Origin of the sequence: Bacillus cereus group sp. BfR-BA-01380, from assembly GCF_022663535.1 — a bacterium.
GTDB classification, from domain to species: Bacteria; Bacillota; Bacilli; order Bacillales; family Bacillaceae_G; genus Bacillus_A; species Bacillus_A cereus_BB.
Genome location: NZ_JAKUFS010000020.1, coordinates 1 through 99,773, shown reverse-complemented (window position 1 = coordinate 99,773; position 99,773 = coordinate 1). Strand labels below are relative to the sequence as shown.

Below are 99,773 nucleotides of genomic sequence, written 5' to 3'. Positions count from 1 at the left end.
GGTCGATGGTTCGAGTCCATTTAGGCCCACCATATTCCGCAGTAGCTCAGTGGTAGAGCTATCGGCTGTTAACCGATCGGTCGTAGGTTCGAGTCCTACCTGCGGAGCCATGGCCCGTTGGTCAAGTGGTTAAGACACCGCCCTTTCACGGCGGTAACACGGGTTCGAATCCCGTACGGGTCATTATAAAAAGAGTCAGCATAGTGCTGACTCTTTTTATTTGAAGAAAAATAATATCATACATTATATCTTCCTCATATTATATTACTTCATTGATTAATGATCTCCTTATACATACGTTTATTCAGCTACTTTTGGGCAGTAAGAACGAGAATGCTTTAACTAACCAAAAGTAGCTAAATAAAGAAACTCCACCGATGATCGTTTCACGTTATTTTAACAATAAGTATATCTTCATCGTATTATAAAATGTTTTATTTTTTATTATAAATAATGAAGGATTTTGTATGATTTTGTGTAATTAGGAAAGAATATGGTACATTATATTTTTACCAAATGATTATTTTAGCTATACTTAGATTTGAACGATATCAATTCATTTTGATGTCTGTATAACGAAATGTTGCATGAATATTTTACGGTATAAAGTATTTCTTTTACTAACCTCATCTTACTTATTGCTCTGTATCTTTACAAATTTCCTTCTCAAATAAGAACGATAAAATTTATATTTACTCTTCGCAATTCTAATGTTTTTAGAGTTGGTATTTCGTTTATCTTTTAAGGAACTTGCGAATTGAAATGAAGAGGGTTGGAGATGCTAAAGTGTGTAAAGGAGGGTAATATATTTATGACAACTGTTCGAGAATTGATGAGCACGAATATTGTACAATGTACATCACTAGATAACGTATATGAAGCAGCGGTGAAAATGAAAGAAGAAGATATAGGAATGATTCCTGTTGTGGAGAATAATCAAGTTATCGGACTTGTAACAGACCGTGATTTGGTTGTGCGGGGAATTGCAGAAAAGCATCCAGGTTCCAATCAAATTACAAATGTTATGACAACGCAAATTATTTCAGTGTCACCTGATGACGCTATTGAAAAAGCGACAGAGTTAATGGCACGTTACCAAATAAGAAGATTACCAGTAGTTGAACATGGACAACTTGTTGGGATGCTATCACTTGGTGATTTAGCAACAACTAAATATGCAGATGATCAAGCAGGCGTTGCCTTAAGTGAAATATCAGAGCAAATAGACTAAAGAAAGCGATACTTTTATTCTGTTTGCAGGGTAGGAATGTTTCATCTGAAAATTCATTTGAAAGCAAAGATGTAGTGAAGGATAAGCATGTTAACATGCGCTCCATTAGCTTAATGAATAATCTGTGGGGGCTTCCCCGCAGATTAAATCTATATTTTATGTAAATTATTTCTAATTTTTTCGTTAACGACTATTAACATATGAAAAAGATGGTATACTAATAAATATAAGTATTATATGTTATTTTGAATATAGTAATATTTATGATTAGTTTAATAGCATTCAAATATTTTATCATACATATAGAAAATGGAGGGGGGATTATATGGGGATTATGCAAACCGATCCGAATTGGAACTTGGTTACGGATGCGTATGCAGAGCCGGAAAATTTTGCTGATTTACTCTCTTTGCTTATACCAGAGTATCCAAAGGGAGAAGGAAAAGAACGAACTATTCTGGCTTGGAAAGAAAAAGAATTTTATAAGAAAGAAAATTTAATTCCTTTTATTTTATATGGCATGAAAAAATTACATGATCTGCCGAAGTTTCATAAAGATGAAATGCCAACTTTAGTTCGGATTATTCGTTTATGTCAAGAAGTAGGATGGTATCAACAGGCCTATGATTTTATGATTGCTGAGGGATTAGAGGAATTCGTGCAAACATCGCTAGAATACGAATCATGGGATGTATTTACACAAGTAGTTGCTTGGAATTATTTAACTGTAAAGCAAAAAGTTACGGAATTAGAAAGTAATGATGATCTTATTTGGGAAAGAATTAAGTTTAATGTAGAGTGTATTGAAAAGTATAAGACACTCTTGTCTCATAAAGAAGTGATGGAGTTTATGTTTCTGTATCTTTGTAAACAAGCAAAGGGATTATCAAAAGAGAAGTTAGATGAAATTTTAATGGAGTTAGCAATATATTGCAATACATATATATGTGATGTATACACGTTAGATTTATTAAAAAAATATAGAAAATGTACGGATTTTTTAACATATTATGAACCAAGCCGTGCTGTTGTAGCATGTCAGCGCGCAGTGATTGCACAAATATCTGATCGTCTTAATCCGTTGAAGACAACTCATGTTGATGATTATTTGTTTGTTATAAAAGAGATGATGGAACATATATCGTTTGAATTTATAACAAAATATGAGCACTTTATTGGGAAATTACTATCATACATTCCATTTTTTGAAATGATTCAAGTTCCACAACAAATGTATTATTGTGAAGAACTTATGTGTTTATGCAAAGGAATCGATTATAAAGAGGAACTACTACGCAATTATATATTTAAACAATTACCAAATTGTTTTCCTTCCTTTATTAAGCAATTTTTAAAGAATAAGCGCTATGCATCAATACATGATATTTTATTTTATTGGTGCAGCGACGAACAACGTATGGACTTAGAACATAAATATAATTTAAGTTTTATTTATGAGCAGTATGCATGCGGATAAACTAGAAAAGTGGTTTTATCCCGCTATTTGTGGGCAGTAATACTCCCACCTCAAAATTCAGCGAAAGCATTGTCCAGCTCCAGTGGCTAGAATGTTCGGTGGGAGATAAACTGCCCGTAAAAGCCCGATTGGTGAGGGCTGATAATCAGTGGGGGATGAAGAAAACCCCCACTGATTAAAGTTTCACTTTATATAAAAGCATAAACCCCCTTTCTTTTTAGGAGGACGAGAGCATTTGGCCATGCATAGAAACGGTCAGGGCCTTTTTCTACTAAAACAAAAGGACTAAGCAAGTAGCGGTCATGTTACATTCTACATCGCAGCGACTTATATGTCGAAAAATCAAAATAGATGTATAGAACGTAAAAAAGGATTCTACATCATGTGGAATCCTTTTTTAATAGTAAAGAAAAAGAAAATAATGCCAAAGAATTGTGGCGTTATTTTCCTATTTTCCATGTTTCTTCATGTTGTTGTTTACGATGTTTTGGAACATATATATACTGAGATACTATAAGAAGAATAGTCATAAAAAATACTGGAAACATTGCGGAGACATGGAAGTCATTAAAAGTAATGCTTGTTAATAAAGAACCTATAATGAATAGTACGGTATATATGTGTGAAATATGTCGCTTTAGTCGAATCTTGAATGTTTCCATCATCACTTCACAAGCAACAAACGCAATAATAATGCTTAAAAATACAATGTTTGTGTTATAAATTACTAAGCAACAAATTAAACCGAGAAATGCTAAACACTCAATAGTTAACGCAATATTACGTGCCATTATGCGTTACCTAACTAAGAAAGGAAGTGGATTTACAGCATTTGTTTTTTCAAAATTCCATTCCCCGTTATGTAATTCAAAATGTAAGTGTTGTCCAGACGAGTGTCCTGTATTTCCCATATAACCAAGCAATTGGCCTGTTGCCACTGTATCTCCCGCTTTGACAGCTCGACTTTTCATGTGAGCATATACAGTTGTATATAAATTCCCGTTTATATGATGAGCAACAAATACAACGTTTCCATAGCTTGTAGAATAATATGATTTAACAACAGTTCCAGGTGCTGCGGCTTGGATTGGAGCATTTCCTGTTGCTGTAATATCTACGCCATAGTGCATTTTTCCCCAGCGTACAGCAAATTCTGAACTTATTTTTCCTTGAGCGGGATATTTAAATACAGCTGAAATAGACGGTGTAGCTTGCGGTTTTTGTTGCTGTTGTCCTTGTGTTAAATAGTGCTGCGCGACATAACCATATCCTAATCCGTAGCGAATTTTATACCATGTTCCTACATTTTCAACGACTTGTACTTGTGTTCCATTTGTTAAAGACCCGATAATAGCTGTATTTGTTCCTGCTCCGCTACGTACTTTTAATGTCGGAGTGGCAACATAATAAGAATTTATACCTTGTACAGTAATTCCTTTTACTAATGGCTGATCGGCGTTAGATAAAAATTCTTTTCTTACATAGCCGCTTGTTCCATTATGTACAATTTTATACCATCCCTCTTGTTCTTCTTGAACAGTAACAAATTTCCCATTTGGTAATACAGTAATAATTTCAGATTGTGTATTTGGTTCAGAACGAATGTTTAATGCATCTGTATTTACGATATATTGATTCCCACTATTGTGTGGTTTTGTTAAAGAAATTGCTTCTTTTTTTACATAGCCAGTTTTATTGTGAGCGTGAACTTTATACCATTCATTTGTTGTTTCAAGAATTGTAACGGGAGTGTCGCGTGTAATGCTGTCAACAACATAATCTGCCCCATTAGGACTATTGTACATTTGTAATGTTTTCGTTTTTACATAACCAATTTTTGCTTTTGATGTTTGTTCTGCTGCTACGGTATGTACATTAGATTCTGCTATAGAGGGGAGCATAGAGGCAACTGCTACAGTAGTTGCTGTTATTGCAGCGACTTTTAAATTCATATATTCATAGACCTCCTTATGTAATGAGCTATTATAATTAAACTTATAATATAAAGATGCTGAGTCTGTAATATATTTGTTGATTAAAAACAAGCGAATGCTTTTTCACCATATATACAAGTTAAAAAATCGATAAACCCCGTTCTTTTTAAACGGTCAGGACCTTTTCTTACCACATACAAGGTTGAAAACAAAAGGAGAAAACGAGTACATGTTATATTCTACATAGTAGCGGCTTATATGTCGAAAAATTGAATTGGATATATAGCTATATAATAAAAGGATAGCAGATTTATAGCTGTTATGAAAATAGATGGAAAGAATTTGTTTTTTTCTGAACTTACAATATGTTTTTTAATGTTTTATCATATCTGACGAGAAGACCCCTACTTCAAGCGCGCAATGGTAGGGGGAGTTCAATTTGTTTAAACGATTAGTGTTTCACTTTATAACACTACTTTTGGAAGGTAAGGCCCTACCTTAAGATTTAGAAAAAGCGAAGAAGATAGGTGAGGGATAAAGAAACTCCACCGATGGAAGTTTCACTTCATAAATGAAAAGAGTTGCCGATGAGATATGGCGATGGTATACTGACTATGTTAAATGAATATAATGCTAGGGGAGCTAGTGTTGCTAGCTGAGAGTAAGACCTATAGTCTTTGACCCTTTTACCTGATCTAGATGATGCTAGCGTAGGGAAGCAATTTGGACGATATAAATAACGTCCCCGTTTCTTTATGCATAGAAACGGGGATTTTTTATTGACAATTTTATAGAACACCACTAGGGGTGCTTAAAAGCTGAGAGAGGTAAAAACCTTAACCCTTATGACCTGATCTAGGTGATGCTAGCGTAGGGAAGTGGAAACAACAAATGGGATTTTCTTTTGTTTGCTGTGGCCACTTCTTATATAGAAGTGGTTTTTTTATTTGGAACATATATACAGGAAGGGGAAGCTGAGATGACATTTTGTGAAAGACTATTTGAAAAAGTACAACCTGTTTGGGAAAAAAGTCATAATCATCCATTTGTAACAGGTATGGGAGATGGAACGTTAGAGAAAGATAGATTTCAATATTATATTGTTCAAGATTATTTGTATTTGTTAGATTACGCAAAGTTATATGCAATCGGTGTTGTAAAAGCAACAAATCCAAAAGTCATGGCGAGGTTTGCTGAACAAATTGATGGAATTTTAAATGGAGAAATGACGATTCATAAACAATATGCAAAACGTTTAGGAATTTCTGTTGAAGAGATGGAATTCGCAAAACCGTCTGCTATGAATCTAGCATATACAAACTATATGATGTCTGTCTCACAAAACGGTACACTTGCTGAGTTAATTGCGGCGTTGCTTCCATGTATGTGGAGTTATTGGGAGATTGGGAAGCGCTTAAATGCTATTCCAGGAGCACGCGATCATGAATTTTTCAGTGAGTGGATCCAAGGATACAGCTCTGAAGAATATGGGAATCTTTGTGTATGGTTAATTGATTTGTGTAATGAAATTGCAGTTGGGAAAACAGAAGAAGAACTGAATCGTTTAGAAGAAATCTTCTTATATTCCAGCCGGTTTGAATATTTATTTTGGGATATGGCATATCGTAAGGAGATGTGGGGTTTTGAGGAGCAAGAACATACTACAATTTCATAACGTTTCTTTTCATTATGATAAGAAGCCGATTATAGAGAATCTTGATGTTGTAGTACAAGAAGGGGAATTTATTAGTATTATTGGGCCGAGCGGCTGCGGGAAAAGTACATTGTTTCGGCTTATTACGGGACTTGAGAAAGCAAGTGCCGGCACGATTGATGTAATGGGAACAACTCCTGCCGGATATATGCCGCAAAAAGATATGTTACTCCCGTGGCGAACCATTATTGAAAATGCAGCTTTGCCTCTTGAATGTCAAGGAATGAAGAAAAAAGAAGCGCAAATGAAAGCGCAAGAGCTGCTGGAGCAGTTTGGACTGCAAGGATATGAAAAGAAACAGCCAAAAGATTTATCAGGCGGAATGCGGCAACGCGTATCGTTTATTCGGACATTGTTAACGGGTGGCGAACTTTTATTATTAGATGAACCGTTTAGTGCACTTGATGCATTAACGAAGGCATCTTTGCAAGAATGGCTGTTTGAACAATGGAAACATTGGCGAAAAACGATTTTGTTTATTACACATGATGTTGATGAAGCGCTTTTTCTTTCTAATCGTATTTTTGTCGTAACAGAACAGCCCATTACATCATTAACTGAGCGGGTTGTACCGCTTGGGCAAGAGCGCTCTCGAAAGGATTTGCATCGCCCGGAAATGCTGACATTAAAAGATGAACTTATTGGCATGTTGCAAAGACAGGTGCTTGTATGAAGCGAGTTGTAGATTATATTCCAGCTATTATTGTAACGACTATTTTGCTGATTGGTTGGGAAGTAGGAGCACGGATTCTCGATGAAATGTACATTTTACCTTCTCCAAGTGCTATTGTTCAAAAAATATGGGATTTGCGGGATATATTGCTTACGGTACATTTACCGGCAACGCTTTCTGTTACAGTGATTGGTATTGTCATTTCCATTGTATTAGGTGTTGGATTAGCGATGATGATGAGTATCAGTTCATTTGCCCAGAAAGCATTTTATCCGTTATTAGTTGCTTCACAAACAATTCCCATTACAGCTTTAGCACCATTATTTGTTTTATGGTTTGGCTATTCGATTTGGAGTAAGGTTGTTGTCACAGTACTTATTACATTCTTTCCCATTGCAGTGAATACGTATGATGGCCTTCGTAGTACGAAAAAGGAGTGGGAAGAGCTTTTAATTACATATGGTGCAACAAAAAAAGATATATTTTTAAAATTGAAATTACCGTCTGCACTGCCCTATTTTTTCTCAGCTTTAAAGGTGGCTGTGCCGTTTAGCGTGATTGGGGCAGCGATTGGAGAGTGGATCGGGGCACAAGCGGGGCTAGGCTATTTTAGTAAACGAATGATGACACAAATGGATGGTGCGGGTGTGTTTGCACCAATTGTTTTATTGTCATTACTCGCTATTTTCTTTGTATTACTCGTTTCGATATTTGAGAAGAAATTGATTAGTTGGAGGAAGCATTCATGAAATTAGTAAAGCGCATCTTTGTGTTTACGTTGTTAATTGCGATGATTGCTGGGTGTTCTAGCAATTCGGCATCAGAAAAGAAAAAGGGTGAAAAAGAAGTAACTGTCATGCTCGATTGGTATCCAAATGCAGTGCATAGCTTTATTTATGCAGCAATTGAAAAAGGTTATTTTAAAGAAGAAGGTGTGAAGGTAAATATTAAATTTCCTTCCAATCCAACTGATCCATTAACGTTAGCAGCAGCAGGAAAAGTAACCGTTGGATTGTATTATCAGCCTGACGTTGTGATTGCGAGAGCGAATGAACACATTCCAGTGAAATCTATCGGTGCAGTTGTTCGTTCCCCTTTAAACCATGTTGTATCGTTAAAATCAGCAGGCATTTCTTCTCCTAAAGATTTGGAAGGAAAAACAGTTGGATATTCAGGGACACCGTTAAGTGAAGAGTATTTAAAAACGATGATTAAAGAAGACGGGGGAAACCCAAATAACGTAAAAGTAGTTGATGTTGGTTTTGATTTAGTACCGGCTCTTACTACGAAAAAAGTAGATGCTGTTACAGGGGCATACATTAATCATGAAGTTCCAGTCATGCGTCATGAAGGTTACGAGCCAGCATATTTTAACCCAGCGGATTACGGTGTACCGAACTATCATGAACTTGTATTTGTAACAGGCGACAAAACATTGAAACAAGATAAAGAGACATTACAAGCCTTTTTACGCGGGGCGAAAAAAGGGTATGAATTTATGAAGAAAAATCCAGATGAAGCATTAAACATTTTATTAAATCATCAAGAAAAAGAAAATTTCCCGTTGATTCCAGAAGTTGAAAAAGAAAGTATGAAAATTTTATTGGACAAAATGGAAACGAAAGATGAACCATTTTTATCAGATACAGCAAGTTCGTGGGAAAAACAAAACAAGTGGTTAAAAGAAAAAGGAATGACAAAAGAAATGGTTCCGGCAAATGAGTTGTTTGAAAACATTTTAAAGTAGGCGAATGGATATGAAAGCTGAGCTTCACGTTATATCAAATGGTTGTATGTCATTTGAAGAGTTAGCGCATATAGCAACTGATATTGAAAGTGAAATAGATTATTTGCACATTCGTGAGCGAGAGAAAAGTACGAAAGAGTTATATGAAGGTGTGGAAAAGCTCTTATATAAGGGGTTTCCTTCTTCTAAACTTGTCATCAATGGTCGGATTGATATTGCAATTTTATTCAATATTAGACGAGTACAACTTGGATATCACAGCGTGGATGTAAAGTCTGTTAAAGAAAAATTTTCTTATTTACATGTTGGTTACTCCGTTCATTCATTTGAAGAAGCTGTATTTGCTTTTCAAAGTGGTGCAGATTCTCTTCTGTATGGGCATTTGTTTCAAACAAACTCTAAAAAAGGAGTTCCGCCAAGAGGATTAGCTGGAATTACCGAAATAGCAAAACGTTTAACAATCCCAATCACCGCTATTGGAGGGATTACTCCTAATCATACAGCAGAAGTACTCGGCACGGGGGCTACTGGTATTGCAATTATGTCCGGAATTTTAAACGCAGTAAAACCGAATGAGCAGGCAAAATTATATAAGGAAACGATACGAAAGTGGGCGAGAAATCATGAAAAAAATATATGATGTTGCCATCGTTGGCGGCGGTGTAATCGGAAGTTCAGTTGCACATTTCCTTGCTGAAAGAGGTTATAAAGTGGCCATCATTGAAAAACAAAAGATTGCTTCTGAAGCCTCTAAAGCAGCAGCCGGATTATTAGGTGTACAGGCGGAATGGGATGAATACGATCCGCTGTTTGAATTAGGCAGGAAAAGCCGTGCGATGTTTCCAAAACTTGCAAGTCTATTACGTGATAAAACCGGAATTGATATCGGGTATGAAGAAAAAGGGATTTACCGCATTGCTCAAAATGAAGAAGAGAGTGTACGGCTTCTTCATATTATGAAATGGCAACAGCAAACAGGAGAAGAGTCCCATTTTATCTCAGGAGAAGAACTACGGGAAAAAGAGCCCTATTTATCTTCTTCTATTATTGGAGCAGTCTACCATCCAAAAGATGGTCATGTGATTGCCCCGAAGCTGACGAAAGCATTCGCTCACTCTGCTGCAATATCTGGAGCCGATATATATGAAGAAACTGAAGTGTTTGATATTCAAATGAAGGATAATCGCGTAACAGGATTACTTACAACAGAAGGCACGATTTCATGTGAAAACGTAGTAATTGCTGGAGGTTCGTGGAGTACAAAACTATTAAAATATTTTCACCATGAATGGGAGACATATCCTGTTAAAGGTGAAGTCGTTGCAGTGCGCAGTCGTAAGCCGTTATTACAAGCACCTATTTTTCAAGAGCGATTTTATATCGCACCGAAGCGCGGCGGACGTTATGTCATCGGGGCAACAATGAAACCTCATACATATAGCAAAGCGGTACGTCCTGAAAGTATTACTTCTATATTAGAGCGTGCATATCGGATTTTGCCAGCGTTAAAAGAAGCAGAATGGGACGGAGCATGGGCAGGATTACGTCCGCAATCGAATCATAATATGCCGTATATCGGCAGGCATGAAGAGATTACTGGTTTATACGCTTGTACGGGCCATTATCGAAATGGAATTTTATTAAGTCCCGTTTCAGGAGAATATATGGCTGATTTGATAGAAGGAAAGCAAGAGAATCGTTTACTAGATTCGTTGCTTTCACAATCTATATAAATCAATCTAAAATCTCTTTCTTTTTTGAGGGGGGAGAGAGCATTTGACCATGCATAGAAGCGGTTAGGGTCTATTAAAACAAAGGGAGAAAGCAAGCGGCGGTCATGTTTTACTCTGCATAACCGCGATGTATATTTTTCGTAAGGAGATGAAAGCTTGAACTTAAAAATTAACGGAAGACAAGTTGACGTGCCAAGTGAGGTTAAAAGCGTAGCTGATTTGCTTGTTCATTTGGGATTAGAGACGAAAATTGTTGTTGTAGAACGTAATCAAGATATTTTACAAAAAGAGAATCATCAAGATACATCTGTTTTTGAGGGAGATCAAATTGAAATTGTAACATTCGTAGGAGGCGGTTGATTATGTTAAAGATTGGACCATTTGCTTTTCAGTCTAGATTGTTATTAGGAACAGGGAAATTTTCCGATTTTGATGTGCAAAAGAAAGCGATTGAAGTATCAGAAGCAGAAATTTTAACGTTTGCAGTGCGTCGGATGGATATTTTTGATGCAGAGCAGCCAAATTTACTAGAAAAAATTGATGTAACAAAGTATACCCTTCTTCCAAATACAGCAGGAGCAAAAACAGCAGAAGAAGCAGTGCGCATTGCGAAATTAGCGAAAGCATCAGGCTTATGCGACATGATTAAAGTAGAAGTAATCGGTGATGATAAAACGTTATTGCCAGATCCAGTTGAAACGTTAAAAGCGTCAGAAATGCTATTAAAAGAAGGGTTTATCGTTTTGCCGTATACGTCTGATGATGTTGTGTTAGCACGTAAATTACAAGAGTTAGGCGTCCATGCAATTATGCCTGGTGCCTCACCAATCGGCTCTGGTCTTGGGATTGTAAACCCATTGCATTTAAGCTTTATTATCCAGCAAGCGACTGTTCCCGTTATTGTTGATGCGGGCATTGGTAGTCCAGTTGACGCCGCATTTGCGATGGAATTAGGTGCAGATGGCGTGTTATTAAATACAGCTGTTTCGGGAGCAAAAGATCCTGTGAAAATGGCAGAGGCAATGAAGCTTAGTATTCAGGCAGGAAGATTAGGTTTTGAAGCAGGGCGTATTGCACGTAAGCGCTGCGCGACTGCAAGTAGCCCGCTAGAAGGAATGAGTATTCTTGAATAGCCGATATTCCCGTCAAGTGTTGTTCTCTCCAATTGGAGAAGAAGGACAGCACAAAATAAGAGAAAAACATGTCCTGATTATCGGCGTGGGAGCACTTGGTAGTGCAAATGCAGAGATGCTCGTTCGCGCTGGAGTTGGCAAAGTGACGATTGTTGACCGCGATTACATTGATTGGAGTAATTTGCAGCGGCAACAGTTATACTGCGAGAGTGATGTGCAAAATCATTTACCAAAAGTAGTGGCAGCTAAGCGGCGCTTGCAAGCCATTAATGGTGATGTAGTTGTAGAAGCTTACGTACAAGATGTAACAGCAGAAGAGCTAGAAGAACTTGTCACAGGTGTAGATCTCATCATCGATGCAACAGATAACTTTGAGACGCGTTTTATTGTAAATGATATATCGCAAAAGTATTCTGTTCCATGGATTTATGGAGCTTGTGTTGGGAGTTACGGTCTTTCTTATACAATTTTACCAGGAAAGACGCCGTGCCTATCTTGTTTATTGCAATCGATCCCGCTCGGGGGAGCGACATGTGATACGGCAGGAATTATTTCGCCTGCTGTATCCATTGTTGTATCACATCAAGTTGCGGAAGCATTAAAGATTTTAGTAGAAGATTATGAGGCACTTCGTGATGGACTTGTGTCATTTGATGTATGGAAAAATGAATATTCATGCATAAACGTACAAAAAATGCGAAATAAGCACTGCTTATCATGCGGGGAGGAAGCTATTTATCCGTATTTAAGTAAGGAGAATACTTCCAAGACAGCTGTTTTATGCGGAAGAAATACAGTACAAATTCGTCCGCCGCATAAAGAGCAGCTTCATTTGTCTATGTATCAAAATTTGTTGCAAAATCGTGTAACGGATTTAACGGCCAACCCTTATTTACTATCATTTTCTGTTGATAATAAACGGTTAGTGGCATTTCAAGACGGTCGTGTGCTTGTGCATGGGACAAAGGATATAGCGGAAGCAAAAACGATTTATCATCGTTACTTTGGTTAAAAAGGGTGAGGGAAATGAAAGTGAATAAAGCATTAACGATTGCTGGCTCTGATAGTGGCGGTGGTGCGGGGATTCAAGCAGATTTAAAAACGTTTCAAGAGCTCGGTGTGTACGGAATGACAGCCATTACAGCGATTACGGCCCAAAATACGCTTGGCGTACAAGGGGTATATCCTGTTCCTAGAGAAGGAATTGAAGAGCAGTTACATTCTATCGGTACGGATTTAACGCCTGATGCAGTAAAACTTGGAATGTTATTTAGTAGTGAAATTATTAAAGTCGTAGCTGAAAATATTAAATCATTTTCATGGAATAATATTGTGCTAGACCCTGTAATGATTGCCAAAGGCGGCGCATCGTTATTACAACAAGAAGCAGTTGCAGCATTACAAGAACATTTGCTGCCGCTTGCAACGGTAATTACGCCAAACGTTCCTGAAGCAGAAGTATTAACAGGAATGAAGATTCATACAATTGAAGATAGTAAAGAAGCTGCGAAGATGCTGCATGATTTAGGTGCGAAGTTTGTCGTGATGAAAGGCGGACATGCAGCGTATCAAGGGAATGAAGTAATTGACTTATTGTTTGATGGAAATGTATTTATGGAGTATAGAAGTAAACGGATTGCTTCTATCCAAACACACGGAAGTGGTTGTACGTTTGCGGCAGCTGTCACAGCAGGACTCGCGAAAGGTTATAAAATTGCTGACGCAGTTCGTGAAGCGAAGAACTTTATTAGTATAGCAATTGAAGATGAGCTGAACATTGGCAGCGGTCACGGACCAACGAATCATTTTGCGTATGGACATAGAAGTGTACGTGTATAAATATGTATTTTTTTTACGTTTACTTTTTCCAAAATTAGGAGTAATATATCAGCCAGAATCTATTTTTTAGAACGCTGAATCCAGAATTTGGAGCGGAGGAACCAATTTTGTGCATTGTCACTTGGGGTGAATCCTTTTTTGAAGGTAGGGCTACTCTCAAAGTCCGAATCCGACAGCTAACTCCGTAAGCGTGTTGAGAGAGGATGGTGCAAGTGAATACATCAATTCATCGGTCCGACTAGCATAAGAGAATTTTAATCTATACTTAAAAATTCTTTTATGTGGAGGAGGATGTAGTGCATGGATAAGGAAAAAGAGTACACGCTCATTTGTGTAGGAGAAGCTGCGAAAGTAAAGAGTTTGAAAGATTTAGTACCTCTTCAAGGTGAAATGGTCATTTTTACAGCGAGTGAGCATGTGGCAAGTGAAGTGAAAGCATGTGGATTTCAACAAACATATTGCTGTCCGGATGATCCGAGCATGATAGTGAACATATGCAAAGGAATTAAAAAAGCGATTTTATTAGGAGATGAATTATCCACAATTAGTTTCTTCGCCGAACGTATTCGATCTTCTTTTACTGCGCCTATTACAGTTGTCACGCGAAATAAACAATATCCAAAGCATCTCTATGAAACGATTGGAGTTCAATTAGTGGTGTTTACAACTTGTGATAATATTTCGTTTTTGACTTTAGAGTAGGGGCGGAGGAATCGGATATGAAAGAAGCGATGAAAGTATTACTTTGCCGTGATTTAGCAAAACGCTGGGCGTTATCGTTAGAACGGGTACATGAGTTAGCAGAACATGATCCATTCTTTCCAAAACCATATGTGATTCTTCCGCTAGAAGATATCCAGTTATATTTAGAACAAGACATTATCGAATATGAGAAGCAGCATGCAGAATTGGTGCGAGTGTATATTCGAGGTCGTAACTTGCGTTTTTTTTTATAATTTAGATTCATTGTTTTGAAGGTTATCTATCAATATGAATTGAAAAATTAGCATAAAAACATCTTTTTTAGGTGGGCGAGAGCCCCTGGCCGTGCATAGAAGCGGTCAGGGGCTTTTTTTCATAAAACAAAGGGAGGGAAAGCGGGATTGGGCCTATATGCCTGGAAATTAAATTTGATTCATAGAGACAATCTTCTTTTTTTATTTGCAAAATAACGTATACATAATGAAAAAGGAAGAAAATAAAAGAAAATGGATGATAAAGATGTATTTATCCTTGATGTAAGCGTTTAAAAGGGGTTATATTTTCATATTTTCGTTATTTTACCTCTTTACAAGTGAAAATTAGAGGAGTATATTTACATTCATAAATTGTTCATAAAATTTCCAAAAACAACCTGATATCGCTGAGTCCAGAAATGGAGCGGGGGAACCAATTTTGTGCATTGTCACTTGGGGTGAATCTTTCATGATGAAAGTAGGGCTACTCTTTAGGCCCGAATCCGACAGCTAACCTCGTAAGCGTTTGGAGAGGAGGTTTACTTTTGTGTTGTTCATTTTCGAACACTGAGTAGATCCTCAGTGTTCTTTTTTATGCTTTTAATGGTAAAATTTTACGTTTAGTGAGGGATGAAGAATGTTAGATATCGCTATGATCGGAATTTTAATTGTGTTAGTTGTATCAATGATCGGTCTTGCAAGATGGTCGGATAACGTTGTGAAAGAAGGGAAGAAGCAATGAGTATTGCGGTATCCATTATTGTTGGCTTACTTACTGTGTACTTAGTTTATGCGCTATTAAATCCAGAAAAGTTTTAATTAGGGGGAAAGGTTTATTATGATTTGGATTGCAGTTTTGATTACAATGTTATTATTTATTCTTGTTGCAAAGCCAACCGGAATTTATTTAGAGAAGGCGTTTCAAGGGAATAGCAAATTGGATAAAGTATTCGGGCCTTTTGAAAACATTATTTTTAAAATTTCCGGTGTGAAGCCTTATAACCAGAGCTGGAAGCAATATGCATTATCATTAGTTGCACTTAATGGATTTATGATTGTTGTTGTATATTTCATACTTCGCTTGCAAGGCGTATTGCCACTAAATCCGGCTCATGTTCAGGGAATGGAACCCACACTCGCTTTTAATACAGCGATTAGTTTTATGGCAGATACAAATCTACAGCATTACAGCGGTGAAAATGGTGTATCGTACTTATCACAATTAATCGGAATTACGTTTTTAATGTTTACAGCACCAGCGACAACATTAGCGATTGTAATGGCTTTTATAAGAGGTTTGGCAGGGAAAGAACTTGGGAATTTCTTCGTAGATTTTACACGTGCTTTAACAAGGGTTTTTCTTCCAATTGCATTTATAGGAGCGTTGATCTTCGTTGCTCTTGGTGTACCGCAAACGTTAGAAGGTGCAGTTACAGCTCATACAATTGAAGGCGTGAAACAAAGTATATTACGTGGTCCAGTTGCTTCTTTCGTTTCGATTAAGGAATTAGGGAACAACGGCGGAGGATTTTTCGGTGCAAACTCAACGCATCCATTTGAAAACCCAGGTCAAATTAGTAACATTTTACAGATGATGTTAATGATGCTGTTACCAACGGCTTTGCCATTCACGTACGGAAGAATGGTAGGAAATAAAAAACAAGGGCGCGTTCTTTTCGTTTCTTTATTCATCGTATTTTTAATGGGATTTACAACAATCGTGACGTCAGAGTTACATGGAAATCCAGTGTTAAATCAAATGGGGATGCAACATAGTCAAGGTAGTGTAGAAGGAAAAGAAGTTCGCTTTGGAACAGTCTTTTCGTCACTGTACGCAACAGTAACAACGGCAGCGGAAACCGGTGCTGTTGACACAATGCACGATACGTTAACACCAACTGGCGGTTTAGTACCACTTGTCAATATGATGTTAAATACAGTATACGGCGGGGTTGGTGCAGGATTTATCAATATTATTATGTACGCAATTATCGCGGTCTTTATATCGGGGTTAATGGTTGGACGTACACCAGAATTTTTAGGGAAGAAGATTGAAGGAAAGGAAATGAAATTAATTGCGGTAACAATACTATTTCATCCTTTACTTATTTTAGGGTTTTCAGCATTTGCTCTTTCCACTCATCTCGGAACAGATGCTATTTCAAACTCCGGTTTTCACGGTTTGACACAAGTTGTATATGAATATACTTCTTCGGCAGCGAATAATGGTTCCGGTTTTGAAGGTTTAGGAGACAATACAGCGTTTTGGAATATTACAACTGGTATTGTGATGTTTTTGGGACGTTATTTCAGCCTAATTACAATGCTCGCTGTAGCGGCTTCATTAAAAGAGAAAACGGTCGTACCAGAAACAATTGGAACATTCCGAACAGATAATGGTTTATTTGGCGGCATTTTCATTGGAACAATTGTAATTGTTGGGGCATTAACGTTCTTCCCAATGTTAGTGTTAGGACCAATTGCGGAATTTCTTACATTGAAGTAATGGAGGGTACATGATGAAACCTGTAGTGGTAAAAGATAAACAACCAAATCAATCGGTTGTATCACCAAAAACGGCAGTCGAAAATGAAGTGAGACAAACAAAAACAATGGATCGTGACATTATTACACATGCGATAAAAGAAGCTTTTGCAAAATTGAATCCACGAGTGATGGTAAAAAATCCGATCATGTTCGTGGTGGAAATTGGGTTTTTTCTAACATTAATTTTATCATTTTTACCTAATGGATCTAGTAGTATCCCAGGGTGGTTCAATATAACGGTTTCTCTTATTCTCTTATTCACTGTTTTGTTTGCTAATTTTGCAGAAGCATTAGCAGAAGGACGCGGGAAAGCGCAAGCTGATTCTTTAAAACAATCGAAAAAAGATGTATTTGCAAATGTAATAAAAGAAAATGGAAGTGTTGCTAGGGTTTCAGCAACTGAACTGAAAAAAGGTGATGTTGTTCTTGTCAAACAAGGTGAAATGATTCCTAGTGATGGAGAAGTCATCCGAGGTTTAGCGTCTGTTGATGAATCAGCTATTACAGGGGAATCCGCACCAGTTATGAAAGAAGCTGGCGGTGATTTTTGCTCCGTTACAGGCGGAACAATGGTGGTAAGTGATGAAATTACAATTCGAATTACAAGTAATCCTGGTGAATCTTTCTTAGATAAAATGATTTCGTTAGTAGAAGGGGCATCTCGTCAAAAAACACCAAATGAAATTGCTCTTAATACGGTATTGATGAGTTTAACACTTATTTTCTTAATCGTTGTTGTGACATTACCAATCTTTACGAACTATCTTGGTTTTCAAATTGATACATCTATACTCGTTGCACTTCTTGTTTGTTTAATTCCAACAACAATTGGTGGTTTGTTATCCGCAATTGGGATTGCAGGGATGGACCGTGTAACGAAGTTTAACGTGTTAGCAATGAGTGGTAAAGCAGTGGAAGCAGCTGGTGATATTAACACCATTATTTTAGATAAAACGGGTACAATTACATTTGGTAACCGTATGGCACACACGCTTTTACCAGTAGGAAATGAAACAATTGAACAAGTTGCAAAATGGGCAGCGCTTAGCTCTGTGTTAGATGAGACGCCAGAAGGACGTTCGGTTATTGAATACGTAAAATCAAAAGCATTTTCTTATAACAGTACACTTGCTGAGCAAGGTGAGTTTGTTCCATTTAAAGCTGAGACACGTATGAGCGGTGTGGACTTAACAGATGGTGTAAAAGTACGAAAAGGTGCGGTTGGCGCTGTCATTGAATGGGTACAATCGCAAGGCGGCACAGTTCCGAAAGACTTAAATCAAAAAGCGGATTTAATTGCAAAAGAAGGCGGTACACCGCTTGCAGTTGCAGCGAATGATCGTATTTACGGATTAATTTATTTAAAAGATACTGTAAAACCAGGTATGCGCGAACGATTTGAACAGCTTCGTCAAATGGGGATTAAAACAGTAATGTGTACAGGTGATAACCCGCTTACTGCTGCAACCATTGCGAAAGAAGCTGGTGTGGATGAATTTGTTGCAGAATGTAAACCAGAAGATAAAATTGCAGTTATTAAAGCAGAGCAAGACAAAGGAAAGCTTGTTGCGATGACAGGTGATGGTACAAATGATGCGCCAGCTTTAGCGCAAGCGGATGTTGGTCTAGCGATGAATAGTGGTACAGCAGCAGCAAAAGAAGCCGCAAATATGATTGACTTAGATTCAAACCCAACGAAGATTATTGAGGTTGTAGGGATTGGGAAGCAGCTATTAATGACACGCGGTGCGCTAACAACATTTAGTATCGCAAATGATATTGCGAAATACTTTGCAATTATCCCGGCGATGTTTACATTAGCAATTCCGCAAATGGCAGCTCTGAATGTGATGAATTTACATTCGCCGCTATCAGCGATTTTATCAGCGCTTATCTTTAATGCGATTATTATCCCGATGCTTATTCCGCTAGCGATGAGAGGGATTGCTTATAAACCGATGAGCTCTAATGCATTGTTAGGACGTAACCTATTTATTTACGGGCTTGGTGGAGTGATTGTTCCGTTTGTCGGTATTAAGCTGATTGACATGATGGTCGGATTGTTCATTTAAAGAAAAGGGGAAATGAAAATGTTTGAAAAACAAAAGATACTTTCACCTGTCATTCGTGTAACCTTTACATTTCTTGTTATATGCGGGCTCATCTATCCACTGCTAGTTACAGGAGTTGCACAAGCATTTATGAAAGATAATGCAGATGGAAGCCTTATCTATAATGACAAAAATGAAGTTATTGGTTCGAAATTAATTGGTCAAAATTTTACAGATCCACGTTATTTCCATGGACGTGTCTCTAGTATAGAATATAAAGCAGAAGCATCTGGCTCTAACAACTATGCACCGTCTAATCCAGACTTAGTAAAACGTGTAGAAGAGAGTGTGGAAAATTGGAAGAAGGAAAATGGGGCTGTTCCTGTTACAGAAGTTCCGATGGATTTAGTAACGAATTCAGGTTCAGGATTAGATCCAGACATTAGTCCACAAGCGGCTTATGTACAAGTAGATCGCATCTCTAAAATAACGAATATTCCGAAAGAAAAAATTAATAAGCTGATTGAATCACAAACAGAAGGGCAAGCACTTGGGTTATTCGGTGAAGATCGCGTCAACGTGTTGAAGTTAAATATAGAATTACAAAAAATGATGAAATCATAACAATACTACCTCAATCGCTTAGATTGAGGTAGTATTGTTTGGCTAGAAAGGGTGCATTTTGATGTATGCAGATGACTATAAGCCAACGTTTCAAAGGCGAACGCCAGAAGAATATTTAGAATACATTCGTCAACTAAACAGAGGGAAGTTAAAGCTTTATGTCGGAGCAGCTCCTGGAGTCGGAAAAAGTTACAAAATGCTTTTTGATGCAAGAGAGATGCGAAAAGAAGGCATTGATGTTGTAATTGGTCTCATCGAAACGCACGGTCGAACAGAAACAGAAGAAGCGATTGCGGAGTTAGAAGCTGTTCCGTTAAAAAAGGTTCAGTATAAAGGGAAAATATTTTCAGAACTGAATGTCGAAGCAATTATAAAACGGGCACCGCAAGTTGTAATTGTGGATGAGTTAGCCCATACGAATATCCCTGGATCTAAACATAAAAAACGCTATCAGGATGTGGAAGAATTACTGGATGCTGGCATTGATGTTCTGTCTGCATTTAATATTCAACACCTGGAAAGTGTTCACGATATTGTCGAGCAAATTACAGGGGTTAAAGTAAGAGAGCGCGTTCCTGACTTCATTTTACAAAAGGCCAATGAAATTCAACTTGTTGATGTCACGCCAGAAGTACTTCGAAAACGATTGATGGACGGAAAGATATATAGGCAAGAAAAGATTCAACGGAGCTTAAATCATTTTTTTACGCTAAATAATTTAGGAGCGCTCCGTGAATTATCACTTCGAGAAGTTGCGGATGATATGGACGAGAAAATAAGTCAATTTGCTGAGGAACCAATTGGAGTGAAAGAAAAAATTCTTGTTTGCGTACAGTACAGTTCGACGGCAGAAAAGCTCATTCGCCGGGGGTGGCGCATGGCAAACCGTTTAAATGCAGAGTTATATGTATTAAATGTAGAAAGAGAAAATATTGAATCTATGTCAGAAGGAAAAAAACAGGTTATTGAAGAATGGAAAGCTTTAACGCATCAATTTGATGCAACCTTCTTATTAGAAGAAGCGCAAGGTAATAAACCGGCCGATGCCATTATTAAGGTGGCAAAAGAGCGACAAGTCACACAAATTTTGCTTGGACAATCGGCAAGAACAAGATGGGAAGAAATTCGAAAAGGTTCCATTGTAAATGAAATTATGAGACAGACGAAAAACATTGATATTCATATTGTGGCGGATCAAAGAGGGTAGGGAAAGAGAATCTCTAAAAGTGGTTTTTAGAGATTCTTTTTTCATGATTATTATATATACAAGTTAAAAAAACTCTTTTTTAGGGGAGGACGAGAGCATATGGCCGTGCATAGAAGCGGTCAGGGCCTTTTCTGCCACATGCGATGTTTCAAACAAAGCGAGAAAACAAGTCGCGGTCATGTTGTATTCTGTATAGCAGTGACTTATACGTCTGGAGTGATTGAAAATATTATCTTTCTAAATTGCTTCTTTTCTTGTTTGAGAATGAATGAAATTCTTCATTGCATATAAGAGAAACAATAGAAAAACAACGAATCCCGAAAAGAAAATCCAAAAGTAATTTTGATCAAATAGTAGAAAACTGCCAAGGAGTGGACCTACTCCCATTCCGAAGTAGCGAATAAAGTTATAGATACCAATAGCAGTTGCCCGTTCATCCACAAATTCTTCTGTTAATAAAGTTGTATGAGTTGGTATTGATAATCCCGTGCTGAATCCGTATAGAGAAGTCACGATGATAAGGATAGGTATCGTAATATTATAGGTGATAGAAAATAATAAGATACATGCAATATGAAAGAAACTTGTAAAGAGTAAAGCATGTTTTGTCTGGATTTTCTTTTGTAACATTTTATAACAATAACTACCTAACATCATACATAATGACATGGGAACAAAGATGAGTCCAATTGTATCTGCATGCAGATGAAATAAAGCTTTTAACATGGGTGGTAAAAAGACAAGGAAGCAAAAATAAAGATAAAATTGTATAAAACCAATTATGACAATGGTAAAACCAATCTTATTTTGTAAAACCCGAAAGTAGTGTTTCGTTACTTGTTGTTTTATAGAAGAAACTGGTTTTGTTTCTGGAAGTAAAACAACGTTTATGAGTAATAAAATGATGCTAATCGCGGCTAAAAAGAGAAAGATAGAAACGTGACCATTTTTATTTCCTAAATAGCCTCCCATTAAAGGACCAATAGCAGGTGCCAGTGCTAAAAGTGTCTGGTAGATGCTCATTGCTTTGCCGCGCTCATTTCCTTCATATAAATCTCCAATGATGGTAGCTGAAACAACTGGGATGGCCGCTGTTCCAAAAGCTTGAATGGCTCTAAAAATAAGAAATATATAAATGTTTGGTGAAAAAACACAACCTATTGAGCCGATGAAACTCATCAATAGACCTGGGATAAGAATGGATTTTCTTCCTTTTGTATCAATAAGAGGACCGTATACAATTTGCATAATCGCAAGTACAAAAGTAAAAATGGAAACAGTAAGATTGACTACATAAAATGATGTGTGAAATGACCCCTGAATAATTGGCAAGATGGGGGTATACATATTTTGTGCTAGAGAACCTAATAAAGCACTTATACAAATGATATAGAAAATTGGTGTTCGGTTTGTTGTAGTTGTCATAAATATTCCTCCTTTTTGTTTCCTTGGAAACTAAAAATAATTTTAACATGATTTTCTTTTTTGTAAATAGATAATATTAATTTTGTTTTTAATGTGAAATGATATACAATATAATTGTTTCTGAGGAAACGTAAATTGTGTTTGGAGGGAAATAAAGTGAGCCGGACAGCGCAACAAAAACAAATACTAGTCGATATGCAAGCACTTATTCATAAGAAAGAAGAGTACATGAAAGAAGGACATGAACAGTTTTTAAGTGAAATTGGTATAAGTGATATCTCATTATCGGAATTACATGTAATTGCTTGTATAGGACAACAAGGTTTGATGAATGTAACAGCAATTACTGAAAGTATGGGGATGACAAAAGGGGCCATTTCTAAAATTTGTACAAAATTATTTAATAAGAACTTTGTTGAAAAGATGAAAATGTTGAACAACCAAAAAGAAATATTTTTCCGTTTAACAGACAAAGGGAAAGAAATATACAATGCTCATGAAACATTACATCATCAAGCTGAAGAAGAGTGGTTATTGTTTTTAGACAAATATACAAAAGAAGAGTTGGAGGTTATTCAACAATTCATAGCGGATGTAACGATGCATATAGGAGCGGAGGGGAGATAACAGAAAGCTACCGTTAGTAGGGAAGTAATATGGTTAAGAGGGAAGGTGTTTTTTATGTTCACAATGATAAAAAATAACGTATCGTTGATTGCAGGAATTAGCCTATTAATATTGGTTGTGACGAATTCTTTACTAAAAAATGATGTAGCGGTAATTTGTATAGATGTAATTTTAGTTTCAATTAATTTAATTTTGTATCTAGAGGTTTTAAAAAAGTGAATTAGATTTACCACAACATCGCCATCATGGATTAGTAAGAAATATTTCGTTTCAGTTAAGTCGTCTGAATATGGTTTCTCAACAGTTTTATATATAATAGAAAGAGATAGTTAACAACGTGAATCATTACAAAGTATATATAAAACGAGGAGAGAGATCTATGCTTGAAAATACAGGTTTAGTATTAGAAGGCGGCGGTATGCGCGGCGTATATACGGGTGGGATACTGGAGTACTTTATGGAACAAGATTTATATTTTCCATATGTAATTGGTGTTTCAGCCGGTGCTTGTCATGCAGCGTCGTATCTTTCCAGACAAAGAAATAGAAATAAAACAGTAAATATTGATTACGCAAAACATCCAAGATATTTATCTTATAAAAATCTATTGAAAAAGCGTCAACTATTTGATATGGATTTTATTTTCCGTGAAATTCCAGAAAAGCATGTACCGTTTGATTTTGACACATATTTTAATAGTCCAGAGCGCTTCCTTGTAGGGACGACAGATTGCGAAACTGGACAGCCTGTTTATTTTGAAAAAGAAGGAACAAATGAAGATGCGTTGAATGTATTACAAGCTTCTAGTTCCTTACCATTTATCGCACCGATTGTAAACTATCGTGGTAAGCAATTGTTAGATGGGGGAATTTCCGATCCAATTCCAGTTCGTAAAGCGCAGGAGGATGGATATAAGAAATCAGTCGTTATTTTAACGAGAAATCACGGGTACGCTAAGAAAAAATCAAAGTTTGGCTGGATTGCAGCGAAGGCGTATAAAAAATATCCAAACCTCGTGAATACGATGCTTACTCGTTATGAGATATATAATGAGACACTTCACTATATTGAAAAAGAAGAGTTAGCAGGTAATTTATTTGTTATTAGGCCAGAATTACCACTGCAAGTAGATCGTATGGAAAAAGATACAGAAAAACTACAAACCTTATATGAGCAAGGATATAAAGATGCCAAGAGACAATTTGCAGGTTTAAAGGTATTTTTGCAAAGTTAAAAACCTCTGTATAGAGGTCTTTTTATTTATAGTAAATATCAACATGGTATAATATGGATGAAGGTATATGAAGGAATGATACATATGGAAAATGTATATAAAGGACTTCGGCATACTAGGAATTTGGTAATGATCATTTTTGTCTAGGGATATTCATTTCTTCCTTTTTGATTCAAAAGTATAGTAAAGAATTGCGAATGAATGAGAAATATTAGAAAAAGCCTTGGTTCACAAGTTCCGCGAACCAAGGCTTTTTTATTAATGTGGTATGAATACTAACTGATAAGCGAACAAAATAGCAAATACATATATAAGCGGATGAACCGCACGGAATTGTCCTTTTGCCACTTTCATAAGCGGGTATGAAATGAAGCCAAGTGCAATACCTGTTGCAATGCTTGATGTAAGCGGCATGCTTAAAATCACTAAAAACGCTGGGAAAGCTTCATCAAATGCATCCCAATCAATGTGACGAACTGCGCCCATCATTAAGCTACCAACAATAATTAATGACGGCGCTGTAATAGCGGAAACGCCAGATACTGCACCAACAAGTGGTCCGAAGAATGCAGTTGCTGCAAATAATATTGCAACAGTTAATGTTGTTAAGCCTGTACGACCACCAGCCGCAACGCCAGCAGAAGATTCAATATAAGCAGTTGTTGGTGTTGTACCAAACATAGAACCAATCGTTGCTGAAATAGAATCTGAAAGAAGAGCGCGTCCGGCATTTGGAAGTTTTCCATCTTTCATAAGGCCGCCTTGCTGTGAAACGCCAAGAAGTGTACCTGTTGTATCGAATAATGTTACAAGGAAGAGCGAGAAAACAACGCCGTATAATCCGTAGTGAATAACATCAGACACTGCTGTAATTGGATTGGAAACAATTACGCCTTCTGGTAAACCAGGCAGAGAGGTAACTCCGTTTGAAAACGTTAATTGTCCAGTGAAGTAAGCGATAATTCCTGTTAAGAACATACCGATGAATAATGCACCGTTCACGTTTAAAGACATTAGTACTAACGTAATTGCAAGTCCAGCTAATGCAAGTAAAACAGACGGAGAGTGAAGATCTCCAAGTCCAACTAAATTGGAAGGATGTTTTGTTACAATCCCTGTTAAACGCAAGCCGATAAATGCGATAAATAAACCGATACCAGCTGTAATAGCATGTTTTAAGTTTTCAGGAATTGCTTCCATTAATTTTGTACGGAAAGAAGTTAATGATAGCAAAATTAAAATCATGCCTGCTACGAATACAGCAGAGAAAGCAATTGCGAATGTCATGCCTTCATGAGTTTTTACAACTGAGTAAGCAAAGTAAGCATTTAATCCCATACCTGGTGCGATTGCAATTGGTAAATTTGCGAAGAATGCCATGCATAATGTTCCGATAACAGCAGCGATGATTGTCGCTGTAAATGCTTGTTCAAATGGAACGCCTGCATCACCAAGGATGACTGGGTTTACGACAATAATATATGCCATTGTTAAGAAGGTAATAATACCAGCTGAAATTTCAGTTTTAATAGAAGTTTGATGTTTTGAAAGGTTAAACATAAAAACATCCTTTCTTTTTACGAATAATTGTCACAACAGTTATATATAATATTCGTTATTTTGTTTTTTTGCAAGAGATTTATAAAAAGAAATTCATATTTTTCGGTTTTTATGTCGAAAGTTCGAATGTTAAACGCATTTTCTATGTATATATTTCGTTTTTTGTAAGAATTAAGTATATTTTTTGATTTCGTACATCATAAGAAAGATATAGGATAAGGAGGTTTTACAGTATGACAGAGCAAGAACAACCAAGGAAAACACTACCCCCGCAACATCAAGAGAAACAGCCGGGAATTGAGAAAATCATGAATCCACGTCCGAAATGTATAGATGAGAAGTATGTAGGAAGCGGGAAGCTTAAAGGGAAATCTGCACTTATTACGGGAGGAGATAGTGGAATTGGAAGAGCAGTAGCGATTGCTTTTGCAAAAGAGGGTGCCAATATAGCCATTGCGTATTTAAATGAACATGAAGATGCAGAGGAAACGAAGCGCTGGGTTGAGCAGCAAGGTGTTCAATGCTTTTTATTTCCGGGTGATGTAAGTGAAGAGCAGCATTGCCAGCAAGTTGTAACGGAGGCTGCAACGCAATTGGGAGGTTTAAATATTGTTGTGAATAATGTTGCGCAGCAATATCCACAGCAAGGTTTAGAATTGATTACAGCAGAGCAGCTGGAAAAGACGTTTCGGATTAATATTTTCTCGTATTTTTATATCACAAAAGCTGCACTTGCTCATTTAAAACAAGGGGATGTTATTGTGAACACCGCTTCTATTACGGCGTATGAAGGAAATGAGCAGCTCATTGATTATTCAGCAACAAAAGGAGCGATTGTCTCTTTCACACGTTCATTAGCAAAATCTTTAGTTCCAAAAGGCATTCGGGTTAACGGCGTTGCTCCAGGCCCAATTTGGACACCGCTTATCCCGTCAAGTTTCGATAAGAAAAAAGTATCTGAATTTGGCGGCAATGTTCCAATGAAACGGCCGGGACAACCGTATGAATTAGCACCGGCGTATGTATATTTAGCTTCAAATGATTCTACTTATGTTTCTGGACAAATACTTCACGTTAACGGGGGCGTTATTGTTAACGGTTAGGTAGTTTTCATGTCAAGATGTGTCGAGGAATCTTTAAATTGTGTCGAAGCGCCGATATATCACAAAAAGCGCCGATAAATGTATCATTTCCGCCGATATTTTTGAGAGCTGACCTTTAAGGTCAGCTCTCATTCATAAGAATTGGATTTATAGTAAAAACTAAATGAACCATAGTATTTTAATGGTGAGATTTTGAGGGGAATGTGGAGGTGACATTGATGAAAAAGGCATGTTCACTTGCATTAGTATTTCTTTTCTTTTTTTTATGTGTACCAATTGCTTTTGCTGAGAAGGCGGATCATTTATTGCTTATAAATTTAACAACAAATCAATTATCTTTTTTTGAAAATGGAAACTATGTACGAACGTTTCCTATAACAACAGGAAAGAAACACACACCTACACCAGAAGGAACATTTTGCATTATTAATAAATATAAAAATAAAGAATATCATCGAAAAAAAATCCCGGGCGGTGCACCTAATAATCCACTTGGAACTAGGTGGCTGGGCTTAAATAAAAGTGAATATGCAATTCATGGGACAAATCGTGAATGGGCGATTGGCACACGTGAGTCGAACGGATGCATTCGGATGTATGATCGGGATATTCAATGGTTGTATGAGCGAGTTCCATTACAAACGAAGGTAATTATTACTCATTTTCATACATCTCCTGAATATGCGGCGCATCAATTTGGATACCGGGTTGTCAGCTGGAACGGACGTGTGTTAGAGGAAGAACAGATCGGGAAGATTACAATGATAGATCAAACGAAAATATATTGGCAAGAGCCGAACGGACAATTTACAGAAATTCGAACAGTATTACCGAATGAAGTATATCCTGTGTATTCGAAAGGAAAGAATGGATTCTATTATATAGGAAATAATTTATATATTATGGATGAAAAAGAAACGATGGTAAAGTATGAGCAAGTTCCTTACTCTGTATTAAGTAATATATATAAAAGAAAATACGAAGTGAAGTAAAGGATACCGTTTGGGCATGGTATCCTTTTTTCATCCCGCTATTCGTGGGCAATAAGCCCCCCACTGATGGAAGTTTCACTTTATATCGCATCTGAATCCTTCCTTGAATAGAATGTTGTAAAGGCAGGGGGAAGATGCGATGAAAAAAGAAGACAGTAAATTTGCATTTAAAATTTTTTTAATTACATTGTGCTTATTTGTTATATATTTGTTTATTTCATTTATCTTTTCTATGTACATTCCGTATATAGACTTATTGTTATTAGTGGGATTTGTATGGGCATTTGTTGAAGCGAGAGAGTGTGAAGATAGTATATATCGCTGGGTTACATTGGGCGGAACGGTTTTTATTCTTATTGTATATACTGCAATGATGCATGACGTTTGGAAGCAAGGGTTTGTTTGGATATAAGAGCGTACGATGATAAAGTGAAACTTTAATCAGTGGGGGTTTTCTTCATCCCCCACTGATTATCAGCCCTCATCAATCGGGCGCATGCCAGCAGTTTATCTCCCACCTAGCTTCTTAAGAAAAGCGGAAACGGCTCGTTCAGAATCGCAGGCCGCCCCCGCCCCCGCGGCCGAGGCGCTTTTGGCCTCGGCCGTGGGGGCGAAACGGCCGGAGATTCTAGCCGCTAGAGCTGGGAGTATTACTGCCCACGAATAGCGGGATAAAGGCAAAAAAGAAAGCCCATCTCATGTATTATGAGATGGGCAGCGGCTTAGTATTTTGGCTGAAATGTATGGCAACATGTTTCTACGCTTGTTGTTGCCGAATTTTCTATCGTTTGTCCAGAGAAAATTGTATCTGTATATGACTCGTCTTCTGAGTGTGTAGACTCTTGAGAGTCAGGTTGTACGAAGATGGCATTTGCTTGACAAAAGTTACCTTGTCCCCAAAATGAGCAGTTAGAGACAGAGCATCGTACTTCTGGCATAGAATCCCCTCCTTATACAAGTAGTGTGAGGCTTTTGGGCACACTTCATGTATACAGGAAGTTTCCTTTTCTTGTCACTTTTTATTTTCTGTAAACCACTTTTTAAATTTGTCTTTCGGTTGTTCTCCCGTAATACGGCTTACTTCTTTACCTTCTTTAAAGTGAACAATCGTTGGTGTACCTGTAATTTTAAATTCATCCCATACAGCATCTGGTTCATTTTCTAAATCGACGACTTTCATATCAATGTTCATATCTTTTGCCATTGGAACGATAATTGGTGATACTTTGTGGCAGTGTGAACAGCTTGTTTGGTAGAAGTATATCGTTTGATCTTTCTTTTCTTGTATGTTTTTTCGAATATCATCTAGAGAAATTTTATTTGTGTAGTAATCTGTTGTTGTGGTGGTTTCTTCTTTTGGCTCCATGTTTGATACAGCAAAAATAGCGATTAATAAAGCGATGACAATACCGCCAAAAAGAAACATTTTTTTCATTATTTCATCTCCTTATTTGTTTTTAATAAGAGAAAACTACAAAGTGAAATGATGACAAAAGCAATTAGTGCTAAAAATGGAATTGTGACGAAGCCGAACCAATTAATATATTGTCCTGTACAAGGAATTCGCCCGCATATTGTACCAGCTTCTGAGAAAGCAGGAACCTTTTGAATGGCATAATGGTATAGCGATATACAAGCGCCGATGCTTGCGATTGGCAAAGAATATGTAGCAATGCGGTAATCTTTGCGCGCCACTGCAATTCCAAGTAGTAACACAAATGGATACATAAAAATACGTTGGTACCAACACAATGTACAAGGTTCAAATTTCATAATTTCGGAAAAATATAAGCTTCCGAGTGTAGCGACAAATGAAGTTCCCCAAGCGGTAAATAACAGAGCTTCTTGTTTTTTTTCGCGGTCCATTTTTTATACCTCTCTTATAATAGTTACATACAAAATTATAGTATGAGGAGGAGGGGAAAAGAAAGCAAAACATTCAATATAATAAAAGTTTTTTGCGCTGAAAACTCGGAAATAAAAAAACAAGGTGATGTCCACCTTGTTTTTCATTGGATTTTAATGGTTCACAGCTTTCGTTGAATTCATAAAAAAGTCGTGAATTGCTTCTTTATTTGTTTGGGGATGAAGTTCTAATACGGCCCCGGCATGTTCATATGTTTTTGGTTCATATCCATTTGCCACTGGAATTCGCATCGTTTTCACTTTTTCAATAGGGTGAACGAGAACGTTACTGCCAAGTGAGAATAGCATTTGAGTATCCATACTAGTTTGAATATAAGGGAGAAGGTCTTGTACCATCATAGGTAATTGGAAGACTCCGTCTACGGATTGTACTTTTTCGGTAAAGGCTTTTTGCAATGCTTGTAGTACTTCTTGCTGACGCTGTACACGTCCAAAGTCGCTTTCAGCATCATGACGGAAGCGTGCATATTTTAACAATTCTTTTCCGTGTAATTGCTGAGAGCCAGGTTGTACATGTAATCCCATATCATCGATAATTGTCTGCGTTACATTTACAGTAATTCCTTCTGGTGCGATAGTATCTACAATTTTTTCAAATGCAGCAAAATCAACTGTCACGTAATGAGATACATCGATTCCAAAGTTATGTTGGATCGTTTTGCGTAATAATTCAGGACCGCCATAATAGTAGGCGGCATTAATTTTATTATACTTTTTATCGTATGTAGGAATCTCTACGTAGCTATCGCGCATAATAGAAGCAAGTTTGACTGTTTTTTCTTGTTTATTATATTGTGCGATCATAATTGTATCAGCTCTAGCTTGTGCTTCTCCGCGTGAATCACTACCAATTAGGAGTACGTTAAGTAATCCTTGTTCGTTTTTCACTCCTTGAAACTTAGGATTTGTTTGTTTAGGTGATTTTTGACAGCCAATTACCAATAGTACAATAAGTAAAAGTAAGTAAATGTGTTTTTTCATACCATCACGTCCGTCTGATTATTGTTCATAATATGCATTATAAACAATGGTTTGGCAAAATATACAAAAACGCTACCCCGGTGCATAGGGATAGCGTTTTATCGTAGTAGGAGTTGGGTTTGTTACATATGGACTTGCTCTACATATGTCTTCTGCGTAGCATGATCAATATATTGAAACAAAAGTTGAAGTTGTTTGTCAATTTCTGATAAATCTTTGCCGTATTGATATGCGTGTAGGAAGTGTTCAATTCGTTTTGAAAACAACTGATCTTCTGTTTGTACCATAAGTACAAGCAGCTTCTCCCAATTACAACAATATGTGTAATAAAGAGCCTTATCGTAGTCGGTGTATGTGTGCATTGTGTGCCTCCTTTAATGAGGAGTTATATATAGTGTGTGACAGAAAGGGGGAAATACACTTGAAAGAATTTGTTAACAGAGCGAGGGAGTTTGTGGGGCTTTACATGAAAAAACGAGGGAGATAATCCCTCGTTTTTATTTCGATGAAATGGAGAATATGTTAATACATCATGAAAAATTCAGCTTTTTGGCATCGGAGTAGGCGTCGGTTTTGCATAGCCTTCTTTATATTTATTATCAATGTATTTTCGAATTTCAAGCGGTGATTTTCCTTTTTCTTGTAACCTTGCCGATTCTAATGCGATTTCAAGGCAATTTACACAAGTTGTTGCATGGGAATCCCAAACAACTTGGCCATCTTTTTTGATTTCACGAATGAAACAGTTTTTATTGCTTTTATGTCCTACGCTCTCACCGCATCCACAGTAGCATGGAATCCATCGAAGCAATTCGGCGTGTTGTCCTGCCACAGCGTAAATCTTTTTAATTTGCGCATCTTGTTCCGATAAGAAAGAAGGAAGTGTGTCGATTCCTTTTGTTGTTTCGGCAATATCTCTTTGCTCTTCTGTATGATGTTGATGTGATGAGCTCGTTTCTTTTACTGGTTGTTTTTGTTCAGCATTGTTACAGCCGATCATTGTAAATGCAAGAATTCCCGTCATACAACATAATAAAAACGACTTTTTCATTGGGATTCCTCCTTTAGTTTCCTCCAAAAATGGACAGGTATATAAACATATATTAAGCGCAGCTTAATTTTAGAAGTAAAAAAGAAGGAGCGAATATACACTCCTTCCTTATCTTGCTTTTTTCATTTTTAATTCTGCTTTTAATTTCTTCATTTCTGCTTGTATATCCTCTTTTTTCACATTTAATTTTTCAGCAATTTCTTTTACATTCATACCATCTTTCTTCATTTTTAAAACGTCATTTAAAGGTGTGTTACTCTTTTGTGAAATCATGTTGAGCGCTGCAAGTTGGAACAAAGATACTTCATAGTCACGCATCGTTTGTTTCACTTGATCTGGCGTTGATTTTTGCATGTCTGCTACTTTTTGAAACAACTTTGCTTTTGCTTCTTTACTCATATGATGTTTATGCAGTTTCTTCTTATCAACGCCAAAGTGCTTAGCAGTCTCTTTCCAATTCTGGTTTTGCTTATAGTAGTCTAATACAGTGTTAATATCTTTTCCGCTTAACTTAGCAATGCGCACTGCTTTCCTAATTTCACGCTTTTGATATCCTTTTTCTGTTAATGATTTGTATTGTTCTTCAGAAATGAATTTATGGTGCTTTGTTTCTCCTTGTGAGTTATTTGTAGAAGCGTATGCAGTTAGCGATGTTGCTCCGCATAATAATGATACCGCTAACATTCCTGTTACTAGCTTTTTCTTCATGTTTGATCACTCCTATATGTATTTTGTTATAGCTTATCCAAAAAGTATGACAAAACTATGAACAAATTATGTTTTAAATAGGTACAAATTGAAAAAGCGACGTCAAAAATCCTTTCTATCTAGGGAAGACGAGAGCATTAGCGGTCAGGATCCTTTCCTGCCACGTGAAAGGATTAAAACAAAGAGAGAAAGCAAGTAGCGTTCCTGTTTTGTTCGGCATAGCAGGGACTAATATGTTGAAAAATTAAAATGGGTATATATAGAAGTAGAGAGTTGTTTCTATATGATAAGAGTTTTAAAATGAAGAAAAAGATTTCGAGGAATGGAGAAGATGCTGCGATGCATGTATTAATTGTAGAGGATAATGAGAGTGTGTGTTCCATGCTTGAAATGTTTTTTATGAAAGAAAACTTTCAAGCAACATTTGTCGCAGACGGTTTAGAAGCATATGCATTGTTTCAAAAGAAAGAATGGGATTTGCTTATTATAGATTGGATGATTCCAGGGATGGACGGTATAAAGCTATGTCAAAAAATAAGAGAAAGCAGTGACGTTCCGATCATTATGTTAACCGCAAAAGATAGTGAAGCGGATCAAGTGCTAGGATTAGAAATTGGGGCAGATGACTATGTTACGAAGCCATTTAGCCCACTTACATTAATCGCAAGGATGAAGGCAGTTGTCCGCCGTTTAGCAAAAAAACAGGTGAAAAATGAAACGAATCATTTTCGTATTAATGAAGAAACGAGAGAAGTATTTTTAGACGGTGAGAAAGTGAATAATTTAACGCCAAAAGAATTCGAACTACTCGTTTTTTTTACGAAGCACCCGCGCCAAGTATTTCGAAGAGAGCAGCTTTTAGAACGCATTTGGGGCTATCAATTTTACGGAGATGAACGAACGGTGGATGTACATATTAAGCGGCTTCGTAAAAAAATTAGGATTGACTCACATATATGGATTCAAACTGTGTGGGGCGTTGGTTATAAATTTGATGAAGCGGTAACTGGCTGTGAAAAGGATTAAATATTTTTATCAGCTGTTGTTTAGTTACATTTTTGTTTTTCTTATTGCCTTTATTTTATTAAGTGTGATGTTTTTAAGTTTAGCTGAAAATCTTGCTTATGAGACAAAAGTAGAAGAGCTTACTTCTTATGGAAATAAAATTATTGATGAGCTTGAGAAAAAGGAAATGGATGTTCATGTTGTGAAACTAAAACATTTTTCTAGTCTATTACGTGCACGTGACACGAAGTTTTTCATCTTTAATGAAAAGGGAGAAATTACGCAATCACCAGTTCATGTAAAGAAAAATCCATTGTTAAGCGAGGAAGAATGGAAGAAAATTCAACATGGTGAAACATTGAAAATAAAACGAGATGTAAATAGATTTGAACAACCTGTATCCATTGTTGCGCTTCCATATATGAGAAATGGTGAACTGCAAGGCGGTGTGATGTTAACAGCTCCCATCCGCAACACACTTGAAATCATTACGGAATTAAATCGTTATTTATTTATTGCGGCAGGCGTTACATTCCTAATTGTACTTGTGGTTAGTATTTTTTTCTCACGCTCTTTAGTCAAACGGGTGCAGCGTCTTCGCGGGGCAACTGAAATGATCGCAAAAGGCCAGTATGATGTACATATTCCTATTGGACAATATGATGAAATTGGTTTGCTCGGAAACGATTTTAACAATATGGCGCAGCAGCTTTATAAAGCACAGACAGAAATTGAGCGTTTAGAAAAGCGAAAACGTCAATTTATTGCGGATGTTTCCCATGAATTAAAAACACCACTTACGACAATAAATGGTTTAGTAGAAGGGATGAAGAATGACCTCATTCCAGAGGAGAAAAAGCAGCGCTGTTATGAAATGATGGAACAAGAAACGAAGCGATTAATTCGCCTCGTTCATGAAACGTTAGACTATGAAAAAATTCTTTCAAATGAAATTACACTTCAAAAAGAAGAAATTGACGTAAAAGAAGTCTTTGAAGTCATTCGTGAACAGTTAGAACTGCAAGCAAAGGAAAAGAGAAATAAGATTGAAATCGATGTCCCTGATTGTTTACGTATTTACGCTGACTATGACCGATTGCTGCAGGTTTTACTAAACATCACAAAAAATAGTCTGCAATTTACAGAGAACGGAACGATTATGCTTCTTGGAAAAGAAGATGAACAAACGAAAATCATTGAAATTACAGATACGGGTATAGGAATGAAGCAAGAAGAAGTAGCTGCCGTGTGGGCGCGTTTTTATAAAGCGGATGCTTCTAGAACAAATAGCTATGGCGAATTTGGATTAGGATTATCAATTGTAAAGGAACTTGTGAAACTACACGATGGAACAATTGAGGTAACGAGTGAACAAGGTAAAGGAACAACGTTTATCATGCGTTTTCCGAGATCATGAAAATCGTCTTAACATAAAGTAAGACGATTTTTTGTTGTGTTATATAAAAAGAAAATGGTTTTTCTGTATTAAATATTGATTTATATAAGGAAACTAGATTATAATTGAAATTGATAATCTTTATCAATGAAAAACATATACATATAGATAGAAAATGATGAAGGAGAGGAAAATATGACAACTTATACTTCCATTGCAACTGTTGTGAAAGAAAGAAGATCCATTCGTACATTTACAAATCAAGCAGTAGAAAAAGAATTATTGATTGAACTATTAAATGATGCAACGTGGGCACCGAATCATAAGCACCGCGAGCCGTGGCAATGTAAATTATTTATAGGTAACGGCAGAAAAACATTAGTAGACGCTGTTTTAAGGTCGTTTTCAGCGGAGGAGAGAGAAAAACGCGGAAACATGTTAACAGAACGGTTTATGAACACACCAGTTCAAATCGTTGTTTATATGGATGAAGACCCGCGCCAAGCACAGCGTAATGAAGATTATGCTGCTGTATGTGCATTTATGCAAAACTTTCAGCTTCTAGCTTGGGAAAAGCAATTAGGCGTTGTTTGGAAAACAGGCGGACTGATTTACAACCCTGATTTTATGAAAGCAATTGGTTTAACGAAAGGACACCGAATTATTGGTATTTTACATGTCGGATATTTTGATAAAGTACCAGAAGGAAAAGAACGTACGCCGATTACGGAGAAGTTAGAGGTTATTGAAGGATAAAGTGAAACTTCCATCAGTGGGAGGACTTCATCCCTCACTGATGGAAAGCTCGCCTAATCGGGTGTTGGTTTGAAATAAAGTTTGATTAAAAGTGTATTGCAAACGTTGATTTTGTAATAGAAAAAAAACACGCATTTTGAACAAAGATTGATCAAAATACGTGGGCTTTATTTTGGGATAGATTTAGTTTTTATAAAAAAGACTAATCATTTTCTAACAGTGTTATTTCACAGTCATGCCTGATTCTTGAAGAACGGTCCATCATTATTATCAAAAGAAAATGCCAGTAAGGCTCATCTAGTTATTGAATTCATTAACTGGAAGAAGTATTCAGGTTTATGAGTCTTATGTAGGTTATACCATGAATGCAATGTATCTGGTGCAAATACATCTAAGATTTTTAGTACTTCCGTCGCAAATTCCAAAGGAGCTATTCCTGATGCAGTAACCAAATTCTTATCAGATACTGCAGGTCCCATCTCATGAAATTTTTCTCCTTTATAATTAGGACAGACCATTTTAATATACTCTAAGTTATTGCTTGTATGCTTTCTAGAGTTTAGGTATCCAATATTCGCCAGTCCCTCAGTTGCACCACAAATTGCAGCGACAATAGTGCCAAGCTTTAAAGCTTCGCCAATTTTTTTCAAGATAGGTTGATGAATATCTTCTCCCCAAGTATTCCCTCCGGGTAAAACGATAAGATCCTTACTCTCAAGTGTACACTCATCAAGGGAAATATCTGGTTTTATATTCAGTCCTCCCATTGTAGTAATAATTTCTTTAGTAGTTCCTACTGTAACTACTTTTAAAGGTGCTAAATCTTTTTTGAAATATCTTCCTGAGTTTAGTTCAGCAATTAAATATCCATATTCCCAGTCTGACATTGTATGAAATATATAAAGATAAGCTTTTTTTGTTTGCATCCAATCACACTCCAATCACAATTGATATCGCTTATTATAAAATAACTTCCCTGACAGCTAACGTCAGGGAAGTTATCATACTTGATGAAATTGTATTAATTCCGACAGAACTTCAATAAGTCTTTTCTTAAGACTTATTGGCTCAATAATTTGAATAGATTTACCGTACGGTAAAAGTAAATAAGGTACATATGTATGTATTATATCTTTTTCAATAAGGAATACAGCTTGATTTGAAGTTCGTTCATGTAAATAATTTCCCAAAAACCAATGTTGGCAAACATCATTTAGCGTACTTTTATTTCCATTAATAACTAAAGAAATAATCCCTTTCTTATCTTCCATAGTAGGAAGGAGGTTTTTCAAAAAAAAGTCACGTGCCGAAAAATTTTCTGGCGGGTTAAACTTATTTCCAGTTAGCATTAGACTTTCAATTCTCTCTACTCTAAAACTGCGGATATCATTTCTAAGATGACAAAATCCAATCATATACCACTTATTATTCCAATAAATAATTCTGTATGGATCAACCAACCTATACTTTGATCGCTCTTCGCCACTTTTATGGTATCGAATTTTTACAGAGTATCCATCAGCTACGGCCTGCTCCAGCTCCTTCAAGAAAGGTTCCATCGAGAGGGAACTTATTCGACTTATTACTTCAAGACTGGTTAAATGTTGGTTTATCTTTGTTTCCTGCTCTTGGTTTGAATATTTGCTTAGCTTTGAAATAGCCCTATTTAATGCTTCTCCTCCATAATATCCGGCCTCTTCTGCAAAAACAGCAGCGTGAAATAGTGATGTTTGTTCCTCAGAATCAAAAAAAAGAGGAGCTTCAATAAAATTATTCAATAAAGTATATCCACCGTTATGTCCTGTGTCTGAAATTATAGGTACACCACTTGTCGAAAGTGTATCAATATAACGATACACAGTCCGTATATTCACCTCTAACTTTTCTGAAATTTGTTTTGCAGTAATTTTTTCACCTGAGCTAAGCATCCATAGAATTGCTAGTACATTGTCCATTTTAGGCATATAAAGCCACCTCAATATGGAATTTATTATTTATCATATAAGTTTTTCCCCTTAATTCGTGTTAAGTAAATTTTACTGTATTAATCATTTGAATTTAACGTATTTTTTAAATATAACTCTTTACAATATATCCCCAGACTGCGGATTAAGAAAAAAATCCTGCCAATATTTCAACAGGATTTTTGAACAAACTTTATTATAAATGATCAATCTTTTTTATGCGAGTTCTGCTGGAAGGATGAACGTACCATCTTCATGTTGATGTAATGTGTAAACATTTGTAATCGCACTCGTATGAATGACACCGTAAATGTGCGGATATTGTTCACCATTTGCAGCTAATTCGTACTTAATTTCTGCTTGTACACGTTCGGCATCAATTGCTAACAATACAAGAGAAGGTTCTGATGCAAAATGTTTATGAGCAACTCGTAATGATTGGCTAAGGAATGAGCAGTGAATGAAGCCCTCTTCGTGTAAAGAAGGTTCGACAATTACTCCTTTTTCCTTTGCGTTCTCCCATGCTTGTACTGTCATAACTTTCATGATTGTTTTCATATGATTGTCCCCTTTGTAATGACTATTTTCCTAAAGAAAATTTTACATGTTTTTCAAGTGAATCGCATCTACAAAACAAAATAAATGGAGGGAGTTTCTATAATCTTCATGAAAGCTTGCTTCTATTCATACACTTTCATAAGGGAATGTGTAAGGAGGGAAAAGAGATGAGAAGCAGTGAGGATAAAGTATTGCAATATGCAATCGCGGAAATTACGGAAATCGCCACAGGATTTGGATTAGATTTTTATCCGATGCGTTATGAAATTTGTCCAGCAGACATTATTTATACATTCGGTGCCTACGGGATGCCAACGCGTTTTTCACATTGGAGCTTTGGAAAACAATTTTATAAGATGAAACTTCACTATGATTTAGGGCTGAGTAAAATATACGAGCTCGTCATTAACTCGAATCCGTGCTATGCCTTTTTATTAGATACAAACGCACTCATTCAAAATAAACTGATTGTTGCTCACGTATTGGCACATTGTGACTTCTTTAAAAATAATATTCGATTCTCTAACACAAAAAGAGATATGGTCGAAAGTATGTCGGCAACTGCAGAGAGAGTAAAAAATTATGAGCATAAATACGGAAAAGCAGAAGTCGAAACATTTTTAGATGCAGTGTTGGCTATTCAAGAGCATATTGATCCTTCACTTATGAGACCAAAGCTGTCGTGGAGTGCAGATGATCAAGACGAGGAAGAACAAACAAGAAAGGCCCCAACGCCATACGATGATTTATGGAACTTAGAAAATCGAAATAAGAAACGAGAATTACCTAATGCCCGGAAGAAAAGAAAAATTCCGCCGCAACCAGAAAAAGACTTACTTCTCTTTATTGAACAATACAGCCGCGAACTAGAAGAATGGCAGCGCGATATTTTAACGATGATGCGTGAGGAAATGCTGTACTTCTGGCCGCAGCTTGAAACGAAAATCATGAACGAAGGCTGGGCTTCGTATTGGCATCAACGTATCCTCCGCGAAATGGACTTAAGCTCAGATGAAGCAATCGAATTCGCAAAGCTAAACGCAGGAGTCGTGCAACCGTCAAAAACAAGCATTAACCCGTATTACCTCGGTATCAAAATTTTTGAAGACATCGAAGAACGCTACAACAATCCGACAGAAGAAATGCTACGCCGAGGCGTAAAACCAAACTCAGGAAGAGAAAAAATCTTTGAAGTACGCGAAATTGAATGGGATGTATCATTCCTGCGAAATTACTTAAACAAAGAACTTGTCATGCGCGAAGATATGTACTTATTCCAACGCCAAGGAAAAGATTATAAGATCGTTGATAAAGAATGGGAAAATGTTCGCGATCAGCTCGTCAATACGAGAACAAATGGTGGTTTCCCGTATTTAATGGTCGAAGATGGAGATCACTTAAAGAACGGAGAACTGTACATTAAGCATTACTATGAAGGAATTGAACTGGATTTAAAATATTTAGAGAAAGTATTGCCGTACATTTATCAATTATGGGGAAGAACGGTGCATATGGAATCTACCGTAGAAAATAAGAGTGTTGTGTTTTCATATGATGGGAAGATGGTGCATCGGAAGTATGTGTGAAGCTACTGTTAAACAGTAGCTTCCTTTTTATGGATATCATTTATAAATAAAATGAAACAAAAACGTTATTTTCTGTATAGTAAGAATAGATAAATATTAAAGGGTGTGCACAACAAGAATCAACAGCAATTCTAAGGGGAAAGGTGGAACAGGTGAGTTGGTAAAAGTCCAAGTGAGACCTGATACATTAGAAGAAATTGCAAGTTCTTTTGCACGAGCAAAAGAAGATAGTGAAAAAAGGATTCAAGATTTGACATTGACTATTTTTAATTTACAAATGCAGTGGTTCGGAACATCACAGCAACGATTTTATTCAGACTTTTTCGAAGCGAAAAAGCATATGGAATCATACATAAAACACTTGAGTTTTACAGAATTAGAGTTAAGAAGAATTGCGAAAAAGTTTCGGGAAGCGGATGAAAAAGCGTATGGTGAATATAATCCAGTTGATAAAATGTGGGAAGCCTTTCAGCGAGGAGGAGCGAGAGCAGCAGAAGACACTATTTTTGACCCACTTCAAAAAGCGTGGAAACAAACATCCGACTTTTTCGGAAACTTGGTTGATGATCCAAAAGGAACACTCGAAGACGCAAAAGATAGAATCATGGACTCTATTGATGACAAGAAAGAGGAATTTAAAGATAAATACGAATTTAGTAAAGACCTGTTGAATGATCCTATTGGAACATTAAAACATGAGTGGGCCAAGGAAATCCAAAAGATGTATGATATGCGAAACGCTTTGTCGGATTGGTATGTTAGAAATATACAATATGGAGATTTAGAAAGTGGAACCGAATTAGTAGCATACGGAGTGACTTCTTTTGCGTTCCTCGCAGTTGGTACAAAAGGTGCCGGTGCTTTAAGTAATGGCGTAAGATGGGGAAGAGATTTGTCACGGATGTCTTCTTATGAAATGAGAGGTGGATTGAGCACTGTATATGGAGGGAATTCTTACGTTCGTCGCTTTGATACAAATTCACCAGCTAGAGATACTTTTCAATTTTCAATAGGAGAAACAGCTAGAGACTACAGTCATTTAAAGAATCTAGATAACTTTAAAATTGGAACAAAGGAAGACGCTTTAAAACATATTTTTTATGGTGAGGTAACGAAGAAAGGAAAAGCAGTGGGATTTCATTATGAAGGTATGGAAGGTAGTAAAGGGAAAATAGTTGGTGAGATTGAGGGTCCAAACAATTTAGGTGTTTATCGAGCGAATGTGGAAATTGATGGCGAGAAGAAAAATGGTAAATCTACTTTTTTTCCAAAATCCATGACAGAGCAACAAATTATTGATTGTATTAATGAAGCCTATGAAAATAAAGAGTTGGTGCAGGGACGTTTCTATACAGGGACAGCTTCAAATGGGATGACAATTGAAATGCAGATTAATGGTAAGGGACAAATTACATCAGCATATCCTATACTTTAATTGCTTAGAGCGAAAGGGAGATAATTAATGGAGTTAAAATATAAATATGGTTTTAATAGGTCTGAAAGATTTAATGATGTTAGAATTAATTTATATATGAATAATAAATTAAACAACACAGAGTTAATTACTATCTTTTTTGGAAGTGATATACAAAGATCTTTTATATCCGTTAAGAATGACTTAGAAGATTTTGATAGAGTTCTAAGAGGAGAAGAAGAAAAGATTGAATGCAGTTATAATGCGAATTATATTGAGATGGATCAATATAAAACAGTAATAGAGGAGTTGTTCCCTGATGATGAAGATGATCCATTACAGTGTGAAATTGAAACAATAGAATTAAGAAAATTACTTTTAGTCTGGTTTAAGGAACTGACACAGTATAAATATGAGCGAGATAAAATTGAGAAAGAAGAAAAAGAAATAATATTAAATTGGATTGAAGAACAACAAAAAATTGGCTATAAGTTAGAAGAGAATCTGAAAAGATAAATAAAATAAATAGCACCTTAACAATACGAAGGCTGGGCTTCGTATTGGCATCAACGCATCCTCCGCGAAATGGACTTAAGCTCAGATGAAGCAATCGAATTCGCAAAGCTAAACGCAGGAGTCGTGCAACAGTCAAAAACAAGCATCAACCCGTATTACCTCAGTATCAAAATTTTTGAAAACATCGAAGAACGCTACAACAATCCGACAGAAGAAATGATACGCCAAGGTGTAAAACCAAACTCAGGAAGAGAAAAAATCTTTGAAGTGCGCGAAGATATGTACTTATTCCAGCGCCAAAGCAAAGATTATAAAATTATTGATAAAGAATGGGAAAATGTTCGCGATCAGCTCGTCAATACGAGAACAAATGGTGGTTTCCCGTATTTAATGGTCGAAGATGGAGATCACTTAAAGAACGGAGAACTGTACATTAAGCATTACTATGAAGGAATTGAACTGGATTTAAAATATTTAGAGAAAGTATTGCCGTACATTTATCAATTATGGGGAAGAACGGTGCATCGGAAGTATGTGTGATAAGGAAAGCCACTATGTATGTAGTGGCTTTTTCGTTGTTACAAGGTGACGGATTAGTAATGTCTTTATTAGGGACAGAAACATCAATTTCATAATTGAAAGGTTTGTTTAACTGTAGCCTTTTAAAAATATTTATAACACTAAATTTAGTATCTTTTTTGTCCTTTATTTAATTGAATTTTTTAGAAATAAATTCTTTAAATTTCCATTTATAAATTGACTATACATCTTTTTAGAGATAGAATCATTTATGGATAACAGTTATCCATAAATGATTCTAATTTAAGGATGGTTAATTTATGCGCATAAAATCTGGAATGGAACAAGCTGTTTATACTTTACTTTTATTAACAAGGGTGCCTAACCGTAACACTCTAACTTCAGAAGCAATCAGTGAACGTTTAGATGTATCCCCATCTTATTTGAAGAAATTAATGAGATTACTGGTACAGGCCGGGTTAGTAGAATCAATAACAGGAACGAAAGGAGGATTTTCATTAGCAAGATCTCCAAAGGAGATTACTTTGTATGATATTTTCCAAGCAGTCGAAGGAAGAGGCGCCTTTTTTCAGGGAAAAGGCATGGCTCTGTCTGTCTTTGATTCAAAAGAGACTCATCATCAAGAAGACTGTGTTTTAGCAAGGGTTATGAAAAAAGTAGAGGATAAGTGGGCTCAAGCCATGAGTGAGGAAACATTAGCAACATTAATGGAGCAGATCGAAGAGTTTTATGATGTAGAAAAAGTAGACGAGTGGATACGTGAGAAGACTTTGATGAACTAAAGTTTTCATAGCACCGAATTATCTCTTTCCTAATAAATTTATGTTATAAACATTAGAAGTGTTGTATCAAATAAAAATTTATAAATGTATTACTGCTTCATAGTGTAAATACCTAGAATGGATTATGCATATACATGATCCATTCTATTGTTCTTGCACTTTAATTGACCTTGTGTAATAAAGATTTTTATAACAAAAGAATGGAGGGTTTGGTTAGAAATGAAATTACAACGTACTGACGATATAAACATGGAAGTAGCTAAAATTCAAGATCAACCATCCGCTAGCATTTGGAAACTTGTTGTCCTAGCAATGGGATTTGTAATGGCAACCCTAGATACGACGGTAGTAAATGTCGCAATTTCAGATATTCAAAACTCTCTTGAAATTAACCTTACTGGAATTACGTGGGTTGTAGATGGCTATATCTTGACATTTGCTTCTTTTTTACTTGCGGGAGGTTCACTAGCTAATCGTTATGGTGCAAAAAATATTTACATACTTGGTTTAGGTTTCTTTGTATTTGCATCATTATTATGCGCTATAGCACAGACTGCAAATATTCTTATAGCAGCTCGCCTTCTTCAAGGTGCTGGAGCAGCATTATTTATGCCAAGTTCTCTTAGTCTACTTGCACTTTCTTATACAGATGAGAAACAAAGAGCCAAAATGTTTGGTATTTGGGCAGCAATAGTCTCTGCATCGGCAGGTATAGGTCCTTTTGTTGGGGGGGTTTTAGTAAATTTGGCTGGATGGCAGAGTATCTTTATTATTAATCTCCCAATTGGTATTATCGCTCTATTTTTTACTTACCAAATTATTGCTCAGTCACCTCGCGTACAAAGTGAATTAAATCTTATTAGTCATGCTTTAGGTATTATTACATTAGCAGCTCTGTGTTTTACTTTAATTGAAGGTCCTTCAATGGGGTGGTTCTCTCTTCCAATCGTTAGTTCAACCATTATAGCGATTTTGACTGCAATTCTTTTTGTTGTAAGAGAACGCAAGATAGAAAATCAAATGATTCCAAGTCAATTATTTAAGAATCCTCGTTTTTCTGCTGCAAATATGGTAGGGTTTTTGCTTAACTTCTCTCTTTTTGGTGGCATCTTTATGCTAAGTCTATTTTTACAAAAAGCTCGTGGTTCAAATCCTTTTATAGCAGGATTACAGTTATTACCTATGATGGCGGTTTTCGTGGTAGGTAACCTTTTATTTGCTAAAGTAGCTACCCGTTTAGGCTCAAGACTACCTATGCTCGTAGCTTTATTTACAGCAGGAATTGGCTCATTGTTATTGGTAATCTTCATTTCTCCATCTATGCCATATTGGTTATTAGCAATTATTTTTTCAATCATCAATTTAGGGGTAGGGGTAACGGTTCCAGCAATGACTGCAACGGTCATGCAAGCAGCAGGACCATCTCATGCAAATATGGCTGGAGCTACATTGAATGCGAATCGACAAATCGGTGCTTTAGTTGGTGTAGCAGTTATGGGGGTTATCATTCATTTATCAGGAGGCTGGTATAATAGCGCAAGTAATACATTCATAACTATGACTATTGCTTATCTAACAGCAGCATTTTTAGTAGGGCGTTTCATTCGAACAGAAACTAAATCATAATTCAATAAACTAGTTCTGGAGTATATGTGTTAAGTATTACTGAATAAAAATATGGAGCTAGACAAAAAGTATGAAGAATAATCGGAATGTTGGGAAATAAGGAGATTTCTTATATAATCACAGCACAGTGTAGTCGAATGAAATAGCAAATAACATAGATAACTGGAGAGGTTAAAATGAGTAAAGTAGGAATATGTAAGATAGATATTACCCCTCCTTTAGGTATCGAATTTATCGGATACCATAGAGAAACAGGGGTCCGTAATATTGATGAACACCTTTATGCAACAGTACACGTGTTTGAAAGTAATGAAACAAAGACCATATTTATAAGCATTGATAACATAGGGATGTTAATAGAAGATACCGTAATCATTCGGGAACAAATTGCAACTGAATTGAATGTTCCATTAGAAAACATAATGGTTGTGTATACTCATACTCATTCTGGTCCCGAAACAGTCGGTGATGATAAATTAATAAAGTCCTATAAAACGGTTCTAATCAATAATGTAGTAAAAGCTGCTGTTATTGCAAATGACAATATGCAACCATCTGAAGTTGGTTGGAATGTGACAACAGGTGAGATAGGGATAAATCGAAGAGAAAAAACACCTGATGGTAAAGCGAAAATGGGTGTAAATGTAGATGGAGTTGTAGATAAACGAATCGGCGTTTTAGCAATTAGAAATGACCAAACAAAGGATTTAACCGGAATCATTGTGTTTTGTACAGCTCATCCAAATGTATTAAAGGCAGATAGTGATAGATTATCAGCCGATTATCCAGGTTTGACAAGGGAAATTCTCGAAAGAACACTTAACTGTCCGGTAACAATTGTTCAGGGGGCCGCGGGAAATGTAAATGCAAAATATCGTGGTTCAATGGAAGCATTAAAACAAATGGCTTACGTAGTAAGTGGAAATGTCTTAACGATGTTGCCAACAATTACTTACAACTCAATTTTAAAGCTAAAAATTATTTCAAGTACACTGCAAATGAAATTAAAGGATATTCCTGAACCTGAAGGAATAAAGAGGATGGCACGATTAGCTGAAACACATTGGGGCGTAAATACTGACCAATGGCTTACGATCATGTTAGATAAGTACAAACGAAATATAAGACAGTTAACAATAGATTTAGAAATTCAGTTATTTCAAATCAATGAAGGTTCATTTTCTGGAATACCAATGGAACCATTTTCAGAAACAGCTCTAGAGATTAAAGAGAAACTGAATAACGAACTTGCTTTTTTGGTGGCTATACGAACGGTTATGTTGGTTATCTACCTACAAAGAAAGAATATAGACACGGAGGATATGAAGTAGAACTCAATCCTGTGGTGTATGGACCAGTTACAAATTTGTGGATGCCTCCAGAAGAGAATACTGCTGAGCTTGTAGTGGGAAAAGTTATGGAACTGTATAATAGTTAAAATTTTTATGATCAAGTACAATAGCTTTATAGAAAAAGAGCTCGGAAATAATCCAAGCTCTTTTTCTATAGTTTACTTAAAATAAATGACGTCATTCCAATCAATAGTATATTTAATTCTGTGCACCTGAAATTGATTGAATATTCAGCTAAATATTGATAGAATTTATATAGTAATTTTTGGAAAGTTAAGAGATGTATAGGAGGATGGGGGAGTATGAAAACAATCACAATCCAAAAAATCACCACAGCGATTATGCAGCTCATTCTAGCTGTAGCAGGTATTCTTTGCTTAAGTTCACTACCGAGTTTGTTTAAAGGAATGGAAATTGATATAAATAATTATCTTAAAGCTCTTGGTGGCTTATGTAAAAAGCTATTAGATTTTTCTCATTTGACGTATGGGAAAAGTTTACGGCCGATATTTCCGCAAATTTTTGAGTTTTATTGGCAGTCTTTGGGGTTATTTATGCTGGCACTTTTCATTTCGGTTGTATGTGCTTTTTGCTTTACCTATCTGATTATTCGCTTTTTCTATGAGAAATTGAAAAGAATGAAGTTTGTGTTAGTTATATTAGAATCAGTACCTGATTTGTTCATCATTATGTGTTTTCAGATTTTTGTGCTTTGGTTATTTCAAAAAACAAATATTATGGTATTCAATATCGCCAATACATGGCAGGAGAAGTCCATTTTGATGCCTGTTGTTTGTTTAAGTATTCCCCCCACGATTATGTTAACTCGTATTTTCCTGCTGCAAGTAGAAGCAGAGCTGCAAAAAGATTATATTGCTTATGCTCGTGCAAAAGGTTTGAATTTCTATCACATATTTCGTCATCATGTGCTCCGCAATGTGTTGTTTACGATGTTTCATTATTCTAAGACGATTGTATGGTTTATGTTTTCTAATCTGTTGATGGTTGAATATTTGTTTAATATTCCTGGTATTGTGCATTTTGTTTTGAAATATCCATTTCCAGAAGTGTTTGTTGTGACGCTTTTATTGCTTTATATTCCATTTTTTATGATTTACAAAGCGTACGATCTATTTGTACCTGCTGTTATGAGAGGGGAGGGAGTGTAGATGATCAGACATCTTGTACGGGAAAAGCACTTTCTGTTTAGCTTCTTGTTTTTAGTTATACTGATACTTGCTAGTATTGCGAATACGATTTTCAATGATGGTCAAATTAGACAAGTGACAGCCCTTTATGAGAACGGAACGCTGATGGGAGCGCCGCCATTCCCGCCATCTACTCGTTTTTTGTTAGGTACTGATATGCATGGATATGATTTACTTCATGTCATTATACAAGGTGCAAAATTCACCATTGGCTTATCGGCGTGTATTGCCATGCTGCAGGTCGGATTTGCAATTGTGTTTGGCGTCGGAATCGGTACGTTTCTGAAAAGCTGGAGCAGTAAGCTTGAATCGTTTTTTGATAGTTTTACGATTATGCCGCTGACAATCATTGCGTACTTCTTATTAGTAAATGTGATGTCGATGCCGATAGATGGATTTCAGCAGCCGTTTTATCAACGTGCTCTTTTTGAAATGTTTATTCTTACCATTCTTGCGCTTCCTACAACGTCTTTTTATGTAGCGAACGAAGTAAAAAAACTATTCATAACAGAATTTGTGGAAGCTGCCTCTGTATTAGGCGGATCAAAGTTTCACATTTTACGTAAACATATATTCCCGCAGCTTCGTTCTACGTTAGTCATCTTATTAGTGCAGCAATTCAATAAGGTTCTTCTCGTTTTGGCGCATTTAGGAGTATTGAAGATGTTCTTCGGCGGAACAGTTATTGACCACAGTCCTGCAAAAGAACCGCCGCGGACGTTATCATTTGAATGGTCTGGGTTAATTGGGGATAAGTTTCATATGCTTTCTGTTCACCCTTGGATTGCTCTCGTTCCAATTGTCTTTTTCTCTTTAACAGTCGTTGCTGCTAATTTGATGTTAGTCGGATTACAAAATGCGTTTGAAAAATCAAATGCTTCAAAAGTGCAGAAAGTAGCATATGATCTAGTGGAAGAAAAACAGACTTCTAATTTTTGAGATTGATATAAGTCGCTGCTCTTCCTTTGTTTTAAATCTGGCACGTGGCAGAAAAAGGCCCTGACCGCTTCTAGGCACGGCCAGTTGCTCTCGCTCACCCAAAAAAGAAAGGTTTTTAATTATATAAAAAGCCCGATACAATGTCGGGCTTTCGTTGTTTCCTATATGATTAAACACTCTTAGTTGCAAAGTTCATTTCTTTTTGTAACCTCATAAACGAACGGTACATGCCAATTCTCCAAGAGACGATCATCGCAAAGGCAAGTAAGAAGAACATACCGCTTAATTGTCCTAAATCAATTGATTGACTTAAATATTCTTTCATACCGAGTCGGACAACAAGTAAACCGACTAAAATAAAGATAAATGCTTTAGAAGGTATTAAATAGATGTCTTTTCCACGTATTTCAAATTTTGATGTTTTAATAAGAAAAATAGAGAAAAATAAACCAACGATAACAGCTTCGAGAATTTCAGTTGATGTTAAGCGAAATTCTGGTAAGAAGTACATGCATGCTCCCGTACTCATAAAAAATGGCGGGAGTATAATTTTTTTAAGTGTTACAGGTTTCTTTGCTGATTTTAAGCGAAGAAACATCATTCCAACAGCCATACAAAGAGCAATAATACTTGAAAAAACAGCTAAGCTCATGTTTGACCTCCTTTTATCCTTTGAACGATTTTTTTAATAGAATCATAAACCAAACGAGAGCGGCACCCATAATCGTATGAGACATTCCGGCAATGTGACTTAATCCTTTAAAATCAGCCCCATTGAGTTGAAGAAGTCCGCGGGTTGCCATTGAACCAATTGTTAAAACTAATCCTACATTATAGACGATGAACCACATGTTAAAACTTTTTGCCTCATGGAATGCAAATGATTTTGATAGAGCAAAGGCAACTAAGAAGAATATAAATCCAAGAACTAGCACATGTGTGTGCAACTTGTATAGCGATGTAGTACCTTGAATTCCTTGCGCTTTTGAATATTCTCTCGCGAATACACCTGATAATAGACCGATAATTAAATAAGTGAATGCTGCATTATATAACTTTTTCATCATATACCTCCTAGATAGCATTAGCAATGTTTATTTTTGGATAGTAGACTGCGATTATTAGTGGTTTGTCATTCCGTATATAAGGCCAGAAATATATGGGATCAGCCAAATGAACCAGACGATAATACTTAGCTTGTGGAATGTTGTCATCATTTTTGTATCTTTTTTGATTAATACAATTGTTGCCCAAACAGCATGGAATAACATTAGTAAAATGGCTGCTAAGCCTGTGATTCCGTGGAAACTGAATAGGGATCCTGCTTCTGCCATTTTCTCCATTAATGTCGTTCCGAGCGTATCACATACGAGGCCGAGCCAAAAAATGACGACATGCCAAGGTTTTAATGTCTTTTGGAATTTTTCACTCCATACGCCAATTGTATAAAAAATGAGTGCAGCTGTAATGCATGCAATAGCAGATGCCAACACGTTCATCATTCCTTTCTAACAGTCATGTTCCTTATATAAAGAATGTTACATGAGAATTATGAATAGAATATGAACGCAATATTACATATGAAATTGGCGTAATTATTATATTTAAATTGTATTATGTTGTAAACAAAAAATGAAGAGGTACTTGTGAATAAAGAAAAAACTTTCTTATTCCCTATGTAAATAGGGATAAGAAAGTTTTTTTAGACTACTGTTGTTTACACCTCGTTTTCTCGTAATAATTTTCCGTCGCGAAGTGTTAAAATTCGATCGCATACATCAAGCATTTTTTCATCGTGTGTAATCATAATTGCTGCTTTTTTATTTTTCTTTACTTCTTGTTTCATTAACTCAACGACTTCTCTTGCACGTTTTGAATCAAGGCTAGCAGTCGGTTCGTCCGCTAAAATTAAGTCTGGATCATTCATAAACGCACGAGCGATCGCTACACGTTGTTTTTCACCGCCTGAAAGTTGATTTGGATAATGATTCATTCGATGTCCTAATCCAAATGTTTTCAGTAATTGTTCCGCAAACTTACTAGCTTCTTTTTTATCTTCTCCCTTTAACTTAGCGATATACAGAAGTTGTTCTTTCACCGTTAAGAAAGGTACAAGATTTGCGAACTGGAATATAAATCCGATTTTTTTTAAGCGAATATCTGTCATTTCTTTTTCTGATAAACTTGTTACGTTTTGATTAGAAATATAAATGTTTCCTTTTGACGGAGAGAGAAGTGCACCTGCAATGGAAAGCAATGTACTTTTTCCTGAACCAGATGGGCCGACAATACCGATAAATTCGCCCTCTTTTACATCTAATGTAATGGGGTGCAGGGCAGTTACTTCTGTTTCACCTTGGCCGTATGTTTTGCTTACTTGATCAAGCTTTAATAATGACGCGGGGTTATCCCATTTTACTTCCGTTACCATTACATGCCACCTCCGATTGCTTCTAATGCATCTACTTTTAATACTTGATATAGAGAAATTAATGTACCCAGTATACTAATTACGATAAAGGCACCTGTATATTGCAAGATTGTTGTTGCTGTTAATAAGAACGGCATACTAGCTGGTAGAACAGCTTCTACAGCAAAGATTAAGCCAATGCCGATAATAAGAGCAACGCCAGTTAAGACGATAGATTGTACAACTAACGTATTTGCTAAATATGAGTTTTTTGTTCCGATTGCTTTTAATACACCTAATTGATGTGTTTTTTGTAATGTAATGACATAGAAGAATACGCCAATTAACAATGCTGAAATAACAAGTAAGAACGTGATAATCATCGTTAATGTTCCTTGTTCTTCTTTATAACCTGGAATACTTTGTAGTACTTCTTTTTTATCAACAACTTTTGCGTTATCAATTTTTTTACCAGTATTTAGAGCGATTACACTGTAATCTTTTTGATTTGGCAGGGCAATAGTGTCCCATACATTTTCATTCATGTGAACAACAGGTGAATGACTAAACATTTGATTTTGTGTAAATCCGACAACTTTGAAAGCTTTTTTAGAAATAGGATCTACTAGTTGATCTCCAAGTTTGATTCCTTTTTCTTTAATTGATTCATCAGCGACAACTTCATTGTCTGCTAACGTCCCATTTTTTCCTTCAATTACTTTTGGAGCAATGAATGAATCTTGTTTACTTGAGAAAATAGCAACATCAACTTTATTTGAAGTTCCTTCTTTTTCAAATGTTGATACTTTAATGTGCATTGGAACTGCATCTTTTGCATCAACTTGTGCCAATACTTTATCGACATCTTCTTTCTTAATTTGCGAGCGTAACAATTTACCATCTGCATCATCTGATAATATAAATTTGTTTGCTTTCATTTCGATAATAGAAGAGGCATTATCATGAGATAAACCATTTGCTAGACCTGATATGATAAGTACAAGAAATGATAATAACATCATGATTGTACCGATTAATCCGTAACGTAATTTCGATTGTTTTAATTCTTTAAGTGCTAAAAACATAAGGTTCGTTCCTCCTTGTTTCGTTCTATGCTCTTATCATAAAGAAGAAATATGAACGGAATATGAACAGAAAGTTACAAAAGACGAGTTTAAAAAAACAAAAACCCTTTTGTTTTTAGGTGGACAAGAGCGTCTGGCCGTGCTTGGAGCGGTCAGGGCCTTTTTTGGCCACGGGCGATGTTAAAACAAAGGGAGCGAACGAGTAGCACAGCACTTTTTACTCTGCATAGCAATGATTTATCTGTTGGAAAGTTAAGTTGGATATATATAAATGACATACGTTTTGTGGGTAAAAGTGTCCATTATAAAGAGAAAAAGAAGATAGGAGCTGACTCAAAAGAGATGTAGATGTCTTTTGAATCAACTCCTTCTTATATGTTCACTGATATATCGGCGCTTCGACAATGTTCAACATTCTGAGTGCATAAAATAGAGCTGACATTAATCTTTTTTCTAGTCAGCACCAGTATCTTCTTTTTGTTTCAATTTTAATTTATATACAATACAGAATTTTCAAATATACATCTATAAGATATAATGGAAGTATTAACTAAAGGGAGTTGTGAATATGATTGCGAAAATGGCAGTAGATGTTTTGTTTTACCAACAAAAAATCTAAGGGGTTGTACCTCAGGCTGCGCCCCTTAATAAAGGGAGAATAACATGGAAAAGTTTTTGAATCACTTTTTAACAGGTCAAACGGTTATATTAAAACAAATGGAACAAAATCACCTTGAACGCTTTGCTCAATTTGAAAATGAAAAACGTACGCTGTTACTCGCAAATGATGACATTCCGTTTCCAACGACATTGGAAGACAACAAAACGTTTTTCAATGGTATTAGCAGTAAAAAAGAAGAATTTATTTTTGGTATTTTTGATAAGGAATCGAATGAACTAATAGGATCATGTGGTGTCTTTTCCATCAATTGGAAAAATAGTACTTGTTTTGTCGGCATTTCTATCGGCACACAATGGCAAAATAAAGGCTTTGGTACAGACGCTATGAACACTTTACTATCGTTTATTTTCAATTACATTCACATTAATAAAATTAAACTGCAAGTGTTTAGTTTCAATGCGAATGCGATTCGTTCATACGAAAAATGCCACTTTGTAAAAGAAGGTACTTTACGCAATGAAATTTTTAGATTTGGCAAATTCCATGACGTATATATGTTTGGCTTATTAAGAGAAGATTGGAATGACCTACACCTACAAAGCAATTGATATATGAATCCACTTTGATTGTTTAACAAACAAAGTGCCACATGCCATTTGTTGCAAACCTGGCATGTGGCAGGAAAAGGCCCTGACCGCTCCTACGCGCGGCCAGAGGCTCTCGTCCCCCCCCTAAAAAGGGGGTTTTTAGCATTTAAATAGACTTAGTGAGTTAAAAGGGAGAGAAGGCAAACATTGTGTCACTTAAGTTGGTGCAACTGTGTCAATCCACAGCTTATATAAATACAACTTGATTTTTTAACACATAGATTGTTGCTATGTAGAGTACAACATGCCCGCTACTGGCCTGCTCCTTTTGTTTAAAACTCGGCATGTGGCAGGAAAAGGCCCAGACCGCTCTAATGCGCGGCCAGAGGCTCTCGTCCTCCCCTAAAAGAGGAGGTTTTATGTTTTATATATGTCTTTTTACCCATTCATGTGTAAAGTGTTCTTCATCTGGAGTAAAGGCTAGCTCTCCATAGCGGATTTTCTCGTACACTCCTACTATTTCATGTGAACAACCGATACGTGTTAACCATTGTTGGATTGTTTCATAGGGGCGTCTTTGTTTAGATAGTGGTAATTTCTGTTCCCACTTCACTAGTTCAGCACGTATAGGATTATGAGGCAATGCATTTATTTTTTTCTGTTCAATGGGAGATTGATCGATTTGGGAAGGAAGTTTTTTTTCAGCTATCGTATCTTGTAGTAATTGTTGTTTATTTCTTCTGGACTTATAAATACGCCAAACAATAAGTAATATTATAATGATAATACAAGAGTAACTTATTATATTATTCTTATTCTTAGATGTCATTCCTTTCTTTAAGAGGGGGGTGTTTGAACCGTCATCCACTTTTTCTCTAGATTCCATAATCCACGATTTACCACCTGGTCTGTGACCTGACTCATCTATCGGATCACCACCAGATAAGTAGGCTTTATCCTTACTCTTTCCACCGCTCAGCGTTTCTGCAAAACCATCTATAAGATAATATTTTGTGTTACTAATCATCCATTCCTGAAATATTTCGCGTGAATATATGGCTCCTTGGGCTAAAAAAAAGGCAACAATTATCGTACTACAGATTAAAACTAAGCGAAATCTGGCAACTATCCACTTGTCCATACAATCTCCTTTCTATTTTCACCAAATTGGTAATCTTAGTAGATAAAAATAAAAACAAAGAGATGTATTTTAACATCCTTTTTTAAAAAGTACCAAATTTTCTGTATATTTGTAAATGGTTTTTGTGAATATACAGAAAATTACCTCGACTAATCAGTCATACATTTCATTTAGAAGTTTGGTAAGGAGTATGATTCCAGCAAAAATACTCCCCTTATTACCTAATTACAATTGCAAAGAAAACGAAAAGTGTGCTGGAATGCACACTTTTCATTTTTACGGCTATTTTATATCTGCCTTGAGGGAGGAAACATGCTTGGAACGTCTCGATTTGAAAAAAATCAAAATCGAAGGGAGTAGCATACCACGAACAAGGAACGTATCAATTAAAATCCCCATTGTCATTGTCAAGCCGAACAGAAAGAGTTCTTGAAGGGGCTGAGTAATGAGCACAGCGAATGTAGCTGCGAGTATAATACCAGCTGATGAAATGACGCCCCCTGTTAACGCAACTCCGCGTGCCACAGCTTCTTTCCATTCATATTTTTGCGCCTCTTCTTTGATTCGGGATACGAGCATAATATTGTAGTCGACCCCTAATGCAATGAGAAACACAAAGGTGTAGACAGGTAGACGATAGCTAATTGAGTCGTAGCCTAAAATATAATGAAAGATCATCCAACCTAGTCCTAGCGTCGCTGAATACGAAAGTAACATGGTTATTATCATTGTGAACGCGATAATGAGCGATCGTGATTGATATGTCAGCATAATGAGAATGAAAAGGGAAATGAGCGTGAACGTTACAATCGTATCTTTTTCATTTAACGATTGCACATCTAATTGCTGCGGGGTTTGCCCGCTATAATGCAAGGAATATTGCTTGGAATCAAAGCCGCTCTTTGCTAACAAACTGTTGCTATTTTCTCGCAGTGCACTGATTGTATTTAAAGCTGCTTGGTCGTAAGGATTGTCTTGTAAAGTCAATTGCAGTTTGATGGCATGTTTTTCTTCCGATAAGAAATTTTTGGGCAAGTTCGTATTAGGTGCCGCTAATGCGGAAGTGATTTCCGGTGTGACGGTGTTTACCCCATCTAGTTTCTTCAGTGCGTTTGATAATGAAGCTAATTTATCAAGAAAGGATTGGTCTAAGACAATTTCTTTGTCTGATTTTAAAATGACAGTTACAGGTGCTAATTGTCCCGGTGGAAAGTTTTCCTCTAAAGTTTCAAAACCTTGCCGCGAGGAAATGTCATTCGGAAATGACTTCATTAAATTAAATGAATATTTCATAGATCCAACGTTCAGCGAAGCAAGAATGAGCATAAGTAACAGTATACTTGCAGTGATGGAAGGCTTTTTCTTTACAAAAGTGCCTACATTTGTCCAGAAGCCGCCCAGCTTTTCTTCTTTTTCGGCTACTTTTGGAATGAAAGGCCAAAATGCTTTTCGGCCCACGAGTGCAAAGAGGGCTGGGATGAGTGTGATGCCTCCAAGAAGAATGAACACCATGGCAACTGAAAATACTGGGGCAAAGTTATGATATGCATTAAAAACAGCAAAGAACAATGTAAGCATCGCGACCAGCACTGTTCCGCCGCTGAAGAGAATAGGTTCCATGACTTGCGTTAATGCGACTTGCATCGCATCGTACTTCGAACTTGTCTTTTTTAACTCTTCTTTATAACGAGCTAAGATGAATAAACAATAATCCGTTAAAACAGCAAAGAGTAAAATCATCATAATGGAAAGAGCTTGTTTTTCAACAACGAACCATCCGTTTTGGCCTGCCAATCCTAAAATGCGATCGACTACTGCATATACGATACCAGCAATGATTAATGGAATGACAGCGAGCAATGGGGACCGATAAATGATGATTAATATAATGAGAATTAATCCGATTGTTGCAAACATTAATACGAAGTCAGCATTTTTGAAAAGCGTAATCGTATCCGCTGCAATTCCAGCTGGACCTGTAATCTCAAGCTTTAAGTCACCGATATCCATTTGTTTTATATGGTTTCGAATTTGCTGTAATGTCTCATAAATTTGATCTGATTCTAAGCCTTTTGTCAGAGCAACATTTAAAAGAATGGTTGTGTTATCTTTGGAGAACATTTTATCTTGTGTGGCTTTTGGAAGTTGGTGAAATGGTAGGGCACTTGCTACATGTTTCGGTTTATCATCTGAGGAAAGCCATTTGCTAATTTCTGAGATTTTTGCGCGTTCGTCCTCAGTGATTGCATCTTTTCCATGAAAAACAAGTAAGGCGACTGCGCCATCTTTGGATGGAAATTGTTCGTCTACTATCTTTTGGGCTACAGCAGACGGCGTATCTTCATGGATGCTTCCTTCACCGCTGCTTGTTGCGTACTTTTTGGCTGATGGTGCGATGAAACTTAAAACGCCAATAGCAAGAATCCAAGCGATTAACACGATTTTGGCACCCTTCGGACTACTTATAAAGCGAGCAAGTTTATGGATCACATATATAACCTCCTCTTATTATCTTCAAGAAGATTTTAAAATAAGAATATGAACGGAATATGAACGGAATATGAACGGAATGTTACGAAAATTAAGATTATTCAGTTGTTTCGATTTTGTGAACAAATGGAGAGATTAAGTTTAAAATGTTGCGTTATTGTTTTTTTATGCTTATTATATACCTATAGGGGTATAAGTAAGGAGGAGAAAAAGAATGAGTAGAAAAATTGTTGTAGTTGGCGGAGTTGCTGGCGGAGCATCAGTTGCAGCACGTCTGCGTCGTTTAAGTGAAGAGGATGAGATTATTATGTTTGAGCGCGGAGAGTATATTTCGTTTGCGAACTGCGGACTGCCATATTATATTGGCGGAGTTATTCAAGAAAGACAAAAGTTGTTAGTGCAAACAGTAGAGAAAATGTCCAAGCGCTTTAACTTAGATATTCGCATTTTAAGTGAAGTAATAAAAATTAATAAAGAAGAAAAAACAATCGTGGTGAAAAATGTAGTTACCAATGAAACTTACGAAGAATCTTATGATGTTTTAATTCTTTCACCAGGTTCTAAGCCGATGGTTCCACCAATTCCAGGAATTGAAGCAGCGAAAGCGTTATTTACATTACGAAATGTACCGGATACAGATCGTATAAAAGGATATATTGATGAAAATAAACCGCACCATGCGACTGTAATTGGCGGAGGCTTTATCGGTGTTGAAATGGCTGAGAACTTGAGAGAAAGAGGCCTTGATGTAACACTTGTGGAAATGAACAATCAAGTCATGCCGCCGATTGATTATGAAATGGCTGCATATGTACATGAGCATATGACAAAACATGGCGTTCAGCTCATTTTAGAAGATGGGGTAGAAGCTTTTGAAGAAGAAGGAACGGTTATTCGTCTGAAAAGCGGTACAAAAATTCATACAGATATGATCATTCTTTCTATCGGTGTACAACCTGAAAGCAGCTTGGCAAAAGAGGCAGGATTGGAACTAGGAGTTCGAAATACGATTAAAGTAAATGAAACGCTGCAAACTTCTGATCCATCTATCTATGCGATTGGAGATGCGATTGAAGTAAAAGATTTTGTTACGGAAACAGAAACAATGATTCCACTTGCATCGCCGGCAAATCGTCAAGGTCGTCTATTAGCGGATATTATTCATGGCCATGCAGATTCTATATATAAAGGAACGATGGGTACATCCATTGCAAAAGTGTTTGAGTTAACAGTCGCTTCGACAGGGGTGAATGAAAAAGTATTACAACGTTTAGATTTGCCCTATGAGGTAGTTCACGTACAAGCAAACTCTCATGCGGGGTATTATCCGAACGCGTATCCGGTTTTATTAAAGCTCATCTTTAATAAAGAAACAGGAGAAATTTACGGAGCGCAAGCCGTAGGTCAGGTTGGTGTAGACAAACGAATCGATGTCATTGCAACTGCAATGAAAGGAAATTTGAAGGTGATGGATTTACCTGATTTAGAATTGTCATACGCTCCGCCGTATTCTTCTGCTAAAGATCCTGTAAACATGGTGGGGTATGCAGCAAGCAATATTATTGAAGGACTTGTTGATATCGTGCAATGGCATGAAATTGATCATATCGTTGAAAAAGGCGGGTATTTAATTGATGTCCGAGAACCGCATGAATTAAAACAAGGAATTATCAAAGGATCTGTAAATATTCCATTAGATGAATTGCGTGATCGATTACACGAGATTCCAACAGATCAAGAAATTTATATTACGTGTCAACTCGGCATGAGAGGGTATGTAGCGGCACGTATTTTAATGGAACATGGGTATGAAGTAAAGAATGTTGATGGTGGTTTTAAGCTGTATGGGACAGCTCTACCAAACCGCGTTGCGCATGAATAGGAATAAAGTCCTGTCAATTTTGACAGGACTTTATTCTAAAAAAGTGTTTACAACATACCTAATAGGGTATAATCTTTAACAGAGAACAAGTGAAAGTATGGAGGTGCTCCATTGGAATACGGTCAAGATATGAAAAATCGTTTGAAGCGAATTGAAGGACAAATTCGCGGTGTCCTTCGCATGATGGAAGAGGGAAAAGATTGTAAAGAAGTCATTACACAATTGACGGCATCACGCTCCGCAATGGATCGTACGATTGGATTAATTGTCGGAACAAATTTAGAAAAATGCCTTCGCGAGCAATTTGAAAAAGGCGATACATCTAATGAAGATGTTATTAAAGAGGCTGTACAATTACTAGTTAAAAGCAGATAATCTGTCAATTTTTTTGGCAGATTTTAAAAACGATCTTATTATACCTATACAGGTATATGTATAGAGAAAATACTATTAATACATGAATAAAATTATGAAACATACTACTGGAGGTATATAAAATGGATATCAAACAAGTATTAGATGTAAAAGGATTAGCATGTCCAATGCCAATTGTAAGAATAAAAAAAGCGATGGATGCTTTGCAAACTGGAGAAGTGCTAGAAGTGCATGTAACAGAGAAAGGTGCGATTAAAGATATTCCAGCATGGTCACAAAAAGGTGGACATGAAGTATTACAACATGTTGAAGAAGATGGAGTTTTGAAGTTTTGGATTCAAAAAGGGTAAGAACAAGGAGGGGATAATATGAATGTAGTGTTGAACGGCGTTTTGATTGTATTGATTTCCTTGTTTATTATTTCTCGTTTGTTACCTGTTAAGGGAGTGAAAAATATAAGTGGGAAAGAACTAAAAGATGAAATGAAGAAAAAGAATAAGCAATTGATTGATGTTCGTACACGAGGTGAATTTAGAGGCAATCATATTCCAGGTTTTCGAAATATGCCATTAAATGAACTCATACAACAAGCAAATAGCTTAGATAAAAATAAAGAAGCAATTGTCATTTGTCAGAGTGGAATGAGAAGTAAACAAGCAGCAAAAATTTTAAAGAAAATGGGATTTAAACAAATCATAAATGTTTCAGGCGGTATGAGCGCTTGGCGTTAAGGAGGATGTAGGAAAATGAAAGAAATGACTGCGAAAGAATTAGAACATAAATTAATGAATCATGAAGTGGTAAACATTATTGACGTACGTGAGATAGAAGAAGTTGCGGAAGGGAAAATTCCAGAAGCACTTCATATCCCGCTTGGCTTATTAGAATTTCGTATGCATGAGTTAGATAAACAGAAAGAATACGTAATTGTATGTCTTTCTGGCGGAAGAAGCTCGCGAGCAGCTCAATTTTTAGAAAGCTATGGTTTCCAAGTGATCAATATGAACGGCGGTATGTTAGCTTGGGAAGGGAAAACAGAATAACTGTTAAATAGATGAACAAAAGATACAAAGTCCTTTCATTTGCGAAAGGACTTTGTACGGGCTTTTAAATTACCTATACGGGTATATGTAGTGACGGGAGGAATCAATATGGAGCAACAGAAAAAAACAACAATTGTGTTGTTTAGCGGGGATTATGATAAAGCGATGGCGGCATATATTATCGCAAATGGTGCAGCAGCGTATGATCAAGAAGTAACGATTTTTCATACATTTTGGGGATTGAATGCGCTTCGTAAAGATGAGCCGATAAAAGCAAAGAAAAATTTCTTAGAGAAAATGTTTGGAAAGATGATGCCGCGCGGTGCAGATAAGATGGGATTATCGAAAATGAATTTTGCAGGCATAGGACCGAAAATGATTAAGCATGTCATGAAAAAACATAACGCAATGCCATTGCCAGATTTAATTGATCTGGCGAAAGAACAAGGAGTGAAACTTGTCGCGTGCCAAATGACAGTGGACTTATTAGGACTAAAAGAAGAAGAAATTATGGGAAATGTCGAATTTGCAGGAGTTGCAGCGTATTTAGCGGATGCGTCTGAAGGAAACGTAAACTTGTTTATTTAAATTCAATTCCTTTTAAACATTTAACAAGTATTGGTGTGGCATAGGGGAAAGAATGAACATAAGCGCCCTGCCCTTATTGTTGTTGTAGTATACCCATTTTGCTTTTGGAGAAGAATTTTCGTTCGCGGAATTTCTTTTTCAAAAGCTTTTTTTGTGAAGAGGAAATTTCAGTAATTACAGATTGATCTTGAATAGTAAAATATTTACTTTAATTTCACACATGGTTAAAAATCCCTTAATAATTAAAGGTTATAGTAAAAATATCAAAAAGAAACAAACTGCGACCAAAAAATAATATTTGTGAGAATGTATGGATAGAGATAATTTACGAACACCTGCTTGCATAGAATAGTGCCATTCACAATCAATAAGAGATCATAAAAGTTGTCTATGTATTGTGTGTGAATGACGGTCTATATATGCAAGTAGGTGTTATTTGTTTTTGTAAAAATAGACTAATTTTTCATTCTTTCATATTTGGAAATAAGAGAGGATTATAACATGATCACTTTGCGAAACGTATGTAAAACATATGAAAACTCAAATCAAAAAGCAGTACAAGATGTTTCTGTTCAGATTCAAAAAGGAGAGTTTTTTGTTTTAGTGGGGCCTTCAGGATGTGGGAAGAGTACATTACTTCGAATGATTGCTGGGTTAGAGAATATTTCATCAGGCCATCTTTTAATCGATGAAGTTGTTTCAAATGACTTGCAGCCGAAAGATCGTCACTTATCAATGGTGTTTCAAAACTATGCTTTATATCCGCATCTTACGGTAAAAGAAAATATTTTATTTGGTTTAAAGGTGCGAAAAATAGAGAAAACGGAACAGAGAAAACGTTTAATTGAAGCTGTTGAACTAGTTGGCTTAACTTCATATTTAAAGGCGAAGCCGAGAGAATTATCAGGAGGACAGCGTCAGCGTGTAGCACTTGCACGGGCAATTGTCAGTCAAGCACCGATCTGTCTTATGGATGAACCGTTATCTAACCTTGACGCAAAACTGAGGGCACAAATGCGCATGGAAATTCGAGATATTCAACAGCGTCTTGGCATTACAATGATTTATGTAACACATGATCAAATTGAAGCGATGACAATGGGAGATCGTATGATGGTATTAAATAAGGGCGAAATCCAACAAGTAGGGACACCGCTTGATATATATAACAAGCCAGAAAATGAGTTTGTTGCTACTTTTATTGGTTCTCCGTCTATGAATGTTGCGAATTGTCAAATTGATACGGTGCAAAATACTGCGCGTGTAGGATCTTTACGTATTCCGCTTACAGATTCGTTAGTTAGTCAATTACAGCATACAGATGTACGTATCGGTATAAGGCCAGAATATATTCGTATTGGCGAGCAGGGGCAGCCTGTTATTGTACAATCTGTTGAAGTATTAGGAAACGAATCAATTGTTAACTTTCTAGTAGACAATCACATGTGGAGTGCTAAGGTGACTGGACAATTGAAGTGTAAACGAGATGAAATTGTCCATGTACAGTTTCAAGTAGATAAGCTGCACTTCTTTGAACAATCTACATTAGAATCAGTATTGTCACATAGTGAGCAAGGGGTGGCCATAACATGATCGATGCGACGAAGCCTTTAACAAAGCAGCAAAGTGTAAGAAAACGGAATGCATGGAACCGAACATCAGATTTACGTATAGCTTTTCTATTTTTGGCTCCATCACTTATTCTATTTTCGGTATTTTTGTTTTACCCGTTGATTAAAACACTATTTTATAGCTTTCACTTAACGAACGCCCAAGGTGAAGCAAGTGTCTTTGTAGGTCTAGAAAACTATCAATATTTATTAACAGATCCTTCTTTTTATCAAAGTATAAAATCGACGTGTTTATTTACTTTATATACTGTTCCTGCTAGCATATGTATTTCTTTATTTCTAGCAGTGCTAGCGAATGAAAAGTTACGAGGAATTGGGGTTTTTCGTGTGCTTTTTTCTTCCACAATGGGAATTTCCGTGGCTGCGAGTGCGGTGATTTGGTTATTCTTATTTCATCCAAGTGTTGGCGTATTTAATAATATACTAGGCACTCTTCATCTACCTACAATTGAATGGTTAACAAGTCAAAAATGGGCATTAATCTCAGTATCTATTCCAACGATTTGGATGAATATTGGCTTTTCATTTTTAGTAATTTTAGGAGGCTTGCAAAATATTGATACGACACTTTATGAAAGTGCATCAATTGACGGTGCATCTTATTTTTATAAACTTCGTAAAGTGACATTGCCTATGTTATCACCAACTTTATTCTTTATAGCAATTGTTACGCTTATTAATGCAGTTCAAAGCTTTGGACAAATCGATATTTTAACAAAGGGTGGTCCAAACAATGCAACGAATTTAATTGTTTATTCAATTTATAAAGAAGCATTTGTGAATTACCAGTTTGGTACAGCAAGTGCTCAAGCTATCGTGTTGTTTATTTTTATTTTTATTGCAACAATACTTCAGTTTAAACTTGCGGAAAGAAAGGTGCATTACCAATGAGTTATACATGGGGACGGAAAGTATTGTTATACATATTACTTTTGCTTAGTGCAATACTTGTATTCTTTCCGGTGTTATATGCAGTTTCAATCGGATTTATGACACCTGATGATATCCAAATGCGTCATCTTTTTCCAAAGAATTTCACTTTTAATAATTTTGTTCATATTTTTGATAAAGTACCACTGCTTTTATATTTGAGAAATAGTTTTATCGTTTCAACAACTGTTATGATTGGGCAACTTATTGTATCTAGTTTAGCAGCATATGCGTTTGTGTTTTTACGATTTAAAGGAAGAAATGCAATCTTTTTCTTATTTATTTCAACGATGCTTATTCCATGGGAAGCAACGATGATTCCAAATTTCTTATTGGTTCAGCAATTTGGATGGACAAATACTTTGATGGGTTTAACAGTACCATTTTTTGCAATGGCTTTTGGAATTTTCTTATTAAGACAACTTTTCCTTACAATTCCGCATGAACTTCGAGAAGCGTCATTAATTGAAGGTGTTAGTCATTTTGGATTCCTTTTTAAAGTAGTAGTTCCGTATTGTAAAACGAGCTTTATTACGTTAGGGGTGTACGGATTTTTAACAACTTGGAATATGTATTTGTGGCCACTTCTCGTAACGAATGATGCAACATCTCGGACAGTACAAATTGGGATTAAACAATTGCAAACACAAGAAGTAGCAAATGATTGGGGAGGTGTTATGGCTGGCATTACAATTGTGATTCTTCCAACATTGATATTGTTATTTTTAGGTCAAAAACAACTACAACAAGGATTGACAAAAGGTGCGATTAAATAATGTTTAAAAAATGAGAAAAGGTGGATAAAAAACATGAAGTTAGTAAAAAAAGGCTCTTTATTACTTACAGCAGTGGCAATGGCAATGTCAGTAGCAGCATGTTCAAGTTCGCAAACTTCAGTTAAAGATTCTTCACAAGCAAAAGCTGAAACAGCACCTGTTGAAAAAAACGGAAATAAAGTTGTTGTACGTTTCTGGCATGCAATGAGCGGAGATTTACAAAAGAAATTAGATGCACTTGCAGCAGAATATAATCAGTCCCAAGATAAGTATGAAATTAAACCTGAATTTGAAGGAACATACGAGGAATTATTAACAAAATTCCGTAGTACAGCTACATCTAAAGAAGTGCCAGCGGTAGTACAATCCAGTGAAATTACAACGAAATATATGATTGATAGTAAAAAAATTACGCCTGTACAAGAGTGGATTGACAAAGATAAGTATGATACATCGAAATTAGAAAAAGCTATTACAAACTATTATTCGGTAAATGGCAAAATGTATTCTATGCCATTTAACTCATCTACACCTGTATTAATTTATAACAAGGATGCATTTAAGAAAGCAGGTTTAGATCCTGAAAAAGCACCTAGCACGTATTCGGAACTAGAAGAAGCTGCGAAGAAATTGACAATAAAAGAAGGGAATACAACGAAGCAATACGGTTTCTCTATGTTAAACTATGGTTGGTTCTTTGAAGAATTATTGGCAACGCAGGGCGGCTTGTATGTAGACAATGAGAATGGCCGTAAAGGTTCGGCTAAAAAAGCATTATTTAATAGTAAAGAAGGACAAAAAGTTTTCACAATGCTTAATAACTTAAATAAAAGTGGGGAACTTGGAAAATACGGTAACGATTGGGATGGTATGCGCGCAGCATTTCAATCTGGACAAGTAGCGATGTATTTAGACTCTTCTGCTGGTGTTCGTAATATCATTGATACATCTAAATTTGATGTAGGTGTTGCATATATTCCTCATCCAGATGGCGTAGATTCAAAAGGTGTTGTAATTGGTGGGGCATCACTATGGATGACAAATATGGTTGAAAAAGAGACACAACAAGGCGCATGGGATTTCATGAAGTATTTAACTAAGCCAGATGTACAAGCGAAATGGCATACACAAACAGGGTATTTCGCTATTACACCAGCTGCGTATAATGAACCATTAGTAAAAGAACAATATGCGAAATATCCACAGTTGAAAGTAACAGTTAATCAACTTCAGTCTACAAAAGCATCACCAGCGACACAGGGGGCATTAATTAGTGTATTTCCTGAATCACGTGATGCGGTTGTAAAATCACTAGAAGCAATGTATGGTGGAACAGATAGTAAACAAGCATTAGATGATGCAGCGAAAGCAACAGATCGTGCTATTGAAATTGCAAACAGAACAAATGGTAAAAAATAATAGATATTGTAAAGGGAAAATTCATAAGGCCACTGAAAAAGTCCTCATAATAAAAAAGTGAAAGCTTCTTCGATTTCATCGAAGAAGCTTTCACTTTTTTATAGGGCTTATCTTTTGCATTAATTGTCATTTTTGTCGTTAGTCATTGTGTTCTTTGGTTTAGACTGTTGTCGATCTTCTTCGTTTTGTTTTTTATCATCTTTATCTGTATCTTTATTCTGTGTAACAGACTTTGTATCAGCAGGAAGTCCAAGATGTTCACGAAGCTGCTTTGATATGTCAGCGATATTTTTTTGATCAGGCATGTAGTAATACGTATGTTTTGGAACATAGTTAGGCTGACAAACTTTATCTGCCGCCATATAGCAGTCTTCCCCAGCTAGTTGAAGTTTTCCAATTGAAGAATTTATACCATATTTGTAGAATGATAACATATCGTCAAATGAGAAGTTTGTTTTAAATTCCCCATTAATATCATCAATAATTTTTCCTACTTTTGTGATAGATCCAGCACTTGCTAGTTTTTTAACAATCGCTTCAATGACAAGTTGTTGACGTTGGCCGCGCATCGCATCGCTATCAATTTTACGCGTTCTTGCTAGCGCAAGAGCTTGTTCTCCATTTAGATGTTGATACCCCTTATTGAGATGAATCGCATCAGCTGTATCGTTACTATCTTGTTCTGTAAATGTAACAGGTACATCTAAGTCAATTCCATCTAAATCGTTGACAACTTTTATGAAAGATTTAAAATTAAACCTCACAAAATAATCGACCGGAACGTTGAAGAGTTTTTCTACTGATTCGATCGTAGATTGAGGCCCACTGTCTTTTCCGTTTTTTGCAACCCCGAGTGAATATGAGTTTGTAATTTTATCCTTTTTCTTCTCTACTGGAATGTATGTGTATGTATCACGCGGAATACTTACTAGTTTTACTGTTTTATTATCTTTATTAAACGTTGCAAGTAACAGTGCGTCTGGATGAAATGCACCAGAATACTCTTTTTCACGCCCTTGATTCTCATCAATTCCCATAATTAACACAGATACGTTATTGGAAACGGGTTTAACCGCTTGTTCGCGTAATTCAGACTTTTCACCACGTTCTAAATTTTGAGAGGCATTTTGAACAGCGGAAGAAGCTTTATTTACTAAAAACCAAGCGTAACCTCCACCGCAAATTAAAAACAAGACAATAATGAACATTGTAATTTTTAGCTTTTTATAGCTTTTTTTATGCTTATTTTCACGTAAATCCGTTTTTTCATCCATTTTATATGCTCCTTCATCAATAATGGGAGCTAATTTAGCCCCTGCATCAATTAATTATAATTCTTTGTTATTAAAAAGAATATTACAAGTTATTTACATTTTTAAAATTTTCTTTCTTTTTTAATAGTAAGTTAGGTTTTGTTTTTCATATATCTGTAGAAAAAAAGGTTGCCATATTTAGCAACCTTTTTTATCCCGCATTAACGGGCAGTAATACACCCACCTCAAAATTCAGCGAAAGTGTTGTCCAGTTCCAGTGGCTAGAATGTTCGGTGGCTTCGCTTCTTCCTACGAGGTAAAAAACACCTCTACGTCAGAAGCTCCATCCCCCTCACATTCTGGACGAGCCACTTCCACATTTCTTTGTTGTCCAGCTCTAGCGGCTAGAATCTCCGGTCGTTTCGCCCCCTCGGACGAGGAAAAAAGCGCCTCTCTGTCGGGTGCTCCAACGTCCTGCGATTCTGAGCGAGCCGCTTCCGCTTTTCTTAAGAAGTTAGGTGGGAGATAAACTGCCCGTAAAAGCTCGATTGGTGAGGGCTGATAATCAGTGGGGATGAAGAAAACCCCCCACTGATTAAAGTTTCACTTTATTATTCATATCGCAAGCATTCGATCGGATCTAGTTTCGCTGCTTTGTTTGCTGGAAGTAAGCCGAATGCAATACCGATTAACATGGAGAGTCCGACCGAGATTAATCCTAATTTTACCGAAACAACAAGTGGCCATGCTGCAAATATTGATACGACCCATGCAAAGAAGATACCGAGTACAAATCCGATTAAGCCGCCTAATGCTGTTAAGATACAAGATTCAATGAGAAATTGCATTAATACTTTTCCGCGCGTTGCACCGAGTGCTTTACGGACTCCGATTTCACGTGTACGCTCTGTAACGGATACAAGCATGATGTTCATAACACCGATACCACCAACTAATAATGAAATGGCTGCAATACCACCGAATACACTTTTTAAGATACCTGTGAAGTTATCAATTTCTTTTAGCAATTCTTTTGGATCTGGTACTTTGAATTTTCCTGTTTGCTCTGGTTTTTTAGCGCTGTTTAATGATTTTACAACTGCATCTTGTACAGCTTGCTTATCTTGACCAGGAGCGATTTTTACTGTGATGCCATCATACTTATTTTTTCCAAATAAAACAGGCCAGTTTTCTGCGGAGATGATACCTTCTTTTAATTCGGTGATATCACCCACCGGTCCTTTCTTAGAATATACACCGACTACTTTATAAGGAGTACCTTTTATATCTACATATAAATTTGATTCCCAGGAAGAGAATAATTTATTAAAGGCACCTTTGCTTAATACAATCGTATGTCCAGGCTTATCTAAATCAGCACTTGTTAAAAAATTGCCGTGTTCAAGTCGAAATTTAGAAGAATCATCAAAATAATCACCTTTAGCACCAGTTACATCAATATCTAAGTCTTTTTTTCCTGCATATACTTTCGCTTTGCTTCCAACATCAGGATAAACATCTTGAACACCGGGAATTTTTAAGACATTGTCATACATGCTCGCTGAAATTTTACCGTCCATATCTGTAATATCTTCTGTGCTATAGTTTACTGTAAACTGATCTTTCTTTTCTTTCCCGATTTGTTCACGGAATTTAGCATTTGTTCCATCACCGATAGAGATAATGGTAATAATCGCACTAACCCCAATAATAATTCCAAGCATTGTTAAAATAGACCGCATTTTATGAGCGAAGATGGAGGAAAGGGCCATACGTATATTTTCATTCATGTTCAAGTTTAACCTCTCCAATCTTGGACGATCTTTCCGTCACGAATTACAATTTGGCGTGATGCCGCTTCCCCAATTTCCCGGTCATGGGTGATCATAATAATGGTAGAGCCTTGTTTATTTAATTCGTAAAAGAGATCCATAATTTGTGCACTTGTTTTCGTATCAAGTGCACCAGTCGGTTCATCAGCTAAAATGAATTTCGGGTTATTCACAATTGCACGGGCGACAGCGACACGTTGTTTTTGTCCACCTGATAATTCATTTGGTAAGTGAGTTGCTCGGTCTGCTAGCCCTACTTTTGTTAATGCAGCTAACGCGCGTTCACGTCGTTCTTTTTTATCTACGCCAGCATAGATAAGTGGTAGTTCGACATTTTGCATCGCATTTAGGCGAGGGAGCAGCATAAAGTTTTGAAATATAAATCCAATTTCTTTATTGCGAATGTGCGCCAGTTCTGTTTCGGACATGTTTGAGATATTTTTCCCAGCTAACGTGTATGTGCCTAGTGTAGGTCGATCTAAGCAACCAATGATATTCATTAATGTTGATTTCCCGGAACCAGATGGTCCCATAATGGAAGTAAATTCACCTTGATTTAGTTTTACATCAATTCCATGTAGAACTTGAACAACTTCTTCTCCGTTTTGAAAAGACTTCGTGATGCCTTTTAGTTCAATCATTTAATGACAACCTCCATACCATCTTTTAAATCTTTTTCTGGTTTTGAGATTACTTGCTCACCTGTTTTTAAACCGGAAATTTTTGCTTCGCTGTCTGTTTCAAACTCAATGGTAATAGCTTGTTCTTTTGCTTTTCCGCCTTTTACAACGAATACGACGTTTTTATCACCCTTTTTCACGATACTGCTTTTTGGAACAACCATACCGTTTGCTTCACCTGATTTTGCTGTTACATAAACATGGAAGCCAGGTTGTAAATTATCATTATTATCTAATGTAATAATGAAAGGATAATTAGAAACTGTTTTGTTTTCATCTAGATTTTTCAATGGTGTTGTTCCAATTTCTGTTACTTTTCCTGTCCATGTTTTTCCTGGTACTGTTTTAGATGTAACAGAAACCTCTTGGCCAACTTTCATTTGAGAGAGTTCATATTCAGATAATTGCCCTTTTACTTTTAATGGGCCAGCAGTGCGAATCGTAATACCGCTCATAGCAGCTTTTTCTTCTGTACCTTTGTTAATGTCCTCGATTGTGCCATCTACAGGACTTGTTACTGATAGTGCATTTTCTTTTTCCTTATTATTTTCAATCATTTGATTCGCTTTTTCGACTTCAAACTTTTTTGTTTCAAGCTGCGTTTCCTGTGCTTGCACTTCTTGTTCAGCAGCCTTTAGCATTTCACTCGTAGCACCAGATTGTTTTGCTGTTTGTAGTTTTTGTTTTGATGCATCCAGTTGTTTTTGAAGGAGTGCAACTTCTTTCTCTGCTAGTTTCTTTTGCATTTCCGCATCGTTTTTTTCTAGTTTAATAGATGAGTTGTTATATTTAAATAGCATCTGTCCTTTTTTTACTTGATCTCCTTTTTTAACGGCAAGCTCATAGTTGCCTTTCGTTGGATCAAATGCAATTGTTTCGATACCGTTCGGGATGACTTCACCGCCAAATTTCTGTGCATTTTCAATTTTCTTTTCCGTTACTTTATAACCACTGTACGCCATAGTTGAGTCAGACCCGCCAGCTAACGCAAAGTAAGAACCAGCACCAATTCCGATTGTTGCTAAACCGATGATTAATATTTTCGTTTTCTTTTTCATTGTATTTTCACCTTTTCGTGTCGTTTTTATCTCTGTAACTTCTAGTATAAGGGGGAGACCAAATCTGACAAAGCGTTTTATCTTACAATAGTATTACAATTTTGTAAGGTTTAAATTAAGAGATGTAGGATTACGTGTGAAATGAATACAAATTGAAAAAAGACAAACCTCTTTTTTTAGGTGGGCGAGAGCAACTGGCCATGCATAGCGGCGATTTATATAGAAGGCTCTTCATAAAGAAACAAAATGAACGAATAGTTTACAGAAAATATATACAATTGTAAAAACTTTTTATAAAATGGGAGAAAAAGGATTGGAGTTAGGAGAATATGGCAAAGAGGGTGTTTATACATAGTTCGGAAGTCATTGTGCAATTTTTCTTATCGATTATCGGAATTATTTGTGTAGGAGCGTTACCCGGTTTGTTTCAAGGTTTAAAAATAGATTTTCATAAATATGTAGAAACGATTAAGATGGTATGCAATAATTTGGTGCATCTATCATCGATGACGTATATACCAACTAGTAATAGCGAACGGCCACTATTTCCACAACTATTTATCCACTATAAAGAAACCATGATTATTTTTTTAGCGGCTTTTTTCATTTCACTTTTGATTGCTTTTCTCATTGTCTATATTGTTTTACGAAGTGATGCTAGTGTTCAAAGGAAAATTAAATCATTTTTACTCTTTCTTGAATCTATTCCAGATATTCTTCTTATTCTCGGCTCACAGCTTTTCGTCATTTGGATTTTTAAACAAACAGGTATTTTAGCTGTAAGTATTGCAGGAACGGGAGACCAATCAGTTCGAGGGTTACCCATTATTTGTTTAAGTGTACCGACAATGATTATGTTTGTGAAACTAGTCTTACTGCGTTTTGAAACCGAGCTTGAAAAAGATTATGTCCTATTCGCAAAAGCAAAAGGGCTGGATAAGCTTTATATTTTAAATCATCATGTTTTACGTAATGTGTTATTAAGTACACTCTTTTTTGCGAAAACGAACATTTGGTTTATGTTATCTAATTTGTACATTATTGAATGGATATTTAATACATATGGCATGTTTGTATTTGTAAGAGAAGCAGCTGAGAAGGATTTTACAACAGGTATTCCTCTGTTTACAGTTAGTTTGCTGTTACTTTACATACCTATTTTTATTATTTTTAAGCTGTTTCATTATTTTGTTCCAAATGCAATGAAAGAGAGGTTATAAAATGTGGCAACATTTGAAACGTGATAAGCGCTTTTGGATTAGTAGTGCATTCATTACTATATTTCTTTTGTTAAGCATTGGAAATACAATTTTTAATGATGGACAGATTCGGAAGGTGTCCATTCAATTTAATAAGGAAGGAATACCAGAAGTACCCCCATTTCCCCCTTCGTTTCAGTTTTTACTGGGGACGGATAGAAAGGGATTTGATTTATTAAACTTAGTAATTGAAGGGGCAAAATGGACAATCGGAATCTCCATACTCATCGCCTTGTTACGGATTGTATTTGGAGTTTGTTTCGGTGTTTGTCTCGGTATGTACGTAAAGAGAGGGTTTACAAAATTAGAGGCTTTTTTTGATAGTTTTACAATTATTCCAATGGTTATGATTGCAGCCTTTTTATTACGACTTGCGATTACATTTGGGAACGGTGAAGCAACGTCAACTTTTTTTGAACGAGCTTCGTTTGAAATTATTTTATTAACGGCACTCGCAGTTCCGACCATTTCTTTGTACGCTGCCAACGAAATTCGTAAAGTATTAACAGAAGAATTTATTGATGCTGCTAAAATTTTAGGAGGAAGTAAGCGACATCTTCTTATAAAACACGTGTTTCCACATTTGTACTCAACTTTCATCATTGTATTTATGCAGCAGTTTGTACAGACCCTTATTATTTTATTGCACCTTGGTTTATTGAATTTATTCTTTGGGGGAACGGTAAGCTTTTATGGAGGAGAGACCGATTCTTTTACTCATGAATGGTCAGGATTAATTGGGGTATACTTTCGGTCTTTAGCAGTGCATCCATGGATTCCGCTTGTACCGATTACTTGTTTTGGATTAACGATTTTTTCAGGGAATATGATTGTGAAATGTATTCAGGATGCGGTGGCGAAAGCAAAACTAGGAGAGAGAACAGAGCAGGAAGAAGTAGAAACGGCAAAACCTATATCACAAATGAAGGAAGAGTTGTTTATGTTTAAGCATACGATGTAAGAGCTTGAACCCCTTAAACCCCTCTTTTTTAGGTAGGTGAGAGGGACTGGCCATGTGTAGGAGCGGTCAGGGCCTGTTTTGTGTAGCGGTGATTTATATGTTGAGAAATTAAAATAATTTTATATATGGGTTGGAAAAATGATTTAAACCCCTCTTTTTTAGGTGGTTGAGAGGAACTGGCTGTGCGTAGAAGCGGTCAGTTCCTCTTTCTTTCGAGCGGATCATGTTGTCTCTTCATAGCAGTGACGTATATGTTGAAAAATAAAATTGTAAAAGAGGGTTCTACATTGAGAAATGCAATAAGATAAATTTACAGAAAATATATACAATTGAAAAAATATTGTATAAAATGGGAGAAAAAGGATTGGAGCTAGGAGAATATGGCAAAGAGGGTGTTTATACATAGTTCGGAAGTCATTGTGCAACTTTTCTTATCGATTATCGGAATTATTTGTGTAGGAGCGTTACCTGGTTTGTTTCAAGGCTTAAAAGTAGATTTTCATAAATATGTAGAAACGATTAAGATGGTATGCAATAATTTGGTGCATCTATCATCGATGACGTATGTACCAGCTAGTAACAGTCCAATTGTAAGTAAAATTCCAATTACAAAACCATTATTTCCACAACTATTTATCCACTATAAAGAAACGATGATTATTTTTTTAGCTGCTTTTTTCATTTCACTTTTGATTGCTTTTTTCATTGTTTATATTGTTTTACGAAGCAACGCTAATGTTCAAAAGAAAATTAAATCATTCTTACTTTTTCTTGAATCTATTCCAGATATTCTTCTTATTCTCGGTTCGCAACTTTTTGTCATTTGGATTTTTAAACAAACAGGTATTTTAGCTGTAAATATTTCAGGGGTAGGAGAAAAAGCCGTTCGAGGGTTACCGATTATTTGTTTAAGTGTACCGACAACGATTATGTTTGTAAAACTAGTATTACTGCGTTTTGAAACGGAACTTGAAAAGGATTATGTTCTATTTGCAAAGGCAAAAGGACTGGATAAGTTTTATATTTTAAATCACCATGTTTTACGTAATGTACTATTAAGTACGCTTTATTTTGCGAAAACAAACATTTGGTTTATGTTATCCAATTTGTACATTATTGAATGGATGTTTAATACATACGGCATGTTTGTATTTGTAAGAGTTGCTGCCGATACGGATTTTGCAACAGGTATTCCTCTGTTTACAGTTAGTTTGCTGCTGCTTTATGTACCTATTTTTATTATTTTTAAGCTGTTTCATTATTTTGTTCCAAATGCGATGAAAGAGAGGTTATAAAATGTGGCAACATTTGAAACGTGATAAGCGCTTTTGGGTTAGTAGTGCATTCATTACTATATTTCTTTTGTTAAGCATTGGAAATACAATTTTTAATGATGGGCATATTCGGAAGGTGTCCATTCAGTTTAATAAGGATGGAACACCAGAAGTTCCTCCATTTCCACCTTCGTTTCAGTTTTTACTTGGAACAGATGGAAAGGGATTTGATTTACTAAACTTAGTAATTGAAGGGGCCAAATGGACAATTGGAATCTCCATACTCATCGCATTGCTACGGATTGTATGTGGAGTTTGTTTCGGTGTTTGTCTCGGTATGTACGTAAAGAGAGGGTTTGCAAAACTAGAAGCTTTTTTTGATAGTTTTACAATTATTCCGATGGTTATGATTGCAGCTTTTTTATTACGACATGCAATTAAATTCGATAACGGCGAAGAAATGTCAACTTTTTTTGAACGAGCTTCGTTTGAAATTATTTTATTAACGGCGCTCGCAGTTCCGACCCTTTCTTTATATATTGCAAATGAAATTCGTAAGGTATCAACAGAAGAATTTATTGATGCTGCTAAAATTTTAGGAGGAAGTAAACGACATCTTCTTATAAAACACGTGTTTCCGCATTTGTACCCAACCTTTGTCATTGTATTTATGCAGCAGTTTGTACAGACGCTTATTATTTTATTGCATCTTGGTTTATTGGATTTATTCTTTGGGGGAACGATAATGTTTTATGGAGGAGAGACCGATTCTGTTACTCATGAATGGTCAGGATTAATTGGGGTATACTTTCGGTCTTTAGCAGTGCATCCATGGATTCCGCTTGTACCGATTACTTGTTTTGGATTAACGATTTTTTCAGGGAATATGATCGTAAAATGTATCCAGGATGCGGTGACAAAAGCAAAGCTAGGAGAGAGAGCAGAGCAGGAAGAAATAGAAACGGCACAATCTTTATCACAAACGAAGGAAGATTTGTTTGTGTTTAAGCATACGATGTAAGAGCTTAAACCCCTTAAAACCCTCTTTTTTAGGTAGGTGAGAGGGACTGGCCGTGTGTAGGAGCGGTCAGGGCCTATTTTTGCCCCGTGCGAGGTTTTAAAACAGAGGTAGGGAACGAGAGCAGGGCATGTTGTGTTTTGTGTAGCAATGACTTATATGTTAAAAGCAAAATGAAAAGACTAGGGATTCCTAGTCTTTTCATTTTGCAGAAACTTCACCTTCTGTTTGTGTTTGCGGAATGAAGTAGCCGACAATACCACCGATAATTGCGGGAACAATCCAGCCAACTCCTAATTTATAAAATGGAATTGTACTTGCAATAGATGTAATGGCAGATGGCATCATGCCGATGTTATCAAGGGCATGAATGCAGCTTATAATAAAGGCTGCAATCATGGCGCCGACATACACACTAGGTTTTCTTTTCGTATATTTATCAAGAAACGATACGAAAATTAAGATGATTGTAATTGGATAAAGGATGATTAATACTGGTAGTGTAAGTTTAATTAATAAGCTTAATCCTAAGTTGGAAATGATAAAGCTAAAAATACAAACCCACAATACGAGTTTTTTGTATGATACATTTGTTAATACGTTCGAAAAATAGTTTGCAAATGCACTAACAACACCAATTGCTGTCGTTAAACAAGCGAAAATGATGGCAAGACTTAATAATATGTTACCGCTTGTCCCAAATAAATGGTACATAATCGTTGCTAATAGCTGGCCACCGTTTTCAACTTGTCCAAGTAGCCCGTTCGATGCTCCGATATAACCTAATGCAAAATAAATGACTGTTAAAAATAAAGCCGCAATACTTCCGCACATAATCGTATATTTCGTAATTGCTTTTTTATCATGTACCCCATTTTGACGAATCGCATCTACAACAATGTTAGATAATACAAGCGCTCCAATCGCATCTAATGTTAAAAATCCTTCTAAAAAACCTTTAAAAAAAGGAATTTCTTTATAGTCACCAATAGGAGTAGCAAACGAGCTTGTTGGTGAAAGAATCGCTTTCGTCGCCATTACCGCAATAATAACAAGTAAAATAGGTGTTAAAATTTTTCCGATGTGATCCACTAGTTTGGAAGGGTTTAACGATAAGAAGTAGACAATCGTAAAGAAAATTCCTGTAAAGAGCAACATAGAATACCAGTGATCTTGAAAAAGCGGTGCAATGCCGATTTCGTATGAAACAGATCCTGTACGCGGGATAACGAACAGCGGGCCAATAGAAAGGTAAATAATGATGGCAAAAATCGTTGCGAATTTTGGATGAACACGACCTGCTAGGCTGTTGAAGCTGCCTCCTGATAATGCAACTGCAACAATTGCTAATAGTGATAAACCGACATCGGTAATCACAAATCCTGAAATAGACACCCACATATTCTCTCCAGATGAAAGACCAAGTAAGGGCGGGAAAATCATATTACCAGCACCAAAGAAAATCGCAAATAGCAATAAGCTAATGGAGAGAATTTGGGATGGCTTTAAAGTTGTACGCATTCTATAAAAATCCTCCTAGATGGTTTTTGTCGAAAATTCAAATAATTTGTCGAATCGATGTTTTTATTTTAATGGTCTGATGATTAGAAAGCAACAGGTAATTATTAAAAAATTAATAATTGATTCACTAAGTTGAATAATCATTCTAAGGAGGGAAGGATACTTATCCCGCATTAACGGGCAGTAATACTCCCACCTCAAAATTCAGCGAAAGCATTGTCCAGCTCTAGCGGCTAGAATCTCTGGTCGTTTCGCCCCCCTCGGACGAGGCAAAAAGCGCCTCTCTGTCGGGTGCTCCAACGTCCTGCAATTCTGAGCGAGCCGCTTCCGCCTTTCTTAAGAAGTTAGGTGGGAGATAAACTGCCCGTGCATAGAAGCGGTCGGTTCCTTTTTCTGCCACGTGTGATGGTGAAACAAAGGGAGAATTTAAATGATTTAAGGCGAATAGAACAATATAATGCACATACCGATTACAGTATGTGCATTATATTTTAAAAATAAATTTGTCTGTCTCGTTCTTCTTTTAATATTTCGACCGCTTCTCGAAAGCGCTGAGAGTGAACGATTTCGCGTTCTCGTAGAAAGCGTAATCCATCGTTTATATCAGGGTCGTCGGACATATTAATGAGCCATTGGTATGTGGCCCTTGCTTTTTCTTCTGCGGCGATGTCTTCATATAAATCTGCAATTGGATCTCCTTTTGCTGTTATGTAAGTTGCTGTAAATGGAGCGCCTGCGGCATTGTGATAGAAAATAGCGCTATCGTGATCAGCGTAGTGGGCATCAAGACCGGCAGCTATCATTTGATCAGGTGTGGCATCCTTTGTTAATTTATATACCATTGTCGCAATCATCTCAAGATGTGCAAACTCTTCCGTTCCAATGTCTGTTAATAAACCAATCACTTTGTCAGGAATGGTGTAGCGCTGATTTAAGTAGCGCAGGGCAGCAGCTAATTCGCCATCGGCACCGCCGTATTGTTCAATTAAATATTTGGCGAGTTTTGGATTACAAGTACTTACCTTTACAGGATATTGCAATTTTTTTTCGTAGATCCACATATTTTTCCCACCTTTATCCCGCTATTCGTGGGCAGTAATACTCCCACCTCAAAATTTAGCAAAAGCATTGTCCAGTTCCAGTAGCTAGAATGTTCGGTGGCTTCGCTTCTTCCTACGAGGTAAAAATCACCTCTACGTCAGAAGCTCCATCCCCCTCACATTCTGGGCGAGCCACTTCCACATTTCTTTGTTGTCCAGCTCTAGCGGCTAGAATCTCCGGTCGTTTCGCCCCCTCGGACGAGGCAAAAAGCGCCTCTCTGTCAGGGGCGTGGGCGTCCTGCAATTCTGAACGAGCCGCTTCCGCTTTTCTTAAGAAGTTAGGCGGGAGATAAACTGCCCGTAAAAGCCCGATTGGTCGGGCTAATAATCAGTGGGGGATGAAGAAAACCCCCACTGATTAAAGTTTCACTTTATATTTGCCATGGCCAAGGTCCTTTACTCCATTCCCAAGGAGCTTTTGAATAACTATTACCGAACTGTTGAAGAGGTCCGTATTTTTCTTCAATTTGCTGTTTCAATAGTCTCCGTTTATAGGAAAAATCGTTAAATTGTTTAATGGATGTAACATCATCAGGATGGGTATCTAAATATAGAGTCAGTTCTACTAGTACAAAATCAAGTTCCTGCATTTCTTCCATCCATTTATAAAATTCATCAGGAAGTGGTTGCGCCACGATGGTGTCACCGTCCTTTTTTATAAGGATTTTCATAATAATCATATAAAGCAGGCCACAATGTCCCTTTTTTTAATGCTTCACTCGGAGAAAATTGTGGTAAGTTTACTGGCTGAAATCCCATAAATAAATGAGGGGGAGTAAAGTAGTATTTCTTTCCGATTGGTGGACATGGGTCTTGTGGACTGTGATAAGGTGTGTATGACCTCACTGATTTATCCAACCGATACACCTCCTTTGAAAAACATCGCTATTATGTATTGTATTCAAACATAATTATCATTTATGACTCATATACAAAACTAATAGATGAGAAGGGAGAAGGCGGATAAGATGACTCATTCTGTTGTGTTAGAGGTGAAAGATTTAAAGAAGACATTATATTTTTATGAAGGTATATTAGGTTTTCGGCCAAGCATAGAAAGGCCGCAATTAGATGTACCTGGTGTGTGGTATGATGCAGGGGAAATGCGAATTTGTTGTGTTTTAAATAAGGAAAAAGGAGTTACTAAGTGTGAACAATTTCTTCCGAGAATCGAAGTGAATATACAATCCCATGAGGCGGAGAAGTTACTGAAAAAGTTAGCTTACTATCAAGTAATGTACACAGAAATAGAAGATTATATAGAGAAGAAAAAAGTGATATCTGTTTATGACCCTGACTGGCATATAATTCAGTTGCAATTGCCGCATGAGAGCGGGGCCTACTAAAGCTATATATAAGCAAGGGGTGTGTGAATATATAATTGTGAGGGGGCAAATATGATGGATCGAGCTTATGAAGAAAATGCATTATTCGAGCATCGGTTTTGGTTAAGGATTTTGGAAGATCATGCTCATTTTATAACGGATGCTTTAGCTCCTAAAGAAAAAGAAGAAATCGAGCGAGCAATGTATTTTATACAAAAGTTTGATGAATTGAAAAAGAAAATTGGAACTACTGACTTAATTGCACTTGCAAAAGAGGCAAATGAAGCAGCAAATGAAATAAGAAAGTTTAAATTGCATATTTTACATAAACAATTAGAAGGGAAAATTTCTATTCATTTAACACCGACATTTTTTAATCACATGGTTAATGAAGTCGAAGAATACATAACAATACTGAAACATTTAATGGAAGGGAAAGTACCTCCCCTTTTTCACGAATTACATCATCATCTCCTTTGGCTAATAGATGCAGCCGGTCATGCAGAAGCCATGTCTACCGGACTAGATTCTGTCGAAAAACGTTTAAAAGAAAAAAGTGAAGAATATGAAAAACATTTTGAACAATTGTATATAAAAGCTGTTGAAATGACAGGTTATTTACGGACAGAATTAGTATCTTTCCCTGCTTTAAAGAAGTTCACAAAAGATGTTTCGCTGGAAATTACTTTATTTTCGCACTTCCTTCGTGAACTAGAAGAGTTAGAGTTATCGGGACAAATGCTAAGCTCGCTTTCGGGGAGAATGCCAGATCATATGGCAAGAGAAGAGTGTTATTATCTATTAAAACTTGCACAGTCTTCGGGAGTAGAGATTCCGAATTGTAAATCTTTTTAGGAGAATAACTATGTACATTACAAACCTTTTCTTTTTTGATGGGCGAGAGGATCTGGCCAGGCATAGAAACGGTCAGGGCCTTTTTCTGCCACATGCAGGGTTTAAAACAAAAGGAGAAATTTATGTTTTGTTTAGCATAACGGCGACTTATAGGTTGAAAATTAAAAACGGATTAATAATCTAGTACTAATCAAATCATTGACTTTTTAAGTGAAACCTTTTAACATAGCGGTATAAAACATGTATATAAAGGGGAGTAGCTCTTGCAGCAAAGTCGTCATTACAGGGAGAAACCCTCGGCTTTGTTGGCAACAATCGTGTTGTTAGTGAGACCTTTACCAATCATGGTAAGGGCCCCTTATTGTCTTTTTAGGACCTTTATCATTTCGGTAAAGGTCCTTTTTATATACTGCAATTGGAAAACGAGAGAGGAGAAAGAATATGAGAAAGTTGTGGAAAAGAGTACGTCTAATCTTTCAAGTACGTAAATTTATTCCGTTTTTAGGTGAATTCTTTCTATCGAAGGATGTTGAATTGAAGAAGAAAATGCTTTCTATCTTATTCTTATGTGGATATGTCATGTTTCCGTTTGACATCGTTCCAGATTTTTTATTGTTTTTTGGTGTGCTAGATGATGTAGCGGTAATTTTGTTTATTTTGCAGTGCATTGTGAAGATGGCTCCTATTCATTTACAGGATAAATATGGACTAATAGAGTAGGAGAAAGATAGATGGAACAATTGATTTTAGATTTTATTCATTATTTAAAACAATTTTCTTATTTTGGTGTTGTTTTCGCTTTAACGTTTGAGTTTGTCCCAGCTGAAGTTATATTGCCGCTCGTTGGATATTGGGTATATGAAGGTGATATGAATTTTTGGGTTGCAGTTTTAGCAGGTACAATTGGAGGAACGACAGGACCGTTAACATTGTATGCTTTAGGATATTACGGAGGCCGTCCTCTAGTCATCAAATATGGAAAGTATTTCTTTATGAAAGAAGAACAGATTCAAAAGGCAGATCATTTCTTTGCGAAGTATGGTCCTGTCGTGGCATTTACAGGGCGATTTGTTCCAGGTGTACGTACACTTATTTCGATTCCATGTGGTATGGCGAAAATGAATATTTGGCAGTTTATCATCTATACATTTGTTGCGATGTTCCCATTAACAGCGCTGTATGTTTATGTTGGAATGAAGCTTGGTCCGCATTGGCACAAGGCTGGTGCTATGGTGGAGCAGTATATGCTGCCGGTGTTAGGAATTATTGCTGTTTTCTTAATTGGGTTTGTGATGTACAAGCTGATTAAGAAGAAAAGTCGAGGAGAAAATTGCCTTTAAAATATAAAAAGTGTTTGCCTAGAGTAAGTAACAAAAGCTCCATCAATATATAGAAAAGAATCAGCTATCTATAGTAGATTGTTGATTCTTTTCTTTTTCTCTCTAACCTATTTTTAATATATATTCTGTTTCCTGTTTTTTGAAATTGCAATCTAAATTTTTGGAGAGACATTTTTTGTATCTAGAAAATGATTTTGAAAAGTGAGATAGGTTATTGAATCCTACGCTGACCGGTAGTATAAGCTTACAGCCTTTGTGCACCCCCCCCTTTGGAAGGAGGGTTATGATTTCACTGCAATAATGCAATAAAATGCAATAAATTAATACTATTTTAATACCTTTCTAAATTTACGACCAAAAGAAAGAACCATACCTGCAAGAACCATCAATACACCCATTGCTGCACTGTTATTTGTACTTGCACCCGTTTTTGGAAGCTCTTTATATGTATCTTCTTTTTTATCAGAAGTACCATTGTTTGAGATATTACTGTTACCATTATCAGAGCCATTACCGTTGTTATTACCATTATCAGAACCGTTGCCATTATCTTTTTCTTTCACAACTACTTTTTGTGTTGCAGTAACCTCATGACCTGCGGAGTCTTTAACTGTGTAAGTTAATACGTAAATACCTGCTTTAGAAGTATTTACTTTACCGTCTACTGTTACTTTAGAAGTAATGTCGCCATCTTCTTTATCAATAGCTGATACCCCTGCCATTGGATCGAATGAATCTCCTACATTAATTGTTGCTCCAACAGGTACTGTTAACTTCGGTTCCATATCTGGAGTTTCTCCATTTTCTTCTACAATTACAGACTGTGTCGCTGTTGCATTAACTCCTTGAGAATCGACAATTGAATATTCTACAATGTATTTACCTGGTTTAGAAGTATCTACTTTACCTTTATATTTAACTTTACTCGTTAAATCGCCATCTTCTTTATCAACTGCTTTTACACCTTTCATTGGGTCAAACGTATCACCTACATGTAGTGTAGTTGTAAACGGTACAGTTAACTCCGGCGCTTGGTTTTTCGCAGGTTTTTCTTTTTCTTTCACTGTTACAGTTACTTCTTTTTCTGACCTATTTCCACTCTTATCTGTTGCCACTACGGTTACTTTCACTTTTCCTGCTTTTGTGAAGTCTGGCTCTTCTTTAAACGATAAGACTGGATTTGGATCCTTGTTATCTTTTACTGTTACAAGGTCAGACGGTGTTAACTTGCTACCTACTTCTACCGTTACATTTTCTTTCGCTGTTAATACTGGAGTTTCTTTATCTGTTTCTTCCTCATTTCCATACTTATAGTTGAGTCCTAATGGTTTATTTGCAAGATCTAAGAACTCTTGATGTTTTGATGCAAATGGTTCTTTTTCTAAATCAATTTTTGTATTTCTAATATCTAGAAGTGGTACCAAATATACAAAAGGTTTCATTTTAAAATCTGTTTGGATACTTTCAAGATTTGTATTAGAAATATTCAAATGTCCAAATGTAGAGTTTGGGGCAAACTTTAAAGAATTTAAATTATTCTCAGAAACATTCAAATGATGAATTTTATTATTTTTCACTACGGATACAGTTTCCAGTTTATTTTTTGAAACATCTAGAGATTCTAGTTTATAATTATTCTCCAACGAAACTGAATTTAATTTATTTCCAGAAAGGTTCAAAGATCTTAAGTCCGAATTTTTTTCTAATGAAATAGATGTCAATTGATTGTTCTCTGCAAATAGTGCATCTAAATTTTCCAACATACTTGTGTCTAATTTTGTAAGATTATTATCACCTACAAATATGTTAGATAATTTAGGGTTATTTGAAAAATCAATATTTGAAATCTTGTTTTTTTCAATATACAGATCCTCTAAATCCTTTTGATTAGAGATATCTATTTTAGTAAGTTGATTATTAGTAAAAATAGCAGCAACAAGTTCTTCATTGTTACTTAAGTCAATACTTGTTAGTTTGTTGTTTTCCATCCATATATATTTAAGTTTTTTGTTAGCACTAAAATCAACTTGAGATATATTATTATTATTTAAATATACAGCTGTAAGTTCAAAGTTATTTGAAGTATCAAGAGTTTCCAATCCTACTGCTGATGCATCAAACATGCTCAACTTTGGATTTTTACTAATATCAATGGTTTTTATTCTATTGGAGTTTGGTGTATCCTTATAATCGTTGAAACCAATAAATAACAATTCTAGATTAGGGTTGTGACTTACATCTACTTCAGTAAGGTTATTTCCCGCAACACCAAGGGTTCTGAGTTTCGAAAATGATTTTAAATTAATAGTTTTAAGCTTATTTCTGTCTAAACCTAGACTCTCTACATTCTTAAATATCTCTATTCCAGTTGCATCTGTTATTCCTGCCTCAGCTAAAACAAGTTGTGTCGTCTGATTAATTTCATCTTCAGTTAACGAATCCGTCACAGATTTTCCAAATTTATTTGCAATAGCTTTTGCTAAATTTGCATCTGGAAATAATTCTAAAATTTTCCCAACTTCTTTAACTTTCTCACTAGCATTTTGAAGTTCTTCTTTTCCAACGATTTTCGGTGCTTTCTCTACAATCTTTTCTTCAGCATCTTTTAACTCATCTATTTTTTTATCTTTAACAGTATCTTTTTTATTAGCTTCATTTTTTTTACTATTTGTTTCGTTTTTTATTGAACTCTCATTTACATTTGTTTTTTTCTCAACAGGTTGATTTGAATCACCCTGAACTTTTGATTCCTGTTTCTCTTGTTCTGCTACTTTTTTTGAATCAGTTTCTGTCTTATCTTCTTTATTTAATAACGCATTCTTTTCAGTTTCTTGTTGTACTACAGGATTTTCTATTTTTTTTTCTGTAGTTTCTCCATGTGCAACTGATGGAATCATCGACAAGCATAAGACTCCACTTGCCCCCACTTTAATTACAGAGCTTTTTAATGATTTTTTCATGTCCAAATCTCCTGTTCCAAATATTATATTTACCATACGATTAAATTTTATAATTTTTCTAAATATTAGTAAACATTATTTTACGAATTATCTAAATATTGGTTCATCACCAAAAGACGGGGGTGACATATAGATAGATGTACACTCCACTCCGAGTGGACGCTTTCCGCGGGGTCTCACTTTCCTCGCTATTCCCGCAGGAGTCTCTACTCACAGTGAAGTGTATTAAAATGATTCATTTTCAAAAAATCAATCCTATGTTACGATGATGAACCTTTGTTTTACAATTTTTTAACATTTTTTTACCTTTCCTTTATACTAGTTTAATAACGTTTCGCTAAAATATTCTTGTATTTTACAATATATGCGAGGAGGATTTTTGTGATCAAAAGGATGTTGTGTAAAGTGAAGGGTCTTATTGGTTTTTTAGCAGTTTTCTTTTTAGTATTTACATCTTTCCCTTGGACTAGCTTTGCGGAAATAAAAGAAGAAAAAACAGAGAAAGAATCGTCAGAGAAGAAGCTTGTTTTTCCAGTGTTAAGTGATGTGCACATTAAAAATAGTGGAACGGATGATACGTTTCGTTTTCAAAGAGCGCTGGAGCAATTGAACGCAGTCGCTCCAAGACAAGATGCCTTTGTAGTTGTTGGTGATTTTACAGACAGTGGTTCAACGCAGCAGTATGATCGTTTCTTCCAAACTTATAAGCAATATGGAAACCAAAATGCAACTGCTATGTATGCTCTAGGTAACCATGATTATTGGAACGGATTAATTGCACAAGATGCACAGAAACGTTTTCTTAAAAAAACAGGAATGGAATCTATCTATTATCACAAAGTTGTAAAAGGCTATCATTTTCTTGTGATGAGCCCGGAAAATGGAGTGACACATGGATATTATTCAGATACACAAATTAATTGGTTGAAACAGGAATTAGTAAAAGCGAAGCAAGCTGATCCAAATAAACCAATCTTTGTCTTTTTACATCAGCAAATTAAAGGAACAGTGTACGGGAGTCATGAGTGGGGGACAAATGATAGTGCCAAAATTAATGAAGTCTTAAAAGAGTACCCACAAGCTGTAACATTTTCTGGTCATTCTCATTATCCACTTGATGATCCAAGATCAATTCACCAAAAAGACTTTACGTCTGTTGGTACATCATCAGTTAGTTATATGGAAATAGAAAGCGGAAAAGTACAAGGGAATATTCCGCCGGGAGCTGAAACATTAAGCCAAGGTTTATTGGTAGAAGTAGACGATCAAAAAGTGACGATTCATCGCCGTGATTTTCATAATAACTCTTGGACAGGTGAGCCGTGGGTAGTTGAACTTCCAGCAAAGAAAGAATCTTTCAAGTATACAGAAGATCGTGATAAGGAAAAACCGGCATTTTCACAAGATGCAAAGCTGAAACTTTCGAATATAACAGAGACATCGGTGACAGCGACATTTCCGCAAGCTGTAGATAATTTACTCGTTCATTCATACCGTTTGCAAGCAAAAGAGAAAGCAACAGGAAAGGTGAAAAAACAGCTTTTAGCCTTCTCCGAGTTCTACCGGGATCCGGTGCCTAAAGAGCTGACATTTACATTAGATGGACTAGATATTAATACGGAATATAACGTAGAAGTAACAGCATTAGATTCATTTGGAAATGAAAGTAGTGCTCCTTTGCGCGAAGAATTTGAAACGAATACAGAAGTAATTGATCCGAATGCGAAAGTACCGAAAGCAGATGTATTCGATGTAAACTTTTTAGATGGTACTTTTAAAGATTATTCATCGTTTGGTGCAAATGGAAGTGTAAAAGGAAATGTAGCAATTGAGTATGAGCAACCTTTAAAGAAACACGTAATGAAATTAAGTGGACAGAATAATACATATGGATATATTCCATTTTCAAATGAGCAAAAAGAAAAGGTAAAGGATTCTTTTACGCTGGAAGCAGCGTTTTCTATGAATCAAATTCGCAATCAAGCAATTATGGAAAATACCGAAAGCGGTGGAATTGGATTTGAATCAACAAGTTCTGGTTATGTAGAATTATGGGCACATATTGGTGGCAGTTATAAACATATTGGTGTACAGCTAGAAGCTAATAAAACATACCATCTAACAGGAACATATAATGGAAGTGAACTTGCAGTATATGTAGATGGAAAAAAAGTAAATAGTCAGCGAGTAACGGGGAAAGTGTATCATCCAAACGTACCATTTGCGATTGGAGCAGATCCAACAAGCAATGGTAATGGTAATGTTCCGTTAAATGGAAAAGTTGCACTTGCAAGACTATATAGTAAGGCACTAACGCCTTCTGAAGTAAAAGCAGCTTATAATGAGTTTCATAATCGGATAAAAATAGAAGAGATCCATAACTTATATGAAGAAATGAATAAGGTAAAAGAAACATTGGCAGGTACTTACGAATTTGGAGAGAAACCTGGTCAATATTCACAAAAAGCGTTTACTGCATTACAAAAAGCATATAACGGTGCAAAAGAAACATTTGAAAGAATGATGGTCACAAAAGAAGAAATCGTTACAATGTATCAATCGTTACAAACGGCACATCAAACCTTTTTACATTCTAAAGTAGCAGAAGAAAATCCACAAACGGCGAAAGAAAGGCTTCAAGTAACGATTAATGGAGCAAAAGATTTCTTAACAAAGATACAAGTAGGAACAGAGGTAGGGCAATACAAGCATGAACCAGTGAAAGCATTAGAGCAAAAAATACAAGTAGCCGAAGCAGCTGTACGTGATCAAAATATGACGGACCAACGTGCAGATAGTATAGAGCGCACATTAAAGGATGCCACTTCTCTTGTTGAGAATAGTATAAACAAATAGGGCGGGGAAGAGGCTTGTCATGGACAAGTCTCTTTTGCTTGAGGATCATTCGGGACTTGAGGAAGTAGAATATATGTTAAAATAAAATAGAGATTATTTAAAAGGAGCGGATCATGTGTCGAACCGAAAGAAAAAACAAATTCTTGAGTATATATGGATTGGTATCGTGCTCCTAGTCGGATATAAATTTTTAGGAGATAAAAGTCTGTGGATGCTCTTTTTAATAACCTTTGTATTAGGGGGACTAGGTGCACTGTTTATTAACTTTTTCTTTGATAGTATGGAAGCTTGGAAAAAGAAGAAGAAAGAACAAAATTGATGATAGAAAAAAGCAAGCTCGCTGTTTTTAGCGAGCTTGCTTTTTTACGCTTCTTTTTTTTCATCGTTTGGCTTAGAAAGGAGTAAATGACTGTTTCGTTTGGAGTAGAAAAAGTATACACATAAACCGATTGTTAACCATATTCCAAAGCCAATCCATGTTTCTTTTGAAAGGTTGAACATCAAGTATAGACAACAGCAAATTGCAACGATTGGTAAAATAGGGACAAATGGAACGCGGAATGCTCGTGGTAAGTCTGGGTGTGTTTTTCGTAAGATCAATACTGCAAAGCAAACGAATGTGAATGCTGTTAATGTGCCGATACTTACAAGGTTTGCAAGCATGTGTAAATCTAATAAACCAGCAAGCGCCGCAGCGCCAATCCCCATAATCCATGTGTTTACTAAAGGAACTTTAAATTTTTGATTGACACGAGATAACGCTTTTGGCAGTAACCCATCGCGGCTCATCGCATAGGAGACGCGTACTTGTCCATACATAACGACAAGAATAACAGTTGTCATCCCTGTCATTGCTCCTACAGCTAATAAACTAGCAACTGTATCTTCACCAACAAACCTAAGTGCATAAGCAACTGGATCTGATACGTCTAATTGTGTGTAAGGAACCATCCCTGTTAATACAAAGGAGACAACTATGTACAATACGGTACAAATAAGAAGAGAACCGATAATTCCAATTGGCATGTCGCGCTGCGGTTTCTTTGTTTCTTCAGCAGCAGTTGCAATCGCATCAAAGCCTAAAAAGGCAAAGAATACAGTTGCGGCACCGGCAATAATTCCGTCGTAACCAAATGGTAGAAATGGTGTCCAGTTTGCTGGTTTTACATATTTTGCGCCGGCAGCGATAAAAGCAATAATGACGGCTAGTTTAATTAATACCATGATATTATTCATACGGGCGCTTTCCCGAATGCCTCTACTTAAGAGTAATGTGATAAAAAGGATAATGAGGACAGCTGGTAAATCAATGAGACCTCCTTTTCCTATACCAGGGGCAGAGGCGATGATGGCCGGGAGTTTGATTCCAAATCCAAGCAGTAGTGATTGTAAATAACCAGACCAACCAACGGCAACCGCAGCAACAGCGAGTAAGTATTCAAGCATTAAACACCAGCCGACGATAAAAGCGACAATTTCTCCAACTGTCATATAAGCATATGTATAAACGCTTCCTGAAATAGGGATAGAGGATGAAAACTCAGCATAGCAAAAAGCAACGCATGCACAAGTAAAGGCGGCAATGAGAAAAGATAGCATAATAGCAGGACCAGCGTGCTTTGCAGCAACAATACCGGTTAAAACGAAAATGCCCGTTCCAATCACAGCTCCAATTCCTAAAAAGGTTAAATCAAGGGCACCTAATGTTCGGTTGAGCTGGCGTGGCGCTTCGGTCGTAAGGGGTTTCTTTCGTAAAAGTGTTTTCAAATTCAAATCTCCTCTCCGTAAAATGGTGGCCTTTCTTACTCCCGCTAGAAAACGGGATTGATACAACTGCGAGGTTTCGTAGCACCTAAAAGAACGAAGTAGAGAGTCGAGATTGTATGATATATAAATATAATGAATGGTGCAGTTGCACTTTTTGGAATAAATATGTAATTTCACTTGTGAATTTATCATAATTCAGAATATTTTGTCAACTAAAAACTGTAACAAATAAAACGACACAATTAAGTGAACACTACGGTAAGAAAGTCATGCATTTTTACGTAGGAGAAGATATCATGTCATTTTATTTTGAACTTGTCGTCATTTTACTTTGTACGAAACTGGCCGGTGATATTAGCGTACGGTTTGGACAGCCGTCTGTATTAGGAAAGTTAATTATCGGTATTATGATTGGTCCGGCAGTGCTCGGCATTATAGGTGGGTCTGAGCTGATTGATGAATTAAGTGAAATTGGTGTATTACTTCTTATGTTTATGGCCGGGCTTGAAACAGATTTAGAGGAATTAAACCGTAATCTTACATCATCTTTTGCTGTCGCAATAGGGGGAATTATCTTTCCGTTTGTCGGCGGATATATTGGCGGTCTTTTATTTGGGATGGTGCAGGCGCATGCCATTTTTTTAGGGCTACTTCTTTGCGCTACGTCTGTAAGTATTTCCGTGCAAACATTACGAGATCTTGGGAAAATGAATACGAGAGAAAGTATAACAATTTTAGGGGCAGCTGTATTTGATGACGTGATCGTTGTTATCTTACTAGCGTTTGTGATGAGTTTTCTCGGCGCACAAGATGTGAATATAACAATCGTCATTGCGAAGAAAGTCATCTTTTTTGTTACGATCTTTCTCATTAGCTGGAAAGGTGTTCCGTTTATTATGAAGGTGTTATCGCCGCTTCGTGTTTCAGAATCATTAATTAGTGCGGCACTCATTATTTGTTTTTCTTTTGCTTATTACAGTGAAGCCATGGGGATTGCCGGCATTATCGGAGCGTTCGCTGCCGGAATTGCTATTTCCCAAACTACATATAAGCATGAAGTAGAACATAAAATTGAGCCCATTGCCTATGCCATTTTTGTTCCGATCTTTTTCGTAAGTATTGGAATGGAAATTACATTTCACGGGTTAGGGAATCAAATATGGTTTATTGTCATTATGACTGTTATTGCTATAGTAACAAAATTAATCGGTTCAGGACTTGGAGCCCGGTTAACAGGATTTGATTTACGTTCCTCCATTAGTATTGGAGCAGGAATGGTATCAAGGGGAGAAGTAGCACTCATTATTGCTTCAAACGGATTGACTGCGAATTTATTGGCGAAAGAGAGTTTTACATCCATTGTCATCGTTGTCATTTTGACGACAATTATTACGCCGCCTTTGTTGAAGAAATATTTTGTGTAAGACCTGCCTTTGACAGGTCCATTTCTGTATCGATTATCGGCTGTTGTTCGCAATATATCGACCATTCTTTGGAATATATCGGCGATTCGACACAATATAAAGATTCCTCGACGATGTTCGATATACTGAGCGTACTAGAAGAAGCTGATTCAAAAGTTCCTTTTGAGTCAGCTTCATTGATTTTGAATTTAATGTGTTTTTGCCAAGCTGGTCGATGTATATGAAGTAGTATCAGATTTAAAGTGCGAAAATAAGTAACAGCCACTAATCACAATCATACTTCCGACGACTTGCATCCACGTCATTTGTTCACCTAATAAGAGAAACGCTAAAATAGCGGTGAAAATCGGATTGAAATTTAAAAAAATACCGGACGTAGTCGCTCCTAATTTTTGAACGCCGATATTCCAAAAAACCATACATAACACAGTTGAAATCACACCTGTGTATAGAATAGATCCTAAGAACGAAGCGTTTACATTTGAAATTGTGAAATCAGATATATTAAAAGGAATCAATATGATGAGACCAAAGATACCAGAATATAAAGTAGACATCATCGGTGTCGTCTTTTTCGTTGCCCATCTGCTGCAAACGGAATAGATTCCCCATACGCATACCGCAGCCATCATCCATAAATCACCTATATTAAAATGTAAGGAAAACAGTGTATCTATTTTTCCTTTTGAAAGAACAAGCGTAACGCCAAAAAAGGAAATCATCATCGATGTGATTTGTAATACATTCATTCTTTCTTTTAAAAATAGAGCGGCGCAAACAGCGATTGAAATCGTATTTAATGTAGAAATAAGACCAACATTTGTTGCTGATGTATGCTCTAACGCCCAAAACTGAAAAATGTTAAAGAAAACAACGCCAGTAACCCCCATTATAAATAAAGGAAGAATGGCATCTTTCGGCGGGAATAGTTTCTTTTCTTTCAGCCAGACAATTGGGAAAAGACAAATGACGGCAATGCCCCAGCGAAGGGTCGTAAGTGTCATCGGTGAAGCGTGCCCGACAAGAGATTTTCCTACTACAAAATTTCCGCCCCACAATAGGCTTGTGATGAGTAATAAAATAACATAAGGCATAATACGAGTTAGCTCCTTTTACAAGAAAGTTGGGCTTGCGCATTGCCCGTTAATGCGGGATAAAAGAAAGCCACTGTGCACGGTGGTGTGATACATATATTTTAAACTATGTAAATTGTAGCATTTTTCTTGTTTGTCATATATGTTGTTTTGTATAATTAATAAAATTCGAAATAATGTAAAGTAACTATATTGTTTTGCGGAATTTTATTCATTTTATGGGCAGTTGTCATGTATTTTCGTGAATAATCGTTCGCTAGGAAAAGGGAGACTGGAAATGGAACATGTCGTTCGTAAGGGGTTAGATGATTTAGATGTACAAATTTTAAATGTGCTGCAACAAGAAGGACAGCTAAGTAATGCGGAGGTTGCCCGCCGCGTTAATCTTTCGCCGCCAGCTACACATGCACGGGTGAAACGATTGGAAAACGAAGGGTTTATTAATCGGCAAGTAGCCATTTTAAATCAAGAGAAACTTGGATTTGACTTATTATGCTTTATTTTTGTCAGCACAAATATTCATCAAGCGGAGAAGCTCGAAGTGTTAGAGAAGGCTATGCGCGAAATGCCAGAAGTATTAGAATGTCATTGTTTAACAGGGGAGTATGATTATATTTTAAAAGTGGTGCACCGCGATCGAAACGAACTGGAACGTTTTATTCGTAAATTAAATATGCTCGGCATTACGAGAATTCAAACGAGTTTAGCACTAAGGGAGATTAAGTATTCTACGGTGTTGCCTTTGCAGAGAGAGGAGATTTAAGGAACGCGTTACATATTCCTAATTATATTTATCCCGCTATTCGTGGGCAGTAAGACCCCCACCTCAAGATTCAGAGAGAAGCGTTTTCCAGCTCTAGCGGCTAGAATCTCCGGTCGTTTCACCCCCTCGGACGAGGCAAAAAGCACCTCTCTGCCTTTGGCGTGGGCGTCCTGCGATTCTGAGCAAGCCGCTTCCGCTTTTCTAAGGAAGATAGGTGGGAGATGAAAAAACTCTCCACTGATGGAAGTTTCACTTTATGGAATCAATTCCGAATCTCCTTGACAAGCATACAATAGTATGACAGAATTAAGAAAACGCTTACAAATAAATGTATGGATTGTTACTGTTCGGCAGGCAAAACCTAAGTTTGTATGAGAATGACTAAATGGTTATTCTTATGTGCAAATTTAGGTTTTTTTATTTAATTATTATATGAATCTACAAAATAATTCAATCGAGGACGAGTGCCAATGGAAATAAAAAAAATATTAAACAATAATGTCGCTGTCACGAATAATGAATTAAATCAAGAGATTGTTGTTATGGGTAGAGGGCTCGTTTTTCAGAAGAAAGTTGGGGGAAAAATTGATGCCTCCAAAATAGAGAAGACCTTTGTATTAGAAAATCATGGGGTTTCTGAAAAACTGGCTACCTTATTGAAGGATACTTCTGAAGTATATTTGAATATTTCTTCAAAAATTTTGAATTATGCCCAGTCTCAACTTACATATAAATTGGATGAATATTTATATGTTGCGTTAACTGATCATTTAAGTTTTGCGATTAGCAGGTATAAACAAGGAATCCAGCTGAAGAATGCATTATTATGGGAAATAAAAAAATATTATAAGCAGGAGTTTCAAATTGCTTTAAATGCATTGGATATGATTGAAAATGATACAGGTATTCGGCTTGGAGAAGACGAAGCGGCTTCCATTGCCTTACATTTAGTTAACAGTCAGTTATCTAGTGAAAATATGGCGGCTGCAGTGCAAGCAACTGAAATGGTTAATAACATCTTGAATATTGTAAAATATCATTTCAAAATAGAAATAGATGAAAATTCAGTTAACTACGAACGGTTTTTAACACACCTCCGTTTCTTTTCAATACGATTTATACGTAAAGAAAAAGAGGCTGAAAGTAATGATCAATTTCTATATGAGCAAGTAAAACAGAAATATCAAGCTGCATTTCAATGTAGTCAAAAGGTTAGAATTTATTTGGAGAATACCTATAATTGGGTGATATCAAATGATGAGGTAGTGTATTTAACATTACATATTCATCGGGTGACCAGTCGACATGAATTTCATCGTACATCAGAGTAAAGTAGTTTAAGAGATAAATAACTTCTCTTTGAAAATTAAATATTCGTAGGAATGTTACCAATATTGGGCATAACCTGAGTCAACGTGAACACACACTATTTTTGTGTGCTCACATTGGCTCAGGTTTTTTATTTCTAAAAATATCATAGAAAGTAGGGAGCATCATGAAGTATGAACAATTGGCAAAAGACATTATTGAAAATGTCGGCGGTAAAGAAAATGTTAATAGTGTTGTTCATTGTATTACCCGTCTGCGCTTTAAGTTGAAAGATGAAGGGAAAGCAAAGACAGAGGTCTTGAAAAATATGGATGGCGTCGTCACTGTTATGAAAAGCGGTGGCCAGTATCAAGTTGTTATTGGAAATCATGTGCCTGATGTCTATAAAGCAGTTGTAGAGATCGGTAGTTTTCATACACAAGCACCTGTAGAAGCAGATGATAATAAAAGTAAAGGCGTATTTAATACATTTATTGATGTCATTTCTGGCATTTTTACTCCTATTCTCGGTGTTTTAGCGGCAACTGGGATGATCAAAGGTTTTAATGCGCTGTTAGTAGCTTTAGGTTGGCTTAGTAATACTTCAGGGACGTATCAAATATTAAATGCGGTTGGCGATTCGCTGTTTTATTTCTTCCCAATCTTCCTAGGATATACAGCTAGTAAGAAGTTTGGCGGAAATGTTTTCATCGGTATGGCAATAGGGGGTGCACTCGTTTATCCGGCACTTTCTGGATTAACAACTGCTAAACCGCTTTACACATTATTTGCAGGCACGATGTTTGAATCACCAATTCATATTACTTTCTTGGGAATTCCCGTTATTTTAATGAGCTATGCATCATCGGTTATTCCAATTATTCTTGCGACTTATTTCGGAGCAAAAGTAGAAAATGGGTTTAAAAAGATCATTCCAGATGTTGTGAAAACTTTCTTAGTACCGTTTCTTACATTACTTGTAGTTGTACCAATCACATTTTTAGTTATTGGACCAATTGCAACATGGGCTGGTCAGCTTTTAGGACATGGAACAGTTTGGGTTTATCAATTAAGTCCAATAGTAGCAGGTCTTTTAATCGGTGGACTTTGGCAAGTGATGGTTATTTTTGGTCTGCACTGGGGAGTTGTTCCAATTGCAATCAATAATATTACTACTCTGGGAGCAGATCCAATTTTAGCATTGATGTTTGGAGCTTCATTTGCACAAATCGGTGCTGTTCTTGCAGTGTGGTTAAAAACGAAACAACAAAAATTGAAAACGCTTAGTATTCCAGCATTTATTTCAGGTATTTTTGGTGTGACAGAGCCAGCAATTTATGGGGTTACTCTTCCTTTGAAAAAGCCGTTTATTATGAGCTGTATTGCAGGAGCTATCGGCGGAGGAATCATAGGAGCAGCTGGTGCAAAGATATACATGATTGGCGGTTTTGGAATCTTTGGTATACCAACTTATATTAGTCCAAAAGAAGGGCTCACTATGGGATTTTGGGGGTTAATTATCTCCATTGTTGTTTCTTTCGTACTTGGATTTATTCTTACTTATTTATTTGGACTTGGCAAAGAAAAAGGAACTGCTGATGAAACAACGGTTACACAAAAACATGCTAATCGTAAGGAAACTGTGGTGAAAGCCGAAAGTACTACGATTGCTAGCCCGTTTAACGGTGAAGTAATGGCTTTATCTACTATTAAAGATGCAGCATTTGCATCAGGTGCACTTGGAAAAGGAGTTGCGATTGAACCTTCAGAAGGTAAATTATTTTCGCCAGTTTCCGGAACAGTTTCTGCATTATTTCCAACAAATCATGCGATTGGAATTACAAGCGATCAAGGAGTTGAACTGTTGATTCATATTGGGATGGATACGGTTCAGCTTGGTGGAAAACATTTCACTGCACATATCGCACAAGGTGCTCATGTAGAAAAAGGACAGCTGCTTATTGAATTTGATATCGCATCAATTCAAACAGAGGGATATCCGGTGACAACACCAGTAGTTATAACAAATCCAGATAAATATAATCTAGTAATAACGGAAGGAAAGAAAATTGCAGCCGGTGATTGCTTAATTGAGCTAGTGGTTAAATAAGGTTTATATATAGTAAAGGAGTGTTCATATGTCTAATCTCGTATTTCCTAAAGGGTTTTTATGGGGCGGTGCAATTGCTGCTAATCAGGCTGAAGGAGCATATTTAGAAGGTGGAAAGGGATTAACAACAGTTGATTTGTTACCAACAGGGAAGAAACGCTGGGAAGTTATGACTGGGAAAATCAATTCTTTTAAACCGATCGAAGGAGAATTTTATCCTTCTCATGAATCTATTGACTTTTATCATCGTTTTAAAGAGGATATTGCTCTATTTGCAGAAATGGGATTTAAAGCGCTGCGTGTTTCGATTGCTTGGACGCGAATTTTTCCAAATGGTGATGAACTGGAGCCAAATGAAGCTGGTTTGCAGTTTTATGATGATTTATTTGACGAACTATTAAAATACGGGATTGAGCCAGTTGTTACAATTGCTCATTTTGATGTACCTGTACACTTAGTTGAAAAATACGGAAGTTGGCGAAATAGAAAACTTGTACATTTCTTTGAGACTTATGCCAAAACTATTTTTAATAGATATAAAGATAAAGTGAAATATTGGATGACGTTTAATGAAATTAACATGCTTCTCCACTTGCCATTTGTAGGTGCTGGCCTTGTATTTAAAGATGGAGAAAATAAAAAACAAATCCAATATCAAGCAGCGCATCACCAGCTTGTTGCAAGTGCACTTGCTGTAAAAGCCTGTCACGAAATGATACCGGATGCCAAAATTGGTTGCATGCTAGCAGCGGGGGCTACCTACCCATATACATGTAATCCAGAAGATATTTTTCATGCAATGGAAAAAGATCGTGAGTCCTTTTTCTTTATTGATGTACAAGCACGAGGCGAATATCCGGGTTATGCAAAGCGATTCTTTAAAGAGCATTATTTGACTATTGAGATGGAACAAGATGATAAAGAACTTTTGAAAAATCATACAGTTGATTATATTGGATTTAGTTATTATTCAAGTAGAACAACAAGTAAAGATCCCGAAGTATTAAAAAATATGACAAGCGGGAATGTATTTGGATCTATTGAAAATCCTTACTTAGAAAAGTCAGAATGGGGATGGACAATTGATCCTAAAGGCTTCCGAATTACGGCAAATCAGTTGCATGATCGCTATCAAAAGCCTCTGTTTGTGGTTGAAAATGGGCTTGGGGCTGTTGATGAGATAACTTCTGAAGGGGAAATCAATGACGATTATCGAATTGCATATTTAAAACAACATATCACAGAGATGGGCGAAGCTATCCAAGATGGAGTAGACATTATCGGGTATACAAGTTGGGGGCCAATTGACCTTGTCAGCGCCTCTACGGGGGAAATGAAAAAACGTTATGGCTATATTTATGTGGATAAAGATAATGCCGGTAAAGGCTCTTTAAAGAGAATGAAAAAGAAGAGCTTTCACTGGTATAAGAAAGTGATTGAATCAAATGGAGAACAACTCGATTAACCAAATAATCTAAGTTTAGGAGTGGATTGGAATGGAAAAACAAACGAGAAAATTTCCTGAAGGATTTTTATGGGGCGGTGCTACCGCTGCTAACCAGATGGAAGGCGGATTTTATGAAGGTAATAAAGGATTAAATATTGCAGATGTTCTTCCAGGGGGAAAAGAACGACTTAAGATATTACAAGAGCCTGGATTTCATTTTGAAATTGATAAAACAAAATATACTTATCCAAACCATGAAGGAATTGATTTCTATCATCGTTACAAAGAAGATATTGCATTGTTTGCGGAAATGGGTTTTAAAGCTTTTCGTATGTCCATTGCTTGGACAAGGATTTTCCCAAATGGTGATGAACTGGAGCCAAATGAGGAAGGTTTAGCTTTTTATGATCGCGTATTCGATGAATTGGCGAAGCAGGGGATTGAACCAGTTGTTACGATTTCTCATTATGAAATGCCAGTAAATCTTGTGAAGAAATATGGTGGCTGGAGAAATCGTAAAGTGGTTACGTTCTTTGAAAGATATGTGAATGCGATTTTCAATCGTTATAAAAATAAAGTGAAATATTGGATGACATTTAATGAAATTAACAGTGGTTTAGTTATGCCGATTATGGGTCTTGGCTTTTCAGTAAAAAAAGAAGAGGATAAATATCAGCCGACTTTCCAGGCATTCCACCATCAATTTGTTGCCAGTAGCATTGCTGTAAAAGCTTGTCATGAGATGATTCCAGATTCAAAAATAGGTTGTATGATTATATTTGCACCAGTCTATTCATATGACTGTAATCCAAAAAATGAACTGTATGCACTTCAGGAAGAGCGCTTGTTCAATTATTTCTGTGCGGATGTTCAAGTAAGAGGAGAATACCCAGCATTCATCAAGTCTTATTTTAAAAAGCATGGTATAGAGCTGGAAATTCAGGAAGGTGATTTAGAATTAATTCAGAAACATACAGTAGACTATATTGGTTTCAGTTACTACATGTCTCGTACGGAGAAAAAAGAAAAAACTGAACAAGAAAAAGCGCAAGGAAATATCTTATCAGGTATGAAAAATCCATTCCTGAAAGCAAGTGACTGGGGATGGGAAATTGATCCAACCGGTTTAAGGATTTCATTAAATAAATTGTATGACAGATATGAAGTACCGCTTTTTGTAGTTGAAAATGGGCTAGGTGCTTATGATCAGGTCGAAGAAGATGGCACGATCAATGATGAGTATCGCATTGATTATTTACGAGAGCATATTGCAGCAATGCGTGATGCGATACATGAAGATGGTGTTGAAATGATGGGCTATACGAGCTGGGGCTGCATCGATTTAGTAAGTGCTTCAACGGGAGAAATGTCTAAGCGTTATGGCTTCATTTACGTCGATAAGCATGACGATGGTACTGGAACGTTAGAACGGAAGAAGAAAAAGTCTTTCTTCTGGTATAAAGATGTGATTGCATCGAATGGGGAGAACATTTAAAGTTATTTCTTACGAATAAATAGTAAACTTACATTTAAATAATGTCATAGCAAAGAGAAGATGGCGGAGCTGTTTAGCTCCGCCTCTTATACATGCGGACGAATCCACAGTTTGGCAAAGTCTGTCCATCCGAAAGAGTCGATGGTGACATTTTGCAAGGCAGATGGGAAACTTCTTCTTTTTAAGACATGGTAGTAAAAGACAAGAAGGTACTGGTCGCTAAGAAGTTTTTCGATGCTGGATATTAAGTCATATCGTTTTTCTTTACTTGGCTCTGCGATAAAGCGGTCAAGCATGCTTTCAATTTGCTCATGATAATACGGATGTCTAAAGCGATGAACAAAGCAGCTTTTATTTTTAAAGATATGTATAAAAGACATTTCAAGATTAGCGTCGAGCACTTCGCCCGTTAAAATGATATCAGCTTGCTTGGCAATGTCTTCGTTAAAGTAATCAGTGACTAGAAAAGGATGAAGATGTAAATGTATGCCGAGTGGTTCACATCGTTTTCGTAACCAGATCGCATCATGTTCACCATTTTTAAATGCAAAGAAATAAATGTGTATTATCTCTCCATTATATGTACTTTGTTGTAAATATTTTTTTGCCTTAGATAAAGATGTTTCTTTATGCATTATTCGACTCTTATCAGGAAAGAAGCTATAAGCTGGCATTGTCCGATTATCACCAAGATCTTGAATTAACGATGTAGGATCCATGATTTCTGCCCACGCTTTTCGGAAAAAGATATCATGCTGCGGACCGTTTTTTTGGAAGTTAAATGCTGCGTATATACAGCCAATTTCTTCTGTTTCTACTGCTTTTTCTTCTTTACACCCCATGTTCGGTAATTCATAATTTGTTTGTATTTTTGACTGCTCTGGAACAAGCCAAAATTCAATCCGATCAAGGAGTGCCCGCTCTTTAAAATAATCTGGAAATGCTTCTAAAATAACATTATCTTCGGTAAAGCTTTTTATTTTAAAGGGACCTGTACCACTATACTGATGAGTTTGAATCATTACATCATGCGGTAAAATAGATAATTGCACAGAGCTTACGTAATGTAGAAAAAAGCGATTTGGTTTTCGTAAATGAAAGATAACTTGCAGAGGAGACGGATTTTCTATTTTCTCAATTCCCTCTGTTAACCAGTCAAAGGGAGAGTGAACGGCTTGTAATCTTTCGAAGGAGAAGATTACATCTTTTCCTGATAACGTGTTTCCGTGATGAAAACGAACGCCTTTACGTAAGTAGAATGTCCACGTAAGTTGGTCATCGCTTACTTCCCATGTATGTGCCAAATGCGGCTCGATTTCGTCTGTTTCCTCGTTATATCTCACTAATGTATCAACGATTTGGCTAATAAGATGACTTTCTGTTGTCACAGCCGCAAAAGCCGGATCAATGGGGAGTAATTTTCGGTTATATGGAATTTTTAACACATCATACAGATCATCTGAAGTTGTATATCCAAAATAAGTATTTAATCGTCCTTCTATTTGTTCTTTCAGTAAGAAAGGCAGCGGTTCTTTTAAGAGGAGGAAAACTTCTTTTAATTTCTCGTTTTTTAAAAGTTCTTCAACATGCGGCAAAATTGCTTCTGTAAATGTATGAAGAAAGCGAATTTCCGTTTTATTCCCACGACCTCTTCCTGGTATCCAGTCAATCAGTTTTTCTTCACTCATTTTTTTCAGTAAAATCTTCACATTTTTTGTACTGCAAAATAAAATAGCGGCCAGTTCTTGGAGACTATTTCGAATATGTTGTTCATTTGGAAAGGAAAGCCTTAGCCGAATATAGTGGTCCATAATTTTCATGTTATACAGCTCCTTTTTCTCCCGCATTAACTGGCAGTAATACTCCCACCTCAAAATTCAGCAAAAGCATTGTCCAGTTCCAGTGGCTAGAATGTTCGGTGGCTTCGCTTCTTCCTACGAGGTAAAAAACACCTCTACGTCAGAAGCTCCATCCCCCTC

95 protein-coding genes, 2 tRNA genes, 2 pseudogenes and 4 riboswitches are annotated in these 99,773 nt (G+C 36.4%); of the genes and pseudogenes, 66 read left to right on the top strand and 33 right to left on the bottom strand.

From position 1 onward, the window contains the following. The first annotated feature begins 35 nt into the window (after positions 1-35). From MR076_RS17960 to MR076_RS17945, 4 genes are all read left to right on the top strand, one after another. A tRNA-Asn gene (locus MR076_RS17960) sits at positions 36-110 on the top strand. Position 111: 1 nt separating this feature from the next. Then, positions 112-183: transfer RNA gene (locus tag MR076_RS17955), tRNA-Glu, on the top strand. Between the two features lie 628 nt (positions 184-811). Next, complete coding sequence (locus MR076_RS17950) at positions 812-1,231, top strand: CBS domain-containing protein (protein ID WP_242222794.1); 420 nt, start codon at positions 812-814, stop codon at positions 1,229-1,231. A gap of 325 nt (positions 1,232-1,556) precedes the next feature. After that, complete coding sequence (locus MR076_RS17945) at positions 1,557-2,708, top strand: DUF3965 domain-containing protein (RefSeq protein ID WP_242222792.1); 1,152 nt, start codon at positions 1,557-1,559, stop codon at positions 2,706-2,708. Positions 2,709-3,148: 440 nt separating this feature from the next. On the opposite strand, the gene MR076_RS17940 is transcribed toward MR076_RS17945, so the two are convergent. Further along, positions 3,149-3,499: a hypothetical protein gene (locus tag MR076_RS17940; protein ID WP_242222790.1), complete on the bottom strand. Its 351-nt coding sequence runs from the start codon at positions 3,497-3,499 to the stop codon at positions 3,149-3,151. Between the two features lie 6 nt (positions 3,500-3,505). Next, the gene (locus tag MR076_RS17935) at positions 3,506-4,660 is read right to left on the bottom strand and encodes an SH3 domain-containing protein (protein WP_242222788.1); all 1,155 of its coding nucleotides are present in this window, start codon (positions 4,658-4,660) and stop codon (positions 3,506-3,508) included. Positions 4,661-5,267: 607 nt separating this feature from the next. After that, a riboswitch (TPP riboswitch) is annotated at positions 5,268-5,376 on the top strand. 59 nt (positions 5,377-5,435) lie between these two features. Then, a riboswitch (TPP riboswitch) is annotated at positions 5,436-5,536 on the top strand. An 85-nt stretch (positions 5,537-5,621) separates the two neighbouring features. Between MR076_RS17935 and tenA the strand changes: the two genes are divergently transcribed. The 18 genes from tenA to kdpDN all read left to right on the top strand — a co-directional run bounded on the left by tenA (position 5,622) and on the right by kdpDN (position 20,866). Next, positions 5,622-6,317, top strand: a complete 696-nt coding sequence (gene tenA / locus MR076_RS17930; protein ID WP_242222786.1) for a thiaminase II — start codon at positions 5,622-5,624, stop codon at positions 6,315-6,317. Beyond that, on the top strand, positions 6,286-7,029 hold the full coding sequence (locus MR076_RS17925) for an ABC transporter ATP-binding protein (protein ID WP_242222783.1): 744 nt from the start codon (positions 6,286-6,288) through the stop codon (positions 7,027-7,029). The genes tenA and MR076_RS17925 overlap by 32 nt, the downstream gene beginning before the upstream one ends. After that, entirely contained in the window at positions 7,026-7,778 is a 753-nt protein-coding gene (locus MR076_RS17920) for an ABC transporter permease (protein ID WP_242222781.1), read from the top strand. Before MR076_RS17925 ends, MR076_RS17920 begins: the two co-directional genes overlap by 4 nt. Next, entirely contained in the window at positions 7,775-8,776 is a 1,002-nt protein-coding gene (locus MR076_RS17915; RefSeq protein ID WP_242222779.1) for an ABC transporter substrate-binding protein, read from the top strand. The genes MR076_RS17920 and MR076_RS17915 overlap by 4 nt, the downstream gene beginning before the upstream one ends. 10 nt (positions 8,777-8,786) lie before the next feature. After that, a complete protein-coding gene (gene tenI, locus MR076_RS17910) occupies positions 8,787-9,416 on the top strand; it encodes a thiazole tautomerase TenI (protein ID WP_242222777.1) in 630 nt (209 codons plus the stop codon). Next, a complete protein-coding gene (thiO, locus tag MR076_RS17905) occupies positions 9,400-10,509 on the top strand; it encodes a glycine oxidase ThiO (protein WP_242222776.1) in 1,110 nt (369 codons plus the stop codon). The genes tenI and thiO overlap by 17 nt, the downstream gene beginning before the upstream one ends. 156 nt (positions 10,510-10,665) lie before the next feature. Continuing rightward, positions 10,666-10,869 carry a sulfur carrier protein ThiS gene (gene thiS / locus MR076_RS17900; RefSeq protein WP_242222774.1) on the top strand — a complete coding sequence of 68 codons (204 nt, stop codon included), beginning with the start codon at positions 10,666-10,668 and terminating at the stop codon, positions 10,867-10,869. A 2-nt stretch (positions 10,870-10,871) separates the two neighbouring features. Beyond that, positions 10,872-11,642, top strand: a complete 771-nt coding sequence (locus MR076_RS17895) for a thiazole synthase (protein ID WP_242222772.1) — start codon at positions 10,872-10,874, stop codon at positions 11,640-11,642. Then, on the top strand, positions 11,635-12,654 hold the full coding sequence (locus MR076_RS17890) for a thiazole biosynthesis adenylyltransferase ThiF (protein WP_242222770.1): 1,020 nt from the start codon (positions 11,635-11,637) through the stop codon (positions 12,652-12,654). Before MR076_RS17895 ends, MR076_RS17890 begins: the two co-directional genes overlap by 8 nt. Before the next feature lie 14 nt (positions 12,655-12,668). Next, on the top strand, positions 12,669-13,481 hold the full coding sequence (thiD, locus tag MR076_RS17885) for a bifunctional hydroxymethylpyrimidine kinase/phosphomethylpyrimidine kinase (protein WP_242222768.1): 813 nt from the start codon (positions 12,669-12,671) through the stop codon (positions 13,479-13,481). 62 nt (positions 13,482-13,543) lie between these two features. Then, positions 13,544-13,688: riboswitch (cyclic di-AMP (ydaO/yuaA leader) on the top strand. A 93-nt stretch (positions 13,689-13,781) separates the two neighbouring features. Next, positions 13,782-14,183 (top strand): hypothetical protein, encoded by a 402-nt coding sequence (locus tag MR076_RS17880; protein ID WP_242222766.1) that lies wholly within the window; start codon positions 13,782-13,784, stop codon positions 14,181-14,183. A gap of 17 nt (positions 14,184-14,200) precedes the next feature. Beyond that, a complete protein-coding gene (locus MR076_RS17875; protein WP_242222764.1) occupies positions 14,201-14,437 on the top strand; it encodes a hypothetical protein in 237 nt (78 codons plus the stop codon). A 395-nt stretch (positions 14,438-14,832) separates the two neighbouring features. Then, positions 14,833-14,976, top strand: a riboswitch (cyclic di-AMP (ydaO/yuaA leader). Positions 14,977-15,074: 98 nt separating this feature from the next. Beyond that, the gene (locus tag MR076_RS17870; RefSeq protein WP_242222762.1) at positions 15,075-15,179 is read left to right on the top strand and encodes a hypothetical protein; all 105 of its coding nucleotides are present in this window, start codon (positions 15,075-15,077) and stop codon (positions 15,177-15,179) included. Further along, positions 15,176-15,256, top strand: a complete 81-nt coding sequence (gene kdpF / locus MR076_RS17865; protein ID WP_020062503.1) for a K(+)-transporting ATPase subunit F — start codon at positions 15,176-15,178, stop codon at positions 15,254-15,256. The genes MR076_RS17870 and kdpF overlap by 4 nt, the downstream gene beginning before the upstream one ends. A 19-nt stretch (positions 15,257-15,275) precedes the next feature. After that, complete coding sequence (gene kdpA, locus MR076_RS17860) at positions 15,276-16,943, top strand: potassium-transporting ATPase subunit KdpA (protein WP_242222760.1); 1,668 nt, start codon at positions 15,276-15,278, stop codon at positions 16,941-16,943. Positions 16,944-16,956: 13 nt separating this feature from the next. Then, positions 16,957-19,056, top strand: coding sequence for a potassium-transporting ATPase subunit KdpB (gene kdpB, locus MR076_RS17855; protein WP_242222757.1), 2,100 nt, complete (start codon positions 16,957-16,959; stop codon positions 19,054-19,056). A gap of 18 nt (positions 19,057-19,074) precedes the next feature. Beyond that, the gene (gene kdpC, locus MR076_RS17850; protein WP_242222755.1) at positions 19,075-19,659 is read left to right on the top strand and encodes a K(+)-transporting ATPase subunit C; all 585 of its coding nucleotides are present in this window, start codon (positions 19,075-19,077) and stop codon (positions 19,657-19,659) included. Between the two features lie 61 nt (positions 19,660-19,720). After that, positions 19,721-20,866: a KdpD-like non-kinase potassium sensor gene (gene kdpDN / locus MR076_RS17845; RefSeq protein ID WP_242222752.1), complete on the top strand. Its 1,146-nt coding sequence runs from the start codon at positions 19,721-19,723 to the stop codon at positions 20,864-20,866. A gap of 237 nt (positions 20,867-21,103) precedes the next feature. On the opposite strand, the gene MR076_RS17840 is transcribed toward kdpDN, so the two are convergent. Then, complete coding sequence (locus MR076_RS17840) at positions 21,104-22,291, bottom strand: MFS transporter (protein ID WP_242222750.1); 1,188 nt, start codon at positions 22,289-22,291, stop codon at positions 21,104-21,106. 195 nt (positions 22,292-22,486) lie between these two features. Between MR076_RS17840 and MR076_RS17835 the strand changes: the two genes are divergently transcribed. Together MR076_RS17835 and MR076_RS17830 are read left to right on the top strand one after the other, a co-directional pair. After that, positions 22,487-22,918 (top strand): MarR family transcriptional regulator, encoded by a 432-nt coding sequence (locus MR076_RS17835; RefSeq protein WP_242222797.1) that lies wholly within the window; start codon positions 22,487-22,489, stop codon positions 22,916-22,918. A gap of 379 nt (positions 22,919-23,297) precedes the next feature. After that, positions 23,298-24,152, top strand: a complete 855-nt coding sequence (locus MR076_RS17830; RefSeq protein WP_242222747.1) for a patatin-like phospholipase family protein — start codon at positions 23,298-23,300, stop codon at positions 24,150-24,152. Positions 24,153-24,410: 258 nt separating this feature from the next. Here MR076_RS17830 and MR076_RS17825 read toward each other — a convergent pair whose 3' ends face one another. Next, positions 24,411-25,712 (bottom strand): NCS2 family permease, encoded by a 1,302-nt coding sequence (locus tag MR076_RS17825; protein WP_242222745.1) that lies wholly within the window; start codon positions 25,710-25,712, stop codon positions 24,411-24,413. 233 nt (positions 25,713-25,945) lie between these two features. Here MR076_RS17825 and MR076_RS17820 point away from each other — a divergent pair, with 233 nt between their 5' ends. The 3 genes from MR076_RS17820 to MR076_RS17810 all read left to right on the top strand — a co-directional run bounded on the left by MR076_RS17820 (position 25,946) and on the right by MR076_RS17810 (position 28,219). After that, positions 25,946-26,815, top strand: a complete 870-nt coding sequence (locus tag MR076_RS17820) for an SDR family oxidoreductase (protein ID WP_242222743.1) — start codon at positions 25,946-25,948, stop codon at positions 26,813-26,815. Between the two features lie 218 nt (positions 26,816-27,033). Continuing rightward, complete coding sequence (locus tag MR076_RS17815) at positions 27,034-27,807, top strand: L,D-transpeptidase (protein WP_242222741.1); 774 nt, start codon at positions 27,034-27,036, stop codon at positions 27,805-27,807. A gap of 139 nt (positions 27,808-27,946) precedes the next feature. Then, the gene (locus tag MR076_RS17810; RefSeq protein WP_242222739.1) at positions 27,947-28,219 is read left to right on the top strand and encodes a hypothetical protein; all 273 of its coding nucleotides are present in this window, start codon (positions 27,947-27,949) and stop codon (positions 28,217-28,219) included. Positions 28,220-28,529: 310 nt separating this feature from the next. Here the strand turns inward: MR076_RS17810 and MR076_RS17805 are convergent, their stop codons facing one another. The 7 genes from MR076_RS17805 to MR076_RS17775 form a co-directional block, all read right to left on the bottom strand. Further along, the gene (locus MR076_RS17805) at positions 28,530-28,745 is read right to left on the bottom strand and encodes a DUF1540 domain-containing protein (protein WP_242222737.1); all 216 of its coding nucleotides are present in this window, start codon (positions 28,743-28,745) and stop codon (positions 28,530-28,532) included. Between the two features lie 74 nt (positions 28,746-28,819). Next, a complete protein-coding gene (locus MR076_RS17800; RefSeq protein WP_242222735.1) occupies positions 28,820-29,242 on the bottom strand; it encodes a thioredoxin family protein in 423 nt (140 codons plus the stop codon). Then, positions 29,242-29,673: a disulfide formation protein C gene (locus MR076_RS17795; protein WP_242222733.1), complete on the bottom strand. Its 432-nt coding sequence runs from the start codon at positions 29,671-29,673 to the stop codon at positions 29,242-29,244. Before MR076_RS17795 ends, MR076_RS17800 begins: the two co-directional genes overlap by 1 nt. Before the next feature lie 153 nt (positions 29,674-29,826). Continuing rightward, positions 29,827-30,714, bottom strand: a complete 888-nt coding sequence (locus MR076_RS17790; RefSeq protein WP_242222732.1) for an LCP family protein — start codon at positions 30,712-30,714, stop codon at positions 29,827-29,829. Between the two features lie 122 nt (positions 30,715-30,836). After that, positions 30,837-31,076, bottom strand: a complete 240-nt coding sequence (locus MR076_RS17785; RefSeq protein ID WP_242222730.1) for a YhdB family protein — start codon at positions 31,074-31,076, stop codon at positions 30,837-30,839. Positions 31,077-31,255: 179 nt separating this feature from the next. Further along, positions 31,256-31,765 carry a PCYCGC domain-containing protein gene (locus tag MR076_RS17780; protein WP_242222728.1) on the bottom strand — a complete coding sequence of 170 codons (510 nt, stop codon included), beginning with the start codon at positions 31,763-31,765 and terminating at the stop codon, positions 31,256-31,258. A 108-nt stretch (positions 31,766-31,873) separates the two neighbouring features. Continuing rightward, positions 31,874-32,473: a hypothetical protein gene (locus MR076_RS17775; RefSeq protein WP_242222726.1), complete on the bottom strand. Its 600-nt coding sequence runs from the start codon at positions 32,471-32,473 to the stop codon at positions 31,874-31,876. A gap of 339 nt (positions 32,474-32,812) precedes the next feature. On the opposite strand from MR076_RS17775, the gene MR076_RS17770 reads away from it, so the two are divergent. The 3 genes from MR076_RS17770 to MR076_RS17760 all read left to right on the top strand — a co-directional run bounded on the left by MR076_RS17770 (position 32,813) and on the right by MR076_RS17760 (position 35,630). Further along, entirely contained in the window at positions 32,813-33,499 is a 687-nt protein-coding gene (locus MR076_RS17770) for a response regulator transcription factor (protein ID WP_242222795.1), read from the top strand. After that, entirely contained in the window at positions 33,486-34,895 is a 1,410-nt protein-coding gene (locus MR076_RS17765) for a sensor histidine kinase (protein WP_242222724.1), read from the top strand. Before MR076_RS17770 ends, MR076_RS17765 begins: the two co-directional genes overlap by 14 nt. A 174-nt stretch (positions 34,896-35,069) precedes the next feature. Further along, complete coding sequence (locus MR076_RS17760; RefSeq protein ID WP_242222722.1) at positions 35,070-35,630, top strand: nitroreductase family protein; 561 nt, start codon at positions 35,070-35,072, stop codon at positions 35,628-35,630. Positions 35,631-35,923: 293 nt separating this feature from the next. Here the strand turns inward: MR076_RS17760 and MR076_RS17755 are convergent, their stop codons facing one another. From MR076_RS17755 to MR076_RS17745, 3 genes are all read right to left on the bottom strand, one after another. Next, the gene (locus tag MR076_RS17755; RefSeq protein ID WP_242222721.1) at positions 35,924-36,556 is read right to left on the bottom strand and encodes a type 1 glutamine amidotransferase family protein; all 633 of its coding nucleotides are present in this window, start codon (positions 36,554-36,556) and stop codon (positions 35,924-35,926) included. Between the two features lie 75 nt (positions 36,557-36,631). After that, the gene (locus MR076_RS17750) at positions 36,632-37,594 is read right to left on the bottom strand and encodes a helix-turn-helix transcriptional regulator (RefSeq protein ID WP_242222719.1); all 963 of its coding nucleotides are present in this window, start codon (positions 37,592-37,594) and stop codon (positions 36,632-36,634) included. A gap of 216 nt (positions 37,595-37,810) precedes the next feature. Further along, positions 37,811-38,152, bottom strand: a complete 342-nt coding sequence (locus MR076_RS17745; RefSeq protein ID WP_242222717.1) for a DUF952 domain-containing protein — start codon at positions 38,150-38,152, stop codon at positions 37,811-37,813. 167 nt (positions 38,153-38,319) lie between these two features. Here MR076_RS17745 and MR076_RS17740 point away from each other — a divergent pair, with 167 nt between their 5' ends. The 9 genes and pseudogenes from MR076_RS17740 to MR076_RS17700 all read left to right on the top strand — a co-directional run bounded on the left by MR076_RS17740 (position 38,320) and on the right by MR076_RS17700 (position 48,115). Beyond that, complete coding sequence (locus tag MR076_RS17740) at positions 38,320-39,738, top strand: SpoVR family protein (RefSeq protein ID WP_242222716.1); 1,419 nt, start codon at positions 38,320-38,322, stop codon at positions 39,736-39,738. 157 nt (positions 39,739-39,895) lie between these two features. After that, a complete protein-coding gene (locus MR076_RS17735; RefSeq protein ID WP_242222713.1) occupies positions 39,896-41,173 on the top strand; it encodes a WXG100 family type VII secretion target in 1,278 nt (425 codons plus the stop codon). Between the two features lie 27 nt (positions 41,174-41,200). Further along, the gene (locus tag MR076_RS17730) at positions 41,201-41,668 is read left to right on the top strand and encodes a hypothetical protein (RefSeq protein ID WP_242222711.1); all 468 of its coding nucleotides are present in this window, start codon (positions 41,201-41,203) and stop codon (positions 41,666-41,668) included. 27 nt (positions 41,669-41,695) lie between these two features. Next, positions 41,696-42,208: pseudogene (locus tag MR076_RS17725) on the top strand (SpoVR family protein); the annotation flags it as partial. Between the two features lie 299 nt (positions 42,209-42,507). After that, positions 42,508-42,990, top strand: coding sequence for an Rrf2 family transcriptional regulator (locus MR076_RS17720; RefSeq protein WP_242222708.1), 483 nt, complete (start codon positions 42,508-42,510; stop codon positions 42,988-42,990). 219 nt (positions 42,991-43,209) lie between these two features. Continuing rightward, positions 43,210-44,616, top strand: a complete 1,407-nt coding sequence (locus MR076_RS17715) for an MFS transporter (protein WP_242222706.1) — start codon at positions 43,210-43,212, stop codon at positions 44,614-44,616. A gap of 176 nt (positions 44,617-44,792) precedes the next feature. Then, a pseudogene (locus MR076_RS17710) lies at positions 44,793-46,054 on the top strand (neutral/alkaline non-lysosomal ceramidase N-terminal domain-containing protein). 216 nt (positions 46,055-46,270) lie between these two features. Then, positions 46,271-47,137, top strand: a complete 867-nt coding sequence (locus MR076_RS17705) for an ABC transporter permease subunit (protein ID WP_242222704.1) — start codon at positions 46,271-46,273, stop codon at positions 47,135-47,137. Next, positions 47,138-48,115, top strand: coding sequence for an ABC transporter permease (locus tag MR076_RS17700; RefSeq protein WP_242222701.1), 978 nt, complete (start codon positions 47,138-47,140; stop codon positions 48,113-48,115). A 169-nt stretch (positions 48,116-48,284) separates the two neighbouring features. Here MR076_RS17700 and MR076_RS17695 read toward each other — a convergent pair whose 3' ends face one another. The 5 genes from MR076_RS17695 to MR076_RS17675 all read right to left on the bottom strand — a co-directional run bounded on the left by MR076_RS17695 (position 48,285) and on the right by MR076_RS17675 (position 51,610). After that, a complete protein-coding gene (locus tag MR076_RS17695) occupies positions 48,285-48,767 on the bottom strand; it encodes a CcdC family protein (RefSeq protein WP_242222699.1) in 483 nt (160 codons plus the stop codon). Between the two features lie 13 nt (positions 48,768-48,780). Then, positions 48,781-49,179, bottom strand: coding sequence for a DUF2871 domain-containing protein (locus MR076_RS17690; protein ID WP_242222697.1), 399 nt, complete (start codon positions 49,177-49,179; stop codon positions 48,781-48,783). Between the two features lie 57 nt (positions 49,180-49,236). After that, positions 49,237-49,608: an HsmA family protein gene (locus MR076_RS17685; protein WP_242222695.1), complete on the bottom strand. Its 372-nt coding sequence runs from the start codon at positions 49,606-49,608 to the stop codon at positions 49,237-49,239. Positions 49,609-49,832: 224 nt separating this feature from the next. Continuing rightward, positions 49,833-50,546 (bottom strand): ABC transporter ATP-binding protein, encoded by a 714-nt coding sequence (locus MR076_RS17680; protein WP_242222693.1) that lies wholly within the window; start codon positions 50,544-50,546, stop codon positions 49,833-49,835. Next, complete coding sequence (locus MR076_RS17675; RefSeq protein ID WP_242222691.1) at positions 50,546-51,610, bottom strand: ABC transporter permease; 1,065 nt, start codon at positions 51,608-51,610, stop codon at positions 50,546-50,548. Before MR076_RS17675 ends, MR076_RS17680 begins: the two co-directional genes overlap by 1 nt. Before the next feature lie 663 nt (positions 51,611-52,273). Here MR076_RS17675 and MR076_RS17670 point away from each other — a divergent pair. Further along, positions 52,274-52,840: a GNAT family N-acetyltransferase gene (locus tag MR076_RS17670; protein WP_242222690.1), complete on the top strand. Its 567-nt coding sequence runs from the start codon at positions 52,274-52,276 to the stop codon at positions 52,838-52,840. A 403-nt stretch (positions 52,841-53,243) separates the two neighbouring features. On the opposite strand, the gene MR076_RS17665 is transcribed toward MR076_RS17670, so the two are convergent. After that, on the bottom strand, positions 53,244-53,960 hold the full coding sequence (locus tag MR076_RS17665; protein WP_242222687.1) for a hypothetical protein: 717 nt from the start codon (positions 53,958-53,960) through the stop codon (positions 53,244-53,246). Positions 53,961-54,242: 282 nt separating this feature from the next. Next, positions 54,243-56,450, bottom strand: coding sequence for an MMPL family transporter (locus MR076_RS17660; RefSeq protein WP_242222685.1), 2,208 nt, complete (start codon positions 56,448-56,450; stop codon positions 54,243-54,245). 214 nt (positions 56,451-56,664) lie between these two features. On the opposite strand from MR076_RS17660, the gene cdr reads away from it, so the two are divergent. From cdr to MR076_RS17610, 10 genes are all read left to right on the top strand, one after another. Next, complete coding sequence (cdr, locus tag MR076_RS17655) at positions 56,665-58,332, top strand: CoA-disulfide reductase (protein WP_242222683.1); 1,668 nt, start codon at positions 56,665-56,667, stop codon at positions 58,330-58,332. Positions 58,333-58,443: 111 nt separating this feature from the next. Beyond that, positions 58,444-58,707, top strand: a complete 264-nt coding sequence (locus MR076_RS17650; protein ID WP_035432943.1) for a metal-sensitive transcriptional regulator — start codon at positions 58,444-58,446, stop codon at positions 58,705-58,707. 122 nt (positions 58,708-58,829) lie between these two features. After that, a complete protein-coding gene (locus MR076_RS17645; protein WP_242222682.1) occupies positions 58,830-59,057 on the top strand; it encodes a sulfurtransferase TusA family protein in 228 nt (75 codons plus the stop codon). A gap of 18 nt (positions 59,058-59,075) precedes the next feature. Beyond that, positions 59,076-59,438, top strand: a complete 363-nt coding sequence (locus MR076_RS17640) for a rhodanese-like domain-containing protein (protein WP_242222680.1) — start codon at positions 59,076-59,078, stop codon at positions 59,436-59,438. A gap of 15 nt (positions 59,439-59,453) precedes the next feature. Next, complete coding sequence (locus MR076_RS17635; RefSeq protein WP_242222678.1) at positions 59,454-59,750, top strand: rhodanese-like domain-containing protein; 297 nt, start codon at positions 59,454-59,456, stop codon at positions 59,748-59,750. Positions 59,751-59,858: 108 nt separating this feature from the next. After that, the gene (locus tag MR076_RS17630) at positions 59,859-60,338 is read left to right on the top strand and encodes a DsrE/DsrF/DrsH-like family protein (protein ID WP_242222676.1); all 480 of its coding nucleotides are present in this window, start codon (positions 59,859-59,861) and stop codon (positions 60,336-60,338) included. A 501-nt stretch (positions 60,339-60,839) separates the two neighbouring features. Next, complete coding sequence (locus MR076_RS17625) at positions 60,840-61,931, top strand: ABC transporter ATP-binding protein (protein ID WP_242222674.1); 1,092 nt, start codon at positions 60,840-60,842, stop codon at positions 61,929-61,931. After that, positions 61,928-62,860 carry a carbohydrate ABC transporter permease gene (locus MR076_RS17620; protein ID WP_242222673.1) on the top strand — a complete coding sequence of 311 codons (933 nt, stop codon included), beginning with the start codon at positions 61,928-61,930 and terminating at the stop codon, positions 62,858-62,860. The genes MR076_RS17625 and MR076_RS17620 overlap by 4 nt, the downstream gene beginning before the upstream one ends. Next, positions 62,857-63,675, top strand: a complete 819-nt coding sequence (locus MR076_RS17615) for a carbohydrate ABC transporter permease (RefSeq protein WP_242222671.1) — start codon at positions 62,857-62,859, stop codon at positions 63,673-63,675. The genes MR076_RS17620 and MR076_RS17615 overlap by 4 nt, the downstream gene beginning before the upstream one ends. A gap of 33 nt (positions 63,676-63,708) precedes the next feature. Continuing rightward, a complete protein-coding gene (locus MR076_RS17610; protein ID WP_242222669.1) occupies positions 63,709-65,094 on the top strand; it encodes an ABC transporter substrate-binding protein in 1,386 nt (461 codons plus the stop codon). Between the two features lie 119 nt (positions 65,095-65,213). Here the strand turns inward: MR076_RS17610 and MR076_RS17605 are convergent, their stop codons facing one another. The 4 genes from MR076_RS17605 to MR076_RS17590 all read right to left on the bottom strand — a co-directional run bounded on the left by MR076_RS17605 (position 65,214) and on the right by MR076_RS17590 (position 69,917). Then, entirely contained in the window at positions 65,214-66,368 is a 1,155-nt protein-coding gene (locus MR076_RS17605) for an LCP family protein (protein WP_242222668.1), read from the bottom strand. Between the two features lie 590 nt (positions 66,369-66,958). After that, positions 66,959-68,143 (bottom strand): ABC transporter permease, encoded by a 1,185-nt coding sequence (locus MR076_RS17600; protein ID WP_242222667.1) that lies wholly within the window; start codon positions 68,141-68,143, stop codon positions 66,959-66,961. Positions 68,144-68,145: 2 nt separating this feature from the next. Next, a complete protein-coding gene (locus MR076_RS17595) occupies positions 68,146-68,820 on the bottom strand; it encodes an ABC transporter ATP-binding protein (RefSeq protein ID WP_242222666.1) in 675 nt (224 codons plus the stop codon). After that, entirely contained in the window at positions 68,817-69,917 is a 1,101-nt protein-coding gene (locus MR076_RS17590) for an efflux RND transporter periplasmic adaptor subunit (protein WP_242222665.1), read from the bottom strand. Before MR076_RS17590 ends, MR076_RS17595 begins: the two co-directional genes overlap by 4 nt. Before the next feature lie 329 nt (positions 69,918-70,246). Here MR076_RS17590 and MR076_RS17585 point away from each other — a divergent pair, with 329 nt between their 5' ends. From MR076_RS17585 to MR076_RS17570, 4 genes are all read left to right on the top strand, one after another. After that, positions 70,247-71,137 carry an ABC transporter permease subunit gene (locus tag MR076_RS17585; protein WP_242222662.1) on the top strand — a complete coding sequence of 297 codons (891 nt, stop codon included), beginning with the start codon at positions 70,247-70,249 and terminating at the stop codon, positions 71,135-71,137. A gap of 1 nt (position 71,138) precedes the next feature. Next, the gene (locus MR076_RS17580; protein ID WP_242222661.1) at positions 71,139-72,137 is read left to right on the top strand and encodes an ABC transporter permease; all 999 of its coding nucleotides are present in this window, start codon (positions 71,139-71,141) and stop codon (positions 72,135-72,137) included. A 380-nt stretch (positions 72,138-72,517) separates the two neighbouring features. Continuing rightward, positions 72,518-73,432, top strand: coding sequence for an ABC transporter permease subunit (locus MR076_RS17575; RefSeq protein ID WP_242222658.1), 915 nt, complete (start codon positions 72,518-72,520; stop codon positions 73,430-73,432). A 1-nt stretch (position 73,433) separates the two neighbouring features. Further along, positions 73,434-74,432, top strand: a complete 999-nt coding sequence (locus tag MR076_RS17570; RefSeq protein ID WP_242222656.1) for an ABC transporter permease — start codon at positions 73,434-73,436, stop codon at positions 74,430-74,432. 198 nt (positions 74,433-74,630) lie between these two features. On the opposite strand, the gene brnQ2 is transcribed toward MR076_RS17570, so the two are convergent. The 4 genes from brnQ2 to MR076_RS17550 form a co-directional block, all read right to left on the bottom strand. Beyond that, entirely contained in the window at positions 74,631-75,950 is a 1,320-nt protein-coding gene (gene brnQ2, locus MR076_RS17565; RefSeq protein ID WP_242222654.1) for a branched-chain amino acid transport system II carrier protein BrnQ2, read from the bottom strand. 491 nt (positions 75,951-76,441) lie between these two features. Then, complete coding sequence (gene cotJC / locus MR076_RS17560; RefSeq protein ID WP_242222652.1) at positions 76,442-77,011, bottom strand: spore coat protein CotJC; 570 nt, start codon at positions 77,009-77,011, stop codon at positions 76,442-76,444. A 410-nt stretch (positions 77,012-77,421) separates the two neighbouring features. Then, positions 77,422-77,685, bottom strand: a complete 264-nt coding sequence (locus MR076_RS17555; protein ID WP_242222650.1) for a spore coat protein CotJB — start codon at positions 77,683-77,685, stop codon at positions 77,422-77,424. Positions 77,686-77,692: 7 nt separating this feature from the next. Next, positions 77,693-77,908 carry a spore coat associated protein CotJA gene (locus tag MR076_RS17550; RefSeq protein WP_242222646.1) on the bottom strand — a complete coding sequence of 72 codons (216 nt, stop codon included), beginning with the start codon at positions 77,906-77,908 and terminating at the stop codon, positions 77,693-77,695. Between the two features lie 110 nt (positions 77,909-78,018). On the opposite strand from MR076_RS17550, the gene MR076_RS17545 reads away from it, so the two are divergent. The 4 genes from MR076_RS17545 to MR076_RS17530 all read left to right on the top strand — a co-directional run bounded on the left by MR076_RS17545 (position 78,019) and on the right by MR076_RS17530 (position 80,570). Then, positions 78,019-78,396, top strand: a complete 378-nt coding sequence (locus MR076_RS17545) for a VOC family protein (RefSeq protein ID WP_242222644.1) — start codon at positions 78,019-78,021, stop codon at positions 78,394-78,396. Positions 78,397-78,450: 54 nt separating this feature from the next. After that, a complete protein-coding gene (locus MR076_RS17540) occupies positions 78,451-79,230 on the top strand; it encodes a DUF2935 domain-containing protein (RefSeq protein WP_242222642.1) in 780 nt (259 codons plus the stop codon). 441 nt (positions 79,231-79,671) lie between these two features. Next, positions 79,672-79,950 carry a YkvA family protein gene (locus MR076_RS17535; RefSeq protein ID WP_242222640.1) on the top strand — a complete coding sequence of 93 codons (279 nt, stop codon included), beginning with the start codon at positions 79,672-79,674 and terminating at the stop codon, positions 79,948-79,950. Positions 79,951-79,961: 11 nt separating this feature from the next. Then, a complete protein-coding gene (locus MR076_RS17530; protein WP_242222637.1) occupies positions 79,962-80,570 on the top strand; it encodes a DedA family protein in 609 nt (202 codons plus the stop codon). Positions 80,571-80,896: 326 nt separating this feature from the next. Here the strand turns inward: MR076_RS17530 and MR076_RS17525 are convergent, their stop codons facing one another. Continuing rightward, a complete protein-coding gene (locus MR076_RS17525; RefSeq protein WP_242222635.1) occupies positions 80,897-83,530 on the bottom strand; it encodes an immunoglobulin-like domain-containing protein in 2,634 nt (877 codons plus the stop codon). Between the two features lie 393 nt (positions 83,531-83,923). Between MR076_RS17525 and MR076_RS17520 the strand changes: the two genes are divergently transcribed. Together MR076_RS17520 and MR076_RS17515 are read left to right on the top strand one after the other, a co-directional pair. Continuing rightward, positions 83,924-86,386, top strand: a complete 2,463-nt coding sequence (locus MR076_RS17520; protein ID WP_277928531.1) for a LamG-like jellyroll fold domain-containing protein — start codon at positions 83,924-83,926, stop codon at positions 86,384-86,386. Between the two features lie 115 nt (positions 86,387-86,501). Then, positions 86,502-86,705: a hypothetical protein gene (locus MR076_RS17515; protein WP_242222631.1), complete on the top strand. Its 204-nt coding sequence runs from the start codon at positions 86,502-86,504 to the stop codon at positions 86,703-86,705. 44 nt (positions 86,706-86,749) lie between these two features. Here MR076_RS17515 and MR076_RS17510 read toward each other — a convergent pair whose 3' ends face one another. Continuing rightward, positions 86,750-88,153: a branched-chain amino acid transporter BcaP gene (locus tag MR076_RS17510; RefSeq protein WP_242222630.1), complete on the bottom strand. Its 1,404-nt coding sequence runs from the start codon at positions 88,151-88,153 to the stop codon at positions 86,750-86,752. Positions 88,154-88,449: 296 nt separating this feature from the next. Between MR076_RS17510 and MR076_RS17505 the strand changes: the two genes are divergently transcribed. After that, positions 88,450-89,577 carry a cation:proton antiporter gene (locus tag MR076_RS17505; protein WP_396021713.1) on the top strand — a complete coding sequence of 376 codons (1,128 nt, stop codon included), beginning with the start codon at positions 88,450-88,452 and terminating at the stop codon, positions 89,575-89,577. A gap of 188 nt (positions 89,578-89,765) precedes the next feature. Here MR076_RS17505 and MR076_RS17500 read toward each other — a convergent pair whose 3' ends face one another. Further along, positions 89,766-90,671, bottom strand: a complete 906-nt coding sequence (locus MR076_RS17500; RefSeq protein WP_242222626.1) for a DMT family transporter — start codon at positions 90,669-90,671, stop codon at positions 89,766-89,768. A gap of 277 nt (positions 90,672-90,948) precedes the next feature. Between MR076_RS17500 and MR076_RS17495 the strand changes: the two genes are divergently transcribed. The 5 genes from MR076_RS17495 (at position 90,949) to MR076_RS17475 (ending at position 97,794) form a co-directional block, all read left to right on the top strand. After that, positions 90,949-91,434: an Lrp/AsnC family transcriptional regulator gene (locus tag MR076_RS17495; RefSeq protein ID WP_242222624.1), complete on the top strand. Its 486-nt coding sequence runs from the start codon at positions 90,949-90,951 to the stop codon at positions 91,432-91,434. Positions 91,435-91,904: 470 nt separating this feature from the next. Continuing rightward, positions 91,905-92,765: a BglG family transcription antiterminator LicT gene (licT, locus tag MR076_RS17490; RefSeq protein WP_242222622.1), complete on the top strand. Its 861-nt coding sequence runs from the start codon at positions 91,905-91,907 to the stop codon at positions 92,763-92,765. Between the two features lie 164 nt (positions 92,766-92,929). After that, positions 92,930-94,852 (top strand): beta-glucoside-specific PTS transporter subunit IIABC, encoded by a 1,923-nt coding sequence (locus tag MR076_RS17485; protein WP_242222620.1) that lies wholly within the window; start codon positions 92,930-92,932, stop codon positions 94,850-94,852. Positions 94,853-94,880: 28 nt separating this feature from the next. Then, the gene (locus MR076_RS17480) at positions 94,881-96,317 is read left to right on the top strand and encodes a 6-phospho-beta-glucosidase (RefSeq protein ID WP_242222619.1); all 1,437 of its coding nucleotides are present in this window, start codon (positions 94,881-94,883) and stop codon (positions 96,315-96,317) included. Between the two features lie 31 nt (positions 96,318-96,348). Continuing rightward, positions 96,349-97,794 carry a glycoside hydrolase family 1 protein gene (locus MR076_RS17475; RefSeq protein ID WP_242222617.1) on the top strand — a complete coding sequence of 482 codons (1,446 nt, stop codon included), beginning with the start codon at positions 96,349-96,351 and terminating at the stop codon, positions 97,792-97,794. 86 nt (positions 97,795-97,880) lie between these two features. Here MR076_RS17475 and MR076_RS17470 read toward each other — a convergent pair whose 3' ends face one another. Continuing rightward, on the bottom strand, positions 97,881-99,614 hold the full coding sequence (locus MR076_RS17470; RefSeq protein WP_242222615.1) for an SgrR family transcriptional regulator: 1,734 nt from the start codon (positions 99,612-99,614) through the stop codon (positions 97,881-97,883). Positions 99,615-99,773 lie beyond the last annotated feature (159 nt).

What these genes read in the sequence shown, in the direction of transcription:
- MR076_RS17570 (WP_242222656.1), top strand. Translation starts at nt 73,434, where the DNA reads ATGTGGCAACATTTGAAACGTGATAAGCGCTTTTGGGTTAGTAGTGCA.
- MR076_RS17585 (WP_242222662.1), top strand. Translation starts at nt 70,247, where the DNA reads ATGGCAAAGAGGGTGTTTATACATAGTTCGGAAGTCATTGTGCAATTT.
- MR076_RS17915 (WP_242222779.1), top strand. Translation starts at nt 7,775, where the DNA reads ATGAAATTAGTAAAGCGCATCTTTGTGTTTACGTTGTTAATTGCGATG.
- MR076_RS17815 (WP_242222741.1), top strand. Translation starts at nt 27,034, where the DNA reads ATGAAAAAGGCATGTTCACTTGCATTAGTATTTCTTTTCTTTTTTTTA.
- MR076_RS17715 (WP_242222706.1), top strand. Translation starts at nt 43,210, where the DNA reads ATGAAATTACAACGTACTGACGATATAAACATGGAAGTAGCTAAAATT.
- cdr (WP_242222683.1), top strand. Translation starts at nt 56,665, where the DNA reads ATGAGTAGAAAAATTGTTGTAGTTGGCGGAGTTGCTGGCGGAGCATCA.
- licT (WP_242222622.1), top strand. Translation starts at nt 91,905, where the DNA reads ATGGAAATAAAAAAAATATTAAACAATAATGTCGCTGTCACGAATAAT.
- MR076_RS17575 (WP_242222658.1), top strand. Translation starts at nt 72,518, where the DNA reads ATGGCAAAGAGGGTGTTTATACATAGTTCGGAAGTCATTGTGCAACTT.
- MR076_RS17580 (WP_242222661.1), top strand. Translation starts at nt 71,139, where the DNA reads ATGTGGCAACATTTGAAACGTGATAAGCGCTTTTGGATTAGTAGTGCA.
- MR076_RS17700 (WP_242222701.1), top strand. Translation starts at nt 47,138, where the DNA reads ATGATCAGACATCTTGTACGGGAAAAGCACTTTCTGTTTAGCTTCTTG.
- MR076_RS17705 (WP_242222704.1), top strand. Translation starts at nt 46,271, where the DNA reads ATGAAAACAATCACAATCCAAAAAATCACCACAGCGATTATGCAGCTC.
- MR076_RS17635 (WP_242222678.1), top strand. Translation starts at nt 59,454, where the DNA reads ATGAAAGAAATGACTGCGAAAGAATTAGAACATAAATTAATGAATCAT.
- thiD (WP_242222768.1), top strand. Translation starts at nt 12,669, where the DNA reads ATGAAAGTGAATAAAGCATTAACGATTGCTGGCTCTGATAGTGGCGGT.
- MR076_RS17785 (WP_242222730.1), bottom strand. Translation starts at nt 31,076, where the DNA reads ATGCACACATACACCGACTACGATAAGGCTCTTTATTACACATATTGT.
- MR076_RS17530 (WP_242222637.1), top strand. Translation starts at nt 79,962, where the DNA reads ATGGAACAATTGATTTTAGATTTTATTCATTATTTAAAACAATTTTCT.
- tenI (WP_242222777.1), top strand. Translation starts at nt 8,787, where the DNA reads ATGAAAGCTGAGCTTCACGTTATATCAAATGGTTGTATGTCATTTGAA.
- MR076_RS17775 (WP_242222726.1), bottom strand. Translation starts at nt 32,473, where the DNA reads ATGAAGAAAAAGCTAGTAACAGGAATGTTAGCGGTATCATTATTATGC.
- MR076_RS17620 (WP_242222673.1), top strand. Translation starts at nt 61,928, where the DNA reads ATGATCGATGCGACGAAGCCTTTAACAAAGCAGCAAAGTGTAAGAAAA.
- MR076_RS17505 (WP_396021713.1), top strand. Translation starts at nt 88,450, where the DNA reads ATGTCATTTTATTTTGAACTTGTCGTCATTTTACTTTGTACGAAACTG.
- kdpB (WP_242222757.1), top strand. Translation starts at nt 16,957, where the DNA reads ATGAAACCTGTAGTGGTAAAAGATAAACAACCAAATCAATCGGTTGTA.
- MR076_RS17755 (WP_242222721.1), bottom strand. Translation starts at nt 36,556, where the DNA reads ATGCAAACAAAAAAAGCTTATCTTTATATATTTCATACAATGTCAGAC.
- MR076_RS17480 (WP_242222619.1), top strand. Translation starts at nt 94,881, where the DNA reads ATGTCTAATCTCGTATTTCCTAAAGGGTTTTTATGGGGCGGTGCAATT.
- MR076_RS17595 (WP_242222666.1), bottom strand. Translation starts at nt 68,820, where the DNA reads ATGATTGAACTAAAAGGCATCACGAAGTCTTTTCAAAACGGAGAAGAA.
- kdpA (WP_242222760.1), top strand. Translation starts at nt 15,276, where the DNA reads ATGATTTGGATTGCAGTTTTGATTACAATGTTATTATTTATTCTTGTT.
- MR076_RS17950 (WP_242222794.1), top strand. Translation starts at nt 812, where the DNA reads ATGACAACTGTTCGAGAATTGATGAGCACGAATATTGTACAATGTACA.
- MR076_RS17520 (WP_277928531.1), top strand. Translation starts at nt 83,924, where the DNA reads ATGTTGTGTAAAGTGAAGGGTCTTATTGGTTTTTTAGCAGTTTTCTTT.
- MR076_RS17870 (WP_242222762.1), top strand. Translation starts at nt 15,075, where the DNA reads ATGTTAGATATCGCTATGATCGGAATTTTAATTGTGTTAGTTGTATCA.
- MR076_RS17745 (WP_242222717.1), bottom strand. Translation starts at nt 38,152, where the DNA reads ATGAAAACAATCATGAAAGTTATGACAGTACAAGCATGGGAGAACGCA.
- MR076_RS17475 (WP_242222617.1), top strand. Translation starts at nt 96,349, where the DNA reads ATGGAAAAACAAACGAGAAAATTTCCTGAAGGATTTTTATGGGGCGGT.
- MR076_RS17940 (WP_242222790.1), bottom strand. Translation starts at nt 3,499, where the DNA reads ATGGCACGTAATATTGCGTTAACTATTGAGTGTTTAGCATTTCTCGGT.
- MR076_RS17795 (WP_242222733.1), bottom strand. Translation starts at nt 29,673, where the DNA reads ATGGACCGCGAAAAAAAACAAGAAGCTCTGTTATTTACCGCTTGGGGA.
- cotJC (WP_242222652.1), bottom strand. Translation starts at nt 77,011, where the DNA reads ATGTGGATCTACGAAAAAAAATTGCAATATCCTGTAAAGGTAAGTACT.
- MR076_RS17590 (WP_242222665.1), bottom strand. Translation starts at nt 69,917, where the DNA reads ATGAAAAAGAAAACGAAAATATTAATCATCGGTTTAGCAACAATCGGA.
- MR076_RS17880 (WP_242222766.1), top strand. Translation starts at nt 13,782, where the DNA reads ATGGATAAGGAAAAAGAGTACACGCTCATTTGTGTAGGAGAAGCTGCG.
- MR076_RS17830 (WP_242222747.1), top strand. Translation starts at nt 23,298, where the DNA reads ATGCTTGAAAATACAGGTTTAGTATTAGAAGGCGGCGGTATGCGCGGC.
- MR076_RS17770 (WP_242222795.1), top strand. Translation starts at nt 32,813, where the DNA reads ATGCATGTATTAATTGTAGAGGATAATGAGAGTGTGTGTTCCATGCTT.
- tenA (WP_242222786.1), top strand. Translation starts at nt 5,622, where the DNA reads ATGACATTTTGTGAAAGACTATTTGAAAAAGTACAACCTGTTTGGGAA.
- MR076_RS17500 (WP_242222626.1), bottom strand. Translation starts at nt 90,671, where the DNA reads ATGCCTTATGTTATTTTATTACTCATCACAAGCCTATTGTGGGGCGGA.
- MR076_RS17805 (WP_242222737.1), bottom strand. Translation starts at nt 28,745, where the DNA reads ATGCCAGAAGTACGATGCTCTGTCTCTAACTGCTCATTTTGGGGACAA.
- thiO (WP_242222776.1), top strand. Translation starts at nt 9,400, where the DNA reads ATGAAAAAAATATATGATGTTGCCATCGTTGGCGGCGGTGTAATCGGA.
- MR076_RS17760 (WP_242222722.1), top strand. Translation starts at nt 35,070, where the DNA reads ATGACAACTTATACTTCCATTGCAACTGTTGTGAAAGAAAGAAGATCC.
- MR076_RS17625 (WP_242222674.1), top strand. Translation starts at nt 60,840, where the DNA reads ATGATCACTTTGCGAAACGTATGTAAAACATATGAAAACTCAAATCAA.
- MR076_RS17495 (WP_242222624.1), top strand. Translation starts at nt 90,949, where the DNA reads ATGGAACATGTCGTTCGTAAGGGGTTAGATGATTTAGATGTACAAATT.
- MR076_RS17790 (WP_242222732.1), bottom strand. Translation starts at nt 30,714, where the DNA reads ATGAAAAAACACATTTACTTACTTTTACTTATTGTACTATTGGTAATT.
- MR076_RS17820 (WP_242222743.1), top strand. Translation starts at nt 25,946, where the DNA reads ATGACAGAGCAAGAACAACCAAGGAAAACACTACCCCCGCAACATCAA.
- MR076_RS17875 (WP_242222764.1), top strand. Translation starts at nt 14,201, where the DNA reads ATGAAAGAAGCGATGAAAGTATTACTTTGCCGTGATTTAGCAAAACGC.
- MR076_RS17895 (WP_242222772.1), top strand. Translation starts at nt 10,872, where the DNA reads ATGTTAAAGATTGGACCATTTGCTTTTCAGTCTAGATTGTTATTAGGA.
- MR076_RS17780 (WP_242222728.1), bottom strand. Translation starts at nt 31,765, where the DNA reads ATGAAAAAGTCGTTTTTATTATGTTGTATGACGGGAATTCTTGCATTT.
- MR076_RS17485 (WP_242222620.1), top strand. Translation starts at nt 92,930, where the DNA reads ATGAAGTATGAACAATTGGCAAAAGACATTATTGAAAATGTCGGCGGT.
- MR076_RS17640 (WP_242222680.1), top strand. Translation starts at nt 59,076, where the DNA reads ATGAATGTAGTGTTGAACGGCGTTTTGATTGTATTGATTTCCTTGTTT.
- MR076_RS17740 (WP_242222716.1), top strand. Translation starts at nt 38,320, where the DNA reads ATGAGAAGCAGTGAGGATAAAGTATTGCAATATGCAATCGCGGAAATT.
- MR076_RS17920 (WP_242222781.1), top strand. Translation starts at nt 7,026, where the DNA reads ATGAAGCGAGTTGTAGATTATATTCCAGCTATTATTGTAACGACTATT.
- MR076_RS17545 (WP_242222644.1), top strand. Translation starts at nt 78,019, where the DNA reads ATGACTCATTCTGTTGTGTTAGAGGTGAAAGATTTAAAGAAGACATTA.
- MR076_RS17675 (WP_242222691.1), bottom strand. Translation starts at nt 51,610, where the DNA reads ATGTTTTTAGCACTTAAAGAATTAAAACAATCGAAATTACGTTACGGA.
- MR076_RS17645 (WP_242222682.1), top strand. Translation starts at nt 58,830, where the DNA reads ATGGATATCAAACAAGTATTAGATGTAAAAGGATTAGCATGTCCAATG.
- brnQ2 (WP_242222654.1), bottom strand. Translation starts at nt 75,950, where the DNA reads ATGCGTACAACTTTAAAGCCATCCCAAATTCTCTCCATTAGCTTATTG.
- MR076_RS17690 (WP_242222697.1), bottom strand. Translation starts at nt 49,179, where the DNA reads ATGAAAAAGTTATATAATGCAGCATTCACTTATTTAATTATCGGTCTA.
- MR076_RS17800 (WP_242222735.1), bottom strand. Translation starts at nt 29,242, where the DNA reads ATGAAAAAAATGTTTCTTTTTGGCGGTATTGTCATCGCTTTATTAATC.
- kdpF (WP_020062503.1), top strand. Translation starts at nt 15,176, where the DNA reads ATGAGTATTGCGGTATCCATTATTGTTGGCTTACTTACTGTGTACTTA.
- MR076_RS17840 (WP_242222750.1), bottom strand. Translation starts at nt 22,291, where the DNA reads ATGACAACTACAACAAACCGAACACCAATTTTCTATATCATTTGTATA.
- MR076_RS17665 (WP_242222687.1), bottom strand. Translation starts at nt 53,960, where the DNA reads ATGGACAAGTGGATAGTTGCCAGATTTCGCTTAGTTTTAATCTGTAGT.
- MR076_RS17630 (WP_242222676.1), top strand. Translation starts at nt 59,859, where the DNA reads ATGGAGCAACAGAAAAAAACAACAATTGTGTTGTTTAGCGGGGATTAT.
- MR076_RS17470 (WP_242222615.1), bottom strand. Translation starts at nt 99,614, where the DNA reads ATGAAAATTATGGACCACTATATTCGGCTAAGGCTTTCCTTTCCAAAT.
- MR076_RS17730 (WP_242222711.1), top strand. Translation starts at nt 41,201, where the DNA reads ATGGAGTTAAAATATAAATATGGTTTTAATAGGTCTGAAAGATTTAAT.
- MR076_RS17825 (WP_242222745.1), bottom strand. Translation starts at nt 25,712, where the DNA reads ATGTTTAACCTTTCAAAACATCAAACTTCTATTAAAACTGAAATTTCA.
- MR076_RS17695 (WP_242222699.1), bottom strand. Translation starts at nt 48,767, where the DNA reads ATGAGCTTAGCTGTTTTTTCAAGTATTATTGCTCTTTGTATGGCTGTT.
- MR076_RS17835 (WP_242222797.1), top strand. Translation starts at nt 22,487, where the DNA reads ATGCAAGCACTTATTCATAAGAAAGAAGAGTACATGAAAGAAGGACAT.
- MR076_RS17605 (WP_242222668.1), bottom strand. Translation starts at nt 66,368, where the DNA reads ATGGATGAAAAAACGGATTTACGTGAAAATAAGCATAAAAAAAGCTAT.
- MR076_RS17610 (WP_242222669.1), top strand. Translation starts at nt 63,709, where the DNA reads ATGAAGTTAGTAAAAAAAGGCTCTTTATTACTTACAGCAGTGGCAATG.
- MR076_RS17750 (WP_242222719.1), bottom strand. Translation starts at nt 37,594, where the DNA reads ATGCCTAAAATGGACAATGTACTAGCAATTCTATGGATGCTTAGCTCA.
- MR076_RS17615 (WP_242222671.1), top strand. Translation starts at nt 62,857, where the DNA reads ATGAGTTATACATGGGGACGGAAAGTATTGTTATACATATTACTTTTG.
- kdpC (WP_242222755.1), top strand. Translation starts at nt 19,075, where the DNA reads ATGTTTGAAAAACAAAAGATACTTTCACCTGTCATTCGTGTAACCTTT.
- MR076_RS17525 (WP_242222635.1), bottom strand. Translation starts at nt 83,530, where the DNA reads ATGAAAAAATCATTAAAAAGCTCTGTAATTAAAGTGGGGGCAAGTGGA.
- MR076_RS17670 (WP_242222690.1), top strand. Translation starts at nt 52,274, where the DNA reads ATGGAAAAGTTTTTGAATCACTTTTTAACAGGTCAAACGGTTATATTA.
- MR076_RS17680 (WP_242222693.1), bottom strand. Translation starts at nt 50,546, where the DNA reads ATGGTAACGGAAGTAAAATGGGATAACCCCGCGTCATTATTAAAGCTT.
- MR076_RS17810 (WP_242222739.1), top strand. Translation starts at nt 27,947, where the DNA reads ATGAAAAAAGAAGACAGTAAATTTGCATTTAAAATTTTTTTAATTACA.
- MR076_RS17540 (WP_242222642.1), top strand. Translation starts at nt 78,451, where the DNA reads ATGGATCGAGCTTATGAAGAAAATGCATTATTCGAGCATCGGTTTTGG.
- MR076_RS17935 (WP_242222788.1), bottom strand. Translation starts at nt 4,660, where the DNA reads ATGAATTTAAAAGTCGCTGCAATAACAGCAACTACTGTAGCAGTTGCC.
- MR076_RS17535 (WP_242222640.1), top strand. Translation starts at nt 79,672, where the DNA reads ATGAGAAAGTTGTGGAAAAGAGTACGTCTAATCTTTCAAGTACGTAAA.
- MR076_RS17720 (WP_242222708.1), top strand. Translation starts at nt 42,508, where the DNA reads ATGCGCATAAAATCTGGAATGGAACAAGCTGTTTATACTTTACTTTTA.
- kdpDN (WP_242222752.1), top strand. Translation starts at nt 19,721, where the DNA reads ATGTATGCAGATGACTATAAGCCAACGTTTCAAAGGCGAACGCCAGAA.
- MR076_RS17945 (WP_242222792.1), top strand. Translation starts at nt 1,557, where the DNA reads ATGGGGATTATGCAAACCGATCCGAATTGGAACTTGGTTACGGATGCG.